The sequence below is a fragment of the Aeromonas sobria genome (genome assembly GCF_000820145.1).
Lineage (GTDB): Bacteria > Pseudomonadota > Gammaproteobacteria > Enterobacterales > Aeromonadaceae > Aeromonas > Aeromonas sobria.
This window is the reverse complement of the sequence record NZ_CDBW01000035.1, coordinates 1-113,120: the sequence shown is the minus strand read 5'-3', so window position 1 is coordinate 113,120 and position 113,120 is coordinate 1. Positions and strand designations below refer to the sequence as shown.

At 59.1% G+C, this 113,120-nt stretch carries 106 protein-coding genes, 1 rRNA gene and 1 riboswitch (1 of these 108 running past the window's edge); of the genes, 54 read left to right on the top strand and 53 right to left on the bottom strand.

Translation table 11 applies throughout. The features are described 5' to 3' along the window. Positions 1 to 1,223, top strand: partial view of an MATE family efflux transporter gene (locus BN1135_RS16150; protein WP_042022902.1) — the 3' portion only. The gene continues 115 nt to the left of window position 1, outside the view; the window shows 1,223 of its 1,338 coding nt (coding positions 116-1,338); the start codon falls outside the window, past its left edge; it ends in the stop codon at positions 1,221 to 1,223. Positions 1,224 to 1,399: 176 nt separating this feature from the next. Here BN1135_RS16150 and BN1135_RS16145 read toward each other — a convergent pair whose 3' ends face one another. After that, on the bottom strand, positions 1,400 to 2,200 hold the full coding sequence (locus BN1135_RS16145) for a putative RNA methyltransferase (RefSeq protein WP_042022900.1): 801 nt from the start codon (positions 2,198 to 2,200) through the stop codon (positions 1,400 to 1,402). A gap of 127 nt (positions 2,201 to 2,327) precedes the next feature. Continuing rightward, positions 2,328 to 2,966 (bottom strand): cAMP-activated global transcriptional regulator CRP, encoded by a 639-nt coding sequence (gene crp / locus BN1135_RS16140; RefSeq protein WP_042022897.1) that lies wholly within the window; start codon positions 2,964 to 2,966, stop codon positions 2,328 to 2,330. A gap of 327 nt (positions 2,967 to 3,293) precedes the next feature. Here crp and BN1135_RS16135 point away from each other — a divergent pair, with 327 nt between their 5' ends. Then, complete coding sequence (locus tag BN1135_RS16135) at positions 3,294 to 3,698, top strand: OsmC family protein (protein ID WP_042022895.1); 405 nt, start codon at positions 3,294 to 3,296, stop codon at positions 3,696 to 3,698. 60 nt (positions 3,699 to 3,758) lie between these two features. Next, the gene (locus BN1135_RS16130) at positions 3,759 to 4,055 is read left to right on the top strand and encodes an MliC family protein (protein ID WP_042022892.1); all 297 of its coding nucleotides are present in this window, start codon (positions 3,759 to 3,761) and stop codon (positions 4,053 to 4,055) included. A gap of 124 nt (positions 4,056 to 4,179) precedes the next feature. Here the strand turns inward: BN1135_RS16130 and BN1135_RS16125 are convergent, their stop codons facing one another. The 3 genes from BN1135_RS16125 to BN1135_RS16115 are packed head-to-tail and all read right to left on the bottom strand — an operon-like array spanning position 4,180 to position 5,876. Continuing rightward, the gene (locus tag BN1135_RS16125) at positions 4,180 to 4,713 is read right to left on the bottom strand and encodes a DUF4136 domain-containing protein (protein ID WP_042022889.1); all 534 of its coding nucleotides are present in this window, start codon (positions 4,711 to 4,713) and stop codon (positions 4,180 to 4,182) included. A gap of 16 nt (positions 4,714 to 4,729) precedes the next feature. After that, positions 4,730 to 5,599, bottom strand: coding sequence for a phosphoribulokinase (locus BN1135_RS16120; RefSeq protein ID WP_042022886.1), 870 nt, complete (start codon positions 5,597 to 5,599; stop codon positions 4,730 to 4,732). 52 nt (positions 5,600 to 5,651) lie between these two features. Next, the gene (locus BN1135_RS16115; protein ID WP_042022884.1) at positions 5,652 to 5,876 is read right to left on the bottom strand and encodes a YheU family protein; all 225 of its coding nucleotides are present in this window, start codon (positions 5,874 to 5,876) and stop codon (positions 5,652 to 5,654) included. A gap of 89 nt (positions 5,877 to 5,965) precedes the next feature. On the opposite strand from BN1135_RS16115, the gene BN1135_RS16110 reads away from it, so the two are divergent. Continuing rightward, positions 5,966 to 7,141: a GGDEF domain-containing protein gene (locus BN1135_RS16110; protein ID WP_042022882.1), complete on the top strand. Its 1,176-nt coding sequence runs from the start codon at positions 5,966 to 5,968 to the stop codon at positions 7,139 to 7,141. Here BN1135_RS16110 and BN1135_RS16105 read toward each other — a convergent pair. From BN1135_RS16105 to BN1135_RS16095, 3 genes are all read right to left on the bottom strand, one after another. After that, positions 7,077 to 8,081 carry a hydrolase gene (locus BN1135_RS16105; protein WP_042022881.1) on the bottom strand — a complete coding sequence of 335 codons (1,005 nt, stop codon included), beginning with the start codon at positions 8,079 to 8,081 and terminating at the stop codon, positions 7,077 to 7,079. The genes BN1135_RS16110 and BN1135_RS16105 overlap by 65 nt on opposite strands. 64 nt (positions 8,082 to 8,145) lie before the next feature. After that, the gene (locus tag BN1135_RS16100) at positions 8,146 to 9,045 is read right to left on the bottom strand and encodes a chemotaxis protein (RefSeq protein ID WP_042022878.1); all 900 of its coding nucleotides are present in this window, start codon (positions 9,043 to 9,045) and stop codon (positions 8,146 to 8,148) included. Between the two features lie 155 nt (positions 9,046 to 9,200). Then, the gene (locus BN1135_RS16095) at positions 9,201 to 9,857 is read right to left on the bottom strand and encodes a hypothetical protein (RefSeq protein ID WP_042022876.1); all 657 of its coding nucleotides are present in this window, start codon (positions 9,855 to 9,857) and stop codon (positions 9,201 to 9,203) included. A 39-nt stretch (positions 9,858 to 9,896) separates the two neighbouring features. On the opposite strand from BN1135_RS16095, the gene BN1135_RS16090 reads away from it, so the two are divergent. Then, on the top strand, positions 9,897 to 10,100 hold the full coding sequence (locus BN1135_RS16090; protein ID WP_042022874.1) for a YheV family putative zinc ribbon protein: 204 nt from the start codon (positions 9,897 to 9,899) through the stop codon (positions 10,098 to 10,100). Positions 10,101 to 10,242: 142 nt separating this feature from the next. Continuing rightward, on the top strand, positions 10,243 to 10,884 hold the full coding sequence (locus BN1135_RS16085; RefSeq protein WP_042022873.1) for an FKBP-type peptidyl-prolyl cis-trans isomerase: 642 nt from the start codon (positions 10,243 to 10,245) through the stop codon (positions 10,882 to 10,884). A gap of 100 nt (positions 10,885 to 10,984) precedes the next feature. On the opposite strand, the gene BN1135_RS16080 is transcribed toward BN1135_RS16085, so the two are convergent. Both BN1135_RS16080 and BN1135_RS16075 read right to left on the bottom strand, forming a co-directional pair. Further along, positions 10,985 to 11,200 (bottom strand): SlyX family protein, encoded by a 216-nt coding sequence (locus BN1135_RS16080; RefSeq protein ID WP_042022871.1) that lies wholly within the window; start codon positions 11,198 to 11,200, stop codon positions 10,985 to 10,987. 14 nt (positions 11,201 to 11,214) lie between these two features. Beyond that, positions 11,215 to 12,183 (bottom strand): WD40 repeat domain-containing protein, encoded by a 969-nt coding sequence (locus tag BN1135_RS16075; protein WP_042022869.1) that lies wholly within the window; start codon positions 12,181 to 12,183, stop codon positions 11,215 to 11,217. Between the two features lie 118 nt (positions 12,184 to 12,301). Between BN1135_RS16075 and fkpA the strand changes: the two genes are divergently transcribed. Beyond that, entirely contained in the window at positions 12,302 to 13,105 is an 804-nt protein-coding gene (gene fkpA, locus BN1135_RS16070) for an FKBP-type peptidyl-prolyl cis-trans isomerase (RefSeq protein ID WP_042022868.1), read from the top strand. A 149-nt stretch (positions 13,106 to 13,254) separates the two neighbouring features. Beyond that, positions 13,255 to 14,661 carry a sigma-54-dependent transcriptional regulator gene (locus BN1135_RS16065; protein ID WP_042022867.1) on the top strand — a complete coding sequence of 469 codons (1,407 nt, stop codon included), beginning with the start codon at positions 13,255 to 13,257 and terminating at the stop codon, positions 14,659 to 14,661. A gap of 104 nt (positions 14,662 to 14,765) precedes the next feature. Here BN1135_RS16065 and BN1135_RS16060 read toward each other — a convergent pair whose 3' ends face one another. From BN1135_RS16060 to BN1135_RS16040, 5 genes are all read right to left on the bottom strand, one after another. Then, a complete protein-coding gene (locus tag BN1135_RS16060; RefSeq protein ID WP_042022865.1) occupies positions 14,766 to 15,635 on the bottom strand; it encodes a tetratricopeptide repeat protein in 870 nt (289 codons plus the stop codon). 113 nt (positions 15,636 to 15,748) lie between these two features. Next, positions 15,749 to 16,084 carry a hypothetical protein gene (locus BN1135_RS16055; RefSeq protein ID WP_042022863.1) on the bottom strand — a complete coding sequence of 112 codons (336 nt, stop codon included), beginning with the start codon at positions 16,082 to 16,084 and terminating at the stop codon, positions 15,749 to 15,751. Between the two features lie 144 nt (positions 16,085 to 16,228). Then, positions 16,229 to 16,573 (bottom strand): DUF2956 domain-containing protein, encoded by a 345-nt coding sequence (locus BN1135_RS16050; RefSeq protein ID WP_042022862.1) that lies wholly within the window; start codon positions 16,571 to 16,573, stop codon positions 16,229 to 16,231. Between the two features lie 383 nt (positions 16,574 to 16,956). Further along, positions 16,957 to 17,439 (bottom strand): YMGG-like glycine zipper-containing protein, encoded by a 483-nt coding sequence (locus BN1135_RS16045; RefSeq protein ID WP_042022861.1) that lies wholly within the window; start codon positions 17,437 to 17,439, stop codon positions 16,957 to 16,959. A 288-nt stretch (positions 17,440 to 17,727) separates the two neighbouring features. Then, positions 17,728 to 18,666 (bottom strand): LysR family transcriptional regulator, encoded by a 939-nt coding sequence (locus BN1135_RS16040; RefSeq protein ID WP_042022941.1) that lies wholly within the window; start codon positions 18,664 to 18,666, stop codon positions 17,728 to 17,730. A gap of 134 nt (positions 18,667 to 18,800) precedes the next feature. Between BN1135_RS16040 and BN1135_RS16035 the strand changes: the two genes are divergently transcribed. Genes BN1135_RS16035 through dcuC form a run of 3 tightly spaced genes read left to right on the top strand, consistent with a single transcriptional unit; the run spans position 18,801 to position 22,953 of the window. Next, positions 18,801 to 20,603 carry an adenine deaminase gene (locus BN1135_RS16035; protein ID WP_042022860.1) on the top strand — a complete coding sequence of 601 codons (1,803 nt, stop codon included), beginning with the start codon at positions 18,801 to 18,803 and terminating at the stop codon, positions 20,601 to 20,603. A 16-nt stretch (positions 20,604 to 20,619) separates the two neighbouring features. Beyond that, a complete protein-coding gene (gene rihC / locus BN1135_RS16030; protein ID WP_223290149.1) occupies positions 20,620 to 21,537 on the top strand; it encodes a ribonucleoside hydrolase RihC in 918 nt (305 codons plus the stop codon). Positions 21,538 to 21,591: 54 nt separating this feature from the next. Continuing rightward, positions 21,592 to 22,953, top strand: coding sequence for a C4-dicarboxylate transporter DcuC (gene dcuC / locus BN1135_RS16025; RefSeq protein WP_042022856.1), 1,362 nt, complete (start codon positions 21,592 to 21,594; stop codon positions 22,951 to 22,953). Between the two features lie 80 nt (positions 22,954 to 23,033). Here dcuC and BN1135_RS16020 read toward each other — a convergent pair whose 3' ends face one another. Further along, positions 23,034 to 24,509 carry a sensor domain-containing diguanylate cyclase gene (locus BN1135_RS16020; RefSeq protein WP_223290148.1) on the bottom strand — a complete coding sequence of 492 codons (1,476 nt, stop codon included), beginning with the start codon at positions 24,507 to 24,509 and terminating at the stop codon, positions 23,034 to 23,036. Positions 24,510 to 24,864: 355 nt separating this feature from the next. Between BN1135_RS16020 and BN1135_RS16015 the strand changes: the two genes are divergently transcribed. Next, positions 24,865 to 25,467, top strand: a complete 603-nt coding sequence (locus tag BN1135_RS16015) for a nitroreductase family protein (protein ID WP_042022853.1) — start codon at positions 24,865 to 24,867, stop codon at positions 25,465 to 25,467. Positions 25,468 to 25,575: 108 nt separating this feature from the next. Here the strand turns inward: BN1135_RS16015 and BN1135_RS16010 are convergent, their stop codons facing one another. Both BN1135_RS16010 and BN1135_RS16005 read right to left on the bottom strand, forming a co-directional pair. Beyond that, the gene (locus tag BN1135_RS16010; RefSeq protein WP_042022852.1) at positions 25,576 to 26,226 is read right to left on the bottom strand and encodes an HAD-IA family hydrolase; all 651 of its coding nucleotides are present in this window, start codon (positions 26,224 to 26,226) and stop codon (positions 25,576 to 25,578) included. 32 nt (positions 26,227 to 26,258) lie between these two features. Then, positions 26,259 to 26,504 (bottom strand): hypothetical protein, encoded by a 246-nt coding sequence (locus BN1135_RS16005; protein WP_042022850.1) that lies wholly within the window; start codon positions 26,502 to 26,504, stop codon positions 26,259 to 26,261. Positions 26,505 to 26,620: 116 nt separating this feature from the next. Between BN1135_RS16005 and BN1135_RS16000 the strand changes: the two genes are divergently transcribed. Then, positions 26,621 to 27,529, top strand: coding sequence for a LysR family transcriptional regulator (locus BN1135_RS16000; protein ID WP_042022849.1), 909 nt, complete (start codon positions 26,621 to 26,623; stop codon positions 27,527 to 27,529). 92 nt (positions 27,530 to 27,621) lie between these two features. Here BN1135_RS16000 and BN1135_RS15995 read toward each other — a convergent pair whose 3' ends face one another. The 3 genes from BN1135_RS15995 to BN1135_RS15985 all read right to left on the bottom strand — a co-directional run bounded on the left by BN1135_RS15995 (position 27,622) and on the right by BN1135_RS15985 (position 30,758). Beyond that, positions 27,622 to 28,560 carry a sensor domain-containing diguanylate cyclase gene (locus tag BN1135_RS15995; protein WP_042022847.1) on the bottom strand — a complete coding sequence of 313 codons (939 nt, stop codon included), beginning with the start codon at positions 28,558 to 28,560 and terminating at the stop codon, positions 27,622 to 27,624. A 199-nt stretch (positions 28,561 to 28,759) separates the two neighbouring features. After that, complete coding sequence (locus tag BN1135_RS15990; protein ID WP_042022846.1) at positions 28,760 to 29,437, bottom strand: excalibur calcium-binding domain-containing protein; 678 nt, start codon at positions 29,435 to 29,437, stop codon at positions 28,760 to 28,762. A gap of 157 nt (positions 29,438 to 29,594) precedes the next feature. Next, on the bottom strand, positions 29,595 to 30,758 hold the full coding sequence (locus BN1135_RS15985; RefSeq protein ID WP_042022844.1) for an FAD-dependent monooxygenase: 1,164 nt from the start codon (positions 30,756 to 30,758) through the stop codon (positions 29,595 to 29,597). Positions 30,759 to 31,023: 265 nt separating this feature from the next. Here BN1135_RS15985 and miaB point away from each other — a divergent pair, with 265 nt between their 5' ends. From miaB to lnt, 5 genes are all read left to right on the top strand, one after another. Beyond that, the gene (gene miaB / locus BN1135_RS15980) at positions 31,024 to 32,457 is read left to right on the top strand and encodes a tRNA (N6-isopentenyl adenosine(37)-C2)-methylthiotransferase MiaB (RefSeq protein ID WP_042022841.1); all 1,434 of its coding nucleotides are present in this window, start codon (positions 31,024 to 31,026) and stop codon (positions 32,455 to 32,457) included. Between the two features lie 54 nt (positions 32,458 to 32,511). Continuing rightward, entirely contained in the window at positions 32,512 to 33,555 is a 1,044-nt protein-coding gene (locus BN1135_RS15975) for a PhoH family protein (RefSeq protein WP_042022840.1), read from the top strand. After that, positions 33,552 to 34,016: an rRNA maturation RNase YbeY gene (ybeY, locus tag BN1135_RS15970; RefSeq protein ID WP_042022838.1), complete on the top strand. Its 465-nt coding sequence runs from the start codon at positions 33,552 to 33,554 to the stop codon at positions 34,014 to 34,016. Before BN1135_RS15975 ends, ybeY begins: the two co-directional genes overlap by 4 nt. A gap of 106 nt (positions 34,017 to 34,122) precedes the next feature. Further along, positions 34,123 to 35,007 (top strand): CNNM family magnesium/cobalt transport protein CorC, encoded by an 885-nt coding sequence (gene corC, locus BN1135_RS15965; protein ID WP_042022837.1) that lies wholly within the window; start codon positions 34,123 to 34,125, stop codon positions 35,005 to 35,007. Between the two features lie 148 nt (positions 35,008 to 35,155). Next, positions 35,156 to 36,700, top strand: a complete 1,545-nt coding sequence (lnt, locus tag BN1135_RS15960; RefSeq protein ID WP_042022835.1) for an apolipoprotein N-acyltransferase — start codon at positions 35,156 to 35,158, stop codon at positions 36,698 to 36,700. A 67-nt stretch (positions 36,701 to 36,767) separates the two neighbouring features. On the opposite strand, the gene nqrE is transcribed toward lnt, so the two are convergent. The 4 genes from nqrE to BN1135_RS15940 all read right to left on the bottom strand — a co-directional run bounded on the left by nqrE (position 36,768) and on the right by BN1135_RS15940 (position 40,575). Then, complete coding sequence (gene nqrE / locus BN1135_RS15955) at positions 36,768 to 37,367, bottom strand: NADH:ubiquinone reductase (Na(+)-transporting) subunit E (RefSeq protein WP_042022940.1); 600 nt, start codon at positions 37,365 to 37,367, stop codon at positions 36,768 to 36,770. 200 nt (positions 37,368 to 37,567) lie between these two features. After that, positions 37,568 to 37,960, bottom strand: coding sequence for a hypothetical protein (locus BN1135_RS15950; RefSeq protein ID WP_042022834.1), 393 nt, complete (start codon positions 37,958 to 37,960; stop codon positions 37,568 to 37,570). A 268-nt stretch (positions 37,961 to 38,228) separates the two neighbouring features. Beyond that, on the bottom strand, positions 38,229 to 39,965 hold the full coding sequence (recJ, locus tag BN1135_RS15945) for a single-stranded-DNA-specific exonuclease RecJ (protein ID WP_042022832.1): 1,737 nt from the start codon (positions 39,963 to 39,965) through the stop codon (positions 38,229 to 38,231). After that, the gene (locus BN1135_RS15940; protein ID WP_042022939.1) at positions 39,925 to 40,575 is read right to left on the bottom strand and encodes a disulfide isomerase DsbC N-terminal domain-containing protein; all 651 of its coding nucleotides are present in this window, start codon (positions 40,573 to 40,575) and stop codon (positions 39,925 to 39,927) included. Before BN1135_RS15940 ends, recJ begins: the two co-directional genes overlap by 41 nt. Before the next feature lie 316 nt (positions 40,576 to 40,891). Here BN1135_RS15940 and mscL point away from each other — a divergent pair, with 316 nt between their 5' ends. Next, the gene (gene mscL, locus BN1135_RS15935; protein WP_042022829.1) at positions 40,892 to 41,299 is read left to right on the top strand and encodes a large-conductance mechanosensitive channel protein MscL; all 408 of its coding nucleotides are present in this window, start codon (positions 40,892 to 40,894) and stop codon (positions 41,297 to 41,299) included. Between the two features lie 75 nt (positions 41,300 to 41,374). On the opposite strand, the gene xerD is transcribed toward mscL, so the two are convergent. Next, a complete protein-coding gene (gene xerD, locus BN1135_RS15930; RefSeq protein ID WP_042022938.1) occupies positions 41,375 to 42,274 on the bottom strand; it encodes a site-specific tyrosine recombinase XerD in 900 nt (299 codons plus the stop codon). Positions 42,275 to 42,503: 229 nt separating this feature from the next. On the opposite strand from xerD, the gene fldB reads away from it, so the two are divergent. The 3 genes from fldB to BN1135_RS15915 all read left to right on the top strand — a co-directional run bounded on the left by fldB (position 42,504) and on the right by BN1135_RS15915 (position 45,966). Further along, positions 42,504 to 43,022: a flavodoxin FldB gene (fldB, locus tag BN1135_RS15925; RefSeq protein ID WP_042022826.1), complete on the top strand. Its 519-nt coding sequence runs from the start codon at positions 42,504 to 42,506 to the stop codon at positions 43,020 to 43,022. A 203-nt stretch (positions 43,023 to 43,225) separates the two neighbouring features. Beyond that, positions 43,226 to 44,626 (top strand): TldD/PmbA family protein, encoded by a 1,401-nt coding sequence (locus BN1135_RS15920; protein WP_042022825.1) that lies wholly within the window; start codon positions 43,226 to 43,228, stop codon positions 44,624 to 44,626. Beyond that, positions 44,626 to 45,966: a TldD/PmbA family protein gene (locus BN1135_RS15915; protein ID WP_042022823.1), complete on the top strand. Its 1,341-nt coding sequence runs from the start codon at positions 44,626 to 44,628 to the stop codon at positions 45,964 to 45,966. Before BN1135_RS15920 ends, BN1135_RS15915 begins: the two co-directional genes overlap by 1 nt. Positions 45,967 to 46,108: 142 nt before the next feature. Here BN1135_RS15915 and BN1135_RS15910 read toward each other — a convergent pair whose 3' ends face one another. Continuing rightward, positions 46,109 to 46,603, bottom strand: coding sequence for a zinc ribbon-containing protein (locus BN1135_RS15910; RefSeq protein ID WP_042022821.1), 495 nt, complete (start codon positions 46,601 to 46,603; stop codon positions 46,109 to 46,111). Between the two features lie 145 nt (positions 46,604 to 46,748). Between BN1135_RS15910 and leuS the strand changes: the two genes are divergently transcribed. The 14 genes from leuS (at position 46,749) to lipA (ending at position 61,472) form a co-directional block, all read left to right on the top strand. Further along, positions 46,749 to 49,325: a leucine--tRNA ligase gene (gene leuS / locus BN1135_RS15905; protein ID WP_042022819.1), complete on the top strand. Its 2,577-nt coding sequence runs from the start codon at positions 46,749 to 46,751 to the stop codon at positions 49,323 to 49,325. 99 nt (positions 49,326 to 49,424) lie between these two features. Continuing rightward, complete coding sequence (locus tag BN1135_RS15900) at positions 49,425 to 49,907, top strand: LPS-assembly lipoprotein LptE (RefSeq protein ID WP_042022816.1); 483 nt, start codon at positions 49,425 to 49,427, stop codon at positions 49,905 to 49,907. A 100-nt stretch (positions 49,908 to 50,007) separates the two neighbouring features. After that, positions 50,008 to 51,045, top strand: coding sequence for a DNA polymerase III subunit delta (holA, locus tag BN1135_RS15895; RefSeq protein ID WP_042022813.1), 1,038 nt, complete (start codon positions 50,008 to 50,010; stop codon positions 51,043 to 51,045). A 14-nt stretch (positions 51,046 to 51,059) separates the two neighbouring features. Next, positions 51,060 to 51,710 (top strand): nicotinate-nucleotide adenylyltransferase, encoded by a 651-nt coding sequence (nadD, locus tag BN1135_RS15890; RefSeq protein ID WP_042022937.1) that lies wholly within the window; start codon positions 51,060 to 51,062, stop codon positions 51,708 to 51,710. A gap of 104 nt (positions 51,711 to 51,814) precedes the next feature. Further along, positions 51,815 to 52,156, top strand: a complete 342-nt coding sequence (gene rsfS, locus BN1135_RS15885; RefSeq protein ID WP_042022811.1) for a ribosome silencing factor — start codon at positions 51,815 to 51,817, stop codon at positions 52,154 to 52,156. Between the two features lie 20 nt (positions 52,157 to 52,176). Then, positions 52,177 to 52,644: a 23S rRNA (pseudouridine(1915)-N(3))-methyltransferase RlmH gene (rlmH, locus tag BN1135_RS15880; RefSeq protein WP_042022810.1), complete on the top strand. Its 468-nt coding sequence runs from the start codon at positions 52,177 to 52,179 to the stop codon at positions 52,642 to 52,644. Positions 52,645 to 52,699: 55 nt separating this feature from the next. After that, a complete protein-coding gene (mrdA, locus tag BN1135_RS15875; RefSeq protein WP_042022808.1) occupies positions 52,700 to 54,622 on the top strand; it encodes a penicillin-binding protein 2 in 1,923 nt (640 codons plus the stop codon). 113 nt (positions 54,623 to 54,735) lie between these two features. Next, positions 54,736 to 55,839, top strand: coding sequence for a rod shape-determining protein RodA (gene rodA / locus BN1135_RS15870; protein ID WP_042022806.1), 1,104 nt, complete (start codon positions 54,736 to 54,738; stop codon positions 55,837 to 55,839). Then, positions 55,839 to 56,837 (top strand): lytic murein transglycosylase B, encoded by a 999-nt coding sequence (gene mltB / locus BN1135_RS15865; protein WP_042022805.1) that lies wholly within the window; start codon positions 55,839 to 55,841, stop codon positions 56,835 to 56,837. Before rodA ends, mltB begins: the two co-directional genes overlap by 1 nt. After that, positions 56,779 to 57,762: a septal ring lytic transglycosylase RlpA family protein gene (locus BN1135_RS15860; RefSeq protein WP_042022804.1), complete on the top strand. Its 984-nt coding sequence runs from the start codon at positions 56,779 to 56,781 to the stop codon at positions 57,760 to 57,762. The genes mltB and BN1135_RS15860 overlap by 59 nt, the downstream gene beginning before the upstream one ends. A gap of 183 nt (positions 57,763 to 57,945) precedes the next feature. Then, on the top strand, positions 57,946 to 59,142 hold the full coding sequence (locus tag BN1135_RS15855) for a D-alanyl-D-alanine carboxypeptidase family protein (RefSeq protein WP_042022803.1): 1,197 nt from the start codon (positions 57,946 to 57,948) through the stop codon (positions 59,140 to 59,142). Positions 59,143 to 59,415: 273 nt separating this feature from the next. Next, the gene (gene ybeD / locus BN1135_RS15850; RefSeq protein WP_042022802.1) at positions 59,416 to 59,679 is read left to right on the top strand and encodes a DUF493 family protein YbeD; all 264 of its coding nucleotides are present in this window, start codon (positions 59,416 to 59,418) and stop codon (positions 59,677 to 59,679) included. Positions 59,680 to 59,730: 51 nt separating this feature from the next. After that, complete coding sequence (lipB, locus tag BN1135_RS15845) at positions 59,731 to 60,408, top strand: lipoyl(octanoyl) transferase LipB (protein WP_042022801.1); 678 nt, start codon at positions 59,731 to 59,733, stop codon at positions 60,406 to 60,408. Positions 60,409 to 60,506: 98 nt separating this feature from the next. Beyond that, complete coding sequence (gene lipA, locus BN1135_RS15840) at positions 60,507 to 61,472, top strand: lipoyl synthase (protein WP_042022800.1); 966 nt, start codon at positions 60,507 to 60,509, stop codon at positions 61,470 to 61,472. 84 nt (positions 61,473 to 61,556) lie between these two features. On the opposite strand, the gene BN1135_RS15835 is transcribed toward lipA, so the two are convergent. Next, a complete protein-coding gene (locus BN1135_RS15835; RefSeq protein ID WP_042022798.1) occupies positions 61,557 to 62,123 on the bottom strand; it encodes an NUDIX domain-containing protein in 567 nt (188 codons plus the stop codon). A gap of 4 nt (positions 62,124 to 62,127) precedes the next feature. Next, on the bottom strand, positions 62,128 to 62,928 hold the full coding sequence (locus tag BN1135_RS15830) for a DUF2989 domain-containing protein (protein WP_042022796.1): 801 nt from the start codon (positions 62,926 to 62,928) through the stop codon (positions 62,128 to 62,130). 456 nt (positions 62,929 to 63,384) lie between these two features. Here BN1135_RS15830 and BN1135_RS15825 point away from each other — a divergent pair, with 456 nt between their 5' ends. Continuing rightward, positions 63,385 to 63,693 carry a YeaC family protein gene (locus BN1135_RS15825; RefSeq protein ID WP_042022795.1) on the top strand — a complete coding sequence of 103 codons (309 nt, stop codon included), beginning with the start codon at positions 63,385 to 63,387 and terminating at the stop codon, positions 63,691 to 63,693. Positions 63,694 to 64,007: 314 nt separating this feature from the next. Here the strand turns inward: BN1135_RS15825 and ansA are convergent, their stop codons facing one another. Beyond that, positions 64,008 to 65,015: an asparaginase gene (gene ansA / locus BN1135_RS15820; protein ID WP_042022794.1), complete on the bottom strand. Its 1,008-nt coding sequence runs from the start codon at positions 65,013 to 65,015 to the stop codon at positions 64,008 to 64,010. A 443-nt stretch (positions 65,016 to 65,458) separates the two neighbouring features. Between ansA and gltS the strand changes: the two genes are divergently transcribed. Further along, a complete protein-coding gene (gene gltS, locus BN1135_RS15815) occupies positions 65,459 to 66,658 on the top strand; it encodes a sodium/glutamate symporter (protein ID WP_042022793.1) in 1,200 nt (399 codons plus the stop codon). Positions 66,659 to 66,895: 237 nt separating this feature from the next. Here the strand turns inward: gltS and BN1135_RS15810 are convergent, their stop codons facing one another. Next, positions 66,896 to 68,767, bottom strand: coding sequence for a methyl-accepting chemotaxis protein (locus tag BN1135_RS15810; RefSeq protein WP_042022936.1), 1,872 nt, complete (start codon positions 68,765 to 68,767; stop codon positions 66,896 to 66,898). A gap of 255 nt (positions 68,768 to 69,022) precedes the next feature. Between BN1135_RS15810 and prfB the strand changes: the two genes are divergently transcribed. Together prfB and lysS are read left to right on the top strand one after the other, a co-directional pair. Next, positions 69,023 to 70,121 (top strand): peptide chain release factor 2 gene (prfB, locus tag BN1135_RS15805; protein ID WP_098970334.1). Its coding sequence is split into 2 segments (ribosomal slippage): positions 69,023 to 69,097 and positions 69,099 to 70,121, totalling 1,098 coding nucleotides; the frame shifts between segments, so codons are not numbered across the junction. A gap of 16 nt (positions 70,122 to 70,137) precedes the next feature. Continuing rightward, the gene (gene lysS / locus BN1135_RS15800) at positions 70,138 to 71,673 is read left to right on the top strand and encodes a lysine--tRNA ligase (protein WP_042022792.1); all 1,536 of its coding nucleotides are present in this window, start codon (positions 70,138 to 70,140) and stop codon (positions 71,671 to 71,673) included. Positions 71,674 to 71,795: 122 nt separating this feature from the next. Here the strand turns inward: lysS and BN1135_RS15795 are convergent, their stop codons facing one another. Further along, positions 71,796 to 72,602, bottom strand: a complete 807-nt coding sequence (locus BN1135_RS15795; protein ID WP_042022791.1) for a PhzF family phenazine biosynthesis protein — start codon at positions 72,600 to 72,602, stop codon at positions 71,796 to 71,798. Between the two features lie 189 nt (positions 72,603 to 72,791). Between BN1135_RS15795 and BN1135_RS15790 the strand changes: the two genes are divergently transcribed. From BN1135_RS15790 to BN1135_RS15780, 3 genes are read left to right on the top strand one after another with little or no spacing between them, the layout of a single operon-like run. Continuing rightward, positions 72,792 to 74,582, top strand: coding sequence for an assimilatory sulfite reductase (NADPH) flavoprotein subunit (locus tag BN1135_RS15790; protein WP_042022790.1), 1,791 nt, complete (start codon positions 72,792 to 72,794; stop codon positions 74,580 to 74,582). Further along, complete coding sequence (cysI, locus tag BN1135_RS15785; protein ID WP_042022789.1) at positions 74,582 to 76,306, top strand: assimilatory sulfite reductase (NADPH) hemoprotein subunit; 1,725 nt, start codon at positions 74,582 to 74,584, stop codon at positions 76,304 to 76,306. The genes BN1135_RS15790 and cysI overlap by 1 nt, the downstream gene beginning before the upstream one ends. Next, the gene (locus BN1135_RS15780) at positions 76,296 to 77,090 is read left to right on the top strand and encodes a phosphoadenylyl-sulfate reductase (RefSeq protein ID WP_042022788.1); all 795 of its coding nucleotides are present in this window, start codon (positions 76,296 to 76,298) and stop codon (positions 77,088 to 77,090) included. The genes cysI and BN1135_RS15780 overlap by 11 nt, the downstream gene beginning before the upstream one ends. 108 nt (positions 77,091 to 77,198) lie before the next feature. On the opposite strand, the gene proX is transcribed toward BN1135_RS15780, so the two are convergent. From proX to BN1135_RS15745, 7 genes are all read right to left on the bottom strand, one after another. Then, positions 77,199 to 78,233 (bottom strand): glycine betaine/L-proline ABC transporter substrate-binding protein ProX, encoded by a 1,035-nt coding sequence (gene proX / locus BN1135_RS15775; RefSeq protein ID WP_042022787.1) that lies wholly within the window; start codon positions 78,231 to 78,233, stop codon positions 77,199 to 77,201. After that, entirely contained in the window at positions 78,230 to 79,378 is a 1,149-nt protein-coding gene (gene proW, locus BN1135_RS15770) for a glycine betaine/L-proline ABC transporter permease ProW (RefSeq protein ID WP_042022783.1), read from the bottom strand. The genes proX and proW overlap by 4 nt, the downstream gene beginning before the upstream one ends. Then, the gene (gene proV, locus BN1135_RS15765; protein ID WP_042022780.1) at positions 79,375 to 80,571 is read right to left on the bottom strand and encodes a glycine betaine/L-proline ABC transporter ATP-binding protein ProV; all 1,197 of its coding nucleotides are present in this window, start codon (positions 80,569 to 80,571) and stop codon (positions 79,375 to 79,377) included. The genes proW and proV overlap by 4 nt, the downstream gene beginning before the upstream one ends. Positions 80,572 to 81,112: 541 nt before the next feature. Next, complete coding sequence (gene folA, locus BN1135_RS15760) at positions 81,113 to 81,604, bottom strand: type 3 dihydrofolate reductase (RefSeq protein WP_042022777.1); 492 nt, start codon at positions 81,602 to 81,604, stop codon at positions 81,113 to 81,115. Positions 81,605 to 81,622: 18 nt separating this feature from the next. After that, on the bottom strand, positions 81,623 to 82,090 hold the full coding sequence (locus BN1135_RS15755; protein WP_042022775.1) for a threonine/serine exporter family protein: 468 nt from the start codon (positions 82,088 to 82,090) through the stop codon (positions 81,623 to 81,625). Continuing rightward, on the bottom strand, positions 82,087 to 82,884 hold the full coding sequence (locus BN1135_RS15750) for a threonine/serine exporter family protein (RefSeq protein ID WP_042022773.1): 798 nt from the start codon (positions 82,882 to 82,884) through the stop codon (positions 82,087 to 82,089). The genes BN1135_RS15755 and BN1135_RS15750 overlap by 4 nt, the downstream gene beginning before the upstream one ends. A gap of 236 nt (positions 82,885 to 83,120) precedes the next feature. Further along, complete coding sequence (locus BN1135_RS15745) at positions 83,121 to 83,456, bottom strand: DUF3135 domain-containing protein (protein WP_042022771.1); 336 nt, start codon at positions 83,454 to 83,456, stop codon at positions 83,121 to 83,123. 393 nt (positions 83,457 to 83,849) lie between these two features. Between BN1135_RS15745 and mog the strand changes: the two genes are divergently transcribed. After that, positions 83,850 to 84,380, top strand: a complete 531-nt coding sequence (gene mog, locus BN1135_RS15740) for a molybdopterin adenylyltransferase (RefSeq protein ID WP_042022769.1) — start codon at positions 83,850 to 83,852, stop codon at positions 84,378 to 84,380. 73 nt (positions 84,381 to 84,453) lie between these two features. On the opposite strand, the gene BN1135_RS15735 is transcribed toward mog, so the two are convergent. The 7 genes from BN1135_RS15735 to trmB form a co-directional block, all read right to left on the bottom strand. Beyond that, positions 84,454 to 84,855 (bottom strand): DUF2541 family protein, encoded by a 402-nt coding sequence (locus BN1135_RS15735; protein WP_042012781.1) that lies wholly within the window; start codon positions 84,853 to 84,855, stop codon positions 84,454 to 84,456. Between the two features lie 175 nt (positions 84,856 to 85,030). After that, positions 85,031 to 85,240 carry a YgdI/YgdR family lipoprotein gene (locus tag BN1135_RS15730; protein WP_005335219.1) on the bottom strand — a complete coding sequence of 70 codons (210 nt, stop codon included), beginning with the start codon at positions 85,238 to 85,240 and terminating at the stop codon, positions 85,031 to 85,033. Between the two features lie 111 nt (positions 85,241 to 85,351). Beyond that, positions 85,352 to 86,527 (bottom strand): S8 family peptidase, encoded by a 1,176-nt coding sequence (locus BN1135_RS15725; RefSeq protein WP_042022768.1) that lies wholly within the window; start codon positions 86,525 to 86,527, stop codon positions 85,352 to 85,354. A gap of 124 nt (positions 86,528 to 86,651) precedes the next feature. Beyond that, a complete protein-coding gene (locus tag BN1135_RS15720; protein WP_042022766.1) occupies positions 86,652 to 87,947 on the bottom strand; it encodes a sulfurtransferase in 1,296 nt (431 codons plus the stop codon). Between the two features lie 29 nt (positions 87,948 to 87,976). Then, entirely contained in the window at positions 87,977 to 88,897 is a 921-nt protein-coding gene (gene glsB, locus BN1135_RS15715) for a glutaminase B (RefSeq protein WP_042022765.1), read from the bottom strand. Positions 88,898 to 89,019: 122 nt separating this feature from the next. Next, on the bottom strand, positions 89,020 to 89,352 hold the full coding sequence (locus BN1135_RS15710) for a YggL family protein (RefSeq protein ID WP_042022764.1): 333 nt from the start codon (positions 89,350 to 89,352) through the stop codon (positions 89,020 to 89,022). A gap of 48 nt (positions 89,353 to 89,400) precedes the next feature. After that, on the bottom strand, positions 89,401 to 90,114 hold the full coding sequence (gene trmB / locus BN1135_RS15705) for a tRNA (guanosine(46)-N7)-methyltransferase TrmB (RefSeq protein ID WP_042022762.1): 714 nt from the start codon (positions 90,112 to 90,114) through the stop codon (positions 89,401 to 89,403). Between the two features lie 288 nt (positions 90,115 to 90,402). Here trmB and BN1135_RS15700 point away from each other — a divergent pair, with 288 nt between their 5' ends. Next, a complete protein-coding gene (locus tag BN1135_RS15700; RefSeq protein ID WP_042022760.1) occupies positions 90,403 to 91,584 on the top strand; it encodes an aminotransferase-like domain-containing protein in 1,182 nt (393 codons plus the stop codon). 72 nt (positions 91,585 to 91,656) lie between these two features. Here BN1135_RS15700 and BN1135_RS15695 read toward each other — a convergent pair whose 3' ends face one another. Then, complete coding sequence (locus BN1135_RS15695; RefSeq protein ID WP_042022757.1) at positions 91,657 to 93,186, bottom strand: EAL domain-containing protein; 1,530 nt, start codon at positions 93,184 to 93,186, stop codon at positions 91,657 to 91,659. Positions 93,187 to 93,441: 255 nt separating this feature from the next. Here BN1135_RS15695 and BN1135_RS15690 point away from each other — a divergent pair, with 255 nt between their 5' ends. Next, the gene (locus BN1135_RS15690) at positions 93,442 to 94,347 is read left to right on the top strand and encodes a TIGR01777 family oxidoreductase (protein ID WP_042022756.1); all 906 of its coding nucleotides are present in this window, start codon (positions 93,442 to 93,444) and stop codon (positions 94,345 to 94,347) included. Positions 94,348 to 94,472: 125 nt separating this feature from the next. On the opposite strand, the gene BN1135_RS15685 is transcribed toward BN1135_RS15690, so the two are convergent. Beyond that, complete coding sequence (locus tag BN1135_RS15685; protein ID WP_042022753.1) at positions 94,473 to 96,920, bottom strand: ABC transporter permease; 2,448 nt, start codon at positions 96,918 to 96,920, stop codon at positions 94,473 to 94,475. A 36-nt stretch (positions 96,921 to 96,956) separates the two neighbouring features. Next, positions 96,957 to 97,652, bottom strand: a complete 696-nt coding sequence (locus tag BN1135_RS15680) for an ABC transporter ATP-binding protein (protein ID WP_042022750.1) — start codon at positions 97,650 to 97,652, stop codon at positions 96,957 to 96,959. 56 nt (positions 97,653 to 97,708) lie between these two features. Here BN1135_RS15680 and BN1135_RS15675 point away from each other — a divergent pair, with 56 nt between their 5' ends. Then, positions 97,709 to 98,320, top strand: a complete 612-nt coding sequence (locus tag BN1135_RS15675) for an arylesterase (RefSeq protein WP_042022748.1) — start codon at positions 97,709 to 97,711, stop codon at positions 98,318 to 98,320. Positions 98,321 to 98,525: 205 nt separating this feature from the next. Here BN1135_RS15675 and BN1135_RS15670 read toward each other — a convergent pair whose 3' ends face one another. Both BN1135_RS15670 and BN1135_RS15665 read right to left on the bottom strand, forming a co-directional pair. Continuing rightward, positions 98,526 to 99,470, bottom strand: coding sequence for a chemotaxis protein CheV (locus tag BN1135_RS15670; protein ID WP_042022746.1), 945 nt, complete (start codon positions 99,468 to 99,470; stop codon positions 98,526 to 98,528). Between the two features lie 138 nt (positions 99,471 to 99,608). Then, positions 99,609 to 102,605 carry a glycosyl hydrolase family 18 protein gene (locus tag BN1135_RS15665; RefSeq protein WP_139245213.1) on the bottom strand — a complete coding sequence of 999 codons (2,997 nt, stop codon included), beginning with the start codon at positions 102,603 to 102,605 and terminating at the stop codon, positions 99,609 to 99,611. A gap of 148 nt (positions 102,606 to 102,753) precedes the next feature. Further along, a riboswitch (cyclic di-GMP riboswitch) is annotated at positions 102,754 to 102,836 on the bottom strand. A gap of 296 nt (positions 102,837 to 103,132) precedes the next feature. Between BN1135_RS15665 and BN1135_RS15660 the strand changes: the two genes are divergently transcribed. The 3 genes from BN1135_RS15660 to BN1135_RS15650 all read left to right on the top strand — a co-directional run bounded on the left by BN1135_RS15660 (position 103,133) and on the right by BN1135_RS15650 (position 108,517). Further along, the gene (locus BN1135_RS15660) at positions 103,133 to 105,319 is read left to right on the top strand and encodes an ExeM/NucH family extracellular endonuclease (protein ID WP_042022743.1); all 2,187 of its coding nucleotides are present in this window, start codon (positions 103,133 to 103,135) and stop codon (positions 105,317 to 105,319) included. A gap of 794 nt (positions 105,320 to 106,113) precedes the next feature. Continuing rightward, positions 106,114 to 107,562, top strand: a complete 1,449-nt coding sequence (locus tag BN1135_RS15655; protein ID WP_042022740.1) for an OprD family outer membrane porin — start codon at positions 106,114 to 106,116, stop codon at positions 107,560 to 107,562. A gap of 127 nt (positions 107,563 to 107,689) precedes the next feature. Continuing rightward, a complete protein-coding gene (locus tag BN1135_RS15650) occupies positions 107,690 to 108,517 on the top strand; it encodes an SDR family oxidoreductase (protein WP_042022738.1) in 828 nt (275 codons plus the stop codon). 82 nt (positions 108,518 to 108,599) lie between these two features. Here BN1135_RS15650 and BN1135_RS15645 read toward each other — a convergent pair whose 3' ends face one another. After that, on the bottom strand, positions 108,600 to 108,932 hold the full coding sequence (locus BN1135_RS15645; protein WP_042022736.1) for a DUF1904 family protein: 333 nt from the start codon (positions 108,930 to 108,932) through the stop codon (positions 108,600 to 108,602). A gap of 88 nt (positions 108,933 to 109,020) precedes the next feature. Between BN1135_RS15645 and BN1135_RS15640 the strand changes: the two genes are divergently transcribed. From BN1135_RS15640 to BN1135_RS15625, 4 genes are all read left to right on the top strand, one after another. Further along, a complete protein-coding gene (locus BN1135_RS15640; protein ID WP_042022733.1) occupies positions 109,021 to 109,908 on the top strand; it encodes a TraB/GumN family protein in 888 nt (295 codons plus the stop codon). Positions 109,909 to 110,044: 136 nt separating this feature from the next. Further along, complete coding sequence (locus BN1135_RS15635) at positions 110,045 to 110,224, top strand: DUF3149 domain-containing protein (RefSeq protein ID WP_005338733.1); 180 nt, start codon at positions 110,045 to 110,047, stop codon at positions 110,222 to 110,224. Positions 110,225 to 110,411: 187 nt separating this feature from the next. Beyond that, positions 110,412 to 110,993 (top strand): DNA endonuclease SmrA, encoded by a 582-nt coding sequence (gene smrA, locus BN1135_RS15630; protein ID WP_042022730.1) that lies wholly within the window; start codon positions 110,412 to 110,414, stop codon positions 110,991 to 110,993. Positions 110,994 to 111,131: 138 nt separating this feature from the next. Then, complete coding sequence (locus BN1135_RS15625; RefSeq protein WP_042022728.1) at positions 111,132 to 112,610, top strand: carboxypeptidase M32; 1,479 nt, start codon at positions 111,132 to 111,134, stop codon at positions 112,608 to 112,610. 290 nt (positions 112,611 to 112,900) lie between these two features. Here BN1135_RS15625 and rrf read toward each other — a convergent pair. Next, a 5S ribosomal RNA gene (gene rrf, locus BN1135_RS15620) occupies positions 112,901 to 113,015 on the bottom strand. Between the last annotated feature and the right edge of the window lie 105 nt (positions 113,016 to 113,120).

Here is a 113,120-nt window from a genome sequence, read left to right as displayed (position 1 = left end):
TCGTTGGCCACTTGCTCGGTCAGGATGGCATGGCCGGTCTTATGCTGGCCTATCCCATCTGCGCCGTGCTCTATGCGGTGGGGGCCCTGATCGGCATGGGAGCCTCGTCGCTGGTCTCCTTTTATCTGGGGCAGGGCAACCCGGCCAAAGCCCGCCATATCGTCGGCAATGCGCTGGTGATGGTACTGCTGGCCTCGGCGTTGCTCAGCTTTATCGGGGTCCGCTATGGCGAGCCCATGCTGGCCTGGATGGGGGCGGAAGGGGAGATCTTCACGGCAGGTCTTGCTTATCTGCAGGCCTACGCCTGGCTCGGGGTGTTTGCGGTGCTGTCGATGGCATTCAGCTCACTGCTGCGCAACGATGGCCGACCCGGGTTTGTCACCATCATCATGGTGGTAGGAGGATTACTTAATGTGGGGCTCGATTATCTGCTGATGGTGGTGTTCCCGTTCGGGCTGGCCGGGGTGGCAACGGCCACCATGATCTCCCAGGCCGTCACCGGCCTCGCCTGTCTGTGGCACTTCTTCACGCCGCACAGCCAGCTGCGGATCAGCTGGGACACCCTGCGCCCTGATTTCACGCTGATGGCCGAAACGGTGCGACTCGGGGTATCGAGCTTTCTGATGTACCTCTACCTCTCGGTGGTACTGGCGCTGCATAACAAGGCGCTGCTAGCGGTGGGTACTTCGCTGCATGTGGCCGCCTACGGGGTGATCAGCTACACCGAGGCGTTCTTTTATCTGGTGTTCGAGGGGATCGCCATGGGCATCCAGCCCATCGCCAGCTTTAACGCCGGGGCGGGTCACTGGCAGCGGGTGTTGCGGGTGCGCAATCTGGCCCTCGGGGTGACGTTGGGGATCGCCCTGTGCGCCATGATACCGCTCTATCTATGGCCGGAAGGCGCGGTTTATCTGTTTGCCGGTGACAACGCAACCTTGCTGCCGGTGGCTAGCCTCGGGATCTGGCTCTATTTCTGGGGGTTGCCGATGGAAGGGTTACTGCTGGTGGGGGCCACCTATTTCCAGGCCATCAACCGTGCGCGCATCGCTTCACTGCTCACCGGCGGCAAGCTGGTGCTGATCGGTGGCTTCTTGTGGGGGTTCTCGACCCTGTGGGGGGTACCCGGCGTCTGGTTGGCGCTACCGACTTGCAGCTCGTTGCTGGTACTGGTGATGTGGCGGGCGATGCGCAAGGAGTCAAGGGCACACCCATTGGCCGGATAGATAGATGAATGTGCAGGGCGGGTAACACCCTGCACATTCATATAAGGGATGCCGGTTCGTCGGGGGAATGTGTCGCCAAACATGGCGCAAGCCATCGTCAGCATCCATCGATAACATATTCTCTTAGGCACAAAAACGGCCCTGTTTTCAACAAAACAGGGCCGTTTTTCATGCTATCAGAGCGGCTTTTGCCACAAGGTCAGCAGCAGATCCTGTTCCAGTTCATCCGGCCCTTGCTGGATAAAGGCATGGCGTTGTTCGCCAGTGGCTCGCCAGCCAAGACGGCTGGTTTCCAGAATAAAGCTGCGCAGGGCTTGATCCATCTGCAGAGCGAATTGGCAGCGCTGTTGCCCCATTGCAGTCAGCCCCGGCAAAGTGGGCCAACTCAGGGGATGCTCCATGCTCACCGGGTTGAGGCTGACCCGCAGTTGCCACTGATGACGCGGACCCGGCTGCAAATAGAGCAGGTAACCGCCTGGGGCCAACCAGTCCGCCAGCAGTTCGCTCTTGACCTTGAGGTCATTGACCAGCAACACCTGTGCTTTACCCGGTTGTAACGGGGCACGGGCAGGATCGGCAATGACAAACTGGTTCTCTGGCTGGGCCTTTTTGGCAGCAAAGATGGTGTTCTTGGCAATATCGATGCCACTAAACTGCCAACCGGGCAGGCGTGCAGCCAGCGCACGGCAATAGTAACCCTCGCCACAGCCCAGATGGATCAGCTCTTGCTCGGGCAGGTTGGAGAGCAGACCCACCATTGCCTCGACCAGTGGCAGCTGGTGCCCCTGCTCCAAAAAGTGGTGTTTGGCGCGCATCAGCGCACGGCTGTCGCTGTCTTTAGGATTTTTATTACCGGGGATCAGATCCAGATAACCTTCCGGAGCCGGATCAAAGTGGTGTTTGTTGTCGCAATAGCGGCCTTGAGAGGCCTCATGAAGATGGAGCGGACTGCGGCAACGGGGGCATTGAAGATGCATACAAACTCTCTTGGCTGACGCCATGGTACAGGGAAGGGCGTTCGGGATTATAGGGGAGAGGATCCAAAAAGGCTGCCGTAGCAGCCTTTTTGATCCCAAGACCATTATCCGGTCATTGGTTCAACAATCAGCGGGTGCCAAAAACCACTATGGTTTTGCCATGGGCAGAGATGAGCTCCTGCTCTTCCAGCATCTTGAGGATGCGGCCCACAGTCTCACGAGAACAGCCGACAATCTGGCCGATCTCCTGACGGGTGATCTTGATCTGCATGCCATCCGGATGGGTCATGGCATCTGGCTGGGTAGCCAGGTTGAGCAAGGTCTGGGCGATCCGGCCGGTCACATCCAGGAAAGCGAGGTTACCCACTTTCTGGCTGGTATGTTGCAAGCGTTTGGCCATTTGACCGGAGAGACGCAGCAGAATATCCGGGTTGACCTGGATCAACTGGCGGAACTTCTTGTAGGAGATCTCTGCGACTTCACAGGAGCCCTTAGCACGCACCCAAGCAGAACGCTCAGGATTGTCATTTTCTTCGAACATCCCCATTTCGCCCAAGAAGTCGCCCTGGTTCAAATAGGAGAGGATCATCTCTTTGCCCTCATCGTCCTTGATCAAGACGGCCACCGTACCCTTGACGATGTAATAGAGGGTCTCCGCTTTTTCACCCGCATGGATCAGGGTGCTCTTGGCGGGATACTTATGAATGTGGCAGTGCGACAAGAACCATTCCAGGGTGGGATCGCTTTGCGGTTTGCCAATGACCATGAGAATTCCTCTGTAGTGTCTTTTTATGGACTTGTGCGTCCGGGCAAGCTGCCAATCTTGCCATTCCTTGTATTAGTCGCAGTAGGATAAGAGCCTTTGTCTGTGCTGACAAGGCTTTGCGGGCTTTTGAAAGAGCCCTTTGAGTAATGCCTGCTGCGCTGCGTGGGTCATTCTAGGGAAGATGGCGGTAACAGATGTTGATTTTGATCTATTTCCCTCCCAACTCGTCGCTTTCTGAGCATCAGGCGCAGAGATGCCACCGGTTCGATAGCTGGGGTATGCTAGGGACATAATGAACACGCCATAACAAGCAACAGGATGAACAAGATGAAAGCCAAAGTCAGCTGGGTGGAAGGGATGAAATTTATCGGTGAGAGCGAATCCGGTCACACCGTGACTCTGGATGGCGCTAATCCGGGAGAAGGGGTGAGCCCGATGGAGATGATCCTGCTGGCGGTGGGTGGCTGCAGCTCTATTGATGTGGTCTCCATTCTCGAAAAAGCACGTCAATCAGTGACCGCATGCCACGTAGAACTGAACGGTGAACGGGTAGATAGCACCCCGCGCGTTTTTGAAAAAATTAACCTGCACTTTGTGGTAACCGGCACCGGGCTGGCAGAGAAGCAGGTTGCCAGAGCTGTGACGCTATCGATGGAAAAATACTGTTCTGTTTCCCTGATGCTGGAAAAAGCGGTACAAATTACCCATAGTTATCAAATTCTTGAAGCCTGATAACTGATAATTGTTACGTGGAAAAGCCATGGCGTTAGGCCATTACATAAGGAAAGTGCAATGAAAAAATTGATAGCCCTACTTCCTCTACTGGGTCTGGCGGCATGTACCAGCCCACAGCCGACCCAGTATCAATATAACCAGTATCAGTGTGGTGAAGAGCTGTTAGCCGTGACCTATGATGCCCAGGCTGACATGGTGCAGTTCCCCTACAACGGGGTTTACCACAAGCTTGCTCGAGTCGAGTCGGAGTCTGGCGAGAAATATTCTGACAGCGTGACCACCTTCTGGAATCAGGAGAAACAGACCACGCTGACCCAAAAAGAGGTCACCTTGTTGACCTGTACCCGTAAATAGATGAATGCACTCTCCCTTGAGGCGGCGCCCTTGTTTTGACCACAAGCGTCCCGTCAAAAAAAGCGGCTTGCCAGATGGCAAGCCGCTTTTTTATCTTGATCCGGATGAGTGCCATGTATATGGCTTATCGGGTAGGCAAGGCCCCCAGTAATTCAGCGGCAAGTTGCTGACTCAGCTGCTGGCGCTGCCCCTCGGCGATGGCTGCCTCGCTGGCAAGGGAAATCGCACTGCTCCAAACCGCTTTTTTGCTGCGAGGGTCAAGCAACACGATCGCCAGCGTGCCCTTGCGTCCACTGGCAGATGCTCCAATCCCCGGCGTCATGCCCAGACGTGAGAAAATCTCGCCATCGCTGATATCTTTGCCCCCCGCGACCCCGATAGCCACCCAGAGGTCGGCCTCCTCAAGGGGCACACTGCGCCATCCCTTGCCATCAAGTTGTTGACTGACTGCTTGCTGCATCGGCTCCAGCCAGCCTTCAGCGTGTTCGCCGGCGAACTGATACTGCTCAGCCAGGGCGTAGCGCGGTGTGGCGCCAAACGTCCAGTCACTGATCGGACGAACCACCATGGTGCCCGATTCCAGCGTGGGGGCCGATGGCCCACTGCTGCACCCGCCCAGCAGGGCAAGCAGCGCCACAGAAAGATAAGCAAACCGCATCATGAACTCCTTTGAATCAGGTTATTTTTCCGGTTTCGAGCAGTTGCTGGATGAGCGGGCGCAGGATCAACTCCATCGCAAATCCCATCTTGCCACCCGGCACCACAATGGTGTTCATTCGTGAGATGAAAGAGCCATCGATCATCGACAGCAGGTAGGGGAAATCGACCTGCTTGATGCCGCGAAACCGGATCACCAGCATACTCTCGTCCAGACTCGGGATCACCTTGGCGCTGAAGGGGTTGGAGGTATCTACCGTCGGCACTCGCTGGAAGTTGATATGGGTGCGGGAAAACTGCGGGGTAATGAAGTTGATGTAGTCATCCATGGAGCGAACGATGGAGTCGGTCACCGCCTCCCGGGAGTGGCCCCGCTCCGAGGTATCGCGAATAAGCTTCTGGATCCACTCCAGGTTGACGATGGGCACCACGCCGATGAGAAAATCCACGTGGCGCGCCACATTGTGATCCTCGGTGACTACGCCGCCGTGCAGCCCTTCATAAAACAGCAGATCCGTGTTGCTGGGCAGATTCTGCCAGGGGGTGAAGGTACCGGGCATCTGATTAAAAGGCACCGCCTCGTCAAAGCTGTGCAGATAGCGGCGATATTGGCCATTGCCATCCTGCCCATAGCCCTGGAAAAAATTCTCCAGCAAACCGAAGTCATTGGCCTCGGGGCCAAAATAGCTGATGTGACGCCCCTGCTCGCGCGCCTTGCGGATCGCCACATCCATTTCCGGGCGGGTATACCGGTGAAAACTGTCACCTTCTACCACCGCCGCTGTATAACCCAACTGATGAAACATCGAGCGAAAAGCGTTGGTGGAGGTGGAGGTGCCGGCACCGGAGGAGCCGGTGACTGCAATAATGGGATGCTTGGCCGACATAGAATTCTCTCTTCCTTGGGAGTGTCGTTATAAGATCAGGGGCGCAAGTTGGTCAAGATTGCTCGATAAAACGATCTTTCACTACGATATTGACCGATTCGTGCAACTCGCTATAGACGATAACCGCCTTGCCTTGCTGTAATTGCGATCGCACCGCGTCTACTTTGACCTCGAGTGATACGTCCTGTTCACCATATTCGGTGCCTTCTTGCAGCACAAATTGCTCGATCAGGTTGGTCAAGGTGTCGCCGTCGAGTTCTTGCCAGGGAATAATCATGATGGAAGTTCTATTAGCCAGAATGGCGCTATTTTCTATCTGTGACCATCGAGCGCAAGGTGTTTATATGTTTTTTGGTAGGATCTGAGATGTTCTCTGCTCATTTTCGCTCGCAAGCTGCCGATTTCGACGACCATCTATGGAGCATTCGCCGTCAGGCATTGAGCCAGGGGATCCGCTGGTTCTGGGTGGCCAATCTGCTAGGCAGCATCTTCTTGCTTGCCCGCTTTTATGTCTACCAGAACGCCGAATTGGTGATCGACAACAAACTGCCCTGGCGCTATGAGTGGCAGTTATGGATCATGGCGGCCGCCAATCTGACTTATCCGTTGCTACGCTGGTTGCTACAGCACAGACCAGGGCGAGAGTGGCTAAATAGCCTGCGGGTCTATGCGTTGTTGTGGGGGACAGGTTGGGCAATGGTGGGCTATGCCACCGCAGTGACCGAGGTGAGAGGAGGCTTTAGCCTGGCCTTTATGTCCCTCAGTCTGCTGTTGATGACCTCCCTGATCGCCTTTTATTGCGAAAAAAGCCTCTGTTACTGCTTTATGGCTCCCCCTTTGTTCTATCTGCTTATCGAACCCCTGACCGTAAAGGTTCCGTTTCTTGCCATGCATGTCTTGCTGGTAGTCGGATTGGTGCTGTTGCTGGAGACGGGGCGACGAATGTTGTACGACTGGTTCGTGCTGGCAGTTGCCCGGGAGTACGAGAATCTGGAGCTAGCCCGCCAGCTGGATGGTCAAGCCAAGCAAGACCCGCTCACCAGATTGGCCAATCGTCGCCACTTCAACCTGGTCGGAGAGCGTACGATCAAGCAGGCCATGCTGCAGGATCAATCCTTTGCGGTGATCCTGCTCGATGTGGATTTTTTCAAAAAGCTGAACGATGGCTATGGCCATCAACGTGGCGACGAAGTGTTGGTAAGTGTCGCTGAATGTCTGCGTGAGGTGGTACGAAGTCAGGACGATCTGGTCGCCCGTTACGGCGGTGAGGAGTTCGTGCTGTTATTGCCGAAGGCTACCCTGAACATTGCCGAGACAGTGGCCCAGCGTGTTGCTGCGGCGCTGGCGCGCCATTCCCTGCCCCATGCCTACTCTTGTGTGGCACCCTATGTCACCGTGAGCCAGGGGATCGCCTTGTGGACAAATGGAGAATCGCTCGAGCGGGTCATCGCCCGGGCCGATGGGGCTCTTTATCAGGCTAAGGCCGAAGGGCGCAACTGCTATCGCATGGCTCAGTCAGACACTCAGCCAGCCAACGGCTGATCCGTTCATCCAGCCAGAATCGGGGGCGCCAGGGGGTGCCGTGCAAAAAGCCGACATGGCCGCCACGCTGGCTCAGCTCATAGCGCACCATGGGAGACAACTGTTCCGACCGGGGGATGACAGCGTGTGACATGAAAGGATCATCCGCGGCGTGAATGATGAGGGTCAGGATGGGGATCTGACGCAGCAAGGGCAGGCCTGAACAGCTTTGATAGTAGTGGCTGGCATTGCGAAAGCCATGTAGCGGCGCTGTGACCTGTTCGTCGAACTCCCGCAGGGTGGCAATCTGCTCCACTTGCCTTGGCTGCCAACGTTCGCCTGCTTTTTGCTGGCGGCTGATTTTATTTAGCAGATTACGGCGCATGGTGCGCAGCAGATAGTTCTGATAGACCTTGGAGAAGCCCTGATTAACCCGTTCGGCACAGCTGGCCAGTTGCAGCGGGGCCGAGACCACCACTGCCGCCTTCAGTGCTTCAGGGCAGGCCCGCGCCAACAGATTGACCAACATATTGCCGCCAAGTGAAAAGCCGATGGCGATCAGTGGTTTGCCCGGGAAGCGCAGGCTCAGCTCGGCGATCAGCTCTTGCGCATCACCGATAGCGCCAGAGTGATAGGCCTGCAAATGACGATTGGGTTCGCCGCTGCAACCGCGAAAGTGCATCAGTACCGCCTCCCTCCCCTCTTGCTGCAGGTGGGCAAACAGTCCCTTGGCATAGTGGGAATGAATGCTCCCCTCAAGCCCGTGGAACACCACCACCAGCGGCTGCACATCCGCGCTTACCTCGCCGCTCCAGGCCAGATCGACAAAATCCCCCTCCCGCAGCTCAAACCGCTCGGCCACAAAGCGGGCTGGCATGCGGCGCAGCCATTTGGGCAATATGGTCTGCAGATGAGGATTGCGGGCCCACCAGGGGGCGTGGAAGTGGCTCTCGGTCAGCATGATTTCAGTCTGTTTTGGTTAAAATGGGCAAGAGGATCGCGTCTCCCGCCAGATAGCCGCCGCATTATTGCAGCAGACGATCGTGATGCTCGGCACCACGCAACATGGCCTGAACCAGCTCGTTGGCCTCAAATTTGGTCAGCGCCTCATGGGCCCCCACCTGGTGGGCCCGCTCGACGCTGATCTCGCTGGAGAGCGAGGTGTGCAAAATGATGTAGGCACCCGCCAGCTTGCTATCACTTTGCACCTCAAACGCCAATTCATAACCATCGAGCCCTGGCATTTCGATATCGCTGACCAGAATGTCTATCGGACTCTTCTGACTTGCCCGCTCCTGCATCAGGCTCAACGCATCCTTACCGTTCGAGCGGACCTCATAGGGGATATTGATGTAGTCGAGGGCGGCCATCAGTTGACGGCGGGCGACGGAAGAGTCATCGACCAGCAGGATCCGCATCGGCTTGATCCGCTCCCGCTGCACATCGGTCAACACCGGATAGAGGTGGCTGGGATCGTCCGGGTAGACCCGGGAGAGGATCAGCTCCACATCCAGCAGCTGGATCAGCTGGTCATTGACTCGGGTTACCCCGGTCACGAAGACATTGTGGCCGAGTGCGGCTGGGGGCGACTCGATATCACGCCAGTTACACTCAGTGATCTTGTCGATACCCCGCACCAGAAAACCCACCAGCGTCCGGCGGCAGTCGGTAATGATGATGAAGCAATGCGCCATCTCCTCCTGACTGACCGGGCGATAACCCACCGCCATCGCCATATCAATCACCGGAATCGTGGCACCACGCATGTTGGCGGCCCCCAGCACAGTGGGGTGCGAATGAGGAAGCGCAGTCAGCCGGGTATAAGGCACTATCTCCTTCACCTTGAGGGTGCCGATGGCAAAGGATTGTTTGGTCGAGAGATGAAACAGCAACATGCCCTGGGATTGATTGGCTTTGCTCGTCATGGCAGATGTCCTGTTGGTCAAAACGTTGGCACTCACTTCGGGCCGCTAGCATATAGGATCACAGGGGCGTGACCCTTCCTTGTTAACGACCACTTGGCAAAAAACTGAACTAGTTCAGCTAATTAAATTGGCGCGATAGCCGAGCAAGCCGGCGATTACTCGCCACTCCCGCTAACGCCCCATTGCTGGCAGGCGGCTTGCAGCGCCCCCTCATCAGCATAACCCAGCTTGCTGGCAACCACGGCTGGCTTGCTGCCGCCCTTGAGCAGTCTGAGTGCCTGCAGCAGTTGCCATTGCTGTTGCAGAGCAAGCCCTTCTACTGGCGGTTCGGCCTGTTGTGCCCACAGTTGCAGGCTCTCTGGCCTGCCATTGGCCAGCGCTTGCCAGCATGCCTGCAAACTCGGCTCCCCTTGCTGACTAATGGTGCACTGTTGCAGCTCGTCCAGGATCACCTGAAGCCGCTGACCATATATCCCCTGCCACTCTTGTGGCCGCTGCCACTGGGCCAGCGAATCGAGCAGCGCATCGAGCAGAGGGGTAGTCTGCAACCACCCGGCCTGTTGCGGTTGCTCAACCCGCAGCGAGACGCTCAGTTGATCGTAGTGGCAACCACTGAGCGGGCTGAACGCGGCGAGGGCATCGGCGCAGAGCCAGAAGCAACGACCTGTGGGCAACAACAGCTCATGCTGGCCCAGTCTCAGCAGCGCGGCGCCCCGGGTTATCCGCAACAGTTGCCCGACCGGGGTCCGTTTGCGGTTGCCCGCCTGCAAGCCGTGGCAAGAAAAATGGTGGTATTCGATGGCATGATGCATGTAAAAACCCTGATATGATGCTGCCTGGAGGTAACAAAAATGGAAACCAGACGTAAAAAACGCTTCATTGCCGGTGCAGTCTGCCCGGCGTGCGGCAAGTTGGACAACATGATGCTGTATCTGGAGCATGGAGTCGAGAAGGTGACCTGCGTCGCCTGTGGCGATACCCAGGTGCAAACCCCTGCCGAGGTCGACAGCCTGACCCGCGAGGCGGAAGAGGTGATCGGGGTATTCCGCCCGTAATAGCCACTACGACTACCGGAATGAGACTCACCTCTGCCGTTTATGCCGTTTTTTTCAACATTATTGCGCCAGCCATGGCATATGCGCGGCTCATTTTTTAAGGTATTCTGAGCCCGTTTTTTTCTATCCGCAGGATCCTGACATGAAAGTAGCTCCTCTGAGCGTGGTTACGCTGGAATACACAGTCACCGACGAGCACGGTGAAGTCATCGACAGCACAGTTGGCAAAGAGCCGCTGGTCTATCTGCACGGCACTCGTTACCTGGTCTCTGGCCTGGAAGCCGAGCTGGAAGGTCGCGCGGTAGGTGAAGCATTCGAAGTGACCCTGGCCCCCGCCCAGGCTTACGGCGAGTATGACGAGACTCTGGTACAAGAAGTGCCGGGTGAGCTGTTTGATGGCATGGAAGTCTCCGAAGGGGATACTTTCGTGGCTGAAACCGATGACGGTCACCGTCCGGTCACCGTGGTTGAAGTCTCGGAAGAGTTCGTCAAGGTAGATGGCAACCATCCGCTGGCGGGCGTGACGCTGCGTTTCAAGGTCGAGATCCAGGACGTGCGCGCTGCCACTGCTGAAGAGCTGGCACATGGCCATGTCCATGGCGATGAAGGTTGCGGTCACGACCATGGTCATGGTCATGATCACGATCACGATGATCACCAGCATGGCGGCTGCTGTGGCGGTGCAGGTCACGGTCATGACCACGGCCACGATCACGGCGCTGAAAAGGGCCATGGCGGTTGCTGCGGTGGTGGCGGTTGTGGTGGCAAGGGCCATCAACACTGATCACAGCTACGCTGATGATAAAAAACCCGCGATTATCGCGGGTTTTTTATTGGCTGGCGACCGGGATTGGCAAGGTTGCCTGACAACGGAAATGGCCTGATCAGTAGTGCGGTGGCGGCGTCTCTTCGGCCATGCTGGCGATCTGGCTGGGCTGTACACTTTGCAGTTTGTCGATCAGCAGCTGGATCTGGTATTTGAGCCGGTCGAGCTCACGGCCCTGGGTCGTCACCTCCCCATTAAGTTGCTCTACGGTGTACTCCGCATAAGCGAGACGGGTTTCCAGGGTTTCGATGCGATCGTTAAGTTGCTGACTCATGGGCCTTCGGGTCCTTACTTGATTGTCCAGATTTCGGCCAGCCCACTGGAACTGGCACTGATCAAGTGACTATTGTCGCGCAAAGCGACGCCATAGACCACTGCACTGGGCGGTTTCACCTTGGGTTGCGGCGAGACGCGCCAGCGCTGCAGCAGGGCGCCATCGCTCACTTGCCACAGGGAGAGCTGGCGGGAAGGGGCGCCGGTGATCAGCCACTTGCCGTCGTTGGCAAAGCGGGCGCTGGTGTAGACCTCGAAGCGGTGATCGTATTGCAGCTGGCTCACCTCCTTGCCGGTTTTCAGATCCCAGATGCTGGCCCGGCTGCTGTCGGCGGTGAAGGCATAGCGACCGCTCGGCTCCAACCTGGCCATGACCACCCGGCCACCATGGTTAAAGCGCCAGATAACCTGACCGCTGCGGGTATCCCATAAATAGGCGCTGTAGTCATTACCGCCTGTCAGGGCGTAGCGGCCATTGGCCGACAGATCCACCGTATTGATCTGCTCGGTATGCCCCAGAAATTGCAGGCGACGGCCACTTTGGGTATCGAGCCATTCCGCTTTACCATCTTCCCGCCCGATCAGCACGTAGCGCCCGTTGGCAGATAGCGCAATATCCCTCAGCTTGGATTCAGGAAGAGAGTAGTAACCTTGGGATCGTCCATCCTGTAACCGCCAGGTGGCAAAGGTGTCAGTTGTTGCGGTAATGGCATGGCTATTGTCTTCGGAGAAACGGGTAATGAAAACCAGATCATCCGGCGAGTCAGACTGCTTCCAGCGCCAGCGCTGGCGGTTCTGCTCGAGATCCCAGACAATAATGCCCTGACTGATGCTGGAAACGATGGCCAACTTGCCGTCACTGGCCAGATCGGCGGTCAGCAGACCGGTGCTGGCAAGGGTCAATTGCTGGCTGGGTTGGGAGCTCTGCTCGCAACCAGTGAGCATTAAACAGAGGCTCACCAGATAAATAGCACTTTTTATCATTTTTGCGGTCTCATGCTTTTGTTACCTGCGATCACGGCGTTAGTATAAGGCGCTTATCACGATAAACCTCTCATTTCACGATGAAACCGAGAGCGGTATTTGGAGTTTGGAGAAACTGATGAACAAATTTCTGAAGGTGTCCCTGTTGGCTGCGGCGGTTGCCGTCGGTCTGACTGCTTGCCAAAAAGACGAGAAGCCTGCTGCGGCCAATACCGCCGAAGTGAAGGCAGAGGCCAGCAAGCCTGCAGAGGGCACCAAGGCTGAAGCCAAGAGCTTTGAAGAGCAATCCGGCTACGCAATTGGCCTCTCCATGGGTCGTTATATCGCTAACACCCTGGAGCGTCAGCAGGAACTGGGCATCAAGCTGGAGAACGCCGTGATCCTGAAAGGGGTGACCGACGGTCTGGGTAAAGAAGCCAAGATGACTGACGAAGAGATCCAGAAAGTACTGCAAGATTACGATGCCAAAATCAACGAACTGACCAAGGCCAAGGCTGAGAAAGATTCTGTTGATAACCTGAAAAAAGGTGACGAGTATCTGGCTGCCAACGCCAAGAAAGAGGGCGTGAAGAGCACCGAATCCGGCCTGCAATATCTGGTCGAGAAGATGGGTGATGGTGCCAAGCCGAAATCCACCGATATCGTCAAGGTTCACTACACCGGCACCCTGACCGATGGCACCAAGTTCGACAGCTCCGTCGATCGCGGCGAGCCAGCTACCTTCCCGCTCAACCAGGTTATCCCGGGTTGGACTGAAGGCGTGCAGCTGATGCCTGTTGGCTCCAAATTCAAGTTCTTCCTGCCGTCCAAGCTGGCCTATGGCGAGCACGGTGCAGGCTCCATCCCGGCAAACGCCGTGCTGGTGTTTGACGTAGAGCTGCTGGCGATTGAAAAGCCGGCCGCTGACGACGCCAAGAAGTAATGAAATACCTGTAGTAAAAACGGCTCCTTAGGGAGCCGTTTTTACTTGTATATGCCTTATAATCGCGAGATAACAGGGTTTCCCTGCGTTGGGTATGAACGCTGGTGCAGACAAAATAGATCGCAAAATCAAATACAAGGATGACTCCAGTGGCTGAAAACAAACCGCGTGTTCTACTGGTGGAAGATACCCGAAGTCTGGCGGTAGTTTATGAACAGTACCTGCGGCTGGAGGGGTATGAGGTGTTACTGGCCGACTGCGGCCAGCAGGCGCTTGCACAGTTGCAGACCAGCCCACCGCCCGTGGTGCTGCTCGATCTGGAGCTACCGGATATGTCCGGTATGGATATTCTGCAGATGATCACCGAACAACAGCTGCCTTGCGCCGTAGTGGTGATCACCGCCCACGGCTCGGTCGATGTGGCGGTGGAGGCGATGCGCCTGGGTGCCTTTGATTTTCTGACCAAGCCATTCGATAGCAAGCGGCTCTGTGCCACCGTTCGCAATGCCCTGAAGCATCAACAGTTAAGTTCGCTGGTCGCCCACTATAAGGAGAACTTCGAGCGCAGCTCATTTTTCGGCTTTATCGGCGCATCTATGCCGATGCAGGCGGTCTATCGTATCGTCGAGAGCGCGGCGCCCAGCAAAGCGACCGTTTTTATTACCGGTGAGAGCGGTACCGGCAAAGAGGTGTGCGCCGATGCGATTCATCAGTGCAGCCCCCGCCGAGATCAACCTTTTATCGCCCTCAACTGCGCCGCCATTCCCCACGATTTGATGGAGAGCGAGATCTTCGGCCATGTGAAAGGCTCCTTTACCGGTGCTCAGGGGGATCGTAAAGGAGCAGCCAGTCTGGCCGATGGCGGCACCCTGTTTCTGGACGAGATCTGCGAGATGGATCTGGACCTACAGAGCAAGCTGTTGCGCTTTATCCAGACCGGCACCCTGCAGCGGGTCGGCAGCGGCAAACTTGAAACCGTCGACGTGCGTTTTATCTGCGCCACCAATCGTGACCCGCTGGTGGAGGTCAAGGCTGGCCGTTTCCGTGAAGATCTGTACTACCGGTTGCATGTTATTCCCCTCAGCCTGCCAGCCCTGCGGGAGCGGGGTGAAGATATTCTGCTGCTGGCACGCACCCTGTTGCAGAGTTACGCCAAAGAAGAGAACAAGCGCTTCAAGGATTTCGACCCCAGCACGGCAAGGGTTCTGATCGACTACCCCTGGCCCGGCAACGTCCGCGAGTTGCAGAACGTGGTGCGCAATATCGTGGTGCTAAACGACAAAGAGCTGGTCAGCCCAGATATTTTGCCACCACCGCTCAATGGGGTTCGTCCCCAACTGCCAGCGGCAATTGCCGCGGCGGTCGCATCGACTCCGGTTGTCAATGGGGCAGCAAGCGGGCCGATCCGTCCGCTCTGGATAGTGGAAAAAGAGGTGATCGAACAGGCCATCGCCAGCTGTGACGGCAATATTCCCAAGGCGGCGGCGCTGCTGGAGATCAGCCCCTCCACCATCTATCGCAAGAAGCAAGGTTGGGAAGAGGCCAGCCTGACCTGAGTGAGCGGCACTATCCCTGGTGCCTGAGCGGAATCGATCCAGAGCATAATGACATTGAAGCAAGTGAGGGGCGGCGCGAGCCGCTCTCTCTATTTTCGGGGTACTCAGAGCTTAGCGAGGTGCTTGAGGCGAGCCAGTCGCTCCGCCTCATTGGCCTTGAGCCAGCCATCCCGTGATAGCAGGAACCAGGCGCGGGCAAAATATTCTGCCGCTGCCGGATCGTCCAGTGCCAGCGCGTTTTCACCCATCTCCTCAAACAAATAGCCATCCTCAGGCTCGCCAGCCTCTGTCATGTCGATTTTGAGCTGCACCAATTCAGCCAGCGCAGCCTCATGTAGACCTTTGACTCGGGTCAGCCGGGCCAGACTCCAGCGGGCGATAAAGGCCTTGGCAGGATTGTTGTGTTGCAGATGCCAGGCCAGACACTTCTGTTGCAGAATTTTGGCTTCATCAAAGCGGCCCAGTTCGAACAGGGTCCAGCCCTGATTGTTATAAAGCGTGGCCAGCCAGCCGCGCACCTTCTCATCGCTGCTGCGCTCCGCCAGCTCCATCGCCAGTTGATGCCAGCGGCTCTGCTCTTCAAGCGGCCCAGCGATGGCGATCATGTGTGCGGCGTCGATGGCGAGATAGAGCTCCTTCTCCTTGAGGCCCAGCTGCCATGCCTGTTCAAACAGGGTTCTGGCACGGGCTTTGTCACCTGCCGAGTTAAAGGTGCGACCCCGCTCCAACAGGGCTCTGATTCTGGCCCTTGGTGTGGCGTCGCCGAGCCGGGGTGCGATCTCGTCGAGCAGCTGGTGAGCTTGTTCAAACTGGCGTTGCAGCGAATGGGTGCGGGCGATCTGGGTCAGCAACTCCAGCTCGAGTTGCAGGTCGGCGGCGGTGCGCGCCTCAGTAAGCAGTGCGTGAAAACGCAGGGCGGTGGCGGCGGGATCCTGATAATCCCACTGCGCCATGAAATCGGGCGGATTGTCCATCTGGCCTCCTGGCTAGCGATCCTTTCACCAAGATGCCTGCAGGCCATTGTTTGTACAAGGGGGGCGCGTCACAGAGCCCCCCTTGAGTCATGTCAACAGCAGTGGTCAGCCGGTCAGTAGACCATGGCCAGGCTCATCAACATCAGGCCGAGCGCGGCAAAGACCCCCTCCTTGATGGCGAGACGGGGCACCAGCGCCTTGGGCAGCGCCGGAAACAGGCTCAGGGCAAAGCCAAGCCCCGGCATCAGCCAATGGAACGCCGGATTGCGCAAGGCGGGATCGGCCGCACCATTGATGATGATCAACAAAATAAACAGGGTGAAGGCGGGCAGGATAAACCAGCGAACTCCACTGGCAGCGACCGCGCGCAGCGGCGAGATGCGATAGAGCAGCATGGTCACCAGAAACAACACAAAAGGGGCCAGCAAATAGAGCGGTGCGGGGTTCATAACATTTTTCCTGAAAACAAGTCGTCTGAAAATCGGGGGCAGGCACAACAGGCGCGGGATTTAAGCACTCTTCGCGGATGATGACCAGCAGCCCGGGCCCGGGCTGTGAAGAGGATCCCGGGCAAAGGTTTGCTACCGGGCGCTTTAGCTGCGCCAGAACCAGGCTGCGGCAAAACCCAACCAGCTCAGCCCTAGCAAGACCCATGGCAGTGGATGCTGACGAGTCACTTCTACCAATTCGATCTGGTCGTCCTGATCCTCTGGCAGTGGTGTGCCCTGTGACTGTTTGGCTTTGCTCTGCAGCTTCTTTTGGCGACTCGCCTCACGGGCCCGCACCTTCATCTGCTTCTTGTACTCATCGATGCCTTTCTGGATCCCTTGCGCGATAAGTTGAGTCTGCTCTTTGGTCTGCCCCGGCTTCTGGTTGGCACGGGCAATCTTCACCGCTTCCTGCTGGGTCTCGGGGGAAACTTTGTCATACTTGGCCATCAATTATCTCCTCGGCATGGCTGGCTGGGGAGTATGCCATAAAAGCTGCGCATTCAGGCCTGCCTCTTGCTCACCCCCCCCATAGCTAACGGCCTGCAGCCCCTCCCCTGACAATCCACAAGCCCAGCTGCCTAGATACCCAGATGCCACAAGCAGCAGACATGGGCCCAACAGGTTTGCATATGCCAATAGGTTGTCGGCCAGATGGGGTAAATAGGGGATGGCCCACCATTCAGGTCAAGGGCGCGAGTTGAAATACAGACAGGATGGGGAGGAAACAGCGCCCCGCAATGTGACAAACATCCCCACCAAGGTGGGGAGCTATCTATCTCAGACAGGCCGACGCCCCACTCTTTCACTTTGTTACACGCAACCAGGCGGCATTAGTCATCATGGTACCCCCCGTGCTTTTTATGCTTCTTGTGCTTTTTGTGGTGCTTATGATGGTGATGATCATCGTCATCATCGTAATAGCGATCCTGGCTCTTGTGACCATCACCGGTCTTGGCGCCAATGGCCGAACCGCTCGCCCCGCCGACCCCGGCCCCGATCAACTGACCGGTATCACCGCCGACACTCTTGCCAATGGCGGCGCCACCAAGCGCCCCCACCGCGCCGCCGAGGGCCGCTTCATTCTTGTTGCCCTTGTTGGCCGTCGCTGCGCCACCGGCAGCACCGCCCAAGGCGGCCCCCACCAGCGCACCGGTATCACCCCCCAGCTCCTTGCCGATCATGGTGCCCGCCACCCCCCCCGCCCCGCCACCGAGAATGGTGTTGAGGGTCTCGGAGGCGTGTGCCGCCGTGCTGCCCAGCAATAACGCCCCCAGCAAAGCCAGCGCGCGAATGCCACCGCTATTCATCTCCATAGATACTCCTGTCAAACCTGATTAATTTCCCTGCACTATTAACCTGCACTATACAAACCGGCAGGCGGCACGCCAGTGGGGGGATTGCGGTAGGTAGCTCTTCGCTTGAAACCCGGTTTCAGGAATGACCCGAGAGATTGAATTCAATCACTTGAATAACCACAAGAAAAATTTCATTTCACAGGAATGACGCGGCCCCCGGCAGGGCCGGGAGGCTGTCGCAGCCCCGCCCCGACAGCTAGCGATCGGACAGCTCCTGTCACCAGCGCGGGGTTGGGTAGCACAATCTCAGGAGTGCTGGCTGCCCAGCTGTTCGATGATGGTGTTGCGCAGCAGGGCGCGCCCCTCATCAATGCGGGTCGATCGGGAGAGTCCTTTCGCCCACATCAGCGCCAGCGAGCGACTCAGCAGCGGTTGATGCAAATCCACCACCTTGAGCTGGGGATCGCACAGATGTGTGGTGTAAAGCCTTGGCAGAATGGCGATGGCCAATCCCGAACGCACCAGACCGTGCAGGGTCTCGACATAGTCGGTGGTGTATCTGGGCTTGAGCCCGGGCAACTGGCTCTGGGCCAACCCGTTGACCTGTCGGCTGACATTACCTCTGGCAAACAGGGCGATATCGCGGTGGGTCAGTTGCTGCCAACTGATGACATCCTCCGTTGCCAGCATGTCCTGCCGGTTAACCACCGCCACCAGCGCATCGTCCAGCAGCGGCGTGACCTCCAGCGAGTCGGGCAACTCGCCATCCAGCACGCCAATCCCCGCATCCAGCGCTCCCTCGGCCAGCGCCAGCAGCAGGCCATCATTGGTGTGATCCTGAAACTCGACCCGCAAACCCGGAAACTGTTGCTGCAAGCGGGCGGCCGCCAGCGGGAACATCAGGGCGCAGGCCGACGGGATCAAGCCGATACGCAGGGTACCATCGCCCCCTTCGGCCATCACCTGCTGCATATCGGCAAAAGCGGCGTGGGCCACATTGAGCAGCCCCTTGGCGTGGGGCAGGATCGCCTCTCCCTGCTCGGTGAGGGTGACCGCCTGCGCAGTACGATGGAACAGTTTGCCGCCTAGCACTGATTCAATCTGGCGCAAGGCACTGCTCAGGGCGGGTTGACTGATGGCCATCTGGTTGGCCGTCTCGGTGAAGTGGCGCAGCTGGGCCAGGGTGACAAAATACTGGATCTGCTTGAGAGAGAGCGCAGGCAAACGGCGCCAGGGTTCAGACATGGAAGGGACAACCAGAGAAAACGTTTGCAGCAGCATAACCCTTTCTTATCCAGTTATAAATTCTTTGCGCTATGCACGAGCCAATCCCCTCCCTAAAGTGTGCCCATTATTCCCCTTGCTAGGCCATCTCCTTCATGTGTGAACAAGATGCATCCCTCAACTTGCGCCGCCGCGCCGTGCAGGCGGCCCTCGGTGAAGTCCCCTTCGATCTGCTGCTCATCAACGCCAAGGTGATCGACATGGTGACCGGCGAGATCCGCCCCGCCGATGTGGGGCTGGTCGGCCCGCTGATCGCCAGCGTTCATCCGGTCGGCACCTGCCAGCAGGCGAGCGAGATCCACGATCTGGCCGGTGCCTATCTCTCGCCCGGGCTTATCGACAGCCATGTCCATGTGGAGAGCTCCCACCTGACGCCGGAGCGCTACGCCGATGTGGTGGTCGCGCAGGGCACCACCACCATCTTTTGGGATCCCCACGAGCTGGCCAATGTGCTCGGGCTGGCGGGGGTGCGCTACGCCATCGACGCCAGCCGCAACCTGCCGCTGCGGGTGATCTGCGCCGCCCCTTCCAGCGTTCCCTCGACGCCGGGCCTCGAGATGTCGGGGGCCGAGTTTCATGGCCCCGAGATGGCGACCATGCTGGAGTGGCCGGAAGTCGCGGGGATCGCCGAGGTGATGGACATGCAAGGGGTGCTGGGCGGCAGCGAGCGAATGACCGGCATCCTGCACGCCGGTTTGCAACGCAACGCCCTGATTGAAGGGCACGCCCGGGGCCTAAGCGGCAACCGGCTGCAAGCCTATCTGGCCGCCGGGGTTAGCTCGGATCACGAGCTCACCTCGGCAGCCGATGCGCTGGAGAAGCTGCGGGCCGGGCTCACCCTGCAACTGCGCGGCTCCCACCCCTACCTGCTGCCGGAGATCGTCGCGGCGCTGAAACAGCTGCCCCACCTCTCCTCCCAAATCACCCTCTGTACCGACGATGTGCCGCCCGACATGCTGCTGGGAAAGGGGGGCATGATCGCGCTGGTCAAACTGCTGGCAGAGCTGGGGCTGGCGGTGCCCGATGTGCTGCGGATGGCCACTCTCAATGCCGCCATCCGTCTGAAACGCAACGATCTGGGGCTGGTTGCCGCAGGTCGCTGCGCCGATCTGGTGGTGTTTGACAATCTCATCGATCTTAACCCGCTCTGGGTCTACAGCGGCGGCCAGCGGGTCGCCCACCATGGAGCCATTCTCACCCCCTCCAAGCCTGTCGCTGGCTGCCAGGCGCCGCGCGCTACCATGCAGATCCCCCTGCGCACGCTGGAAGACTTCGTCATTCGGGTGCCCGGACTGGCGGCGGGACGTGCCCGCTTCAAAACCATCAAGGGGGCCCGCTTCACCCAGTGGAGCGAAACCGAGGTTGAGGTTCGGGATGGTCAGGTGATTGTGCCGGAGGGGTTTAGCCTGATCTCGGTGCAACACCGTCACGGCCGCCATCAGGCGGGCACCCGGCTGGCGCTGCTGGAAGGGTGGGGCGAGCTGCAGGGGGCCATCGCCACCAGCTACTCCCACGACTCCCACAATCTGGTGGTGCTGGGGCGCGACCCACAAGAGATGATGCTGGCCGCCAACACCCTGATCGCCAGCGGAGGCGGCATGGCGGTCGTTCAGCAGGGTGAGGTGCTGGCCCACGTCGCCATGCCCATCGCGGGCATGCTCTCCGACCTGCCAGCCAGCGAGCTGGCGGCCAGTTTCCACGCCCTGCGGGAAGTAAGCGGCCGGGTGGTGGAGTGGGAGCCCCCCTACCGGGTCTTCAAGGCCATCGAGGGAACCTGTCTCGCCTGCAATGCGGGGCCCCATCTGACCGATCTCGGTCTCACCGACGGCCTGACCCGCGAGATTGTCAACCCCTTCATCTGCAGCTGGCCCCACGCCGATGCCAGCCAAGCCGATTAACATCGAGGAGAACAGAGTGAACCCTGTCGCCATTATTCTGGATACCGACCCCGGCATCGACGATGCCGTTGCCATCGCCGCCGCCCTCTTTCACCCCGGGGTCGCGCTGGCGCTCATCACCACGGTCGCTGGCAACGTCGATGTCAGCAAGACCACCCGCAACGCCCTGCGCCTGCTGCACTTTTTCGACAAAAAGGTGCCGGTGGCACAGGGGGCCAGCCAGCCCCTCGTGCGCCCCCTCGACAATGCCAGCCATATCCATGGCCACTCCGGCCTCGACGGTTACGAGTTTGCCGAGCCGCAGCAACAGCCGCTGCCGGAACATGCCGTCGAAGCCATGAAAGCCACCCTGCTGGCCAGCGAACACCCCATGACGCTGGTGCCCATCGGGCCGCTGACCAATATCGCCCTGCTGCTCACCCTGCACCCCGAGTGCCGGGAGAAGATCGAGCGGATCGTGCTGATGGGCGGCTCGGCTGGCCGGGGCAACCACACCCCCAATGCCGAGTTCAACATCTACGTGGATCCGGAGGCGGCTCACATCGTCTTCAGCAGCGGCCTGCCCATTGTGATGTGCGGGCTCGATGTCACCAGCCGGGCGACCCTGACCGGCGAGATGATTGCGATGCTGCCAGCCCTCAACCGCACCGGCGCCGTGCTCCACGCCCTGTTTGGCCACTATCGCGGCGGCAGCATGCAGACCGGGCTCAAGATGCACGATCTCTGCGCCATCGCCTATCTGGTGCGCCCCGAGTTGTTCACCACCCAGGCCTGCCATGTGGCCATCGAAACCCGGGGCGAGCACACCCTGGGCACCACCTCGGTGGATATCAACAACCGGCTCAAGCGGCCGCCCAACGCCGAGGTGTGCCTCGATATCGACGTGCCCGGATTCAGAGCCTGGTGCATGGAGACCCTTGCCCGCGCCATCTGATCCCGAACCGCCAGCTCGCTGGCCAATTCACATCAAGAAGAGAGTGTTGGAACCATGCTGGAAATAATTGTCAGCACCCTGATCCTGGTCATCTGCGGCTATCTCATCGCCAAAAACTACGATGCCAAGATAGTGCTGTTTGGCGCAGGTTTGCTGTTGATGTTTGCCGCCGTCGGACTGGGTCACCCCTTGCTGCCAGAGGCGCAGAGCAGCGGCCTCAGCTGGCTCGATCCCTTCGTCCAGATCAAGCAGATCTTCATCAGCCAGATGGGCAATGTCGGCCTCACCATCATGGTGCTGTTCGGCTTCTCCAGTTACATGAGCCACATCGGCGCCAACGACGTCACCGTTATGCTGCTGACCCGCCCCTTGAGCCGCATCCGCTCCCCCTATCTGCTGGTGCCGGTGATCTTCCTCTTGGGCAACCTGCTCTCGCTGGTGGTACCGAGTGCCGCCAGTCTGGCGGTGCTGCTGATGGCGACCCTCTATCCGGTGCTCAAGGCGTCGAACATGTCCTCCCTCACTGCCGGGGCCGTCATTGCCACCACCGCCACCATAATGCCAAGTCCGCTGGGGGCCGATAACGTGCTGGCTGCCCAGAAGCTGGGGATCCCGCTGGTGGAGTACATCGTCTCCTACCACGCCCCTATCTCGCTGCCGACGCTGGCGCTGATGGCGGTGGTGCACTACTTCTGGCAGAAGGCGATGGACAAGCGGCAGCAAGCGCGCGGCGGACTGGAAGAGAAGGATGAATCCCTCGCCCTACCCACCGGCTTGCCACCCGCCTACTACGGCCTCTTCCCGGTGCTGCCGCTGGTGCTGGTGCTCCTGTTTGGCATCTTCTTCACCCACATCTCGCTGGGGCTGGTGGAGATCACCTTCGTCTGTCTGCTGCTCACCATCGGGGGGGAGCTGCTGCGCAAAGGCAATATCAAGGAGACCAGCAAGGAGTTCGCCATCTTCTTTACCGGCATGGGGACGGGTCTGGCTCAGGTAGTGTCGCTTATCGTGGCGGCCAGCATGCTGGTGGAGGGGCTCAAAGCCATCGGTATCATAGATACCCTGGTGGACAGCGTGAAGCACATCGACGGGGTCGGCTCTATCCTGATGTTCTTCTTCTCCGGTACGGCGGCGCTGATCGGCTTTATCAGCGGTAGCGGGCTAGCGGTCTTCTACTCCTTTATCAACATCATTCCCGAGATCACCGAGAAGGTCGGGGTCAACAGTGTGTCAGTGGCCCTGCCGATGCAGCTCACCGCCAACCTGATCCGCTCCATGTCGCCGGTAGCCGCGGTGATCATCGTCATCGCCTCGATCACCGGCAGCAACCCCATCGAGATCATCAAGCGCACCTCGGTGCCCATCATCTCGGGCATCATCTGCTGCCTGACCCTCTCCTACCTGCTGTTCAGCTAGCACCTGCCCCGCACACAGGCGATCAACGAGATTGCCTGTGTGCGGGATATTTAGAGGCTGTCGTCATCAGACAAATACTGTCAGGATTGCTCCTTGCGGATCACATCGCCCCCTGACGAGAGATGCCAGCAATCCCGCCCGCAGCGCTTGCTTTGATAGAGAAGCGCATCGGCCCGTTCAAACAGCTCGGTGCCATCCTGCTGATTACTGGCGCCCCCCGCACTCAGGGTGACCTGCCCCTTGAACTCGCGCCACTGCTGGCTACGCACCCGATAGAGCAGATGAACCAGAGCGGCTTCCAGCTCACTGCGTTCAAGTTGCACCAATGCGGCAAATTCATCGCCCCCAATCCGATAGACCGCATGTTCGCCAAACTCTTCGGCCAGAATGTGGGCAACCCGAACCAACACCTGATCACCAAAGGCGTGGCCAAGGGTGTCATTGATCCCTTTGAAGCAGTCCACATCGAACAGCAGCAGCCAAAAATGCAGTTCGGTCTGCTCAAGCGCCCGTTTGTGTTGTTCGAAAGCGCGCCGGTTCATGCTGCCGGTCAGAGGATCGCGCAGCAGCGCATCCTGATCTTTGAGAAAGGTGGCACGCACCTGCTCTATTTCACTGAGACTGCTGTGCACAAACCAGGTATTTGCTTCTACAACCGGCTCGGTCGCTGCCGGATCCTGGACAATCCCGCTCAGTGAACCGGATACCAATGCCTGTTCCTGACGAAATATCCGCACCAGAAAACCTATGCTGAGAAACCAGATCAAAAAAAGTGATAACAGGGGCAGCACCACCATCAAAAGGGACTCTTTGAGGCCGTCACGAAAGACTGATGGAGGTAAATAGATGTTGAGATCCCAACCAATCTCTTCCAGCTCACGCTTGATATGAGTGCCATGCCAAAGCACATCAAGGCCAAACCCGTTGTGCCCGTCCACCACTTTCTCCGCCTCTCTATCCAGCAGTTCAAGATGGCTACCCACGATCAGCTCATTACTGCCGCGCAGGGTGAGATAGAGCGCAGCAGGGTTGTTCCCTACTGTTCTTTGCAGCGCCTGCTGCAATGTCTTGAATGACATGTCCACCATCAGCAACCCCAGCAGGTGACCCTTGTCATCTCGCACTCGTTTGACCAAGGTAAGGATCAGCTCTCCGGTGCTGTATTCGGGATAAGGGCCAAGCCAGACCGTCTTATCCCCTGGCAGAGACAGCACCTGGTACCAGGGGCGCACCGAGGCTCGATAACCGGAAGGCCGCACCCACTCGGGATAACAGCTGATCAGGTCAAACCGTGGATTGTAAAAATAGATGTAATGACTGTTGCGCTTGATCTGATGAGCAATGGCCCAACTTGGGTTGTTGGCCGGCTCACCACGGGCAATCGCCTGTTTATCCAAAGAAGCTTCCAACACCGCGATCTGCCGCTCATTGACTTGCACCATTTCATGGATCAATGCGGCTTCAACCGAGGAGGCCATATGACCAAAACCCGCCACCGTCTTGTCGATATCACGCACATAGCTGGCTGCCGCCAGGATCAGCGTTGAAAGCAGCACCAGGATCCCCAGCACAAAGGAGAGAGGAGCGAGGAGCGAGTACGTAATAGCGTCTATTAAGGGGGAGCCGACTCACATCACATCCATAGAACAGATTACTAAGGGCAGATTTTAGGGCGATATCCACTATGAATTATTGATTGCCGTCAGATCTGAACGGTTCAAATGGCAACATTCATATTAGCTATGAATCAAAAATCTTGGGTCCAGTATCAACTATCAGGAAAAAGCATCATCACTCCCGGTTAACACTCTGATCTTGAGAGGGTGGTATAGTCTATACCTTGAGCGATTGGAGCCGGATGGCTTTGCTCCACCCACCAGATGTGACTATCAGGCAAACAAAGGAGATGTTATGAGCAGTCCGTTTATCGAGCAGATCAAAGCACGTCGTACCATCTATGCCCTGGGCGACCAGGTGTCCCATACGCCGGAACAGCTGACGGCCCTGATCCAGGATGCCATCAGGCACAGCCCCTCCTCCTTCAACTCCCAAAGTTCCCGCGCCGTCATTCTGTTTGGCGCCCAGCACCACAAGCTGTGGGACATCGTCAAAGCCGAGCTGAAAAAGATTGTGCCGCCGGAAGCCTATGCCCAGAGCGAGGCCAAGGTGGATGGCAGCTTCCGCGCAGGCTTTGGCACAGTGCTGTTCTTCGAGGACACCGACGTCATCAAGGATCTGCAGCAAAAATTTGCGCTGTATGCCGACAACTTCCCCGTCTGGTCAGAACATGCCACCGGCATCGCCCAGTTTGCAGTCTGGACTACCCTGGCTCAGGAGAAGATCGGCGCCTCCCTGCAGCACTACAACCCCCTTATCGACGAGGCGGTGCGCAAGGAGTGGAACCTGCCCGCCAGCTGGCTGCTGCGCGCCCAGATGCCCTTTGGCAGCATCAAGCAAGCCGCCGGTGACAAGAGCTTTATCGACGACGCCACCCGTTTCCGCGTGTTCAAATAACGGTTGAGATAGCAAAACGCCCCCGTAAATCGGGGGCGTTTTTATTGCCGCAGGCGGTGGCGATGGCTCATGCCGCAATATGCCGCCGCAGCGCGCGATCTGCGACGCTCAGGCGGGCAGCGTCACCAGCAGGGACTCGCCTTCCCCCAACTCCACCTTCACCTCGCGCCAGTCGCGGATCACCGCCACCACCGCCGGATTGAGTGGCTCCTCACCCCCTACCTGCACCACGGTGCAACCTGCGCGCAGGGCACTCTCGATACCGGCCAGCGCATCCTCGAACACCAGACAGCGAGCGGGCGACCCGCCAAGCCGTTTGGCACCCAGCAGATAGGGTTCGGGATCGGGTTTGCCATTGCTCACCGCTTCAGCCCCCACCAGCAGGTTGGGCAGCGGCAAACCGGCACAACTCAGGCGGTGGCGGGCAACCCGCTCACTGGCGGAGGTCACGATGGCCCAACGCTCTGGCGGCAAGCGGCGCAGCAGCTCGCCAGCTCCGGCGATGGCATCGCCGCCGGTATGTTCCATCTCCAGCTCGTCGAGCCTCGCAGCCTCCCGCTCTACATCCAGTTGCGGGGCCAGCGCCCGGATCACCTCCCGCGAGCGCATGCCGTGGCACATCGCCAGCACCGGCTCGGGGTCGAGCTGATGTTCACGACACCAGATCCGCCACACCTGCTCCACATCGCCGGTCGAGCAGACCAGGGTGCCATCCATATCGAGCAGCAGGGCGGATACCGACAAGGTGATATTATTCATGTCGGCGCTTATTTCTGTTCTCAGATTGGCACTCATGCAATCACCCCGGTCCGCTCGGATGCAGCACCAGAGAGGGCATCGGCAAAGGCCTGCTGCTGGGCGGCACGCTCGTAACAAGCGAGCGCCTGCTCGGCACTGCCAGCCCACACCGGCAAGGGGCCGACCACAAACCCCTGTTGCAACAGGCTGGCGAGCAGCTCCCCCGTCTCAGGTGCTGCCAATGGCTGGGCCAGCACCAGCGTGCCCTTGATCAAAAAAAGATAACGTTGAGTCGACATGATATGGCTCCTTGTTTCAGGTCTGAGGGAGCCGCGACTCCCTTTACCGGACCATTAGAACAAGTCGATTAGATAATTTATAATCAATAAATCGCCACTTTGGATAACCAATTGGAATGAAATTCGACCTGAGGCAACTGCAGGCGTTTGTGACGCTGGCCGACACCGCCAACTACCGGGAAGCCGCCACCCGCCTGTTCATCACCCAACCGGCCCTGACCAAGCAGATCCAGGGGCTGGAGCAGGCGCTGGGCAGCACCCTGTTCAATCGCGGTCGCCACGGCGCTGAGCTGACTGCCATCGGCGCCCAGCTACTCACCCAGGCGAGTGCGCTGGTCGAACATGGCAAGGGATTTGAGCGCCATGCGCTGGCACTCGCCAGCGGCGTGGCAGGGCGGCTCAAGATTGGTTTCGGCCTGTCGAGCTTTGCACTGGCTCCCTCGCTGGTGACCCGCTTCAAACAACAGGTTGCCAACGTCATGGTCCATCTGCAGGACATGCCCTCCGCCATCCAGCAGGAGCAGCTACTCTCCGGCCAGTTGCAACTGGGCTTTATGCGCCGACCTGACACCCCTCAGCTGCAGGAACACCGGCTACTAACCGATCGGCTGGTTCTGGCGGTACCGACCCGAATGACCACGCCCGACCCGGCCGCATTCGATCTCCAGCAAGCCTTGGCCAGCCAACCGCTGCTGCAGATGGTGGGCCACCGCTGCCCCGGTCTCAGCCAGCAGATTGCCGGCTTTCTCGGCGCCAACCGGCTGACTGGCATGATCCAGGAAGCCGAAGATATCCAGACTCTGGTAGCGCTGGTCGCGGCAGGCATCGGCAATGCCATCCTGCCGCGCAGCGTCAGCTTTATCGCTGGCCCCGATGTCACCCTTTATCCTCTCTCCGGCCCCAGCTCCGAGTGGGAGGTGAGCATGGTATGGAACCCGGACTTTGCCGATCCCATCCGGGATCACTTCGTCAGGCAGGTGATCGCCAGCCATCCCGTGCCGGTCTCAGCCACGCCCGAGCGCTGAGGCCAACGCTTGCTGGTGGCTAACACCGTGACCCGTCAAAACAGTGCGCCCCCATCAAGGGGGCGCATGCAGAACAAGAGCAATAATCAGGATCAGCAGTTGGCGCAGTGACTGCGGTTTTTACCCTCCCCCTTGGCGTGATAGAGCGCCGCATCGGCCGCGGCCAGCAACTCTCCTTCTCCTTCCAGCGGTTGATCTGCCGTGTAGGTGGCAATGCCAACACTGGCGCTGAGTCGCAGATCTCCTGCCACCACTATGTCGAGATCGTTGATGGCCTGGCGGATCTCCTCCCCAATCCGCAAGGCCGCCACTCTGTCGGTATTGCCGAGGATCAGCGCAAACTCGTCGCCGCCAAAGCGGCAGGGCAGATCCGCCGGGCGCTGGCAGAAGGATTGCAACAGATGGCCCACCAGCTGGAGGGAACCATCCCCCATCTGGTGCCCCAAGTGATCGTTACACGCCTTGAAGTTATCGAGATCCAGCATGATGAGAGAGAGCGGGGTATGTTCACGCATACTGCGCCGCCACTCGTTATGCAGAAAGCTGTTAAACAGCCGCCGATTGGCCAGTCCGGTCAGGGGATCGTGCAGAGAAAGGTTGGCCACCTCCAGCTCCAGCAGCTTGCGCTCGGTGATATTGATATGGGCGACGGAATAAAACTCAGCCTCGATGCCGATCACCGGAGCCACTCGCATCATGAACCAGCGCTGGGTGTCCACGCTGTGGCAGGGGTACTCCAGATAGAACTTATCCTGCTGATGACGGATAACCCGGAGGATCCCCTCCACCGCCGCCACAGCCAAGGGATCCGCTTCACCGTCACACGCCCCCATGTAGTTGACCCCGAGCCAGTTATATCCCTTGGGCATGCCATTTTGCTCAGCAAAGAGATCCCAGGCGAGATTGGTGTAGTGGATCACGCCATTCCGAGCTATCACCGAGATCTGGTCTTCCAGCGAATCCAGCAGCGCAGCCAGATAATGGGCTCGCTCGGAGAATAAACTCCGAGACCTCTGTATATCGTCCACCATGATGGCCATCCTGTGGCAAAAGTGGCGCCTCGCCACCTATTAACAATTAAGTTAGCAGATAGAGTAAAGCACCCAATTCCCACTTAGCCAACTGAGACCACAGTTTGTGATGCAAGGCGATCCGGCAAGATTCCAGCCCACAATTCCATGCCGAAAATCAAATGAAATACCTGTTATTTATCAATCCAATAAGTGGGCGCTAATGACCACACCACTGGTTTTCACAGGGAATACCATCCCCCTCCCCATCCATCTTGGTATTCGGGCAATGTTGCAAAAACCAGGTTGCCTCCTCGCAGGAGGTCATCTGGGAGCAATGTTGTCGGCCATCGCACTGGTAGCGTTGGGCCGGTTGCAGCGAGACCTCACTGAGGACGCTGTCACTGCCGCTAACGGAGGAGGTCGGCCAGGGGTCCTGCGACTCGGCCGAGAAACGAGAATAGATGGAAAAGAGACCGGCGAGCACCAGCAGGGGAATGAGCTTGCCGCGCCAGCTGCTCTTGCGGCGCCGGTAGGGGTTAATTCGCGGTCTGGTCGCGGTGGGCTGTGGCGGCTGACTTGCCGCCCGAAATGATGGCGCAGATGATGATGTGGCAGCTCGCGCGGCCGATGGCCCGACATCAGCCAAAGTGAGCGGGCGATCGGGGAAAAACACCTGTAGCGCCCGCGGTTTGCCATCCTGATCACTGCCGATCAGATAAGTGACTCGCTCCCCTTTCTCGGGCAAGCGACCATCTGATTGCAACGCCGTGACATGCACAAACAACCCTGTACCACACTCTCCTGCGGTTGCCGGTTCGGCGCCATCTTGCTCCGGCGTAATAAACCCGAAGCCGCGCGCCTCGTTCCAGCTCGCGATTCGTCCTTGATAACGCATCAGTCCATCCTTGTGACTATCCATCCGGGCACCAAATCGCCCTCACAAAGCACCCACGCAACCGCTGGCAGAGGGCAAAACGAGGGGGCAAGATAAAAAATACGAGGGGCATCAAGTTGGCCATCGTTGCGTCATGGCCTTATGCCCCGCCTCTCTACTAGACCAACCCCAGCGCATAGCGCAGCGCTATCTCCTTGAGCGGGCCCGCCTTGTCCGCCAGATTGAGGGCCAGGTTGCGGGCCAGCTTGAGGGGGCCTATCTCGTTGCTGAACACCCCGTAGAAGAGGTCCATCCCCGACTGCATCAGCAGATTGTCGGGGCGACGGCGCCGCTCGTAGCGCTCAGCCAGCGCCAGCTGATGCCAGTCATCGCCAGCCCCTTGCAGCAGATCAGCCCAGCAGGCCACATCCTTGAAGCCTAGGTTAACCCCCTGCCCCGCCAGCGGGTTGATGGTGTGGGCGGCATCGCCGAGCAGCACCACCCGACCGGCGTGGTAGTCGTTGGCGTGGCGGCGCACCAGCGGGAAGCTCCCTTTGCCGGTAACAGTGAAGCCGCCGAGGCGGCTCGGAAAGTGGCAGCGCACTTCGGCGGCCAGCCCCTCGTTGCTCATGGCGGCCAGCGCCCGGATGCGGGCAGGGCTGTCATACCACACCAGCGAACCATGCTGGCCGGGCAGCGGCAGGAAGGCGCGCGGGCCGCTCGGGGTGAACTGCTGCCAGGTGATATCTTCCTGCGCGAAGTCAGTGTAGATATTGATCAGCATGCAGTGCTGGCGGTACTCGAAGCGCGATACGCCGATCCCCGCCAGTTTGCGGGTATGGGATTCGGCGCCGTCGCAGGCCAGCACCCAGCGAGCAGCCAGCTCGGTGCCGTCATCCAGGGTCAGTACCGCCTCGTCTGCGCTCTGGCGCAGGCTGGTCACCGCCGCCGGGGTGTGGGTCTGGATATTGGGGAAATCTTCCATCCGTTTGAGCAGGGCGAGCTGCACCAGCCGGTTCTCGATGATGTAGCCGAGCTGGGGCAGGCCGAGATCGGCGGCGCTGAAGCGGGTGGCAAAACCATCCAGCTCCCAGGTCTCCAGTCGGCGGTAGGGGCAGAGCCGCATCTGTTGCAGATGATGCCAGGCACCGGCCTGCTCCAGCAGCGCCACCGAGGCTTGACTGATGGCGGAGACCCGCAGATCCAGCGGTTGCGCTGGCGCGTAATGCTCCGGCAGGCTAGTTTCGATGACCCGCACCGAGAGGCCCTGGGCCGCCAGCAGACAGGCGGTGGCAGCGCCCACCATGCCGGCGCCGACGATGGCGATATCACACTGTTCCATACATTTATTCCTGAAAGGGTGCGTCCGGCGACAACGCCCGGACGTGAACCGGATGGCAACATGATAGCGCAAGGGCGCCTGATAAACAGTGAGGCAAACGGGGAATTGCTGCGTCAAATCAAGGAGAAAGCTTATTGAGCTCACGGGCAACAGGTATCGGGTGAGCACCATTGCCAGCTGGATATTAGCTAGGCAGTATCCAGATTGCGGAGTAAAATGCGCGGTCCTTTGACCATGCCGATTTCAACACAAGTCAAGAGAAGCAATGAGCAAGAAACTTCATATTAAAACCTGGGGTTGCCAGATGAACGAGTACGACTCGTCCAAGATGGCCGACCTGCTGGATGCCAGCAATGGCTACACCCTTACCGAAGAGCCCGAAGAGGCAGATGTCCTGCTGCTGAATACCTGCTCCATCCGCGAAAAAGCGCAGGAGAAGGTGTTCCACCAGCTGGGTCGCTGGAAAAAGCTCAAGGCCAAAAAGCCCGGTCTGGTGATCGGCGTGGGTGGCTGCGTTGCCTCTCAAGAGGGCGATGCGATTCGTCAACGCGCTCCATATGTGGATATCGTGTTCGGCCCGCAGACCCTGCATCGCCTGCCCGCCATGATCAAGCAAGTGCAAGAGGGCCGTGGCGCCCAGGTTGATATCGCCTTCCCCGAGATCGAAAAATTCGACAATCTGCCGGAGCCGCGCGCCGAAGGGGCCACCGCCTTTGTCTCCATCATGGAAGGCTGCTCCAAATACTGTACTTACTGCGTGGTGCCCTATACCCGTGGTGAGGAGGTGAGCCGTCCACTCGATGACGTGCTCTACGAAATCGCCCAGCTCGCCCAGCAAGGGGTGCGCGAAGTGAACCTGCTCGGTCAGAACGTCAACGCCTGGCGTGGCCCGACCTTTGATGACGGCATCTGCACCTTCGCCGAGCTGCTGCGTCTGGTGGCCGCCATCGACGGTATCGATCGTATTCGCTACACCACCAGCCACCCGATCGAGTTCACCGACGACATCATCGAGGTCTACAAGGACACCCCGGAAGTGGTCAGCTTCCTGCACTTGCCGGTGCAGAGCGGCTCTGACCGCATCCTGACCATGATGAAGCGTCCGCACACCATCCTCGAATACAAGTCCAAGATCCGTCGCCTGCGCGCCGTCCGTCCCGATATCACCATCAGCTCCGACTTCATTGTCGGCTTCCCGAACGAGACGGATGAAGACTTTGAAGCCACCATGAAGCTGATCGAAGAGATCAACTTTGACATGAGCTACAGCTTTGTCTTCAGCCCGCGCCCGGGCACCCCGGCCGCCGACATGCCCGACGATGTCGACATGGAAGTGAAGAAAGCCCGTCTGGCCCGTCTGCAGCACGTCATCAACAATCAGTCGATGCAGATTGGCCGCGCCATGCTGGGCTCGACCCAACGTATCCTGGTGGAAGGGCCCTCCAAGCTCGACCCGATGCAGCTGTGTGGCCGCACCGAGAACAACCGGGTGGTCAACTTCGAAGGTCAGCACACCCTGATCGGCGGCTTTGCCGACGTGGAGATCACCGAGGTACGTCCCAACTCCCTGCGCGGCAAGTTCATCCGCGGCGAGAGCGAGATGAACCTGCGCATCGCCACCGCTCCGAGCGAAATCCTGGCCCGCCGCCCGGACAACGTGCCGGACGAGCTGGGCGTGGCCGCCTTCACCCCCCATTAATCCCCTCCTCCCCATTCGCCCAGCGAATGGGGAGTGCCTTGAGACGAGGATATTGTGAGCCGACATACCGCGACCCTGAATCTGCATCTGGAGCCCGCCGACAATCAGCGCCTTGCCAGCCTGTGCGGCCCCTTCGATGACAATATCAAGCAGCTGGAGCGCCGCCTCGGCGTCGAGATCAGCTACCGTGACAGCCACTTCCAGCTGGCAGGTAAACAGGCCCAGCTGGATGCCGCCGCCGTCATCCTCAAGCACCTCTATGTGGAAACCCAGCCCCTCAAGGGTGGCAAGGTGACCGACATCACCCCCGACATGGTCCATCTGGCCATTTCGGAGTCACGGGTACTGGAGCAGGATGACGAACCGGCACCAAGCACCCCCTATGGCAAAGAGGTAACGGTCAAGACCAAGCGCGGTCTCATCAAGCCGCGCAGCCCCAATCAGGCGCAGTACATCGCCAATATCGTCCGTCACGATGTCAGCTTTGGCATAGGCCCGGCAGGAACAGGCAAAACCTATCTGGCGGTCGCGGCAGCGGTAGATGCGCTGGAACGTCAGGAGGTCCGTCGTATCTTGCTGACTCGCCCGGCGGTGGAAGCGGGCGAGAAGCTCGGTTTCCTGCCCGGCGATCTCTCCCAGAAGGTGGATCCCTATCTGCGCCCCCTCTACGACGCCCTGTTCGAGATGCTGGGTTTTGAGCGAGTCGAGAAGTTGATGGAACGCAACATCATCGAAGTGGCGCCGCTTGCCTACATGCGGGGCCGCACCTTGAACGATGCATTCATCATTCTCGATGAGGCCCAGAACACCACCACCGAGCAGATGAAGATGTTTCTGACCCGCATCGGCTTCAACGCCAAGGCGGTGGTCACCGGCGACATCACCCAGACTGACCTGCCCCGCCACCAGACATCCGGCCTGCGCCATGCGCTGGACGTGCTGCAGGGTGTCGAAGGGTTGTCGTTCAACTTCTTTGAATCAAAGGACGTGGTACGCCATCCGGTAGTGGCTCGCATAGTACAAGCGTACGAGGCGTTCGATGCCCAGCAGGCAGACGCGCTGGCGGCCAAAAAATCCCATAAAGAGAGTGCCCAATGAGTGTGATCCTGGATCTGCAGCTGGCCAGCGCCAGCACCGACGGCCTGCCCACCGAAACCCAGCTGCAAGGCTGGCTCGACGGCACCATCCTCGGCTTCCAGCAAGAGGCCGAAGTGACGGTACGCATCGTCGATGAGGCGGAGAGCAACGAGCTCAACCTCACCTATCGCGGCAAGGACAAGCCCACCAACGTGCTCTCCTTCCCGTTCGAAGCACCGCCCGGTCTGGAGCTGCCGCTGCTCGGCGATCTGGTGATCTGCCGTCAGGTAGTGGAACAGGAAGCAAACGAGCAGAACAAGCCCCTCATGGCCCACTGGGCCCACATGGTTGTGCACGGCAGTCTGCATCTGCTAGGTTATGACCATATCGAAGATGAGGAAGCCGAAGAGATGGAGCAGCTGGAACGCGACATCATGCAAGAGCTCGGTTTTGCCGATCCTTATCTGAACGACGAAGAGTAAAACGCAGCGTTAAGGGGGGACAGTCATCGCCTTGAAACAGCAGATGACTATCCTCATATCATTCAAACAATCCCACATGTGTTGAAGCGAGTAACCAAGAGAAAAAATGACCGACGATCACCCTAGTACCGGCTCGCCGAAGAAAACCTGGCTCGACAAACTCAGCCAACTCTTCCAGGGCGAGCCAAAAGACCGCAATGATTTGGTAGACGTGATAGCCGATGCCGAAGAGCGAGACCTCATCGATCAAGACACCAAAGACATGATCGAGGGGGTGCTGGAGATCGCCGAGCTGCGCGTGCGCGACATCATGATCCCCCGCTCCCAGATGGTGACCATCGAGAAATCCCAACCGGTGGACGAGATCCTGCCGGTGATCATCGAGTCCGGTCACTCCCGCTTCCCGGTGATCAACGAAGACAAGGATCATGTGGAGGGCATTCTGCTCGCCAAGGATCTGCTCCCCTTCGGGTTTGGCGGCCATCACGCCAGCGAGCCGCTACAGCTCGAAAAAATCTTGCGCCCCACGGTGATCGTCCCCGAAAGCAAACGGGTTGACCGTCTGCTCAAGGAGTTTCGTGAAGAGCGCTACCACATGGCCATCGTGGTCGATGAATTTGGTGGTGTCTCCGGTTTGGTGACCATCGAAGACATACTGGAACTTATCGTTGGCGAGATTGACGACGAGTTTGACGATATCGAGGATGAGCCGGACGAAATTCGCCGCCTCAGCAAGCGGGTCTTCTCCATCAGCGCCCTGACCGAGATCGAGGATTTCAACGACTTCTTCGGCACCAAATTCAGCGATGAAGAGGTGGATACCGTCGGCGGTCTGGTGATGCACGCCTTCAGCCACCTGCCCAAGAAGGGCGAGGAGATCGAGCTGGACGGCTACCTGTTCAAGGTGATGCATGCCGACCGACGCCGTCTGCAGCAGCTGCAGGTGAAGATCCCCGAGCACCACGCGGCGGCGCAATCCGAGCCGCAGTAAGCAAATCCGCTCGATGTGTAAAACAACGCCCCGACCTCGGGGCGTTGTGCTATCTGCAACCGGCATCGAGGCTCGCCGTTAATCCTCTTACAGGTTAAGATAGCGGCCATTCGACCCCAGTTGCACACCAAGACGAGCACAATCGCCCGTGAAATCATCGCCCGTTACATCAAGAATCCTGTTGAGCCTCAGCGCGCTGGCCTGTGGCGCCATCGCCGTGCTGGCCTTCTCCCCCTTCGGCTACTGGCCGCTGGTGATCCCCTCCCTGCTCGGCCTCTACACCATGCTGGACAAAGCCACGCCGAAACAGGCCGCCTGGCGCGGTTTTGGCTACGCCATGGGACTCTTTTTGCCGGGGTTGTGGTGGATCCACGTCAGCATGACCGAATTTGGCGGTATCCCGCTGCCGGTCGCCTTCGTGCTGCTGGCCGGGCTCTCCGCCTATCTGGCACTCTACCCGACACTCGCCTGCTGGGCCTTCGCCCGCTTCTTTGGCGGCCGTCACTGGAGCCGCTGGCTACTCGCCTTCCCGGCCCTGTGGTTGGTGGCTGACTGGCTGCGCGGCTGGGTGATGACCGGCTTCCCCTGGCTCTGGTTTGGCTACAGCCAGATCGATGGCCCCCTCAAGGGCTTCGCCCCCATCCTCGGGGTGCAGGGCATCACGCTGGCATTGTTGCTGTCCACCTCCGCCATCTGGCTGGTGTGGAAATCCCGCTCGCCACTGTGGCTGGCGGTACCTGCCCTGCTGGTTGCCGGTGCCCACGGCCTGATGCAGCTCAACTGGGTCACCCGTGGCGAGCCGGTCAAGGTAGCGCTGGTGCAAGGCAATATCGCCCAGTCCCTCAAGTGGGATCCGGAGGCGCTGGCCCCCACGGTGCGCACCTATCAGGATTTGAGCCGCGAGAATCAGGATGCTGACATCATCGTCTGGCCGGAGTCGGCGATCCCGGCCATCGAGAAGGCGATGGGCCCCTATCTGGAGAATCTGGACAAGGCGATGAAGGTGAACGATACCGGCCTGCTGGCGGGGATCATCCACTACGACGAGCAGCAACAGCGCTTCTACAATACCGTGCTCGGCATGGGGGTACAGGATGCGGATGGCAAGGAGTCCTACTTCTACAACCACCCCAACCGCTACAACAAGTACCACCTGCTGCCCATCGGCGAGTTCGTGCCGTTTGAAGATCTGCTGCGCCCCATCGCCCCCTTCTTCAACCTGCCGATGTCCTCGTTCAGCCGGGGCGATGAGATTCAGCCCAACCTGATCGCCAAGGGGCTCAAGTTCGCCGCCGCCATCTGCTACGAGATCATCTTCCCGGAAGAGCTGCGCCGCAACGTCAATGCCGATACCGACTTCCTGCTGACCGTCTCCAACGACGCCTGGTTCGGCACCAGCATCGGCCCCTGGCAGCATATGGAGATCGCCCGGATGCGCGCGCTGGAGCTGGCACGTCCGCTGCTGCGCGACACCAACACCGGCATCACCATAGTCACCGAGATCGATGGCAGCATCATCGGCCAGATCCCGCAGTTCGAAGCAGGTGTACTGCGCAGCGAGGTGCGTCCCGCCCACGGCGAGACCCCCTACATGCGCTTTGGCAGCTGGCCCCTCTACGGCCTGACCGTGCTGCTGCTGGGTCTGGCGCTGGCGCTGCGTCCCAAGGCCCACCCCTGGGCCCGCGAGCTGTAAGGGCCATCCGCAATCCCCGATAAACAACGAGGCGCCCGCAGGCGCCTCGTTTTTTTCTGTCATCCCCTCACAGAGATATGCCGGAGAAGGACATAAAACCAAGGGACATCAGCCCCGCCACGATAAAGGTGATACCGATGCCCCGCAGCCCCTCGGGTACATCAGCGTACTTCAGCTTCTGGCGCAAACCGGCCATGGCGACAATGGCCAGCAGCCAGCCGAGCCCGGAGCCCGCGCTGTAGACCAGCGACTCGACGAAATCGTAATCCCGCTGCGCCATAAACATCACCCCGCCAAAGATGGCGCAGTGCACCGTCAACAGCGGCAGATAGATGCCGAGCGCCTGATAGAGGGCCGGGACGTACTTGTCGAGCACCATCTCCATCACCTGCACCAGCGCCGCCAGCACCCCGATATAGATGATGTAGTCGAGAAACCCCAGATCGTATTCGCCGAAAAAGGTACTGCCTGCCCGCAAGATATGACGGAAGATCAAATTGTTAAGAGGAATGGCGATCACCATCACCACCAGTATCGTCATGCCGAGGCCGAAGGCGGTGTTGATGTTTTTCGAGACGGCCAGAAAGGTACACATCCCCAGAAAGAAGGCCAGGGCGAGGTTCTCGACAAAAATCGAGTGAATAAACAGGTTGAGGTAATAGTCCATAGGTGTGCTCACCAGGTGTTTGCGCAAAGAGAAAGTCTGCCTCTGGCCGAAGGCCAGCAGCATGGACAAAGCAACAGGAAGGGTGGACGCAGCACCGGATGATAGACCGCAGGCAGCAGGTGTCAGCCTGCCCCGTCAGTCAATCAGGAGAGTTCAACAGCAGTGTGAAAACGTGGATGTGCGCCCGCCAGCAGGGTGAGCTAGTCGCCGTGACAGAAGCGAAATTGCAGATGATGGCCGAGCAGTTGCTGTTTGTGCAGATAACCAAAGTGGCCGCAGGCCTGTCTGACATAGATCAGCGGCACAAAGAACAGTAGACCGCAGAGCAGGTCAAGGATGTCGTGCTGGAACCAGGCCAGCACCATCTGATAGCGCTCGGAGTGAGTGGCCCCTTCCAGCCGCCGCCCCTGCTCGAAGCCGAGTCGCCACTGGGAGGCTGGAGGGAGGCTGACGCTGTTGGCCAATCCCTGATCGGATTGCTCATGTAGCTGCATCGAGACGCTCTGCCCAACCGATTCCTGATGAGGCGTTGCAGTAACCCCTACCGCAGCGAAAGCGGCAAACCACAGCAGGCTGGCGATAGCGAGGGCCATCGCCCAGGTCGATAGTCGGCCAGAGGGCAGCAAAGAGTCAGTCCCGTTCAAATAGCAAAATTACGCAGGGATAAATGTACCACAACGCCTCTTTTTCTTGAATTTTAAACCATACAGACCGACACAAAACGAGACTTAAAACCCGCTGTCTCAGAAAACCAGCAATTAAAAACCACCATGACAACGCGGTAGAGTCACACCCCGGGCCACAGCAAAACGGCCACCCGAGGGTGACCGTCATGATCAGCAGAACAGCGTGGCAGTCAGACTAGAGACCGGCCGCCTCCAGATGCTCCACCAACAGCTGCACGCTGCGGTTGCCGCGCCACTCGTTGACATCGAGCCGGTAGACCAGCCGCACCCGCTTGACCGAAGCATCGGGCCAGCGCTTGAGATCGACGCCGAAAGCAATTGCATCCACCGCATAGCCGGAATCGGTAGTCAGCATCAGCTTGAGGTGCTTCTCCCCCACCAGCCGCTGCTGCACCAGCACAAATTCGCCGTCAAACAGCGGTTCGGGGAACGCCTGCCCCCACGGGCCGGAGGCGCGAATAAGCTCCGCCAGCTCGAGGGTGAGCTCGTCCGGCAGCAGCTCGCCATCGGTGAGCAGCACCCCGGTCAAGAGCTCGGGGGTCACCAGCTCGCTAATGACGGCCTCAAAGGCGCGACCGAACGCCTCGATATTGGCCTTGGGCAGGGTCAACCCCGCCGCCATGGCGTGGCCGCCAAACTTGCCCATCAGGCCCGGGTGACGGGTATCGAGCAGTTCCAGCGCATCGCGCAGGTGCACGCCGGGGATGGAGCGGCCGGAGCCCTTGAGCTCGGTCTCGCTGCTCTCGGCAAAAGCAATGACCGGGCGGTAGTACTTCTCCTTCACCTTGGAGGCCACCAGCCCCACCACCCCCTGATGCCATTCGTTGCGGTGCAGCACTATGCCCGACGGCACCTCGCCATCGCGAAAACGGATCTGCTCCAGGGTGGCGAGCGCCTCCTGCTGCATCCCCTGCTCGATCTCCTTGCGCTCCTGATTGAGGCTGTCCATCTCGGCCGCAAGCTGGCGCGCCAGATTGAGATCATCGCTCAGCAGGCAGGCGACCCCGAGGGACATGTCATCGAGGCGGCCCACCGCGTTGAGGCGCGGCCCCAGCGCGAAACCGAGGTCGGCGGCGGTGAGGCGGCGACCATCGCGGCCAGACACATCCACCAGCGCCTGAATGCCGGGACGGCAGCGACCGGCCCGGATCCGCTGCAACCCCTGATGGACCAGAATACGGTTGTTGCCATCGAGCGCCACCACGTCGGCCACTGTGCCGAGGGCCACCAGATCGAGATAATCCGCCACATTGGGGGCCCGCAGCCCTTGCCGCTCGTACCAGCCGAGCTGGCGCAGATGGGTGTTGAGGGCCGCCATCAGGTAGAAGGCCACCCCCACTCCGGCCAGCGATTTGGAGGGGAAATCGCAGCCGTGCTGGTTCGGATTGACGATCGCATCGGCGTCAGGCAGCTCCTGACCCGGCAAATGGTGATCGGTAACCACTACCTGCATGCCAGCCGCCTTGGCTGCCGCCACCCCGGCGATGCTGGAGATGCCGTTGTCCACCGTTATCAGAAACTCGGCGCCGCGGGCCACCGCCAACTCGACGATCTCGGGGGTCAGGCCATAACCGAACTCGAAGCGGTTGGGCACCAGAAAATCGATGTGGCGCCCCCCCATGGCGCGTAGCGCCAGCACGCACAGGGCCGAGCTGGTGGCGCCATCGCAGTCGAAGTCACCGACGATCAGGATCCGTTTCTGGGCGGTCAGGGCATCCGCCAGCAGCGGCACCGCCTGCTCCATGCCATAGAGGCGCTGGGGCGGCAACAGCTGGCTGGCGCTGCGCTCCAGCAGGACGGGATCCTCTACGCCACGGCTGGCGAAGATTTGGCGAAGCAGGGGATGCAGGGTGGTAGGCAGATGGGAATCATCAACTTTCGGACGACGGCGAACTTGCAGGGGCTTCGGCATAGTGATCCAGTATTTTTAGCAATTGCTCAGGGCTTTGGTAACCGCGAACCAGATTCCCGTCAGAGGAGACCCAGGCAGGCAATACCTTGACCCCCAACCATTTGCTCAGGCCAATATTTTGAATAAGGGTCTCACTACATTCCTGTTGAGGCAAATAAGCTTTGAAGGGGGAATTTTGCAGCAGGGGGTCGCTGCACCAGTCGGCAGCCTGTGCCGCATGCTCAATCACAGGATACAGCTCGACACTGATCCCTAATGCCTGCAGATGTTGTAACGTCGGAGCCAACTGCCGTCTTCTCGCCTCATGTTCACCGAGAAACAGCGCGACTCGATGACGCTCGTCAGGAGCCTCAAGCACAATGGGCGCATAGCTCACCTGAGACAAACCCAGTCGACGCTGCTCTCGCAGGCCTGAAACGGTCAGATTTTTCATGTCATGGGCCATATCCAGCATGATGCCCTGAACAACGTAGTCCCCTTTGGCATCGCTGTAGAGCACCCCCTGGGAAGTGCCCAGCATGTATAACCCGCTAATCGGTGTCTGCTCGACCAGATAGACAGCTATCCCCAACCGGGTTGAGATGACCTCTTTCAAGGCGTGGGGGTCCATCCCGGCTCTGGCACAAAATGTGAACAGTAGCATCATTCCCAGTAGTAAATACTTCACTGGATTACTCACATGGTATGAATGAATTGACCCCGCAAAGTACAGCAGCATAGTTTATTATTCAATCCGCTAATCACTAAAAAATTAATACCGGACTGTACCAAAAAATAATGGCCCGCAGATTGCCAATCAAAGCCAACCCCAGCAAGCTAGTCACGACGACAGGAATAACGCGGCCTCGCCTCCGTTTTCCTGATAAAGCAGCGTCCCCTGTTCAGGGGCGATCCATGCGCTATTTTGTTTAATTTCGGAGGATATTATGAGTTTGATTCAAGAGTTCAAAGCCTTTGCCGCTCGCGGCAACGTGATCGACATGGCGGTTGGTATCATCATTGGTGCCGCCTTCGGCAAAATTGTCTCCTCTTTTGTCGGTGACGTGATCATGCCGCCTATCGGTCTGATCCTGGGTGGCGTGGACTTCAGCGACCTGGCGGTCACCCTCAAGGCCGCAGAAGGCAGCACACCCGCAGTGGTCATTGCCTACGGCAAATTCATTCAGACCATCATCGACTTTCTGATCATCTCCTTCGCCATCTTCATGGGGCTGAAGGGCATCAATACCCTCAAGAAGAAGCAAGAAGAGGCCGCCGCCCCCGCCGGTCCTACCAAGGATCAAGAGTTGCTGAGCGAGATCCGCGATTTGCTCAAATCCCAACAGGGGAAATAAGCGCAATCTCCTGTCGTGTAATGCCAAAAAACCGCCTGCTGGCGGTTTTTTATTTTGACAGACTCGCGCACCGGCTCAGGCTCTGGGATGGTGTTCACCGTGCAGCGCCTTGAGTCGCTCGTTGGCCACATGGGTGTAGATCTGGGTGGTGGAGAGATCCGCGTGACCCAGCAGCATCTGCACCACCCGCAAGTCGGCGCCGTGGTTGAGCAGATGAGTGGCAAAGGCGTGACGCAGGGTATGAGGTGACAACTCACCATGGATACCCGCCCGCAGGGCATAGATCTTGATGCGGTGCCAGAAGGTCTGGCGGGTCATCATCTGCGCCCGCTTTGAAGGAAACACCACATCCGAGCTGGTGCCCCCCAGCAGCAGGGTGCGGGCCTCCCGGTAGTAACGCTCCAGCCAGTGCATCGCTTCCTCCCCCATCGGCACCAGCCGCTCCTTGTTGCCCTTGCCCACCACTCGCACCAGCCCCTGACGCAGGCTGACATGCTCGGCGGTGAGCCCCACCAGCTCGGAGACCCGCAGCCCGGTGGCGTAGAGCAGTTCCAGCATCGCCTTGTCCCGCAGCTCCAGCGGGTCGTCCACCAGCGGCGCAGTCAGCAGCGCGTTCACCTCGGCTTCGCTGAGATCGGAGGGCAATTTTTTCGGCAACTTGGGCCCCTCCAGCAGTACGGTAGGGTCATCGCTGCGCAGCTTTTCGCGGTTGAGATATTGGTAAAAACGGCGCAAAGCCGAGAGGAAACGAGCGGTGCTGCTCGCTGCAAACAAGTGATCCACCCGCCATGCGAGGTAGTGCTGGATCTCGTCCATCCCTGCCAACAGCAGAGAGCTGCCCTGCTCGTCGAGCCAGAACGAAAATTTTTCCAGATCGCTGCGATAGGAGCTGACCGTGTTGTCAGCCAATCCCCGCTCCAGCCAGAGGGCGTCGAGGAAGGGTTCAATCAGAGGATGGGGGTCGGGCTTGCTCATGGTGCGCTGCAATCAGGGGATCGATGGCCCATTGTAACGCGCCAACTCCTTGCAAAGACAAGGCACTTTCATTGGAAAGATAAGCCACGTTTGCCAAGCCCCTTGCCGGGCGGTGAAGGTCGAATGGCAATCTGCTAGACTGGCGCCCTCCCCTTACGTTACCCATCGTGTTGCCAACATGGCGCAGCCCACACGAGCAAGCAAGAAAGCGCCAACAGAGAGAAGAGCGATGAAGATTGGTCTGTTTTACGGTTCCACCACCTGTTACACCGAGATGGCTGCCGAGAAGATCCGCGCCCTCATCGGCCCCGAGCTGGTGGATATTCACAATATCAAGGATGTCTCCCTGCGCCGGATGGAGGATTACGAGATCCTGATCCTCGGCATCTCCACCTGGGATTTCGGCGAGCTGCAGGAGGACTGGGAGTCCCGTTGGGAAGATATCGTTGATCTCCATCTGGAGGGACGCATCGTCGCCCTGTTTGGCCTCGGAGATCAGCTCGGTTATGGCGAATGGTTCCAGGATGCCCTCGGCCTGCTGCACGATCAGCTGGTGCCCAAAGGGGTCAAGCTGGTGGGCTACTGGCCCAACGAAGGGTACGAATTCGATGCCTCCAAGGCGCTGATCGACGATGGCCACCACTTTGTCGGGCTGGCGCTGGACGATGCCAATCAATATGACCAGACAGATCCGCGCATCGAGCAGTGGGTCGAGCAGATCCTGAGCGAAATCCACGCCCTGCTCTGACGCCTTCTTCCTCCTGCCCGGGTGGCCACTTGCCCTGTGCTATGGCCGCCCGGGCGCAGTAATCGCACCGATTTTCTCAATCGGTATCATCGCGTGACCCTATAGCGACTTTTTTGTGCTGGTCTGCAACAATGGACTCGACATCCCATAACAATCAGAGCCGGGTGTCGGAAGCAAACAGACAGACCAGAAAAGGATATTCTATGACTCCATTCTCCCTGTTGGCCCCCGCCATCGCCCGTGACGTGCTCGATCACGCACTGGCACTGGGTGCCGATTTCGCCGAGTTGTTTGTGGAGCGCAAGCGCCGCAGCCAGCTCAGCCTGCTCTCCAGCCAGATAGAGAACATCAACGGCGGCCTCGATTTCGGCATCGGCGTACGCCTCTGCTACGGCTACAAGGTGCTCTACGGCTACACCAATCTGGCCAGCCGCGATGAGCTGCTGCGCATTGTCACCCTGCTGGCGGCCAAAGACCGCCGTGACCCCGTGGTGACCGCCACCGCCTTCGATTTCACCCGCTTGACCGATCGCAACCCGGTGGCACTGCCGCTGTCGGCCGACAAGCTGCTGGAGCAGAAGATCGCCTATCTGCACGCCATGGATGCGGCGGCCCGCGCCGAGAGCGGAAAGGTGAGCCAGTTCTCCGGCAACGTGCTGGGCTGGGAGCAAGAGGTGGAGATCTTCAACAGCGAAGGAGTGCAAGTAGCCGATCGCCGCCACTACAACCGCATCATGGCCCAGACCATCGCCATGGAAGGGAGCGAGCAGAGCGTCGGCTACGAGGCGCCAGGCGCCCTGATGGGCTGGGAGCATGCCGAGCGCATCGATCCCCGCGAGCTGGCCCTCACCGCCACCCGCCAGGCGCTGGTGAAACTGGGTGCAGCCCCCTGCCCGAGCGGCACTCTGCCAGTCATCATGGAGAACGGCTTTGGCGGCGTCATCTTCCACGAAGCGTGCGGTCACCTGCTGGAGACCACCTCGGTGGCCAAGAAGGCGTCTGTGTTCCACGACAAGATGGGCCAGCTCATTGCCAATCCGGTGGTCAGCGCTGTGGACGAAGGGCTGCAAAGCAACGTCTGGGGCTCCATCAACGTCGATGATGAAGGGATGGCGACCCAGCATACTCAGCTCATCAAGGACGGCGTGCTGACCGGCTTTTTGGTGGACAGAATGGGGGCGCTGAAGACCGGCTATGCCCGCACCGGCTCGGGTCGGCGCGAATCGTACAAGTACGCCCCCACCTCGCGCATGCGCAACACCTATATCGAACCGGGCAACCACAGCCTCGACGATATGCTGGCCACCGTCGAACACGGCATCTACGCCAAGAAGATGGGGGGCGGCTCGGTACAGCCCGGCACCGGCGAGTTCAATTTCAACGTGCAGGAGGCTTACCTCATCGAGCACGGCAAGATCACCAAACCGCTCAAGTCGGCCACCCTGATCGGCACCGGCCCGCAGGTGCTGAAAGAGATCTCCATGGTGGGCAGCAATCTGGCGCTGGCCGCTGGCATGTGCGGCTCGGTCTCGGGCTCGGTCCCCACCTCGGTGGGCCAACCCGCACTCAAAGTGGACAACATTCTGGTGGGAGGGAACGCCTGATGAGCCAACTCGACATGAACCTACTGCTCACCCGTCTGCTGGATAAAGTGGCTGATCTCGGTGCCGAGGCAGACATCATCGCCAATCAGGAGAAGGCCTTCTCCCTCAAGGCAGACAAGGGTGAGCTGGGTGAATACAAGGTGACCAGCAGCCAGCAACTCGGCATTCGCCTGATAAAAGAGGGCCGGGTCGGTATCGCCTACTCGGAATCCCTCGATGAGCTGGCGCTGGATGCCATGCTGCAAGACGCATTGGATGCCAGCCGCTTTGCCAAGGTGGACCCGGATCAGCGCATCTCGGTGGCCAATAGCCGGATCACCACAGATTGCGCCGAGATCAACCAACCCGACACCACGCCGGTAGAGGAGAAGATCACCCTGGCCCTGCGCCTAGAGTCGGAGATGCTGGCCATGCCAGACGTCACCGGCGCCCCCTACAACAGCTTTTTTGAGGGGGAGAGCCAGATCTGGCTCGCCAACAGTCAGGGCTCCCTCTGCCAGCACGACGAGTTCAGCGTCGGCTGCTACACCTCGGCGCTGGTCGAACGGGATGGTCGCCAGTCGATGCACTCGCAGGGGCAGTATGGCCGTCGCTTCGACGAGCTGGATAGCCAGCGACTCATCGACCAGATCTATGCCGTCGCCAGCGACTTGCTGCCGGGTGAGGCGCTGCCGGGTGGCCGCTACAGCGTCATCTTCAGCACCAACTGCTTCGCCAGTCTGTTTGGCTGCTTTCAGGGGGTGCTGTCGGGCAAGTGGGCCCAGCAGGGGATCAACCCCTGGCGGGAGAAGGTGGGGCAGAGTGTCGCCTCCCGCTGGCTCACCCTGGAGAGCCGGGTCTACATGCCGGGCGGCATGAACATCAAGGCGTTTGATGGCGAGGGAGCTGCTACCTCGGATCTGCTGCTGATTGGCGACGGCGAGCTGAAAACCCTGTTCCACAACAGCGCCACCGCCCGCCACTTTGGCGTCGCCAGTAACGGCTCGGCCGCCCGCGGTGCTCGCAGCGCCCTCGATGTCACCGCTCGCCATCTGGTGTTTGGCGCGGGTCCCCATAGCGAAGCGGAGGTGCAGAGCGGCAACTATCTGGAGCTGGTCAAGCTGGACGGTCTGCATTCCGGTGCCGATGCGGTGAGCGGCGACTTCTCCTTTGGCGCGTCGGGCTTCCTCTGTCGCGATGGCGTGCGGCTCCAGCCGGTACGCGGCATCACGGTGGCGGGCAACTTCTACCGCCTGCTGGGCGAGCTGGAAGCGGTCGGTGACACCTTGCACCACAACGATGGCAAGGGCTTCTACGCCCCGCTTATCCGTTTTGGCGGCCTATCCGTCGCCGGCAAGTAATCCCGCCCATCAATAGAGAGAGGCGCCTGATGGCGCCTCTCTCTTATTGGTAAGCTGAGTGTCGATACCTCTGACTAAATGGACGATTACGCTGCGCTAATCGTCCCTACCGGTCGGTAGATGAACCTGATGATACGTCGACTCAAGGCGAGAGCGGCTCGCGGTGATACTCGGCGCAACCACACTCGGGGCAGGTATCGAGCTGTTGGGGATGGAGCACGGTATGGCGCCAGCCACACTGGTCGCACACCATGACCCCGAGCCCCACCCAGTCACCCGCCTCATAGACGCCCTTGTGCTCCAGCTCGTCGGCCAGCTCCCGCCACTCCACTTGGGCGCGGTCGGTCACATCCGCCAACCAGGACCAGGCGGTGTCTTTCAGAGCCAGCATGAAAGCAGACTCTTCAATCTGCTCGCTATCGTCATGGCGCCCCTCGTCATAGTTGCCCAGATCCCGCTTCACATACTCGGCGATCAGGGCCAGCTCGTCCTGAGTCAGGTCGCTGGCGGCCTCCAGATAGGCCTGCACCTTGGCGATCATCCGGTTGAGGCGCTCCCCCTGGAACTGTTCAGTCTCTTGCCACTGTTTTTGCAGCTCGGCAATGAAGGCTTCGTACCCTTTTTGACGTTTGTCCATGGCTGTTACTCCTCTACTAAACCCTGATCTGGCCCGGCTTAAGGCCCGAGGGACGCTGGCGGTTGTTGCCGCCGCAGGATATGGGTATTCTATTGCGATTTCCCAGCTGATTTATCTATTCATTTCACAGATCCGGATGTCACCAATGCAAGAGCAATACGTTCCCCAATCAATCGAACCAGCAGTGCAAAAGCACTGGGATGCCAAGAAAACCTTCAAGGCCGTGGAGAAAGTAGACAAAGAGAAGTTCTACTGCCTGTCCATGTTCCCCTATCCGTCTGGTCGACTACACATGGGGCACGTTCGTAACTACACCATAGGTGATGTGATCTCCCGTTATCAACGGCTTAATGGCAAGAACGTGCTGCAGCCCATAGGTTGGGATGCATTCGGCCTGCCAGCGGAGAACGCCGCGGTCAAAAACAGCACTGCGCCGGCGCCCTGGACCTACGAAAACATCGAATACATGAAGAACCAGCTGAAGATGCTGGGGCTGGGTTATGACTGGGATCGCGAGCTGGCCACCTGCAAGCCGGATTACTACCGCTGGGAGCAGTGGTTCTTCACCAAGCTCTACGAGAAGGGTCTGGTCTACAAGAAGACCTCCTCCGTCAACTGGTGCCCGAACGACATGACAGTGCTGGCCAACGAGCAGGTTATCGACAACTGCTGCTGGCGCTGTGACACCCCGGTGGAGCAAAAAGAGATCCCCCAGTGGTTCATCAAGATCACCGATTACGCCGAAGAGCTGCTGAGCGACATCGACAATCTGGAAGGCTGGCCGGAGATGGTCAAGACCATGCAGCGCAACTGGATTGGCCGCTCCGAAGGGGTCAACATCAGCTTCGCCATCGAGGGTCAGGCTGAGCAGCTGGAGGTCTACACCACCCGTCCGGACACCTTCATGGGCGTCACCTATGTCGGTATCGCTGCCGGTCACCCACTGGCCCTGCAGGCTGCTGCCAGCAATCCGGAACTGGCTGCCTTTATCGAAGAGTGCAAGAACACCAAGGTAGCCGAAGCGGAACTGGCCACCATGGAGAAGAAGGGCATGGCCACCGGTCTCTATGCCATTCACCCGCTGGATGGCCGCAAGGTACCGGTCTGGGTCGCCAACTTCGTGCTGATGAACTACGGCACCGGCGCCGTGATGGCGGTTCCGGGTCACGACCAGCGTGACTTCGAGTTCGCCACCAAATATGGCCTCGACATCAAGGCCGTCATCAAGCCTGCCGATGGCGAGGTGGACGTGAGCGAAGCCGCTTACACCGAGAAGGGCGTACTGTTCAACTCCGGCGAGTTCGACGGTCTCGACTTCCAGGGCGCTTTTGATGCCATCGCCAACAAGCTGGAAGCCCTCGGCCACGGCAAACGTACCGTCAACTTCCGTCTGCGTGACTGGGGCGTCTCCCGTCAGCGTTACTGGGGTGCCCCCATCCCGATGCTGACCCTGGCTGACGGCACCGTGGTGCCGACTCCGGAAGATCAACTGCCGGTACTGTTGCCTGAAGATGTGGTGATGGACGGTATCCAGAGCCCGATCAAGGCTGACGCCGAGTGGGCCAAGACCACTTACAACGGTCAGGAAGCGTTCCGCGAGACCGATACCTTCGACACCTTCATGGAGTCCTCCTGGTACTACGCGCGCTACTGCTCTCCGGACTACGACAAGGGCATGCTGGATCCGGCTGCAGCCAACCACTGGCTGCCGGTAGATCAGTACATCGGCGGTATCGAGCACGCCTGTATGCACCTGCTCTACGCCCGCTTCTTCCACAAGCTGCTGCGTGACGCAGGGCTGGTGAACAGTGACGAGCCGTTCAAGCGCCTGCTCTGCCAGGGCATGGTGCTGGCCGACGCCTTCTACTACAAAGACGAAAAAGGCGGCAACGTCTGGGTCAGCCCGACCGACGTCAAGGTAGAGCGTGACGAGAAGGGTCGCATCACCAAGTCCATCGACAACGAAGGCCGTGAAGTGATCCACTCCGGCATGACCAAGATGTCCAAGTCCAAGAACAACGGCATCGACCCACAGCTGATGGTGGAGCGTTACGGCGCCGACACCGTCCGTCTGTTCATGATGTTCGCCTCGCCAGCCGAGATGACCCTGGAGTGGTCAGACTCTGGCGTAGAAGGTGCCCAGCGCTTCCTGCGTCGCCTGTGGCGCCTGACCTTCGAGCACGTCTCTGCGGGTGCCGTTGCGGCACTGGATGTGGCAGCCCTCTCCGGCGAGCAGAAAACCCTGCGCCGCGAGCTGCACAAAACCATCGCCAAGGTGAGCGATGACGTGGGTCGTCGTCAGACCTTCAACACCGCCATCGCCGCCATCATGGAGCTGATGAACAGCCTGACCAAGCTGGATACCGAGCCTCAGGATCGCGCCCTGATGCAGGAAGCGCTGGAGGCCATCGTCGTGATGCTCACCCCCATCACCCCGCACATCGGATTCGAGCTGTGGAAAATGCTGGGCAAGGGTGATGACGTGGATCACGCCGTCTGGCCAGTGGCTGATGAAGCGGCCATGGTCGAGACCGAGAAGCTGGTGGTGGTACAGATCAACGGCAAGATGCGCGGCAAGCTGACCGTGCCGGCCGAGATCAGCCAGGCAGACGTCGAGAAGCTGGCGATGGCCGATGCCTCGGTACAGAAGTTCACCGACGGTCTGACCGTGCGCAAGGTGATCTATGTACCTGGCAAGCTGCTCAACATCGTTGCTAACTGAGAAGTCACCAACTGATCATTGCCAATCTGTGACAGCAAACGGATGATAACGGCGGGCCCTGCGCCCGCCGCTCTTCCCTTCATGCAAAGAGGATTTTCTATGGGCACCATCTTCACCCGCTTGATGGCCGTCATGCTGGCAGCGCTGCTGCTGCAAGGCTGCGGCTTTCAGATGCGCGGCAACGGCATTCCGAGCGAGCTGATGACCATGAAGGTCGTGGGCGACAACAAGAGCGACTTCTACCGATTGGTCACCACCCGCCTCAAGGCCTCTGGCGTGACCCTGGCCGACAAGGAGGGCATTCCGGTGCTCACTCTGGGCGGCATTGGCGGTACCAGTCAGGTCGCTTCGGTCAACGCTCAGGGCGTCGACACTGAATATGTGCTGGGCTTCAGTACCCAGTTCACCGTCTCGGTGCCGGGCAAGCCGACCCAGGTCTTCCCCATCAACTTCAACCGCAGCTTCCTCAACAAGCCGGATGCAGCGCTCGCCTCTTCTCGTGAGCAGGAGCAGCTCAACCGCGAGATGCAGGAGCAGGCGGCCAATCAGGTGATCCGACAGTTGAGTCAGGTCAGCTTCTGATGCGGATCTACCCAGAGCAATTTGGTGACGAGTCGCAGTTCAAGCAGCCAACGCAGGCAGCTACTCTTGTGCGCCTTCATTTTAGTCAGGCAAGCTTCTGATGCGAATTTATCCCGAGCAATTTGGTGACCACCTCAAAGCAGGGCTCAGGCCCTGCTATCTCGTTTTTGGCGACGAGCCCCTGTTGCGACTGGAGGCCATCGACGCCATCCGTCAGATCGCCCGCAAACAGGGTTTCGATGAACGCCACACCTTCGTGGTGGAACAGGGGCTGGACTGGAATCAGGTCTACGATGCCTGTCAGGCCATGAGCCTCTTCTCTGCCCGCCAGATCATCGAGCTGGAACTGCCCGCCAAGGTGGACAAGGATCTGGCCGCTCGCATCAGCGAAATCGGCAAGCAGCTCCACCCTGATCTGCTGCTGGTGCTGAGTGGCGGTCGCCTTAATCAAACCCAGATGAAAGCCGCCTGGTTCGACAAGCTCTACCAGATCGGCACCTATGTGCCGGTCAACCATCCGGAGCCCAAGTTCTTCCCACGCTGGATGAGCGCACGCTTCCAGCGTTTCGGCCTCAAGGCGCTGCCGGATGCCATCAACTTCATGTGCCACGCCTATGAGGGCAACCTGCTGGCCGCCAGTCAGGAGATCGAGAAGCTGACCCTGCTCTCGCCGCCCCAGCCCATCAGTGTCACCTATCTGCAAGAGACCATTATCCGTCACGCCCACTTCACCCCGTTCCAGCTGGTCGATACCCTGCTGGAGGGGAAGGTGAACCGGGCCCAGCGCATTCTGGCCGCCCTGCGAGCCGAAGGCACCGAGCCGGGGATGCTGGCCTGGACTCTCTGCCGCGAGCTGGAGCAGCTGACCGAGCTGTCACTGGCGATGCGCAGTGGCCAGCCGCTGGGGGAGCATTTCAGCCGTCTGCGTATCTGGCAGAGCCGCCAGCAACTGATCCAGCAGGCGCTGACCCGACTTCCGTTTGCCAAGTTGCAACAACTGTGGCAACTGATGGCCCAGCTGGACGATGCCCAGCGCAGCTTCAATACCGAACAGGCCTGGCTGATGCTGCAGACCATTGCCCTCGGTTTTCGTGATAGCACCCCGCTGCCACTGGGGATGGAGAGCAGCCAGTGCTGAAGGCTCCTGTCAGCCTGCTGAAGGCTCCTATCGGTATTCTGGGCGGCACCTTCGACCCCATCCATATCGGCCATCTGCGCCCGGCCATCGAAGCCCGCGACACCCTTGAACTGGCCGAAATCCGGCTGATCCCGAACCATATCCCGCCTCACCGCGCCAACCCGTTTTGCTCCAGCGAGCAGCGGCTCGCCATGGTCAGGCTGGCGGCAGCGGAGAACCGGCATTTTGTGGTAGATGAGCGGGAGCTGCAGCGGGATAAACCCTCTTACACCATAGATACCCTGATCGAGCTGCGTCATGAACTGCCCGGTACCCCGCTCTGTTTTCTGATGGGGATGGATTCCCTGCTGAGCCTGCCAAGCTGGCACCGCTGGCAGGAGCTGCTCGACTATGGCCATCTGGTGGTGAGCGTGCGACCGGGCTGGCAACCGGATTATCCGGCCGGGGTGGCGCAGCTGCTGGCGCGCCATCACACCAGTGATGCCCGAGCGCTACACCAGCGTCTGGCTGGCCATATCTGGCTAGCGGACAACCAGCCCGTCGAACTGTCTGCCACCCGGCTGCGGGCCCTGCTGGAGGCGGGGCAAGACACCCGCTACCTCTTGCCCGAGTCGGTGGCGCACTATATTGATCAACAGGGGCTCTACCGCGCCAATCGCCGCTAGCCCCTGCCGTAATCCCGCCCCAGCCGATGGGAAACGGGAGTGACCATGATATAATCCGCCGCCCTGACGTAAGTAACAGCGCGCCGGAATAGAGGAGAGACTCATTGCAAGGCCAAGAACTGCATGCCTTTATCATCGACAAGATCGATGACATGAAAGGCCGCGACATCATCACCCTCGATGTACGCGGCACATCCACCATTACTGATGCCATGATCGTCTGTTCCGGCAACTCCAGTCGTCACGTCAGCGCCATTGCCCATCATCTGGCCAGCGAGGCCCGCCACGCGGGTCTGGATCTGCTGAGCGTAGAGGGCCAAGTGAGCGGTGAATGGGCATTGGTAGATATGGGGTCGGTGATCGTGCATGTGATGCAGGATGAACCTCGTGACTTCTACCAGCTGGAAAAATTGTGGAGCGGTGCCGCTCACGTGAACATGCAATAAAGAGCACAAGTGTAACGACGATGAAGATCCAGTTGATTGCGGTGGGCACCAAGATGCCTGCCTGGGTAGAGCATGGCTTCCAAGAGTATCGCCGCCGCTTCCCGAAAGACATGCCATTTGAACTCGTCGAGATCGGCGCCGGAAAGCGCGGCAAAAATGCCGACATTCCCCGCATCCTGCAGAAGGAAGGGGAAGCCATGCTGGCGGCCGCGGGGCGCTCGCGCATCGTCACGCTGGATATTCCGGGTAAACCCTGGACCACCGAGCAGCTGGCTGCCCAGCTGGAAGCCTGGAAGCTGGATGGCCGCGATGTGGCCCTGCTGGTCGGCGGGCCGGAGGGCTTGTCCCCCGACTGCAAGGCTGCCGCCGAGCAGAGCTGGTCGCTGTCGCCACTCACCCTGCCCCATCCGCTGGTGCGGGTGCTGGTGGCCGAGAGCCTCTATCGGGCATGGAGTATCACCACCAATCATCCGTATCACAGAGAGTGAGCATGAATCGCCAGAGTCTCACTGCTCATGACCTCGTCAACCAGAAGGTAACGGCATGTTGAAGAATCGCATCGAGATGCGCGATCACAGTGCCGAGGGCAATCTGTTCTTCCGGCGCACCCTGGTAGCCTACATCGGCATCGTCGTGCTGATGCTGGTGCTGCTGGGTAATCTCTATTATCTGCAGGTTGAATCTTTTGACACCTACCAGACCCGCTCCAACTCCAACCGTATCCGGGTGGTACCGGTGGCGCCCCCGCGCGGGCTCATCTATGACGCCAACGGCGTGCTGTTGGCAGAAAACCGTCCGGTCTACAGTCTGGAAATCGTGCCGGAAGAGACCAAAGATCTCGAGCTCACTGCCGACCAGCTGATCACCCTGCTGGGGCTGCCGGAGGGGACCAAAGAGAAATTTCTGGCCGAAGTGAAGCGTCAGCGCCGCTTCAAGCCAGTCCCCTTGTTCGAGAAACTGACCGAGTATCAGGTGGCCCTCTTCTCGGTCAACCAACACAACTATCCGGGCGCCAGCATCGAGGCCAACCTCAAGCGCTACTATCCCTTTGGTGATACCCTCACCCACGCGCTGGGCTATGTGGCCAAGATCAACACCCGCGATGTGGAGCGCCTCGACAAGGAAGAAAAACTCGCCAACTACGCGGCCACCAAGGATATCGGCAAACAGGGTGTCGAGAAATTTTACGAGGAGCAACTACACGGGGTCGCAGGCTATCAGGAGGTCGAGGTGAACAACCGCGGCCGGGTCGTCCGCACCCTCAAGTTCCAGCCGCCCACTCCCGGCAAGGATATCTACCTCAATATCGACATCCGGATGCAGCTGAAAGCCCAGCAAATACTGGCGGGCCAGCGTGGTGCCATCGTGATGATGAACCCGCAAACCGGCGCCATCATCGCCATGGAGTCGAGCCCGAGCTACGACCCCAACCTGTTTGTCACCGGTATCTCCAGTGCCAACTACTCGGGACTGCTCAACGATCCGGCACGTCCCTTGGTGAACCGCACCACGCAGGGCATCTATGCACCCGCTTCCACCGTCAAACCCATGATGTCCATCATGGGGCTCAACGAGGGGGCCATCACCCCCAACTATCGTTACTTCGGTGGCCCGAGCTTCTCCATTCCGGGCACCACCAAGAAGTTCCGTGACTGGCGCCGCTGGGGTCATGGCTGGCTCGATGTCTATCGCGCCATCGAGGTCTCGGCGGATACCTATTTCTACGATCTCGCCTATCGGGTCGGCATCGACAAGATCCACAGCTACATGACCAAGTTCGGTTTTGGTCAGTACAGTGGGGTCGACCTCTATGAAGAGACCAAAGGGGTGATGCCGTCCCGTGACTGGAAAATGGCCCGCTGGCGCCAGCCCTGGTATCAGGGGGACACCATCTCCATCGGTATCGGTCAGGGTTACTGGAGCGCAACGCCGATCCAGCTGGCCAAGGCGATCAGCATCCTGACCCAGAACGGCCATGATGTGACCCCCCACCTGCTCAAGAGCACTGCCTCGCTGGCGGAGGTAGTGAATGCCCCTATCAACCCGAATATCGCCCTCAAAACCAAAAGCGACAGCTATTGGCAGGTTGCCAAAGAGGGGATGTGGCGGGTGAACCAGGGCAAGGAAGGGAGTGGCCGCCACGCCTTTGCCAACACCCCCTATGCCTCCGGGGGCAAGTCGGGCACTGCGCAGGTGGTCAACATGAAAGAGAATCAGGTCTACAACGCCAAGAACATGAAGGTAGAGCACCGAGACAACGCCCTGTTCGTCGCCTTTGCTCCCTTTGATGCACCTAAAGCGGTAATAGCACTGGTACTCGAGAACGCAGGCGGCGGCAGTAAAAATGCAGCGCCGGTGGCGCGCGCCATGCTGGATGCCTACTTGCTCCCTCCGGATCCGCAACTGCCACCGGCACCGACGCCGACCACGCCGTCCCAGCCGAGCGAGGTCAGCCCCAGTGAGTAACGCCACCCGCCAGCAAGGCTGCGGACATCAATCAGATGTCCATCGGCCGCAGCAGGCTGACCCGATTTTGCGCCACCAAGGGGTGCCGTCAATTCAGCACAAGGTTATTTCCCATGAGTAATTCCGCTCGGCAGCAAAGCATCTGGTACAAGATGCATATCGATCTGCCGCTGTTTCTCGGTCTGCTGGCCGTGATGACGCTCTCCATGGTGGTGCTCTACTCCGCCTCCGGTCAGGATCTCGACTCCATCGTGCGCCAGCTGGTACGGGGCGGCCTCGCCTTTGCCCTGATGATCGGCATGGCCCAGCTGCCACCGTCTCTGTATGCCCGCTGGTCGGTGCCGCTGTTCGCGGTGGTAGTGCTGATGCTGATTGCGGTGGACGTGTTCGGTCATATCGGCAAGGGGGCCCAGCGCTGGCTCGATCTGGGCTTTATGAAGTTCCAGCCCTCCGAGGTAATGAAGCTCTCCATGCCGATCATGGTGGCCGCCTGGCTCAGCCGCCACTCGCTGCCCCCCAAGTTCAGCCATGTGGTGATCGCCCTGGTGATGGTGCTGCTGCCCACCCTGCTGATCGCCGCCCAGCCCGATCTCGGTACGTCCATTCTGGTGGCGGCCTCCGGCTTCTTCGTCATCTTCCTGGCGGGGCTCAGCTGGTGGCTGATTGGGCTGGCGGTCATGCTGATCGTGGCCTTTATGCCGGTACTCTGGTTCTTCCTGATGCACGATTACCAGCGCCAGCGGGTGATGATGCTGATCGACCCGGAGAAAGACCCGCTCGGCCGTGGCTATCACATCATTCAATCCAAAATCGCCATCGGCTCCGGCGGCGTGTTCGGCAAGGGGTGGCTGCAAGGGACCCAGTCCCAGCTGGAGTTCCTGCCCGAACGCCATACCGACTTTATCTTCGCGGTATTTAGCGAGGAGTTTGGTCTGGTGGGGGTCGCCCTGTTGCTGGTGCTCTACCTCTACGTCATCAGCCGCTGCCTCTATATCTCGATGCAGGCCCAGAGCAGCTTCGAGCGGCTGCTGGGGGGCGCCATCACCCTCACCTTCTTCGTCTATGTGTTCGTCAACATGGGGATGGTGAGTGGCATCTTGCCGGTGGTGGGGGTCCCCCTGCCGCTGGTGAGCTATGGTGGCACCTCCATGGTGACCCTGATGGCCGGTTTCGGCATCCTGATGTCCATTCAGACTCATAGAAGACTGCTCGCCTGATGAGATGGGTTGGATTGCTGCTCTCTCTCGCCACAACGGTGGCAACTGCCGCCGTGGCGCCGGATCGGTTGGCGCTGCTCGCCGAGCAGCAACAGGTGCCGCTGGCGGAGTTGCAAGCCGCAGTCGCCCGCGCCCAGCTGCGCCAGGAGGTGCTCGACACCATCAGCAAGCCGTGGGAAGCCAAACCCTGGCATCGCTACCGGCCGCTGTTCGTCACCCCGGATCGCATCCGGGATGGGCTGCAGTTCTGGCGGCAGCATGCTGCCACCCTGACGCGGGCCGAGCAAACCTATCAGGTACCGGCATCAATCATAGTGGCCATCATCGGGGTAGAGACCCTCTATGGTCGCCAGATGGGCCGTCATCCGGTGCTTGATAGCCTCTACACCCTGGGGTTTCACTACCCCGAGCGCAGCGACTTCTTTGCCAAGGAGTTTGCCCAGCTGGTGTTGCTGGCAAAAGAGGAAGGGTGGGCGCTGGATCGCCTCAAGGGCTCCTATGCCGGAGCCATGGGGATGGGCCAGTTCATGCCCTCCAGCTACCGCCACTACGCCGTTGATTTCGATGGCAATGGCAAGCGGGATCTGTTTGCCAACCCGGTCGATGCCATCGGCAGCGTGGCCAACTATTTTGCCAGCCACCAGTGGCGCTGGGGCGAATCCGTGGTGGAACCGGCCCAGATCGGGCTGATGGCAGTCGAACCTTTGCTCAGGCCTGAGCCCGAGCTAACACAACAGTGGTCAGAACTGGCGGCGGCAGGGATTGAGCTCGCCACGCCGCTGGCCCCACAGACGCCGGTCAAGTTACTGGCGTTTGCCCAAGCCGATGGACCGGAATACTGGGTCGCACGGCATAACTTTTATGTGATCACCCGCTACAATCGCAGCCCACTCTATGCGATGGCGGTGTATCAACTTAGCCAAGCCATTCAGGAAGCGTATGCATCTTCGTCACAAACTCCTCCCGCTCAGCCTGAGCTTGTTGCTGGCCGCCTGTAGCAGCCAGCCGGAACAGACCGCCCCCGTCGAACCGCAAGCACCGGTCAGCAAGCCGCCCGTCATCGAGATCCCGCAAGCCACCGGTGCCATTCCGCGCCCCGAGCCCCTGAGTGCCAGCGGCAACCGGGACTACTGGATCGGCAAGCAGAAAAACGAGGTGTGGCGCGACATCAAGCACTACAGCGAAGAGGGCACCGCCAGCTGGCTGTCGCCGGATCTGGATGGCCAGAAGACCGCCAACGGCGATGTGCTGGACAGCACGCTGTTCAGCGCCGCCCACCGCAACCTGCCCATCCCGAGCTATGTGCGGGTCACCAATCTGGACAACGGACTGGAGACGATCGTGCGGGTCAACGATCGCGGCCCGTTCAACAGCCCTCGCCTGATCGATCTCTCCTACGCGGCAGCCAAACAGCTGGAGATGGTCGATAGCGGGGAAGCGCGGGTACGGCTGGAGCTGATCAACGACACCCCGGATCAGATGGTGATCATGGAGCCAATGAAGCCCATCGAGATGACCCCGACCACCCCGGCCGCTGCGGCCTCCAACACCCTGTCGCAAGATGGCTTCCTGGGTGAACCAACTGCGCTGGCGATGGCAACCCCCGCCGCCGACCCTGCCCCCGTCAAGGCGCCAGCCACCAAGCCCGCCAAAGCGGCACCTCTCAAACCAGCGTCAGCCAAGGCCGCAGCACCTGCCAACAGCGGCGATGGCAAGATGATTCAGGTGCTGGCCAGCGGCTCACAGGAACGGGCCGAGGCGATGGGCAAGGTGATGACCCAGCGTTACGGTGTGCCCTACCGGATCGATGCCCATGGCGCCATTTTCCGGGTGCTGATTGGCCCGGTCGCCGCCGACCAGCAGGCAAACGTGCTGGAAAAAGTACGTCAAGGCGGACTGGAACAAGCCTTTATCGTTCCCTAACCCCTCTCTGCTGGCGGGCGTAGCCCATGTCCCAGCCCCGGCCATCACGTCGCTTTATGGCGTGATGGCCGGGCTGATGGATAAAAAACCAGTGATGATCGCCATGTCAGGCTATGACCAGCGGACGCATCTGGTATAGTTAGGCCCGCATTTTATCCCCATCTGGCTCGCAGGAATTTCAAGATGTCCAAATTTGCCCGTTCAGTTCTTCTGGCCTCGCTGGTCAGCGTTACCGCCCAGGCCAATACGCCGGTGCCGACACCGACTCCGAATGCCATGCCCATGGTGGTTCCCGCCGCGCCGGAGATCTCCGCCAAGGCCCATATTCTGATCGACTACTACTCGGGTCAGGTGCTGGCCGAGCAGAACGCCGAAGAGCGTCTGCCGCCCGCCAGTCTGACTAAAATGATGACCTCCTACATCATCGGCCAGGAGCTGCTGAAGGGGAACATCAAGCGCACCGACATGGTGACCATCAGCCAGAACGCCTGGTCCAAGAACTACTCCGACTCCTCCAAGATGTTTATCGAGGTGGGTAAGCAGGTCTCCGTCGATGACCTGAACAAAGGCATCATCATCCAGTCCGGCAACGACGCCTGCGTCGCCATGGCCGAATTCCTGGCGGGCAGCACCGACTCCTTTGCCAGCCTGATGAACAGCTGGGCCGCCAAGCTCGGCATGAACGACAGCCACTTCATGAACCCGCACGGTCTGGATGCGGAAGGTCACTACAGTACCGCTCACGATATGGCCCGTCTGGGTCAGGCGCTGATCCGCGACCTGCCGGAGGAGTACAAGGTCTACTCCCAGAAATCCTTCGTGTTCAACGGCATCACCCAGCACAACCGCAACCGCCTGCTGTGGGATCAATCCCTGCAAGTGGATGGCATCAAGACTGGCCACGTCAGCCAGGTCGGCTATAACCTGGTCTCTTCTGCCACCAATAACGAAGGCATGCGCCTGATCGCCGTGGTATTCGGAGCCAGCAGTGAAGGGTCCCGTGCGGCCGAGAGCAAGAAACTGCTCACCTACGGTTTCCGCTTCTTCCAGAGCCTGACCCCGTACAAAGCCGGTACCGAGCTGGTCACCCAGAAGATCTGGATGGGCGACAAGTCTGAGGTGAAACTGGGGGTTGATCAGGATGTTTCGGTACTGGTTACCCGCGGTCAGGGCAACAACCTGAAAGCGGACTTCCAGCTCGATAGCGAGCTGAAAGCGCCGCTGGCCAAGGGGCAGCGCGTCGGTACTGTATTCCTGAAGCAGGGCGACAAAGAGATCAAACAGGTTCCGCTGGTTGCCCTGGAAGAGGTGCAGGAAGGTGGTCTGGTGAGCCGTCTGTGGGATTACCTGGTACTGCTGGTCACCAGCTGGTTCAAGTAATCACGGCGCAATATTGTCACCTAGCAGCGGCGCCAACAGGCGCCGCTGCTGCCTTTGTCATACCTGCACTGTGAATAACCCTGCAAACTGCCGGTTCCGCCCTCCCCTGATTTGTGGTAAAAAGCAGCACTTCCATTTCTGGTCTGACTGATCCTGGCCTTGATCCCGGTCCGGGCAGTGCCCATATAGACTTGAAATGGCGGCTTTTGCAAGTCATAGGCCACTAGCTATCCAAGATGAAGTCATCCCGTTGATGACGAAAAAGGTGAGTAAATGAATACCAAATTTGATGAACTGCTGGAGTTTCCCTGCAAATTCCCGTTCAAGGTGCTCGGCATTGCCGACCCTGCGCTGCCCCATAGAGTGGTAGAAGTGCTGCAACAGCACGCTCCCGGCACCTACAGCCCGACCGTTCAGCCCAGTGCCAAAGGTACTTACCACTCGGTACGCGTGACGGTGACGGCCCAGAACAAAGAACATATCGAAGCCATGTACAAAGCGCTCGGCGATATCGAGCTGGTTAAATACGTACTGTAACTTCTCTCTCGCCCCGTTCTGCGGGGCGACTGTTTTTGTGCTGAGGAAGCCATGCCATCCCGGATCCCCGTCCAGTCCCAACTGATCGTCAGACATCTGGGCCGCCGCCCCTACCAGCAGGTATGGGACGCCATGAAAGTCTTCACCGACCACCGTACCAGCGATACCCCGGACGAGTTCTGGGTGGTCGAGCACGATCCCGTTTACACCCAGGGTCAGGCTGGCAAGGCCGAACACCTGCTCAATCCGGGCAACATTCCGGTGGTGCAAAGCGATCGCGGCGGTCAAATTACCTATCATGGCCCAGGCCAGCTGGTGCTCTACGTACTGGTGGATGTGCGTCGCTGTAAATTCTCGGTCCGCGAGCTGGTGACCGCACTGGAAACCGCCATTATCAGCACCCTTGCCAAGAGCAATATCAATGCATATGCCAAGGCAGACGCCCCCGGGGTCTATGTGAAAAATGATCTCGGCATGGAGGCCAAACTGGCCTCGCTGGGACTGCGGATCCGCAAGGGCTGCTCGTTCCACGGGCTGGCTCTCAACATCAACATGGACATGAGCCCCTTCCTGCATATCAACCCGTGCGGCTATGCGGGCATGGCCATGACCCAGACCAGCGCCCTGGGCGGCCCGCAAAGCGTGGCCGAGGCGCAAGCCATTCTGGTAGCCGAACTGGCCAAGCTGATTGGCTATGACGCAATAACCAATACCGAAGAGGCATCATAAGCAAACCCGCTGCTGCCCGGCTATGCCGCACAGCGATGGGGATATGCAAGTGACCCGACAGCTATCAATCAAACAATAACAAACACCGAGAGTGAATCATGAGCAAACCCGTTCGTATGGAGCCGGGCGTCAAGCTGCGCGATGGCGACAAGATGGCCCTGATCCCGGTGAAATTCATGCCGGATCCAAGCGAAGAAATTCTGCGCAAGCCGGACTGGATGCGGATCAAGCTGCCCCCCTCCAGCCAGAAGATCGAGCACATCAAGAGCACCCTGCGCAAAAACAAGCTGCACTCGGTATGTGAAGAGGCCTCCTGCCCCAATCTGGCTGAGTGCTTCAACCACGGCACGGCCACTTTCATGATCATGGGCGCCATATGCACCCGTCGCTGCCCCTTCTGCGACGTGGCCCACGGTCGCCCGCTGGCCCTTGATCCGGACGAGCCGCAGAAGCTGGCGCTCACCATCAAGGAGATGGGGCTGAAATATGTGGTGATCACCTCGGTAGACCGCGACGACCTGCGCGATGGTGGTGCCCAGCACTTTGCCGACTGCATCAAGCAGATCCGCGAGCACAGCCCGCAGACCCGCATCGAAATCCTCACCCCGGACTTCCGTGGCCGGATGGAGCAGGCGCTGGAGGTGTTCCGTGAAACACCGCCGGACGTCTTCAACCACAATCTGGAAACCGCCCCGCGCATGTATCGGGTTGCCCGCCCGGGTGCCGACTACAAGTGGTCGCTGGAACTGCTGCGTCGCATCAAAGAGATGCACCCCCATGTCCCCACCAAATCCGGTGTCATGATGGGTTTGGGCGAGACCAACGAAGAGATCGTTCAGGTGCTTACCGATCTGCGCGAGCACGGCGTCAACATGCTGACCCTGGGCCAGTATCTGCAGCCGAGCCGCCACCACCTGCCGGTCAAGCGCTACGTGCCGCCTGCAGAGTTTGACGAGCTGAAAGATGTCGCCATGGCACTGGGCTTTAGCCACGCTGCCTGCGGCCCCTTCGTGCGCTCCTCCTATCACGCCGACCTGCAGGCGAAAGGGGAAGAGGTCAAATAACCTCAACGACGAATGCCACCAACAAAAAGAGCGCCTATTGGCGCTCTTTTTGTTGGTGTCTCTGACTGTTGCAGCTTGATGCACTCAGCTGCCGCTGTCGAAGATCCCCTGCTGATGCCAGCGTTGCAGCTGGGCCAGCACCCGGGTCTCACGAGCCGTCCATTGGGGACAGGGGCCCGCCAGCTGGGTCTTGTTGGTCTGCAACGCTTCGTCGAGCACAAACCAGCCGGGCACAAAGCCGAGGCGGATCTCGTAGGGCTGTGGCTGCGGGGCCACCAGCTGCTCGCCAATCCGGCACAAGTAGTAGAGCGAGCGGATACAATAAGCATCAAAGCCCGGCTCGCGAGCAGCACGATACTCACGGGTCTCGCCGAGCAGCGCGCCAACCTCCAGTAGTTCAGCGCCACACTCTTCCAGCAGCTCACGGGCCAGCGCGGCGGCATGGCTTTCGCCCTCCTCGATACCGCCGCCCGGGAACATCAGATCGCCATTAACCCGGGAGTGGACCAGCAGCAACTCGTCATCACGCCGCACCACGGCACGCACAGTCAGGCGCTCCAGGGTGCGACCCTCAGTGAGCACCTCACCATGCATAAAAGAGAGAGAGAAAGGGTCAGGCCAGCAACTGGCCGAAGAGAGAGTGGTCATCATTGCCTCAGGGTCGATAGCTGCCACGCTTGAGCTGCTCGACGATCTCGGCAGCCCGTACGTCGTAGCCATCCTGCTCCGTTTTGCTCAGTGAATGATAAATAGCAAAGCGCTTGGCTGACACCTCGGGCGCATCCTGAAACGACTCGCTCACCTTGCCCCACAGATAGGCCAGCCCATACTGCTTTTGCCCCATATAGAGGGTACTGAGGGAGGTGAGCAAGCGGCTGTTGACCTTGTCCCCCTCCTGATAGAGGGAGAGGCCGCGCTGCAGGGTGGCAATGGCCTGTTCGGGGTCGCTCTTGGCGTAGATACCACCGAGCGCCAGTTGCAGCTCGGGTTCATCCAGCGCCTTGCTGCCTTCCAGCGCCATAAACTGCTGGCGAGCCAGCTCGTTGGTGTTATTGGTCCAGTGCCAGAGCAGCAGATAGGGATCTTGCGAATTGCGAGTCGCCACATCGAGCTGGGCCAGCTGATCACCTGCGGCCAGCATCCCCTCCACCCGGGGGCTCTTTTGCTCCTTCGCCGCTTTGTACTCGATATTGGTGGAGCGTTCGGCACACTTGAGATAGCGCTCAAGGCCGCGCATCAGCTCATACTTGCGCCGATCCGTGCCCTCCTCTTTCAGGTAGAAGCGGCTACGAATGACATCGGTACGCTCATAGCGGCACCAACCATCGTCCACCAGATCCTGGCAAAGCTCGGGATTGTTACCACAAATATTGTGGATGCGGTCGTCATTACAGCCCGTCACGGCAAGACCGACTGAGATCATGATGAGCGTCTGTCGCAGAGAGAAATGGGCCATGGGTCACATCTTGTAGGTAGAGTCAGCGTCTTGTGAGACCGTCGAAAGCTAGCAAGCTGATTACAGATTCATTACAATTAGCGCGCTATATCACGTCGCTATTACAGAATAATATAACGAAATATACACCCCGACACTGATCTGCATTCGACGAATTTGTGTTTACGGCGACAAGTTTACATCAACGGTCTCCGGGTAGCCCGCCATCACCACTTGCCGACATGGCAAGAACCCCGGGGGCAGGCCGCCACCATGCTGTCTACAACCCAGAGCCGGGTTGTTTCGACTGACGAGATACCCGTTTCGGGCACCCTCGGTTCGCCTGCATCACCACAAGATTCAGCACCAAGACAGATAGGGTATCACCACGAGTTTGAGGACCGCTGATGGCACAGATGGCTGATGCTCAGCCAGCCAGACCCCAGGTTCAAGGAACAATGATAAAGGAGAGGCCGGATGTCATTGCAACAGAGTGAGTTTCAACAAGCGATCAGGCAGATGCCACAAGAGGTGTACGAGCGGCTCAAGACCGCGGTCGAGCTGGGCAAGTGGCCCGATGGCAAGCCTCTCACCGACGAGCAGAAGGCAACTTCTCTGCAAGCGGTGATGGCCTGGCAGGCGATACACCTCGACCAGCCAGAACACATGAATATCGGTCGCGACGGCGAGATCGTGATGAAGAGCAAGAGCGAGCTAAAACGGCTGTTTCGTGATGAACCTCAGCCGGTTGAAGAGGAGATAGTGCGGGTCAATCTCAATCACTGAGACCACTCGCCGCTACTGTCTCGCGGCGGCCAATCGAACAGCGACTAATGGAACAGCGAGAGTTCGATAAATAGTGCGATAAATAGCAAAGAGGGGAGCCATGATGGCTCCCCTCTTTTTTCCTCTCTCTGCTGGGTGACTCATCCCCCTCATCCCCAGCCCTTCTCCCGCCAGGGGAGAAGTGAGCTGGCTCGCAGCCTGCGGACAGTAAGCGGGCCACCTGCCGGCGATCTTCATGGCAAGCCTCGCTGCCAACAGTACCTCGATCTATCCCCTCTCCCACTGGGAGAGGGTTAGGGTGAGGGGGAAACAGGTTAGGGGGTCAGTTCACCGCGCAGGGACTGCTGCATCAGCTCGCGAATGCGCGGTGCCGGCAAGTCCTGGCTCAGCAGGAAGTGCAGCTTGGTCAGCGCCGCCTCGGCGGTCATGTCGAAGCCCGAGATGACCCCGGCGCGAGACAGCGCGTTGCCGGTGGCATAGCCCCCCATGTTGACCTTGCCGTGCAGGCACTGGCTTAGGTTGACTATGATGACGCCGCGGGCCGAGGCCTCGGAGAGCAGCGCCAGCATGGCTGGGTTCTGCGGTGCATTGCCCACCCCGAAGGAGAGCAGGATCAGCGCCTTCACCGGCTGCTGCAATATGTTGGCGATCACCTCGCTGGAGATGCCCGGATAGAGGGTCACCACGCCGATGGGCTGGGGGGTGATGTCGTGCAGCACCAGCGGTCGCTCGGACGGTGCGCCCAGCTCGCCCGCTTCCAGCGAGATGGCGATGCCGGCATTGAGCAGCGGCGGATAATTCGGTGAATCGAAGGCGTGGAAGCCGTCGGCGTGCACCTTCTTGCTGCGGTTGCCGCGATAGAGCTGGTTGTTGAAAAACAGCGTCACTTCGTGGATCGGGTAGTTGGCCGCGATATAGAGGGCGTTGAGCAGGTTCTGCTGCCCGTCGGAGCGCAGCTCGGCCAGCGGGATCTGGGAGCCGGTGATGATGACCGGCTTGTGCAGATCTTCCAGCATGAAGGAGAGCGCCGAGGCGGTGAACGACATGGTGTCGGTGCCATGCAGGATCACGAAGCCATCGTATTTCTCGTAGTTGTCGCGAATATCCTCAGCGATGCGCTGCCAGTCCGCCGGGGTCATGTCGGAGGAGTCGATGAGGGGCGCATATTCGTGGATATGGTAATCCGGCATCTCGGGGCGGTGGAACTCGGGCATCCGCGCCAGACAGTCTTCCATAAAGCCCGCCATCGGCACGTAGCCGTGATCGGAGCGCTGCATCCCAATGGTGCCGCCTGTGTAGGCAATGTAGATAGACTTCTTCACACCCTCTCCTCTTGATGAAGTGAACACCGCGGGCACATGAGTCATGTCGGGGTGAACAACCATGTCACCTCCCGTCATACCTTCTGCGTGCCGCGGAAACTGGCGGATTATAGAGACTGACGCCCCAAATGACAGCCGTTCCATGCACCCTTTTCGGCTTTTCTGCCCTCTACCCCCATAGTGTTAAATGTCACAATAAACCACTAAAACGCGCATTAATACGACAAAGATGGAATTAAACGATGCTTTTTGCTACAATCCGCCGGATTTTACTAAAATCTCATCTGGATGCCTGAGTATTTCAGGCCCGCACAGGCCCTATCTTCATGGGGCAGGGAGAACTCTCCCCCTCTTTGTTGGCGCTTGAGCCACACTATTTATCCCGGCTGAATCTGTGAGTCTTCATCAACGAAAGGCACAGCCAATCAACATGGGAGTACTTAATGTTACAACTTGATTCCTACGCAACGCTGGTCGCTGCCACTCTGGTATTGCTGCTTGGCCGGGTACTGGTCACCCGGGTCGGGCTGCTGCGTACCTTCAACATCCCCAAACCGGTTGCCGGCGGCCTGGTGGTCGCGCTGGTGCTGCTGTTGCTGCGCTCCACCCTGCAGATGGAGCTGCAATTTGATACCAGCCTGCAAACCCCGCTGATGCTGGCATTTTTCGCCTCTATCGGTCTCTCCGCCGATCTCGCCAGCCTGAAACGCGGCGGCAAAGCGGTCGCGACCTTCCTGCTGGTGGTCACCGGTCTGCTGATCGTACAGAACAGTCTGGGTGTGGGTCTGGCGACCCTGCTCGGTCTGGATCCCCACATGGGACTGCTGGCGGGGTCTATCACCCTCTCTGGCGGTCACGGTACCGGCGCGGCCTGGAGCGCCACCTTCTCCGAAAAGTACGGGGTGCAATCTGCCGCCGAACTGGCCATCGCCTGTGCCACCTTCGGTCTGGTGTTGGGCGGTTTGATCGGTGGCCCGGTAGCCCGCCACCTGGTGAAAAAGGTGCAGGTGCCCGGTGAAGAGCACAACAAGGATGAAGCCCCCAAGGGCTTCGAGATGCCCGATATGGAGCGTCCCCTCACCACCTTCAGCCTGATCGAGACCCTGGCGCTGATCGCCATCAGCCTCAAGGGCGGCGAACTGCTCTCCGCCTCCCTCAAGGGCGGAATGCTGGAGCTGCCGATCTTCGTCTGTGTGCTGTTTGTCGGCGTGCTGCTGCGCAACCTGCTGACCCTGTTCAACTGGCATGAAGTGAGTGACCGCGAGGTCTCTCTGCTTGGCAACGTCAGCCTGTCGCTGTTCCTCGCCATGGCGCTGATGAGCCTGAAACTGTGGGATCTGGCCAGTCTGGCCCTACCCATCTTTATCTTGCTAGCCGCCCAGACGGTGGCGATGGCGCTCTACGCTATCTTCGTCACCTTCCGGGTGATGGGTAGCAACTACGATGCGGCCGTGCTGGCAGCGGGCCACTGCGGCTTTGGTCTTGGCGCAACGCCAACCGCCATTGCCAATATGCAGGCCATCACCCAGCGCTTTGGCCCATCCCATCTGGCGTTCCTGGTAGTGCCCATGGTGGGCGCCTTCTTCATCGACATCATCAACGCCATGGTGATCAAGCTGTTTATGGCGATGCCGTTCCTGTAATCCCCTTCCGGTCAGACATATATGATCAGAGCCCACCTTTCGGTGGGCTCTTTGCTTCGACGCTCTTCTCGCCAGCCGAGGTTGTCAGGGCCGAGTCACCTATTCGACACCAAGATGACCGGCGCGCAAACCAGACTGCACCCGATGCCCAGCATTCCCTCGACCAACAAAAAGCCCCGCACTCGACAGAGGGCGGGGCTTGTTTATGTCAGCCAGGAAAGGACTGCGACTTGTACCTTACAGGATAAAGGTCGACACCTGCTGGTTCAGGTCGGTGGCACGGCCTTTAAGGCTGTGGGCCTGATCCAGATCGCGCATGGCAGCCGCGGTGATCTCGTCACTCACATCCTTGATGGCGGTGGTGTTCTGAGTGATCTCGCCGGTCACCTGAGTCTGCTCCTCAGCTGCTGTGGCGATCTGGCCCGCCATGTCGGAGATGAGGGAGATGGCGCTGGTGATCTCTTCCAGCGCGCGCACCGCCTGATCCGCATCCTGCACGCTGTTGTCCGCCAAGCCCTGACTGGTCTGCATCAGGCTCACCGCACGGGCGGTGGTCTGTTGCAGGGTCTCGATGGTGGACTGGATCTGCTGGGTGGAGTCCTGGGTACGGCGCGACAGCACCCGCACCTCGTCCGCCACCACCGCAAAACCACGACCCTGCTCACCGGCACGGGCCGCTTCGATGGCGGCGTTCAACGCCAGCAGGTTGGTCTGCTCGGCAATCCCCTGAATGGTAGAGAGGATGCTGGTGATGGCCTGCGCGTGGCGGCTCAGCTCACCGATCACTTCGGTCGCCTGTCCCACCTCTTCAGCCAGACCATTGATGGACTGACGGGTCTTGTTGACCAGCATCTTGCCCTGTTCACTGCTCTGGGCTGATTGCTGGGCGGCAGCGGCGGTGTTCTCGGCGTTGCCGGCGATCTCCATGGTGGCGCTCGCCATCTCGGTGACCGCGGTCGCGACCATGGTCACCTCTTGCTGCTGACGTTGCAGCTCGTCCACCGCGGCCTGGTTGGTCACCAGACTGCGCTCGGCATCGGCGTTCAGCTCGTTGGCCAGCTTGCGGATATTGCCGATCAGCTGGTGCTGACTGCCGACGAAACGGTTGAAACTGTTGGCCAGCTGGCCCACTTCATCGTTGGCTTCGGTCTTGATCCGCTGGGTCAGATCGCCGTTACCGTCGGCGATGCGAGCGAGAGCCAGAGAAACCTTGCTCAGCGGGCCAAGCAACATGCTGACCAACCAGGAGATGGCAAGAATGCTGCCCACCAGTGCCAGCAACGCCATCCCCAGCTGGGTCATCAGCAGGGAAGAGAGCGGCGCTTCGAGCACGGCCTTGTCCAGTACCAGCAACAGCTCCCAGTCAGTGTCCGGAATATCGACCGCCCACAGCAGCTTGTCGCGGCCTTCGCTATCGAAGTAAGCCGGGACCAGATCCTTGCTCGACTTACTCTGCTCGATCAGCGCATTGGTCAGATCGTTGTCGATCTCGGTCGCCGGTTTCATCGCCTTGGCCGCATCTTTATAGGCAATGACGGTGCCATCCTTGTGCATCATGATGGCAAAACCATCGGCAGGCAGCTTCATCTTGGTCACGTCATCTACCAGAGACGCAATGGAGAGGTCACCACCGACCACGCCGCCCTGAGCGGGCTGGGCAAGAGTCACCACCATGATGTTGTAGGCCACGTCGAGATAGGGTTTGGTGACGATCAGGCCACCCTTGCCCATCGCCTCCTGATACCAGCCACGGGAGCGGGGATCATAACCGTCACGGTTGATTGAGGGGTCGGAGTCATTCATCTTGCCACTGCCCTCACCGAAGTAGGTGAGCTGGAAGCGGCCAGAAACCTGGGCCTGTTGCAGAGCATTGAGGGGCTCGCCACTGGTCTTGTTGCCGAGCGCCTGAATGACGTCACGACGGGCAGAGAGCCAATCACTGACACTGGCGGCCTGCTGGCTGCCCAAGCGCTGGACTTGCTCCTGGCTACCTTGCAGCAGCAGTGCCTTCTGGCTGCTATAGCTCTGCCAGGAGAGTAACGAGATCACCAACGACAGGGCGATCACCACTGACAACAGTATCTTCTGCTTGAGTGAGAGATTGTTCATCATAATTTCTTCTTATATAGATGAGGAGCGGGTTTATCCCTAAAGGTGCACAACACTACGTAGTCATTAGCGACCCGGCAGGTAAAAACTGAACCTGAAAATGGGTCGGCGGGCGATATTTTCTGCCGAGCTGCAGAAAAATGCACCAGAAATTAACGGCACAAACCGCACAAGCTCAGGCAACCCTGTTTATTCCTTCCACAATTGGCTAGAATATCCTGTTTTTAAGTCACATCGACCCTGAGAGTTTTCACGATGTTCGAAGTTAATCCCGTATTAAATAAACTTAAGGAGCTGTCTGAACGGACCGAGCTTCTTAGGGGGTACCTTTGACTATGATGCCAAGAAAGAGCGTCTAGAAGAGGTCAACGCCGAGCTAGAACAGCCGGACGTCTGGAATGAGCCCGAACGTGCACAGGCACTGGGCAAAGAGCGCGTCACCCTGGAAAACGTGGTCAGCACCATCGACACCCTGACCCAGGGCGTGGATGACGTCGAGATGCTGGTGAGCCTGGCCGTCGAAGGGGAAGATGAAGATACCTTCAACGAAGCCATCGCCGAAGCCGAACAGCTGGAAACCAAGCTGGTAGATCTCGAGTTCCGCCGCATGTTCTCCGGTCAGCACGACGGCTCTGATTGCTATATCGATATCCAGTCCGGATCCGGTGGTACCGAAGCTCAGGATTGGGCCAACATGGTACTGCGCATGTTCCTGCGTTGGGGCGATGCCCACGGTTACAAGCCGGAGCTGATTGAACTGTCAGACGGCGACGTGGCTGGCATCAAGTCCGCCACCATCAAATTCACCGGCGAATATGCCTTCGGCTGGCTGCGCACTGAAACCGGCGTTCACCGTCTGGTTCGCAAGTCTCCGTTCGATTCTGGCGGCCGTCGTCACACCTCGTTCTGCTCCGTGTTCGTCTATCCCGAGATCGATGATGATATCGATATCGAGATCAACCCGGCAGACCTGCGCATTGACGTTTATCGCGCCTCCGGTGCCGGTGGTCAGCACGTTAACCGTACCGAGTCCGCCGTGCGTATTACCCACGTGCCGACCAATACCGTCGTGCAGTGCCAGAACGACCGTTCCCAGCACAAAAACAAAGACCAGTGTATGAAGCAGCTGAAAGCCAAGCTCTACGAGCTGGAAATTCAGAAGCAGAATGCCGAGAAACAAGCCCTGGAAGAGACCAAGTCTGATATCGGTTGGGGCAGCCAGATCCGTTCCTATGTGCTGGATGACTCCCGTATCAAGGATTTGCGCACCGGCGTCGAAACCCGTAATACCCAAGCGGTACTCGACGGTGACTTGGACAAGTTTATCGAAGCCAGCCTGAAATCAGGTCTGTAAACAAGCAGGAATCACCATGTCTGAACAAACCACTACTCCGGTAGTCGACCAAGCACTCGAATTCAACAACGAGATGACCGAGCGTCGTTCCAAACTGGCCGCCCTGCGCGCCCAGGGTAATCCTTTCCCCAACGATTTTCGTCGTGACAGCCTCTCTGGCGAACTCCATGCCGAGTTTGACGATAAAAACGCCGAGGAGCTGACGAGCCTGGGTAAACGGGTGAAGATTGCCGGTCGCATCATGACCCGCCGGATCATGGGCAAGGCTTCTTTCGCCACCCTGCAGGACATGGCCGGCAAGATCCAGGTCTACGTCACCCGTGACGACCTGCCGGAAGGTTTCTACAACGAGCAGTTCAAGAAGTGGGATCTGGGCGACATCGTCGGTGTCGAAGGTACCCTGTTCAAGACCCAGACCGGTGAGCTCTCCGTTCACGTTTCCGATATCCGCCTGCTGACCAAAGCGCTGCGCCCACTGCCCGAGAAGCACAAAGGCCTGACCGACCAGGAAGCGCGCTGCCGTCAGCGTTATCTGGATCTGATTGCCAACGAAGAGTCCCGCAAGACCTTCGTGATCCGCACCAAAGTGGTTGCCGGGATCCGCAAGTTCTTCAACGACAAGCAGTTCATGGAAGTGGAAACCCCGATGATGCAAGTCATCCCGGGTGGTGCCTCAGCCCGTCCGTTCGTCACTCACCACAATGCGCTGGACATCGACATGTACCTGCGTATCGCCCCGGAGCTTTACCTGAAGCGTCTGGTGGTCGGTGGTTTCGAGCGCGTGTACGAGATCAACCGTAACTTCCGTAACGAAGGTATCTCGGTGCGTCACAACCCCGAGTTCACCATGATCGAGTTCTACATGGCGTACGCCGACTACATCGATCTGATGGACCTGACCGAAGATCTGCTGCGCACCCTGGCGCAGGACATTCTGGGCGACACCCAGATCCGTTACGCCAAAGAGGGCGAAGAGGGTCTGACCATCGATTTCGGTCAGCCGTTCCAGCGCCTCACCATGGTCGAGTCCATCCTGAAGTTCAACGCGGATGTGACCCTGAACGATCTGGCTACCCTCGAGAGCGCCAAGGCCGTTGCCAAGCGTCTGCATATCGAGCTGATGAAAGGTTGGGAGCTGGGCCACGTGATCACCGCGATCTTTGAAGAGACCGTTGAGCACATGCTGCTGCAACCGACCTTCATCACCGAGTACCCGGCAGCCGTTTCTCCGCTGGCTCGCCGCAACGACGTGAACCCGGACGTGACCGACCGCTTCGAATTCTTCATCGGTGGCCGCGAGCTGGCTAACGGCTTCTCCGAGCTGAACGATGCAGAAGACCAGGCCAAACGCTTCCAGGATCAGGTTGATCAGAAAGAAGCAGGCGACGACGAAGCCATGTTCTACGACGCCGACTTCGTCACCGCGCTGGAACACGGCCTGCCGCCGACTGCCGGTCAGGGTATCGGTATCGACCGTCTGGTAATGCTGTTCACCAACAGCCACACCATCCGTGACGTCATTCTGTTCCCGGCCTTACGTCCACAAAAGTAAGATCCGCAGAAATAAGGCCACAGAAGCCAGCTACATCCCTTGGGTCAATCCCGAGCGTGATAGCCAATAAAAACGCCCCGCAACTGCGGGGCGTTTTTTTATGGCATGTGTCACGTGTCGTGTTATTTGGCGAGAGGCAGCAACCACTCCCCTTGCCACAGGGTCAACCCCTGACCCGCCATCAATACTCGCTCACCCCGCAGCTCCAGCTTGAGCTCACCCCCTCTGGACGAAACCTGACGGGCCCGCAACTGCTGCCTGCCGAGCCGTTCAGCCCAGAAGGGCATGAGAGCACTGTGGTTGGAGCCGGTGACCGGATCCTCATCCACGCCCACCCAGGGGGCAAAATAGCGGGAGACGAAATCATCATCTGCCCGGCTCGACGGAGCAGTGACTATCAGCCCCCGTCCCGGCAGAGCGCGCAGTGCATGGAAATCAGGCGAAAGCGCGAGGATCTCCTCTTCACTTGCCAGCTCCAGCAAGAACTTGGCCCCGGCCGCCAGAGTCTGTCGTGGCTGGCAACCAAGCGCGGCTGCATAGGCGGGATCCAGCATCAGTGGCGTCACTTCGATACGCGGAAAATCGAGCCAAATCCACTCCCCTTCGCGCCGGGCCAGCAGCTCACCACTGCGGGTCTCGAAGCGGATAGTCTCGTGTGCAGCTACCGCCCCTGTCTGCCACAACACATGAGCAGCCGCCAAGGTGCCATGACCGCAGAGATCAACCTCGACTTTCGGCGTGAACCAGCGCAACTGGTAATGGGCCCTACCAAGTTGTACCAGAAAGGCTGTCTCAGAGAGGTTGAACTCGGCAGCCATCGCCAGCTGGCTGGCATCCGGCAGGGCGGGTCCCAATACGACCACCGCGGGATTGCCACCAAGGGGCTGCTGACTGAACGCATTGACATGAAACAATCGGATATTCGACATGGCACTTCCTGTGTTATCAAGTGGCTCTCATTTAACGCCCTTTATACCACGCTCCTCTTTTGCTGCGGGAGCAGGCGTACCTCAGCTCTTTTAATGCATTAATAGAATAAAGAAGACATTTTTATTCTTTGTTGTTATTCAGCACGCCCTTTAATCTGGCCAAAAATCAGACCATGGAAGACGCGTGTGATGCAATTGAAGGACTCCCCATTCAACCTCTCCCCCCTTTCTGACGAGCAGCAACGTCAGCTGGGTCAGGTACTCTCGACCCTCAATACCCAGCAACTGGCCTGGGTGAGCGGCTATCTCTATGGCCTCTCCCAGACCGGTCAGCAGAGCGTTACCGCCAGCGCGGCCGTGGCTGCGCCCAGTGGCAGCCTGACCATTCTCTACGGCTCCCAGACCGGCAACGCCAAGGGTGTCGCCACTGCCATCAAGGCGCAGGCCGAGGCCCGTGGCCTGCCCGTCACCCTCGCGTCGATGGCCGACTACAAACCCAAGCAGCTCAAGAAAGAGAGCCATCTGCTGGTGGTAGTGAGCACTTACGGGGAGGGTGAACCGCCGGAGAGCGCCGTCGATCTGTTCGAGCAGCTTAAAAAAGGCAAGATTGGCAAGCTGGACGGGCTCAAGTTCGCGGTGCTGGGGCTGGGTGACAGCTCCTACGAATTTTTCTGCCAGACCGGCAAAGATTTTGACAACTTCCTCGCCACCGCTGGGGCCGAACGCATTTATGAGCTCGCCAGCCTCGATGTGGATTATCAGGATGCAGCCAAGAGCTGGGGCGAGCAGGCACTCAACGCCATTGCCACAACGCTCACCACCGGCGCAGCCAGCAACAATGTGGCAAGCGCGGTGCAGCAGGTGGTAGGTCATAGCCAATACAGCAAGGAGAACCCCTTCCCTGCCCGCCTGTCGGTCAATCAGAAGATCACCGGCCGGGATTCCACCAAGGATATCCGCCATATCGAGATCAATCTGGCCGACTCCGGCCTCACCTATCAGCCGGGTGATGCCCTCGGCGTCTGGTTCGACAACGACGCCGATCTGGTGGGCGAAGTGCTGGCCCTGGCCGCCCTCTCTGGCGATGAAGCCACTGCCCACGGCAGCTTGCGCGCCGCACTGACCGGTCACTTCGAGCTGACCCGGCTGCACGGCGGCTTTATCACCGGTCTTGCCGAGATCGCGGGCAACGCAGCGCTGAAAGATCAGGCGGGCGACAAGGCCCAGGTCAATGCACTGGTCGCCTCCGCCCAGATTGTGGATGTACTGAAGCGCTTTCCGACCGCCCTCACGGCCGAGCAGTTGATCGGGCTGCTGCGCCCCCTCACCCCGCGCCTCTACTCCATCGCATCAAGCCAGAGCGAGGTTGAAGAAGAGGTGCACCTGACCGTCGGGGTGGTGCGCTACCCGCAGGAAGATGGCACTGTGCGCTCTGGCGCCGCCTCCTCCTATCTTGCGGATCGGCTGGCTGAAGATGGCGAGGTACGGGTGTTCGTCGAGCACAACGACAACTTCCGCCTGCCCACCAATCCCGATACCCCCGTCATCATGGTGGGCCCCGGCACCGGCATCGCCCCGTTCCGCGCCTTTATGCAGGAGCGGGAAGCCCTCGGGGCCTCGGGCAAGAACTGGCTCTTCTTCGGCAACCCCCACTTTACCCAGGATTTCCTCTATCAGGTGGAGTGGCAGCGTTATGTGAAATCGGGGCTGCTGTCGAAGATTTCGCTAGCCTTCAGCCGGGATCAGGCCAACAAGATTTATGTGCAGGATCGCCTGCGTGAAGCAGGGCTTGAGCTCTACCAGTGGCTGGAAGCAGGCGCTCACTTCTATGTCTGTGGTGACGCCAACAAGATGGCCAAGGATGTACAAGAGGCCCTGCTGGATCTGATTGCCGAACACGGCCACAAGAGCCGTGAGGAAGCAGAAGAGTATTTGAGCGAATTGCGTCGTGCCAAACGTTATCAAAGGGATGTCTATTGATGAGCAAACAACCTCTTTCTCACCCAAAAGCGGGACCGGTCGAAGGGCCGCTGGCCGACAACGAGCGCCTCAAGCGCGAGAGCAACTTCCTGCGCGGCACCATAGAGCAAGATCTGCAGGACCCGCTCACCGGCGGCTTCAACGGCGACAACTTCCAGCTGATCCGCTTCCACGGCATGTACCAGCAAGATGACCGCGACATTCGCCCCGAGCGTGCCGCCCAGAAGCTGGAGCCGCTGCACAACGTCATGCTGCGTGCCCGCCTGCCGGGTGGGATCATCACCCCGGCCCAGTGGCAGATCATCGACAAGTTCGCCGAAGAGCACAGCCTCTACGGCAGTATCCGTCTCACCACCCGGCAGACCTTCCAGTTTCACGGCGTATTGAAGCGCGACATCAAGCTGATGCACCAGACCCTCAACAGCACCGGTATCGACAGTATCGCCACCGCTGGCGACGTGAACCGCAACGTGCTCTGCACCAGTAACCCGGTGGAGTCCGAGTTGCATCAGGAAGCCTACGAGTGGGCCAAGAAGATCTCCGAGCACCTGCTGCCCAAGACCCGCGCCTACGTGGAGATCTGGCTGGACGGCGAGAAGCTGGGGGATGACGAAGAGCCAATCCTGGGTTCCAACTACCTGCCGCGCAAATTCAAGACGACCGTGGTGATCCCGCCTCACAACGATGTGGATATCCACGCCAACGATCTCAACTTCGTGGCCATTAGCGATCACGGCAAGCTGGTGGGCTTTAACGTGCTGGTGGGCGGTGGCCTCGCCATGACCCACGGCGACACCAGCACCTATCCACGCAAGGCGAGCGATTTTGGCTTTATTCCGCTCTCCCACGTGCTGGAGGTGGCGGCTGCCGTGGTCAGCACCCAGCGCGACTGGGGCAACCGGGTCAACCGCAAGAACGCCAAGACCAAGTACACCCTTGAACGGGTTGGCGTCGAAGCCTTCAAGGCTGAGGTGGAGAACCGCGCCGGTATCCCCTTCGCCGAGAGTCGCCCCTATGAGTTCACCAGCCGTGGCGATCGCTTCGGTTGGGTCGAGGGGATCGACGGCAAGCACCACCTCACCCTGTTTATCGAGAATGGCCGCCTGCTGGACTTCCCGGGCAAGCCGCTCAAAACCGGCATGCTGGAGATCGCCAAGGTGCATCAGGGGGATTTTCGCCTGACCGCCAACCAGAACCTGATCATCGCAGGCGTCCCGGCTGGCGAGAAAGCCCGCATCGAAGGGCTGGCGCGCCAGTACGGCCTGCTGGATGACGGCGTCAGCGAGCAGCGCAAGCAGTCGATGGCCTGCGTGGCCCTGCCCACCTGCCCGCTGGCGATGGCCGAGGCCGAGCGCATGCTGCCAGCCTTCGTCACCGACATCGAGGGGCTGCTGGCCAAACATGGGTTGGCGGATGACGCCATCATCTTCCGGGTCACCGGTTGCCCCAACGGCTGCGGCCGCGCCATGCTGGCGGAGGTGGGTCTGGTGGGCAAGGCCCCCGGTCGCTACAACCTCCATCTGGGGGGCAACCTGGAGGGCACCCGCATTCCGCGCCTCTATCAGGAGAACATCACCGAGCCGCAGATCCTGGCCGAACTCGACGCGCTGATCGGCCGCTGGGCCAATGAGCGCAATCAGGGCGAGTGCTTTGGCGACTTCGTGATCCGGGTTGGGGTGATTGCTCCCGTTATCGATTCCGCGAGGGACTTCTATGCTGCTTGATGTCACTGAAGATGGCCACCTTGATCTGCAGGCACTGCTGGCCCTCGGCCGTGAAGAGCAGAGCGAGGCGCTGGCCCCCCTCAATCGGGAGCTGGATACCATGAGCGCTCCCGAACGGGTGCGCTGGGCACTGGCCAATCTGCCGGGGGAGCATCTGCTGTCGTCGAGCTTCGGCATTCAGGCGGCGCTAATGCTCCATCTGGTGAGCCGCGAGCGGGCCGACGTGCCTGTGGTGCTGACCGATACCGGTTATCTGTTCCCTGAGACCTACCGCTTTATCGATGAGCTGACCGAGCGCCTCGCGCTCAACCTGAAGATCTACCGTGCCGAGTTGTCACCGGCCTGGCAGGAAGCGCGATTTGGCCTCTTGTGGGAGCAGGGCGTGGAGGGGATCACCCGCTACAACCAGCTCAACAAGGTCGAGCCGATGGACAGAGCCCTGCGTGAGCTAGGGGCTCAGACCTGGTTCTCCGGCCTGCGCCGGGAGCAGTCCGGCAGCCGTGGCAAGTTGCCAGTACTGGCCATCCAGCGCGGTCGCTTCAAGTTCCTGCCGGTGATCGACTGGAGCAACAAGGACGTCTTCTACTACTTCAAGGAGTTCGACCTCCCCTACCACCCCTTGTGGGAGCAGGGTTACCTCTCGGTGGGCGATGTCCACACCACCACCAAGTGGGAGCCGGGCATGAGCGAGGAGCAGACCCGTTTCTTCGGCCTCAAGCGCGAGTGCGGCTTGCACGAGGAGGGTGGCAAAGAGCATGGCGAGCAGAGCGGCTCCGGCATCTGAGCCCGCTGGCAAGGTCGGATCCTGACCATAAAAAACGCCCGGCAACTGCCGGGCGTTTTGCTTGGGCTGATTTGCAGCCCTTCCAACATGACCAATGGGCAAAGAGGCTTAACCTGCCGCGTTGACCTGCTCGGCGGCAACCCGCGCCTGACTCAACCAGTCGTTGACCTGAGCTTCGTGCCCCTTGAGCCAGGCCATCACATGGCGCTCGATATCCGCCTGGGTGTTCTGGCCCTTGTTCATCAGCCCATTCTGGATGTTGATGTCATTCAGCGGCAGCTTGACGATGGAAAACAACTTGGCAGCCGCCGGGTTGGCCTCGGTGAATGCCTTGTTGGCCACGATATGTATGGTGTTGACGGCGAAGCCGTAGTTCTTACCGTTGGGCAGGCGGGTGCTGTCGGCATCTTTGGCGCCAGCAGGCACCTCAAGCCACACCACATCCCGCCCCGGCACCAGCTCGCTGCTGAGCCAGTAGGGGGTCCAAGTGTAGTAGAGCACCGGCTTGCCACTCTGGAGGCGGGCACGGGTATCGGCGATCAGCGCCGCATAGTTGCCCTGCTTGTGGGTAATGGTGGAGGTCAGCCCGAACTCATCCAGATGATGGTTGATCGCCTCTTCGCAGCCCCAGCCCGGGTTGCAGCCCACCAGATCGGCCTTGCCATCCCCATCGCCGTCAAACAACGCCGCCAGCTTGGGATCCTTGAGCTGACCCAGATTGGTGATGCCATATCGGGTCGCGGTCTGCTTGTCGATGAGATAGCCCTGAGCGGCACCCGATGCATAGGTGCCCTGACGGAAGAACACCTTGTCTCCCCCCGCATGCTGGTACTTGTTGTCCTGCAGCGGGATCCAGTTAAAGGTGAGGAAGGTGCCATCCCCCTGCGCCACCGAGGCATAGGCCACGTTGTAATCCACCTCCTGCACCGGCTGGACATCGTAGCCGAGGCGTCCCATCAGCTTGCTGACCAGCAGGGTCTGGAAGGTCTCTTCCGGCAGGGAGCTCTGCAAGGGTTGAACGAGGATCCCCTCCCCCGGCCGCTCGGTGCTGGCGATGGCAAGCGGACTCAGCAGCGAGGAGATCAACAACAAGGTGCTCAACAGCAAGCAATGACGAGTGCACGTTGTGGTGATGAGGTTCATCCATTTACTCCTTTGTAATCGATGGATTTGCTGCGGCCAGTGAGGCGCAGCAGCAAGGAAGCGGGACCACGCTGATACCAGCGGCCAACCCGGTTGCGATCCGGTTGGCCCATCGCCTGGGTCAGACGGTCGAGCACTATGGCCAGCAGCACGATGCCGAGGCCGCCAATGGAGGCGAGCCCCATATCGAGACGCCCGATGCCACGCAGCACCATCTGACCCAACCCGCCGACCGCGATCATCGAGGCGATCACCACCATGGAGAGCGCCAGCATCAGGGTCTGGTTGACCCCGGCCATGATGGTGGGCATGGCGAGTGGCAACTGCACCTTGAACAACAGCTGGGAGGGGCTGGCGCCAAAGGAGTGAGCGGCCTCCACCAGATCCATAGGCACCTGTCTTATCCCCAGCATGGTGAGGCGGATCATTGGCGGCAGGGCGAAGATCACGGTCACCACCACACCGGGGACGTTGCCGATGCCAAACAGCATGACGATGGGAATGAGGTAGACGAAGGCCGGAGTGGTTTGCATCGCATCCAGCAGCGGCCGGGTCCAGTGGGAGAGCCGTTCACTGCGGGCCAGCAAAATGCCCACTGGCAAACCGATCAGGATGCAGAAGACGAGCGAGGTCAGCACCAGCGACAGGGTCACCATGGCATCGGACCAGGCACCAATCAGCCCGATCCCGACCAGTGCCGCGAGGGTGCCAAGCGCCATCCGGCCGCTGACCAGTTGCCAGGCGATCAGGGTTAACAGCCCGATCATCAGGGTAGATGGCACCGTCTGCAGCAGATGGGTCATGGCATTCAGGGTCACCTCCACCGGCGCACGGATCAGCTGAAACAGCGGGCGCAGGTTCTCCACCAACCAGCCAATGCCCCCCTCGACCCAGCGGTCCAGCGGCAGCAGCGCCTGCTGGAAAGGATCCAGCCAGTTGACTGCGGCTGGAGTATCCACGGCTGCAATCTGGTTTTGCCAGTCGGCAGCCTCGGTGGCGGTACTGCCCCAGGGATCGGCGGCAACCGTGGTGGTCGCTGCACCCCAAGGGTCAGCATCCGCTTCATCAGCCCGCAGGGAGGGGCTCGCCAGCAGCAGAAGCGCCAGCAAGCCGATTAGCAATGCGTGGGGATTGTTCAGCTTCATACCGGGGTACTCCTGTCCAGGGTGTTGAGCAGATTGGCCTTGGAGATAAGCCCCAGATAAGTGCCATCCTCCTCGACCACGGGCACCTGACAGGGTGCAGCTGCCACCTGACTGATCAGTTCATTGAGAGAGGTGTCGGCCAGGATCGGCTGGATATCCGCCAGCAACGCCAGCTCCAGACTCCCCTTGCCACGAACGGCCTCGCTGAGCGACTCGACCGAGACGACGCCGATGAAACGGCGGCTACGATCCACCACGTAGCCAAATTCCCGCTCCAGCTCCTTGAGCTGACGCAGGGCGTTGCCCGGCCCGTCGGTGGTGTGTTTCTTGATAAGCGGCATCTGCTTGCGACTGACAATATCGCGGGCACTGAAGACGTTGGCGAGATCCACCCCGCGAAAGAAGGCGCGCACATAGTCGTTGGCGGGCTGACTCAGGATCTCGTCCGGGGTGCCGACCTGCACCACCTGACCATCCTGCATGATGGCGATGCGATCGCCGATCCGCATCGCCTCATCCAGATCGTGGGAGATAAACACTATGGTGCGCTGATGGCTGGCCTGCAGCTTGAGCAGCTCGTCCTGCATCTCGGTGCGGATCAGCGGATCCAGCGCGGAGAAGGCCTCGTCCATCAGCAGGATATCGGGGTCATTGGCAAGCGCACGGGCCAGTCCGACCCGTTGCTTCATGCCACCGGAGAGGGCATCGGGGAAGGCCTCGATCCACTGGCCGAGACCCACTTGATTGAGTGCCTGACGGGCACTTTCCTGGCGCTCGAGCAGCGGCACACCGGCCAGCTCCAGCCCGAAGGCGGTGTTTTCCAGCACGCTCAGGTGCGGCATCAGGGCAAAGGATTGAAACACCATGCTGATTTTCTTGCGCCGCACCTGACGCAGTTCGCTCTCCGACATGGCGGCGATATCCTCACCGTCGATCAGCACCTGACCACGGGTCGGTTCGATAAGGCGGTTGAAGAGTCGCACCAGCGTCGATTTGCCCGAACCGGACAAGCCCATCACCACGAAGATCTCCCCTTCGTGAATGGCCAGATCGACCCCCTGCACACCCAGAGTCTGTCCGGTTTTCTGCAGAATGCTGGAGCGGTCGTGCCCTTTCGCCAGCAATTTGAACACCTTTTCCGGATGTTCTCCGAAGATTTTATAGAGTGATTTGACTTCGAGTTTGACTGTCATACTGTCCTTTTTTCATGGTCGACATCTTGGTGATTAACCTGCCGAACGCGAACCAATTACTTTCTACACTAAGCAATTAGCGGTCAAAACAAAAGAACCACAAGAGTCCCACAAAACAAAGCAATCGATAAGCACTTGATTTTAAATAATTATTTAAAGCAATTAAAAACAGACATGGCCGGGTTTTATCCATAACAACCGCAACAGTTAGCGAGAAGATGTTGTGAAAACCATTTAAAAACAATCAAAAAAACAGCCAAATCAGCCAGATAAGCGCCTGTTGGATAGGGGCATTCCACTCTGAGAGTTCTCATCAACAAATAATTACAACTCTAAATATCTAATTGTCAGAATGGGGAGCAATTGGGAGACAAGAAGAGAGGCTGAAGCCGTGATCAAACGCCTCGCTTAGATCGCAACGGCCACCTTGGATAATCGACCTGCTGGACAGGTTGCTTCTGGCAAACCGCCAGTGCGAAAAAAGCCCCTTGTGCAACACAAGGGGCTTTTTACTGGCTATCAGTTAGCGCATCACAATGGGTCAGCGCCGCTGCCAGGTCTCGAAACTGTAGGGGTGCGGGTTCTTCTCATCGGCAGGGTGGCTCTCGCTGTCGATGCGCTGCCACTGACCATCGTCAAAGGCGGGGAAGCGGGTATCCCCCTCTACCGCCAGATCGATGCGGGTCAGGTAAAGGCAATCCGCACTCGGCAACATCTCGGCATAGAGATGACCGCCACCGATCACCATCAACTCCGCCACCGCGCTGCTCGCCAGCAGGGCCAACGCCGCCTCAACGGAGCCTACCACTTCGATGCCCTCGGCCTGATAGCCGGGGTTGCGGCTGATCACCAGATTGCGTCGTCCGGGCAGCGGTCGACCAATGGATTCGAAGGTCTTGCGCCCCATCAACACCGGTTTGCCGAGGGTCACCCGTTTGAAGTGAGCCAGGTCAGCAGGCAGATGCCAGGGCATCTGGTTGTCCTTGCCGATCACCCGGTCGTGGGCCATGGCGGCAATCATGGAGATCTTCATTGGGGCTCTCACCGTCTGTCAGATTATGGGGCGGTTACGGTACACGACCAGAGACGGGATCGCCAAACCGAAACTAAGGGCGCCGACGATAAAGAGCGCCTTGAGGCCGTTCTCCACCGCGCTCTGCATCAACTCCATGGTCACCCCGGAGATATTGAGTTCCACCACCGCAATCATGGTTTTGAAGGCATAGCTGCCGGGGATCATCGGTATGATCGAAGCCACACTGAACACCGGACGCGGCGCCAGCAGACGTTGGGACCAGTAGACGCAGACAAAACCGACAGTGGTCGCCGCCGCCAGGGTCGCCCACTCGATGGGCATACCGTAGTGGATCAGCAGGGTGCGCAGGCTGTGGGCCAACGCCCCGCCCATGGCGCAATATTTCAGCATCCGCGGCGGCACGTTAAACAGCATGGCAAAGCCCACTGCGGGGATAGATGACCAGAAGGCATCCTTGGCCAGTAACCAGAGCAGATCCGTCATACTTTCCACCCCCAGATCCCGGTCAACGACATGGCGAGAATGATTCCGATGGCCGCGCTGATAGTGAGCAAGGTGGCGGATCCCCAACGAGCCAGCCCCATGTTGAAGTAGCCCTTCACCATATCGGAGACCGCATTGATCAGCGGGAAGCCCGGCACCAGCAGCAGCACGCTGGCCGCCATGGCGAGATAGGGTTGGGCACCCCAGTTGAAGAAGGTGGCGCTGGATGCCAGCAAGGTGGCGATAAAACCGGTCACGGCAAAGTTGATGAGCGGGCTGTGGTGATGACGGGCGATCAACTGACGTACCCGCATCGCCACGGCGGCGGAGCAACAGGTCACCAGGAAGATGGGCCAGTCACCGCCAAACAGCAGGCTGAAGGCGCCACAGGAGAGCCCGACCATGGGCACCACCAGCCAGGGGTGATAGTGGAAGGGGACGATGGCTTCGAGCCGCTGGCGCACTTCACGGGCCCCGATCAGCTCTTTCTCCGCCATGATGCAGATCCGCTGGATCTCGCACACCACCTGCATGTTGATGCCATGCTCACGCACCCGGCGGGTGGTGGTGACACACCCCCCCTGATAGAGGCTGGTGAGCACGATGGCACTGGAAGAGATAGCCATTTCGACACTCTCCAGCCCAAGCGCCATCCCCAGCCGCACCGTGGTCTGCTCGATGATCCGGCTCTCCGCCCCGAACTGGGCCAACATCTGACCCACCTTGACGATAATGCGGGTGATCTCTGTCTGTTGCTCCCGCGACAACACCCGTCTTGGTGTGATACTTCTCATAATCCCTTCGAGTCGTAGCAATAAAAATTTCGGCCATATTAGCCTAACTTTTACCGTTATTCATCCACCCCTATCACAACCTGGCCGATGAGTTATTACATGAAGGAAAAAAGAGGTTACATTACAAATACATTACCACTAACATTAAAAACCATAACAATCTGCCCGCCGTTACCTCACCTTATTACTGCCCCTTGATATATGGATTAAATATCAGAAGAGGGGCTGACTGCAGATTATTTACGACGTCGATAATCAGCCATTCGAATTATTTGGCCACCGCCATCGTTTTCAGGCAGAAGCTCCCCCTCCTCCCGAAACTGGATCATTTCGCTGCGCATCAAATAAAATGATTCCCGCATCATGCTGGCAATCCGGATACAGCTATCGAGATTGTTTTTAGCCAGGCGACGCTGACCATCAATCTTGAACTGCAACCCGCGCAGGCGGCGCTGCTGATCGGGGCTCGCCCGGGCCATCAACTGGTCAATCTGCTGCTCAAGAATCGCATCCAGCCGGGAAGGCTCACTCGCAGCCAACTCTTTCAGGGTGTCAAAATCAGGCAACTCCATATGCCCTCCTTGGCGACTATTGCTGGCAACCCACTGCGGTACCACACCATCACGCCCCAGCCATATAAACCTGTATATACGACGCGGCCAACAAGGGTTCAATCCATCCACTGGCGGCTGAACCGGACAATGATCATAACGAGGGTGTCTCTCTATTTTAATTGTGTTTGGAAACAAGCGATTATTTTTAATTCAGGCGAGATAAAACACTTATACATTTTAGGCTGTTATTTTATGTTTTTTATTGCAAATAAAATTCAGGAAGAGGTTATTTCGCTTCATTCGACACTTTATTATTCCCTCACCGGCCCGCGTCATCTTATGACGGTTTAACATATCTCGCTGATTATGTTATTTTAATTGCCACTTTTATCGGACATTCAAGAGCAGACCATGAGCAAGGCAAAAATCGGTATCGTCACCGTCAGCGATCGCGCCAGCGCGGGTATCTATGAAGACCTCTCCGGCAAGGCCATCATCGACACCCTGAACGCCTATCTGACCTCGGAGTGGGAACCTGTCTATCAGGTGATCCCCGATGAGCAGGATCAGATTGAAGCGACCCTGATCCGGTTGGCGGATGAAGAGCAGTGTTGTCTCATCGTCACCACAGGCGGCACCGGCCCGGCCAAGCGGGATGTGACACCGGAAGCGACCGAGGCGGTGTGTGATCGCATGATGCCGGGCTTTGGCGAGCTGATGCGGGCAGAATCCCTCAAGTTTGTGCCGACCGCTATTCTGTCGCGCCAGACGGCCGGCCTGCGCGACGATACCCTGCTCGTCAATCTGCCGGGCAAGCCCAAGTCGATCCGCGAGTGTCTGGATGCGGTCTTCCCCGCCATCCCCTACTGCATCGATTTGATGGAAGGGCCTTATCTCGAGTGCGATGAGACCGTCATCAAGCCATTTCGACCGAAAAAATAGCTGACCCGTCCATAACAAATAATGGCGAGCCGTGGCTCGCCATTATTTTTAATAAAAGTCCTTCAGCGCTCGCTTATTTTCGACCAAATACTTTGACGCCCGCTTTGCTGCCTTCCGAATTGCCGTACACTTCCAGCCGTTTTACACAGACTCTGGAACCGAGAGATTTCCATTCGGTCTCTTTGTCAGCGCGCATATCGCGATCAAATTTGATGGTCTTGGTACGATTGCTGCCATATGTCACCACGATCCGATCCAGCGTCAAATCACGCTCCGCCTTCACCTTGATATATTTGGTCTGACGGCAGGCAACCATCGGAATGGTGGCGCCATGATCACCAATTCCCAGCAAGATGGTGCGGCCAAGGGTGAACTGATCATCACCGGCCTGACAAGCCGACGCCGCCACCAACAAGAGAGCGCCAAACAGAGCACGACCGGAACACGCTTTACGCCAGATAGAGTTCAGGGACATAACACCTCCAATAAAAAACGGAGCGTTATGATACGGACCGAACCATAACAGGAGCTGTATCCGGTCCGGGATGGCGCCAGTGCCAGCCTCATCGGAGGATCACAACCTCGGTAAACGCTATCCCCCTGAATACAAAAAGGGCCGCCAACTGGCAGCCCCAAGCCTCAAAAGAAGATCAACGCTCCATGATTTGGGTGACGTCATCTTTCTTGATCATCACCTCGCGCCCTTCGTGATCGTAATAGCGGTACATGCCGGTGCTCTCATCCAGCTTGGGCTTGCTCTCTGTGGTGATCATCTTGCCATCCTTGGTGCTCATGATGTATTGGGAACTGCATGCCACCAGCCCCAAGGCGCACACCAGGATCATCATCAGTTTTTTCATTGCTGCCTCTTCTCCCTTCACCCTCACCACGAGGATGTTTCTTGAAGCCTAGTTCAACCCGAACACGCCGATAAAACAGATTACCGGAACGGGATCCATGTCAAAAATCAGCTACTTACGACCACCTGGCTTGCCACTGCCCCCCGTTCCGCTCCCACAGCCGAGCGCCAGTCGATCTGCCGCCCCCCGGGCCTGTATCAGACCATAGCCATAGCTGTTATCCCGTCCCAACGCCCCCAGATCCTGAGCGCTGCTGCGCAATGTCTGACGCAGTTGATCGTTGCTGCACTCCAGCCGCTGCGACCAAGCCAGCGCAGCGACCCCGACCACATGAGGCGTCGCCATCGAGGTACCGCTGTAATAGGCGTAACCGGTCGGCACGGTCGAGAGCACCGCTACGCCGGGCGCGGCCAGCTCTACCTGGTCGTTGCGCTGGGAGAAGGAAGCCAACTGCTTGTTGGCATCGATAGCGGCCACACTCACCACGCTGCTGTAAGAGGCGGGATAGGACTTGCTGGTATTACCCGCATTGCCCGCCGCCGCCACACTCAGCACGTTCTGGCCATAGGCCTGATTGAACGCCTGCTCTTCGGTCTTGCTGGGCACACTGCCCCCCAGGCTCATATTGATGACCATGCGGGTGAAACCGCGGTTGCTCATCCCCTGCTTGCAGGCATTGAGGGCCCCCACCAGATTGGAGCTATAAGCCCAACCATTGGCACCAAACACCTTGATGATATGCAGCGGAACGTTCTGAGCCGGCAATACGCCGACCACGCCCGTATCGTTTCCTCCTACTGCGGCGATGGTACCCGCCACGTGGGTGCCATGGCCGTTTTCGTCGCTGCTCCAGCTGCCCGTACCGACATTGTCACTGCCTTGCACCTGAGCACCATGGGGCAGATCCGGGTGAGTTCCGCTGTAGCCCGAGTCGATGATACACACCAGCACCTCTCCCGCCGCCGCGTCACTGAGCAGTGGCGCCTGCACCATGGAGATGCCATAGGGCAGGGTCTCGGCGCTGGCATAGCGTTTGGCATCCGGCTCTACCCACAGCACGTTGGGGTTGCGTGCCAGCGCTGCCGCTGCCGTCACAGGCAACCAGAGTGCGAGCGCATGTTGCTCGGGCAGTTGCAACGCCAGTTCGCCCCCCATCCCCTTGCTCTGGGCCAGCACCGCCGCCTCAGCCCCCGGCTTAAGCTGTACCAGATAGCGAGCCCTTTCGGCAGCCACCGCCCCCTGTGCCAGTACGCCTGCCACCAGCAGGCCAGTCCATATCCGTCTCATCAGTCACTCCTTGCATCGACCTGATAGCCACCAGCAAAGTGTAGTGCCCCATTGGCGCAGGCCCGAGCGGATACAAAAAGGCCGGACATCTGTCCGGCCTCTTCTCTAAAGCGCAAGAGCGCAATCATGACTTGGCGGGCTGACGCTCACCGGTCACGGTCGGATTCTTGGGATCCATGCTCCACTCGTACCAGCCGCCGTCGTAGACGCTGATCTGTTTCCAGTCCATCAGCCAGGCGTAGAAGAAGGCCTCGGAGGCACGCCAGCCGGTACCGCAATAGAACGCAGCCTGCTGGGTCGGCTCGATGTTCCACTGGTCCCACATGGCGAGGATCTCGCGGGCCGGCTTCATGGTGCCGTCCGGGTTATGGAAATCGCTCATGCTGTTGGCATCCACCCCGCCGTGACCCCACTTGGCCCCCGGGATATCGCCCTTCGGCTTGATGTAGCTGTAACCTGAGGTGTTGCCGACAAACTCGTCCCAGGTACGCACGCTGACCAGTGCGCTATCGGGCTGCTTGAGCAGCTCTTTCGCCTGACTTAGCGTGGTGTAGTACTCGGGGTGAGCGGGAATGGCCACGCCAAACTCCTTCACCGGCTCATATTTGTTGGGCAGACCGGTTTCGGTGCGCAGATGCTGCACGAACCAGGCATCCAGACCACCATCCAGCAGGCGCACATCTTCCACCCCCGCATACATCATCAGATGCGCGGCACGGGCAGCCGCCATGGTGTTGCGACCATAGAGGATAACGGTGGTGTCGTGACGGATGCCGTTGTCCAGCAGCAGCTTCTTGAGCGCTTCGTCAGAGACCTTGTTCCACAGCGGCTCCTCTTCGAGGCTGTTGGTATCGATATAACCGGCCCCCGGGATATGGCTGATGAGGTAGGCCTTGGGTGAACCCCAATCCACTTCAAACAGCTTCCAGTCACCCTTGGGCGCCGCTACAACCGGCTTGCCCTCTTGCAGATCTGCCAGCCAGCGCGGATAGACCAGCTGCTGCCAGCGTGCCAGCGACTCGCGCGGTGCGGCTTGCCACCCCTGCAGCTCGAACAGCTGCTTGATCCCCTGCTTGCGCAGCAGACGAGCCACCTCGGCCACTTCGCGGGATGCACCGTAGAGCGCAACCGGACGATCGGCTTTCAGCCCCTTGATCTCGAGCGCTTTTGGCCACTCTTCATCGCTGTATTTCCACTCGGCAGAGAGATTCTCGGCGCCCGCCACATGACCGCCCTGCTTCTCCCCTTCCATCGGCCACCCCTGATAGAAGTAGCTGGCGCGGGTATCCAGGATGACCGCTTGTTTGGCCTTGGCATCGGCCAGCGAGAGCGGTGGCAATTCCCCTGCCACGGCGGGCAGGGCACACCAGAGCAGTAAGGTCGCCAGCGCGGCCTGCAGGAAGCGAAGATGTCGTTTCATGATGATGTCTCGATTCATAGTGAACAAGGTTAAAAAATGGAGCGACCCAGCCGCTCGGCCAGCAGCTCCAGCGCCGCCGTACCCGCCAGCGAGTTGCCGGCTTTGTTGAGCTCGGGCGACCAGACACAGACGCAGAGCTCGCCCGGGATCAGGGCGATGATACCGCCGCCGACGCCCGATTTGCCCGGCATGCCGACCCGATAGGCAAAATCCCCCGCCTCATCATAGAGACCGCAGGTGGCGAGCAGGGCGTTGACCTGTTTGGTCGTGCGAGCAGGCAGCAGCGGTACGCTGTCGCCCAGTGGCACACCACGGTTGGCCAGATAGATAAATGCCCGCGCCAGATCGACGCAGCTCATGCGGATGGCACAGGCATTGAAGTAGCTTTGCAGCACCTTGTCCACTTCGTTTTCGAAGTTGCCATAGGCCTTCATCAGATAGGCGATGGCAGCGTTGCGGGCAGAGTGCTGATATTCGGAGCGGGCCACCACCTGATCAGCCATGATGGCGGGATTACCACTGAGGCGTCGCACCAGCTCGAGGGTACGTTGCCGCGGCGCGGTGAGGCGGGTCTCCAGCAGATCACTCACCACCAGCGCCCCGGCATTGATAAAGGGGTTGCGGGGAATGCCCTGCTCGAATTCAAGCTGAACGAGCGAGTTAAACGGCTGGCCTGAGGGCTCCTTGCCGACCCTGGCCCAGATCTCCTCCTCCTGATAGAGGGTGAGCGCCAGCGTCAGGCTCAAGGCCTTGGAGATACTCTGGATGGAGAAAGGTTCGCAGGCATCACCAGCGGTAAACAGCTCTCCCTCGACGGTACAGACTGCGATACCAAGGCGATCGGCCGGTACCTGAGCCAATGCAGGAATGTAGTCGGCCACCTTGCCCTGCCCGAGCAGCGGGCGCACCTCTTCAAGAATGCTGGCCAGTAATTCGGATGACAACACCATAAGCGATAAGCGATTCCATGACTAAAACAGCGGTGGAGATCCCATCCCCACTGACAAAAATCCCGCCAGCGGCGGGATTTGTCTAATTACCCACAACAAGGCGCCAGAAAGGCTGCCCTGTATCAGGCCGGTTCACCGTACCAGAGGTCGAACAGCTCGGTGACCACCACGGCTTCCATCCCCTTGCCTTCCAGCCAGGATTTCAGCACAGCGCGGTCTTCTTCGGTACATTTACCCAGTTGCTGAGTGCAGATCATCCCTTCCCAAGCCAGGTGGCCTGAACCGGCGAACGCCAGGCGGCGGGGTTCTACAACCTCATCGATCATCGCATCGACTACTGCATCGATGGACTCTTCGGCAGTGCCGACCGGGAAGTTGAAGCTGATGTCGAAACCCATTTCCTGGAATTCATCGACGCGCAGTTTCTTACGCAGACGGCGGCTACGATTGGCCATGATAGCTCCTCAAGTTAGTTGATACGCTAGGTGAATTGACGTGCCAGCTTAGCTGACGCGTTTGAAAATCAGATCCCAAACCCCGTGACCCAAACGATGGCCACGTTGTTCAAATTTGGTCAGCGGACGCCAGTCCGGACGGGGCACCCAGTTGCCGGTCGCAGAGGTATTCTGGTAACCCTCGGCGGCGCTCATTACTTCCAGCATGTGCTCGGCATAGTTTTCCCAGTCGGTCGCCATGTGGAACACGCCACCGATGGCCAGCTTCTGACGAATATCCTGCGCAAACGCCGATTGTACGATGCGGCGCTTGTGGTGGCGACTCTTGTGCCAGGGATCCGGGAAGAACAGCTGCAGGCAGGCGAGTGAACCATTGGGGATCATGTGCTCCAGCACCTCGACCGCGTCATGACAAATGACCTTGAGATTGGTGACGCCCGCTTCCTGTGCAGTACCCAAACAGGCACCTACGCCCGGGGAGTGCACTTCGATACCGATGAAGTTCTTCTCGGGGGCATTCTTGGCCATCTCAACCAGAGAAGCACCCATGCCAAAACCGATCTCCAGTACCACCGGGGCCTCACGGCCAAACAGGGCAACCAGATCAAGGGGCGCTGGCGCAAAATCGATACCCATGACCGGCCAGAGATCTTCCAGTGCCTTCTCCTGCCCTTTGGTCAGGCGGCCTTCGCGACGGACAAAGCTGCGTATTTTGCGCATAAAAGTGCCGTCTTCGTTAAATACATCTTGGGTCACAGGCATAATGAATTGCTCGTTATCTCGTCAATCAGCGAAAACAGGGGAGCGAATTATCCCAAGATAGGCACAAGGCGCAAGTGTTTCACACAACAAATATTCCATTGCACCACCAACCGGCCCCTTAACAGGCTCGATACCCCAGTTAACCGCTCAATATAATCCGAACCAGTGTCAATCCAGCCCTTTTCTGGCGATTTTTGTGACAATCATTGCCTCATTTCTGAAATCTGATACAAACGGATAACCTGGCGGTCGAATGGAGCGACCGCCCACATGCCGAGAGAATTGTCTATGCAGCCATTTTTTGCCCAGCGCTTCGAGAAGGTCGAACCTTCCTTTATCCGTGAAATCCTCAAAGTTGCCGCCAATCCGGAGATCATCTCCTTCGCCGGTGGCCTACCCAATCCCCACCTGTTTCCGGTCAAGGCGATCGATCAGGCCTGTCAGGATGTGCTGCGCGAGCAAGGGGCTGCCGCCCTGCAATATGCCGCCACCGAGGGCTTCGCTCCGCTGCGCCAATATATTGCCGAGCGCTACCTGACCCGCCACGGCATGCAGGTCAATCCGGACAACATCCTGATCACTAGCGGCTCCCAGCAGGCGCTGGATCTGCTGGGCAAGGTGCTGATCGATGAAGGACAAGATCTGATCATCGAAGAGCCGGGTTACCTTGGCGCCATTCAGGCCTTCTCTGTCTACCAGCCAAGCTTCAAACCGATTACCCTCGGGGAAGCCGGTCTGGATCTGGCGGCGCTGGATGCGCTGCTTGCAAGTGGCTCCAATGCCAAGCTGCTCTACGGCGTGCCCAATTTCCAGAACCCAAGCGGCGTCTCCTACAGCCGTGCCAACCGCGAAGCGCTGGCCGAGCGACTGGTCAGCCACGAGCTGTTGATGGTGGAAGATGATCCCTACGGCGAACTGCGCTTCGAAGGGGAGCATCTGCCCCCGATTGCCAAGCTGGCGCCAAACAATACCGTGCTGCTCGGCTCCTTCTCGAAAACCGTGGTGCCCGCCTTCCGTCTTGGCTGGATGCTGGTGCCGGACTGGCTGCGCAAGAAGGTCACCATCGCTAAACAGGCCACCGATCTGCACAGCAACGCCTTCAGTCAGCAGGTGCTTCACCGCTTCCTGATGGACCACTCGCTGGATGCTCATCTGGAAAAAATCAAAGAGGTCTATGGTCGCCAGCGTGCCGCCATGGAGGCCGCGCTGGCTCGTCACTGCCCACCTGGCGTCAGCTACACCCGGCCGGAAGGGGGCATGTTTCTCTGGCTGACCTTGCCGGATCACATCAGTGCCATGGCGCTGTTTGACGAGGCAATCAAAGAGAAGGTGGCTTTCGTACCCGGCGCCCCTTTCTACGTGCGCCCCGAGATCAAAAATACCCTGCGCCTGAGTTTTTCTTGTGTGGATGAAGCCACCATCGAAGAGGGGGTCAAACGGCTGGTTCGCGCGCTCCAGCGCATGCTCTGATATCAGTACCCCGCTGCACTAATAAAAAACCAGCGATCTCTCGCTGGTTTTTTATTGCAACTGCCAAGCCACTCAGCCAAACAAGCGCTTGCTGAACTCCTTCATCGAGACTGGCCGCCCATAGAAATACCCTTGCAGATAGTCAACATTGCGCGCCCGCAGATAATCCGCCTGAGCCTGAGTTTCAACCCCCTCCGCCACCAGCAGTAATTCCAGCCGGATCGCCAGATCAATCACATTCTCGACAATATGGCTGGAGAGCGCATCAGTCCCTATCATGCCGACAAAACTCTGATCGATCTTGAGCGCATCGACCTGAAACTGTTGCAGATAGGTGAGACTGGAGTGGCCGGTACCAAAGTCATCGATGGCAACCAACACTCCCAACTGGTGCAATTCGGCAAACAATTGATCGGTTACCTCATCCGCCACAATCAGCTCCCGTTCGGTCAGCTCTAGCCCCAAATCGACGGGGTTATCCTTAAACGCATCGAGAAATGCCCGGCAATCGGCCACCAGGCTGAGATCCTTACAGTGGCTAGCAGAAATATTGAAACAAAAATGAAATTTCGTCGGCAGTTTGCTGGCATGGGGGGAGAAATAATCCCGTACCTGCGCCATCAACTGACTAGTCATGGGCACAATCAGTCCGCTATCTTCCGCCAGAGGAATGAAGCGATCCGGCGAGATCATTCCCTGTTTGGGGTGTTGCCAGCGCATCAACACCTCGCAGCCGCGCAACTGCTCATCATCACCGCCAACCACGGGTTGCAGGTAGGGAATAAACTCCTGCTGTACCAACGCCCGCTTCAACTCTTCCGCAGGGCTGTTACTGCGGCCCATCAGCCAGAAGGAGCCAAATCCAACCAGTAACGCTAACAAGGGGCAAAGGATTAGTGTGTCTCTGGAATAGCGCCAGGCGTGGCTCAGATAGTCATCACTCGTCACCTGAGTGACTACCTTGTAGGGGAAATCGGCCGAAGCGAGGGCCATATAGCCCTCTTCTGTTGAGGAAGGCGCGGCACCGACCTGACCTGAGCCAAACAGTGCCCTCTGCCCCACTACCAGGGCCATAGGGGAGTTCTTGCTGGAGATCTCCAAGGTATTGCGCAGGTAGTAGCCATCCACACCGATCAGCACACTCCCCTTGTCCGTTTCATGACGTAGTACGATCAGCGGTCTATCCGGAGTCGTCGCATTACCACTGAGCAGTTGTAGCTTGCCGTCTACATAGTCGTCCGGACCGAAGGGCCCATCATAGGCGCCATACAGAGACGTACAGTAGATCCGGCGACCAATAGCCAGATTGGCGGAACGAACATCGGGCACCATGATCACCTGCTCGCGCAGCAGCAATGCAGCCTCCGAACAGGGAGCTCCAATCACGCCCTCCACATTAGTGGCGGCTTGCTGGGCATAACCCAGGGTGCGATCAAACATCAGCTGGGCACGCTGCAAACGTGACTCGGCATCCTGCCTTATCTCCGAAACGGTCTGCCAGATCACAGCTACGCCCCCCAGCAGCAGGAGCGTGACGCCAACCAGCAGTGCCACCACAATCCTTTTGTAGAGCTGGCGAAGTTTCAAACGACGAAATGGCATGGATGCCTCTTTGATACACGGATTAAGTGGTGACAGCCCCGATGGACAGCGCGAAGGGCCGTCATGATAGCGAGCGAACAACAAATGTCCACCCAACAAAAATCAATCAACTCATCACTTTGTTCAACAATACATCGCAAGGAAGCGATATGGTTAACACACATTTAAGTAACTATATGTTCGCCAAGCATCTTGCTTGTTGATCTAGATAGGTGCCATTAGAGTAGAGCAAGACCGCAGCAGGAGTGAACCACGATGAAAATTCTGATTACCGGAGGAACCGGCTTTATCGGCCGCAAACTAGTGGCTCATCTCAAGGTCAATCACGAGGTGGTGGTACTGAGTCGGCAAAGCAGCCGCGCTTATATCCTGCTCGGCCATGACATTAAGGTGATCGATAGCCTGGACCGGCTCGATGACCTCAATGACGTGGATGCAGTGATCAATCTGGCGGGTGAGCCCATCGCCGCCGGACGCTGGAGCGAGTCGCGCAAACAGCTGCTCTGCGATAGCCGCTGGCTGCTGACCGAGCAGCTGGTGGATCTCATCAAACTCTCCAGTACACCGCCCAAGGTGCTGATTAATGCCTCCGCCATCGGCTGGTATGGCAGGCAGGGCACCGAAACCCTCGACGAGCAGTGCCGATCTCCCAACGACGAGTTCACCCACCAGCTCTGCCAGCAGTGGGAGACTCTGGCGCAGGAGGCCCAAAACAGCCAAACCCGGGTCTGTATCGTGCGGATCGGGCTGGTGCTTGGCATGGATGGGGGTGCCCTGCCCAAAATGCTCCCCCCCTATCGACTCGGGCTCGGCGGCCCCATGGGGTCGGGCAGCCAGATGATGAGCTGGATCCATGTGCAGGATCTGGTGCGCGCCATGCTGTTCTTGCTGGAGCACGAAGAGTGCAGCGGCATCTTCAACGGAACCGCCCCTCATCCAGTCAGCAACCGGGAGTTCAGCCAGACCCTGGCCACCACGTTGCACCGCCCGCACCTCTTTTTCGTGCCCGCCCCCCTGCTGCAACTGGTGATGGGGGAAGCGGCGGATCTGCTGCTGACCGGCCAGAAGGTGATGCCCGCACGACTGCAACAGGCCGGTTTTCACTTCAGCTATCCCGAACTGCCAAGTGCCCTCACCAATCTGCTGCACGAACCCCGTTAACTGACGCCAGCTCGCTTAGCCCGCTCGTCAGCGCCTCGAATAACAAGCAGCCCGGCCAATGGCCGGGCTGCTTGTTTATTGTTGATGGCGATTGCGCCTTGTAGCATAGGCTCTCGCTATCGGGATTACAGCAACCCCTGACCCAGACCCCGCAGCCGATCGCTGAGGGTGCCAGCCAGCAGCTGACGCTGCATCCCCTGCCCGGCGAGCGTCACCAGCAAGGCCCCCAAGGTTGGCAGGCCAAGCCAGATGGCCCAGTGGAACTGCCACTGTCCCTCGAACCACCACCACTGCAGGCCAAAGGAGCAGAGCTCCACCACCATGGCGGCGCAGAACCCCGCCAGCAGGCCACTGGCCACCAGCTCCCAGCGCAGCATCTTTTTCAGCAGGTCGCTGCTGGCACCCAAAGTGCGCATCAGCAACAGCTCACGCCGACGCTGAGCCATGCTGGCCTGGGTCTGGGTCAGTAGCACCAGCAATGCCGCCACCGTCACCAGCCCCAACATCAGGGCCAGCGCCCGGCTCACCTGCTCCGATACATGGGTCAGGCGTGCGATCAGGTCATCCACATCGATCAGGCTCACCGTGGGATGACGGCGAATAAGCTCCACCTCGGCGCTGCGCCCTTCAATCGGCAAACGATAGCTGCCCAACCAGGTGCTGGAGAAAGAGGCCAGCAGATCGGGTGAGAAGATCATGTAGAAGTTGGGACGCATATTGTCCCACTTGATGCTGCGCAGACTGGTGACCCTGGCACCGAAGCTGCGCCCCTCGATGGTAAAGGCGAGCATATCCCCGAGCTTGATATCGAGCCGCTTGGCCAACTCGCTATCCACCGACACCTCGCCGGTGCCGGCGAGCCATTTCCCGGCCACCAGCTCGTTATCCGCTGGCAGGGTGGCTGTGGTGGTGAAGTTGAGTTCCCTATCGACCCCTTCACGGCCACTACGGGCACCCTCGCCCACCGCCTCACCGGCGATATGGGTCAGCCGCCCGCGCACCATGGGATAGAAGTCCGAGGTAACGGCGCCAGCTCCTGCCAGTTCGCTCAGGATCCCCTCCCGCTCGCTCTCGGCCACATTGACCAGAAAGCGGTTTGGCGCATCGGCGGGCAGGCGGGCAGAAAACTCATCCAGCAGATCGACACGGGCAGCCCAGAGCAGACCAAACAGCATCAGCGCCAGCGCAAAACCCGCCAACTGAAACAGGCCACTGCTGCGCTCGCGCGACAGGTGGGCCAGCGCCAACCTAAGAGCGTGCGGCCCCTTCACTCTGGCCCCCAGCCGCAACATCAGCGCTGCCAGCAGGGCCAACAGCCCCATCAGCAATCCCATGCCACCGACCAGGCCCAGCGCCAGTTTCACATCAGCAGTGAACCCCCACACCAGCGCAAACAGCCCGAGCAAACCGACCGGCAAGGCAAGCCATGGAGGAATGCCCGCCTCCAGCTCCCGGCGCAATACCCGCAGCGGCGGCACCTTCAGCAGCCGCAAGAAGGGCACAAAAGCGAGCAGCAGGGTGATAAAGAGCGCCACTGCCACCCCAAGGGCAAAGGGTCGCCAAGAGGGGGGTGGCAGATCCGGCGGCAGCAAGTCCCCCAGTAGTTGCAAGGTGATCCACTGCATGGCGGTGCCCGCCACCAGCCCCAGCAACGCCCCAATCAGCGTCAACGACAGCAGCAACACACTCATCAGTTGCCAGAGCGAGCGACGGGATGCCCCCAGCGTCTTGAGCAGCGCCACCATATTGGTCTGGCGCTCGGCAAAGTGGCGCACTGCAATGCCCATCGCCAGCGCCCCCAGCAACACCCCGCTTAGCGAAGCAAGCCGGAAAAAACGTTCGGCATTGGCCAGCGATCGGCCCACCCGGGATTCATTGTCATCGGGTTTAATCCACTTCTGTCCGGCCTGCAACTGTGGCAGCAGCCACTGCTCGTAACGGGCCAGCGACTCTCGCGGCCCCTTGAACAGATAGCGCCACTGCTGGCGGCTGCCCGGCAACAGGGCGCCGGTCGCCTCGATATCGGCACTGTGGATCAGCGCCCGCGGCGCCAGCAGGAAGGGGCTGAAGCCCTGATCCGGCTCCTCGCCAAGCAGACCTGCCACCTTGAGCACCGTATTGCCCACCTCCAGCTCATCCCCCGTTTTGGCCTGCAGCAGCTGCATCACCCGGGCGGAGAGCCAGATCTCGCCGGGGGCCGGGGTGCGGGCCGGTTCCAGCACCAGCTTGCCGTAGAAGGGAAAACCGTCGGGCACAGCCCGAATGGAGGCGAGCTGCAGCGCATCGCCGTGAAACAGCATGCTGTTGAAGCTGACGGTGGTCTGCAGCGCCAAGCCATCCTGTTTCGCCCGGGCCAGCCAGCCATCCGGCATGGCGGCAGCGGTGCGCAGCACCCGATCCGCCCCGATAAAATCACGGCCCGACGCCTTGAGTCCGGCATCGAGCCGATCCGCCACCAGCGCCACACTCAAGACGCACGCCACGCTCAGGGCCAGCGCCAGCACAAACCAGCGCAGTTCACCGCTGAACCCTTCCCGGCGAAGCAGTCGCCATCCCAATCGCCACTGCATCATCCCTTCCATCTCCCGCCTGACCTGCTGCTAACCCCGTTACACCACACCATGGACCACCTCGCGATCCAGCCTGCCCGCCGTCATCACCACCTGCCGCTGGCAACGCTCGGCCAGCTGATGGTCATGGGTCACCACCACCAGGGTGGTGCCGTGCTTGCGATTGAGTTCAAACAGCAGCTCGATCACCTTCTCGCCGGTCTTGCTATCGAGGTTGCCGGTCGGCTCGTCCGCCAACAGCAGGCTGGGGCGGGTCATAAAGGCGCGGGCGATGGCCACCCGCTGCTGCTCACCGCCGGAGAGCCGTGGCGGCAGATGGTGCAACCGCTCGCCAAGCCCGACAGCCGCCAGCAGCTCGCGGGCTCTTGGCTCGCAATGGCGCTCACCGCGCAGCTCGGCGGGTAGCATCACATTCTCGAGCGCCGTCATGGTCGGAAGCAGCAGGAACGACTGGAACACAAAGCCGATCTGCTCGGCGCGCAATCGGGCCCGCCCCTCTTCATCCAGCTCGCCAAGGGATTTGCCGAGGATTTCGATATCCCCCTGACTCGGCAGATCGAGCCCGGCCAGCAGCCCCAGCAGGGTGGACTTGCCGGAGCCGGAGGCGCCGACCAGTGCCACCGTCTCGCCGCTATTGACTTGCAGATCGATCCCTTCAAGGATGGTGAGACTTTCCTGGCCGAGGCGAACCGATTTGCCGAGGCCCTTGACGACAATAATGGGGGTTGAACTCATGCGTTGTGTCCTTTGTTTCAATCCCTTGATGGCAATCCATAGCGGGAGTTGAATTGATGGTGCGTATTCTGTTTGCCTTGTTGGTTGGCCTTGGCAGCCTGCTCTCGTCAGTTCAGGCCCAGACCCTGCTGGTGCTGGGTGATAGCCTGAGCGCCGGGTATCAGATGCAGGTTGCGCAGAGCTGGCCCGCCCTGCTCAACCAGAAATGGCAAGATGAGGGGGGCAAACATACCCTGCTCAATGCCAGCATCAGCGGTGAAACGACCCAAGGGGCCCTGGCCCGCCTGCCCGCCCTGCTGAAGGAGCACAATCCCGACTGGCTGCTGATCGAACTGGGAGGCAACGACGGCCTACGCGGCTTCGCGCCGACCATTACTCGCCAGAATCTGGCCAGCATGATCGCGCTCGCCAAGGAGCAGCAGACCCGTGTGGTGTTGACCCAGATCCAGCTACCCCGCAACTACGGTGCCCGCTACCTGCGCCAGTTCGAGCAGATCTTCCCGGAACTGGCAGAGACTAACGATCTGCCGCTGCTGCCCTTCTTCATGGATGATATTGCGCTGCGCCCTGAACTTATGATGAACGATGGCATTCACCCCACCCCGGCGGCCCAGCCCCAGATCCGCGATAAAGTTGCCCGCTTTATGGAACCGCTACTCAGCCAATAAACCCGCCTCTCTGAGCCAATATCCCATAAACAAACATCCCGCCAAAACAGGATGTTTTGCCATGGACTGACCAGCAAATAACACCTCAGTTGCGCCCTAGCGCAGCCAATCAGTGATGCCAATCCGTCGCCAATATCCCATAAACAAACATCCCGCCGAAGCGGGATGTTTTGTTATTGATTGAGCATACCTGGCAGGCTGCTTCTCAGTTTTCCAGCACCTGACGCAGCCGCTCCTGCGCAACCCCCACCAGCAGGTCGGGCTGGAACTTGGAGATAAAGCGGTCGCAGCCCACCTTCTTGACCATGGCTTCGTTGAAGTTGCCACTCAGGGAGGTATTGAGGGTGATAAAGAGATCGGACATGCGCGGATCGCTGCGCACCTCGTGGGTCAGGCGGTAGCCATCCATCTCCGGCATCTCGGCATCGGTGATCATCAGCAAAATCTCGTCGGTCACCTTCTTGCCTGCATCACACCAGCCTTTAAGCAGGTTAAGCGCCTGCAAGCCATCCTGACATTCAATGATTTCAAGGCCCAGTTGCATCAAGGTTTCGCGCACCAGATTACGGGCTGTACTGGAGTCATCGACGATCAGCACCTTGCGACCATGCATCTCGGGCAGGATATCCCGATCCAGCACCTCTTCCGAGATACGGATGTCATAGGTGATGATCTCCGCCAGCACCTTCTCCACATCGATGATTTCGACGATCTGATCGACGCCGTCATCCGGAATACGCGTGATGGCGGTGAGGTAGTTGGCGCGCCCGGCAGAGCGCGGTGGCGGCAAAATATCCTTCCAGGTCATGTTGACGATGTTGGCAACCTGCCCCACCAGAAAACCCTGAATGGTACGGTTGTACTCGGTGATGATGAGGTTGGATTCAGTGTCGATGGGCATGGGGCGCATACCGATGGCACTGCGCAGATTGATCACCGGGATCGAGGTGCCACGGATGTTGGCCACACCGCTGATATTGTGGTGAGAACCGGGCATTCGGCTAAGGTGCGGCAGTTTGACCACTTCCCGCACTTTGAAGACGTTGATGGCAAAGATCTGGCGGGTGCCGAGACGGAACATCAACAACTCCAGGCGGTTTTCACCGACTAGCTGAGTTCGTTGATCAACTGAATCCAATATACTCGCCATATGCAACGTCCATCTGTTTATTAATCGACTCTATTATAGAGGCTGCCCGCCAGGAAAGGCAGGCGCATTTTCAACCAGAGCGACCAACCAGACAAAAAAAGTGAGGCCGAAGCCCCACTTATCTCATTGATTTCAAGATTAATAACTACATACAGATTTCCAGCTGCCGTCGGTTGCCTTGGGCTCACTGCTGGTCCACCAGTTGGCCTGCCACACCACCTTGTTATGGATAATGCGATCGCCGCCATTGGCATGATCACCCTGCGGCCAGGTCGGATAGGCCTTGTAAGATGCAGGATTAATGCTCTGGCTGCTGCAAGTGGTCCCCGGATTATCGCCACCACCGGAACCCAGCACCGCCTCGGGCAGAGTCGGGAACTCGGCCTTGAGACCAGCGGTCTGGTTGCCGCTGATGATGCGGATACCGCTCGGCACACCGGCAGCTGGCAGATAGTAGGTCAGCGCCACTTCCACATCAGATCCCGGTGTCCAGGCCTTCCAGGTCGGCAGGGTCAGCCCTACCTTGTGGAAATCCTTCTCGCCCGCAATGCCGTCGGAGTTCTGGTTGCCACCGCTCTCAACCACTTTCAGCCCCATGCCGCTCTGGTCGGTAATGGTATCGGAGGTAGAGGTAGGAACCAGGAACTCGATACGGGTACCGCCCGGAATGGTCTGGGTCGAGTTGTTGGTGAGCTTGAGGGTCGGGTTGATCGGGTAGTTGGAGTCCCCTTCCTTGAAGCCGGAGAGGCTCACTGCGATGTCGAGCTGGGCCGCCGGAGCTGCCAGATCGTTCTGCTTGGTGTTGTACTTGGTCGCCTTGGCGAACTTGTCGTAGGCGAGCGTGGTCAGGGTATCCCCCATCCCGTACTCGTTCTTGGCAGGATCGAAAGCGTAGTCGCCAGCCATCTCCCAGAACATCACACCACCCAGACCACGGTTGATGATGTAGTCGAGCTTGTGGCCCATTGACTCTTCATCTTCGGTAGATAGGAACACTTTCTTCTCTTCGTTCCACAACCAGGGCGCGTGGGCCTTGTCATCGTAGTAGCGGGCATACTTGCCCTGCATCACGTGGGCGGGGTTGTTGGGATCAAGACCCCAGGCGGTGCCGTAGCTCGGCAGTGTAGTGATGCCGAGGCTGGCCGCGTTCTCCAGGTTCTTGGCATGCCACATGGGCACGGCGCCACCGCCGATCTCTTTGCCGTTCTTGTCCAGATCATGCCAGATGTTGTCGATGCCGACCGCCCCGTTGCCGCACGGAATGGTGCTGCCACCGGTGCCGGGCTGGCAATCGCTCTGGCTCGGCAGGGCCGCCTTGCCACCCAGACCGTGGGTACCACCGCTGACCCCCTGCCAACCGCGGGTGTAATAGGGCACACCGACGTTGATCTTGCCGGCTGCCAGCGCACCACGGAAGTAGTGTGCCGACCAGGCCGCGTTGAGGTAACCGATGCCACCAAACTCTTTCTGGGTATAGACACCCCAGTTGGCCAACTCTCCATCAGCCTTGTTGTCAAACAAGGCTGCGTTGTGGCCGACAAAGTTGTTCCAGGCACCGTGGAAGTCATAGGTCATCAGGTTGACGTAATCGAGGTACTGGGTGACCTGGAAGTTCTCCATCCCGCGCAGCAAGTAGGCCGACGCCGGGGAGGCGATGGTCAACATGTACTTGCGACCATCCTCGCTGCCCGCTGCATCCAGCTTGTTACGCAAGGTCTGCATCATCACCTTGTAGTTGGCAAACAGCTTGGCGCGGCACTGGTTGGAGAGTGGGAAGTCGTTGGGGTTACCCGCATCCTTCATGGAAGTGGGGTATTCGTAGTCGATATCGACCCCGTCAAAACCGTACTGACGGATGAAACTAACTGCCGACGTGGCGAGGGCATTGATGCCGTCGGTATTGACCGAGCAATCGCCCTTGGTAGTAGCTGTGTAGAAACCGCGCGTATCGGCCCAGCCCCCTACCGAAATGAGGGTCTTCACGTCCGGATACTGCTTCTTGTACTTAGACAGCAGGTTGAAGTGGCCCTTGTAGGTGAATTCAGGATCCATCTCGGCACCCGGTACACCATCCCAGGTCATCTTGGTGGCAGCATCGTCCACCTTGACCTGGTGGCTCTGCTCATCCACCGCCGCGAAGGCATAGTTGATATGGGTGATCTTGTTCCACGGAATGTCGCTCACCAGATAGGCGGGCAGGCCATTCTTGCCGGTGCGCCAGGAGGTGAAATAGCCGATGACCCGGCGGGCGTGGTCATCCCCCATGCACTCGTAACCATCCGGACGGTAGATCTGACGGATATCGCAGGATAGGTTGCCACCGGAGGGCGGCAGCGCAGCCTCCTCGACATTGACGGTCACCGCGGCCGACTCGCCGCTCAGATTGGTCTTGTCGGTGGCAACCAGCTTGAGAGCGGCACTGCCTTTGGCATCCGGCGTCCAGTTCACCTGCCAGGGAGCGGCATTGTCTTCTCCTACCTTTTTGCCATCGACAAACAGCTCGACTTTGGCCACGTCGTTGTTGGCATCGGTGACATTGCCATTCACCGCCACACTGCGACCCAGCGTCACCTTGGCGCCATTTGCCGGACTGCTGATGCTCGCCTTGGGCGCCTCTGGCGCGACTACGGCGGTGACCTTGAAGCTGGAATCCGCTTCGCTCAACACTTTGCCATCTTTATCCAGTGCCCTAGCTTTCAGAGCATGGGCCCCCACTCCGGCAGCGCTCCAGCTGGCATTCCAGGGCGAGGCGCTCGCCGTAGCGACCTGCTTGCCGTCAACAAGATATTCCACCTTGACCAGCGCAGTCACCGGGCCGCTCAAGCTCACCGCCAGCGCCACACTGGCACCTTCATTGAAACTGGCACCGGCAGCCGGTGAGCTGACAGCTACGTCGAGTGCCGGGGGTGGCACCTCGCCGCCATAGAGCCTCCAGGCATCGGCCCAGACCGCACCAACGCCCGGTTCATAGTGATAGGGAGATGCCCCGCACCAGCCTGAATAGGGAAATTCTTTGCACTCGTAGAGAGCGCCGACGTTGCTGACGATATCGCCAGCCTTGTAGGCAGTACCGGATTTATAGGCGGGATAAGCGGCCTGAGCCCAGGCTGGCACAGCCGCAAGGGCAACCAGCATGGCAAGCCTGCTGGGTCTGAAGAGCTGTTGCATATTGTTATCTTCCTTGTTTTGTCTTGGCATTGGTCACCAAGGCAAAGAACAATCGCAACCTGCATGATGGGCGCAGACAACTGGCAATGGACTTGCCACAAAAACCACCCTCACCCAGGGAAACCCCGCTATCTGGATCCATGATCAAGACCGGAGGCATTGCGCCCCGACATCACTACCGGTTTGCCCTTTACCTGGGTTCCTTGAGGAACATGCCGAGTATAGGAATCAACCAGCAGAGTCTCAATCTTAATTCTCGAAAGAAAATATGTGAATTTCCAGCTAACCCTCCATGTTCAGCCAGCTAGGAATTAATATTTTTATCATTAATTTCATACTGTTAGCCAAGTCAAAAAAACCAAAATCACCCTCATTTGCATCCCCGTAATGTGCGTTGGCTCACTGGTACGACATGCCAGAAATGTGACAATGCGCGCCCTTGGTCAACGAGCCAAGGCTATGGAATCACTGGCAAAAATAAAAAAGGAACACCTATGAAAGGTACTCGTACCCTGCTGTCGCTGGCCGTGGGGCTGGCACTTGCATCCTCAGGCGCCCATGCGGCATTTGTCTGCCCGTCCGATCCGGCTCAACTCACCCCCATCCCGACCATTCAGGGCACAGGTGCTGGCAGCGCGCTGGCCACCCAGACCGTGACCGACAAGAACGGCAATGTGACCGGCAAAGTCAGCCTGGGCTCCTTCAACGTTCACGGCATAGTGACTGCGCTGGGCCAAACCTTGACCAAGGGTTTCTATCTGACCGACCCGGCAGGCGATGGCAATCCGGCGACCTCTGACGGCATCTTCGTCTACCTGAACGATAAGGACTTCGCGACCAAATATGCAGACATCAAGCCGGGGGCTGAACTCTGCCTCGAAGCCAAGGTCGAGGAGTATTACGGTGGCACCCAGCTCAAGCCCAACGTCGAATCCGGCAAAGCCCGTGTGCAAGTCACCACCCAGGGGCTGAATGTGCCGACCAGCGTACTGCAGGTCAATGAAGGGGAGACCCTGACACAGGCAATGAGCCGTTACGAAGGGATGCGGGTACGTCTCGACAGCAGCAGTGACCTGCACCTGACCCGCAACTACGGCTTCGACTACAAGGTCTATCGCAACAACGTAGAGCTGGCCCACAAAACCCCGCTGATCAAACCGACCCAGCTCCATGTCGCCAACAGTGCGGACGCCGTCGCACTGGCTACCAAAAATGGCAGCAACCGTCTGGTAGTGGAATCCGATAACAAAGCGCCGGATGGGGTGCTGCCGTGGTTCCCGAGCTGGGATGCCGATCAGGGCTACCTGCGCATTGGCGATCAGCTAAATGGACTGGAGGGGGTAATTGTATATAACAAAGATGCCTACCGTCTGGTGGTGCCGGGCGATGTCACCCTGACTGCCGGGGCCCTGCTGCGCAGCCCTGAAGAGGAGCGTCAAAATGCACCTGCGCGTCTCTCTGGCAGTGATCTGCGGATCGGCAGCTTCAACGTGCTCAACTACTTCACCAGTCACTCCAGCATCGGTGGCGCCCTCAATATCCTGTGCAAGGATCAGGCAGATGCCAACAACACCAAAGGTTGCAACCGGGGTGCCAAGAGCCAGCCTGAGTTCGAGAAGCAGCGCACCAAGATCGTCAATGCCATCACCGCAATGGATGCCGATCTGCTCGGCCTGATGGAGATGGAAAATAACGGCTTCGAGGATAACTCAGCCCTCCACAATCTGGTGACCCGCTTCAACGAACAGCAGAAGGATGCAAGCAAACACTACGCCTATGTTCGTCTGCCGGTGAGTGCCCTCACCGATGGCAAGTTCTTCGGCGGCGACGCCATCATGGTAGCGATGATCTACCGCCCAGCCCTGCTCACCCCCAGCGGGGATGCCAGCGTCATCAAGCTGCCGGAGCAGCGCTACACCACTGGCGGTGTGGCCAAGACAGCCGGTCAGCGCGACTCGCTGGTTCAGACTTTCACCGTCGCCAAGAGCAAGGAGCCGCTGACGCTGGTGGTCAACCACCTCAAATCCAAGGGGTCGGGCTGTTACGAAAATGGCGATGGCAAGACAGAACCGGCCGACCTGCAGGGCAAGTGCACCGAGTTCCGGGTCTCCGCCGCCAAGGTGCTGGGTGAAGCGGTCAGCAAACTGCCGGGCCAAGTGCTGCTGGTTGGCGACTTCAACTCCTACGCCAAGGAAGATCCGATCCGGGTGCTGACCGACTACAACCCGGCCACCAGCGAACGCAAGGTCGTATCGGCCTCCCACACCTTTATCGGTGACCAGGCCTATGAACAGCTCGGTCGCGAGGTGACCAAGAGCTACGGCCTGATCGACCTGAACGTCAAATTCAACAAGGAGAAGGCCATCTCCTACAGCTACGACGGGGAACTGGGCACCCTGGACTATGCTCTCGCCAACCCGGCGCTGGCCAGCAAGGTGGCAGGTGTGGCCGACTGGCACATCAACTCGTTCGAAAGCTCCCTGTTCGAGTACGGCAGCCAGTACACCGGCACACTGCTCAAGTCTGACAACCCCTTCAGCGCCTCCGACCATGATCCCATCATCGTCGACTTGAAATTGGAGAGCGATGCCAGCAAACCGGACTCCTCCTCAGGCGGTGGTGCGCTGGGACTCGGCCTGCTGGCCCTGCTGCCGCTGGCTTGGCGACGTCAGCGCCGTTAATTATTCTGCCCGCCGAGCGCGTGACCAAAGCCCACGAGTATCGTGGGCTTTTTCGTGCAGCTGATTTGGTTGATGCATACCGGCGGTCTTTATATGGGGATCTTGATAGGGCTACTCTGCAAAATGAAGCCTTGCCAAGGTGGTGCTGGTTTTTTTCACCATGGGTCGGTTAACCCGCTCAGTAAAGCCCCCCAATGACATCACCAGCAGAAGCACATAGGCTCCGTTTGGCGCGACTCTCACCTAGCCCCTCGACAATCTGTGTCATAACTCATTTTCACCGCCTCGATCAGCAGGCTCCACATCTCGCGTCCCTCCCGTGACAGCTGGTAAACATCTGGCAAATAGTTTTTTTGTAACGAAAATTTATCTGTTACAACAAGGTTAAGTGCGCTGCTCGGACCTTGATTGATAAAACCCAGCGTGAATGCCGGTTACAGCCACAAGAAAACGCTTTCATTGCCGCGATACGGGGGATGCAACGGATTGCAGGTGCAGCTATGAATATTTGCACTCGGTCATACTTTTGAAACATGACGGGAACTTTTCATTGATATTTCGCACCGCGAACGTACTCTTGGCTTGTCCGATAGCCAAGAATCGGAACCTCAAAAATAATTAGCGTGATGAACAGAACTGCCCTCAGCAGATGTGCCAAGACATCGCTAGCGCAGACGACATACCAAGAATTTTTTACCCTTCGGGGTTTTGATTGCAATGCCAATACCGAGCGGTAGGCCTGATGCCAACTGCCGGGACAAAAAGCTAAGTCCATAAAATCAGGAGCAATAAAAATGGAAAAAGTGATCTTCAAGCGCGCCGCTTTAAGTGCCGCTGTGGTAGCCGCGCTGGTCGCCCCCGGCATGGCATTGGCAGCTCAGGATATGATGAGCCCGAACTATGGCAAATCCTATGAGGCCTTTGCCGATGATGCCAAGCTGAGTGGTGGCCTGTTCTACTTCCAGCGTGACCGTCAGCGTATTGACGGTGACCCTACTGCCGCCAAGAAAGAAGGCAAGTACCAGTCCAACCTGAGCCATGCCACCGTTCAAGCTGCTCTTAACTTCAACTCCGGTTATGCCTGGGACACCGTAGGTCTGGATCTGGGCGGCTTCGGTGCCTATGACCTGGCTGTTACCGAAAATCACGCGGTAAACCAAGAGAACGAATTCTCCTTCGCTGGCCGCAACTGGGGCAACAACGCCAAAGATGGCTCCCCTGAAGGTGGCTTCAGCCTCTCCAACGCAGCGATGAAGCTGAAATTCCTAGACGGCGGCATTACTGCCAAGGGTGGTTATACCCAGCTGTATGTCCCTGGCCAAATCGGTGTTAACTGGTCCTATCAGCCGGGTACCTATCGTGGTGGTCAAGTCGAAGGCAACTTCGGCGGTCTCTACCTGACCTACGCCATCGCGGACGAGTACAAGGCGCCTTGGTACAAAGAGACTCAGGTATTCTCCCGTGCCAAAGCCTGGATGGATCCGTTTGCTGATGAAAACATCATCGACTACATCCACGGTATCGCAGCTCGTTACACTTTCGAGAATGGCACTGCTGTGACCGGCTCCTTCGGTCAGTCCGAAGGCTACATGGACAGCTACCACTTCAAACTGGCTCACAAGTTTGACGTAATGGGCGGCCTCTCTACCAGCTACCAGTTCTACGGCTCTGAAACCGAGACCTACACCAAGGGCACTTCCCAGATCGAAACTTATGACGGTCTGGCATGGCAGCAAGCGCTGACTGCAGCTTGGGGCATGGGCCCTTATGGCTTCCGTATGGAAGGCCTGTGGACCAAAGCTGAAGGTGCAGAAGGCAACTACCTGCCCCGTCTGACCCGTGGCTACGCCAACTCTCAGGGCGCCAACGAAATTTGGTGGGATTCCCGCTCCGACTGGAACGCCAACAACGAAAAAGCGCTGTTCTTCGGTGTGACCCGTGCGCTGGATGACCTGGTTGGTGCTCCTGGCTGGTCTGTCGGTGTTTCCGGTGCTTACGGCTGGGATATCGAAACAGGTCAGGGCAAGAAAGCGGCCAACGGTGAAGATACCGAATGGGCAGCTAACTTCGATGTCACTTATACCGTGCAAGATGGCAAGCTGAAAGGCACCCTGTTCAAACTGCACTACACCGACTACAACAACGACATTAGCCAGGGCGGCGGTTGGACCGATTACCCCAACATCTTCGCCTCCGAGCACGACGTCAAGTTCCACATCATCATGCCGCTTACCTTCATGTAATCAGGCAATACGATGTCAGCAAACCGGGCCACTTGGCCCGGTTTTCTTTTTTCCGGTTGGCAGGCTAACATGCGAGCCGGATAAGGGCTTTATCCACTCACCTGCCAGCAGTTACAAGGACGCCATCATGCCCCGTTTTGTTCTGATCACCGGTTGTTCCAGCGGTATTGGCCTCGCCGCCGCACAGGCGCTGGGCCAGCACGGTTTTACCGTGATCGCTTCGGCGCGCAAGGCGGAAGATGTGGCTCGCTTGCAGCAACAGGGATTGCTGGCAGTACAGCTGGATCTGGCGGATCCCGCTTCCATCGAGCTGGGCGCCAGTGCGGCGCTCCATCTGGCGGGTGGGTGCCTCTATGGCCTGTTCAACAACGGCGCTTATGGCCAGCCCGGGGCGCTGGAAGATCTGCCCACCGAGGCGCTCAAGGAGCAGTTCAATACCAATCTGTTTGGCTGGCACCATCTGATCCGCCAGGTGTTGCCGCCGATGCTGGAGGCCAAAGAGGGCCGGATAGTGCAGAACAGCTCGGTACTGGGGCTGGTTGCCATGAAGTATCGTGGCGCCTACAACGCCAGCAAGTTTGCACTGGAAGGATACAGCGACACCCTGCGCCTCGAACTAGCGGGCAGCGGGGTACATATCAGCCTGATTGAACCGGGCCCCATCGATACCCGTTTTCGTGCCAATGCCCGCAGCGCCTTCTTGCGCCACATCGATCCGGCCCAGAGCCGTCATCAGTCGGCCTACCGCCAGACCCTGACGCGGCTGGAAAAAGAGGGGGCCACCAGCGGCTTTACCCTCCCCAGCGAAGCCTGCATCCCGCCGCTGCTCCATGCACTGAGCCACGCCAATCCAAAGGCTCGCTATCCGGTGACCACCCCGACCAGGATTTTTGCACTGCTAAAACGGATCCTGCCCACTCGCTGGCTCGACAAACTACTGGCCAAATCGGCCTGATCCCGTGATTGGCGATAAGCATCCTGCCGCCCGGATTGGGTTAGCTGTATAGCGGCATTACCAACCTGGTTTTACCCTCTATTCAATAGTGCTCGCCATTGCTGTAGTAGGCGCTCTTGACCATGGGGATCACCTGCACCACCACATAGGTCTGATCCCCCAGCAGCTGTTTCAGATGGCGCGTGATAAGGCGCGCGGCAGCATCCTGCATCTCCTGCGGCCGCGCAAACCAGTGCAGCTCGACAAACGGAAAACCCGCCTCTGGCTCGCCGTTGCGGATCCAGCAGCTCTCCACCCGCTCCATAGTGACAAATTCCGGCTTGCCGCCGGTCAGCTCACAAAGATCGACCAGCAGCGGGCCGCTCAGCTGTTGCAGGGTATCGAGGGGAACGGCGCGAAAACGAAGATGGGGCATGGCAAACCTCTTGGTTATCTGAAATGAGGACTTATCATAGGAGTTATTGTCAGCAAGAGAAGTCACCCGGCGCATATTAAGGATCCCCATGAGATTTCATCGCACCCTCTTTGCCTTCCTGCTCTGCCTGCTGCTACCGCTGCACGCCTTTGCCGATCCCGCCTTCTATCGGGTGAGCAAGGGCAACCAGCAACACTGGCTGCTGGGCTCCATCCATGCGGGCAAGCCAGCCCTCTATCCTCTGCCCGAGCCGGTCGAGCGTGCCTGGCTGCAGAGTCGCGCACTGGTGATGGAGGTGGACATGAACAGCATCACGCCGGATCAGTGGCAACAGACTGGCTCCCTCACCCGACTGGTGGATGGCAAACCGCTCAAGGATCATCTGCCTGCCGAGCTCTATCAACGCACCCTGATGGCGGGCGCCCGCTATGGCATAGACGAGGCGACCCTCGCCACCCTGCGCCCCTGGTTTGCCGCCATTACCCTGACCCAGGCCGCCATGGCCCGCTCCGACTTCAACAGTGAGCTCGGGATAGACCAGCACTTTGCCACCCTGGCCGCCAAAGAGGGCAAACCGGTAGTGGGTTTTGAAACCCTGCTGGAGCAGCTCGGTTATCTGGCCAGCGTGGGTGACAACCAGACCCTGATGCTCGCCAGCACCCTGGATGAGCTACCGATGCTGGAGAGTGGTTTCGCCGCCGTAATGAAAGCGTGGCAGCAGGGGGATGAGGCGACGCTGATCAATCTGCTCAAGGAGGAGATGGCTCCCCCCGCGCTACAAAGCTGGATGGAGCAGACCCTGCTGGCCGAGCGCAACCATAACTGGCTGAAAAAATGGTCCACCCTGCCCAACGAGAGCTTTATCGTGGTAGGCGCCCTGCACCTTTACGGCGAACAGGGGTTGCTGGCGTTGCTGGCGCAGCAAGGGTGGCGCATTACCCCGCTCACCACACCGGGCCCTGTGCAGGCTCGGTAGCAAGGAGTCCAGTGAGAACGATCACAGATCGCACTGGTTATTAAACAACCTGCAAGGGAGTTGATCGGGATCATCCCGGACGGGGCAAAGAGGTATTTATCATGCCTGTCATCAACCGGGTGACAGGAGCAATAAAATGGACTTTTGGCTGGACCTGATGTTTGGCAACAGCGTGGGATTGATGTCGATGCTGGTGATTATCGGCACCTTCTTGCTCATCAGCTCTTACGCGGCCTACTTCATCTACAAGGTGATGCACTCGCAACCGCCTCATTCACAGCAACCCCATTCTCAACAGCCAAAAGAGGGAAAATAATCCTCTGACCACAGGCGGCAGCTCACACTGACCGCCTCTGTTGTTTTATGGTTCGCGACTGTGATTCCCGGGCCAAGCTGCACCAGTGTCCATGCTGGGTGCCCCTTATCCCCTCCCCCTTTCCCCGTTTTCTGTGCCGGTTGCGGCCGTTATAATGGCCCCCACTTTTTCTTATGGGGAGCCTGCCGTGTCTCATAACGACGAACTCTCGCTATTCATGAATGAAGTGGCCGACGTGCGGCCCATTCGCAGCGACAACATCCATCCCCATGCGGCCAAATCCGCCCCGACCGAGGCGCAACTCGCTCGCCGTCAGGCTGCCACCGCCGAGCAACTCGCCCTAGACCACCTCACCATGGAGGCCATCGAGATGCGCGATCCGCACGAAATCGTCGGCTTCAAACGCGATGGGGTGCAGGAGGGGGTCTACAAGAAGCTGCGGCTCGGCAAATACGAGCTGCAGGCCAGCCTGGACTTGCACCAGAAAACCCTCAATGAAGCACGCCAGACGCTGGTGCAGTTCATTGCGGATTGTGAGGTCCGAGATATCCGCTGCCTGCTGATCCTGCACGGCAAGGGGGAGCGCAGCACCCCGCGAGCCCTGCTGAAAAGCTATGTCAGCGCCTGGTTGCCGCAACTGCCCGCCGTCATGGCGATCCACAGCGCCGAGCGTCGCCACGGCGGCAACGGCGCCCTCTACGTGCTGCTGCGCAAAAGCGAACGTAAAAAAGCGGAAAACCGCGAACGGCACCAGAAGCGGCTCGGCTAATCCGCCGCTCGCTACCACGCCTTTGGCCCGCCTGCGTGAAGGTGGTCAACTAGGCGACGGCGGTGTTAGCATCGAACGGCCCCGATCATGCCAGGTACGGGGCGGCATACCATCAGGGACGATAACAAGGACAATCCCATGTCATATCAAAAGCTTGAACAACATCAGCAACAGATCCACCGCTTTAGCCACCTCGCCGCCATCTGCGGCTGGGATCAGGCGGCCATGATGCCGGAAGGGGGCAACAATGCTCGCGCCGAAGCGATGGCCGAACTCGGTCTGCTGATCCACCAGAAGCGCACCGCTCCCGAGCTCGGCGACTGGATTGCCAAGGCCGAGAGCGAGCCGCTCGATGAAGTGCAACGCGCCAACCTCGGCGAGATCAAGCGCCAGTGGCAAGATGCCAGCCTGCTGCCCGGTGAACTGGTCGAAGCGCTGTCGCTGGCTGGCAGCAAGTGCGAACACGCCTGGCGCAGACAGCGCAAGCAAAACGACTGGGCCGGTTTTGCCCCAAATCTCGAGGAGGTGGTGAAACTCTCCCGTGACGTGGCGCAGCTGCGGGCCGATGCGCTTGGCGTGCGCCCCTACGATGCCATGCTGGCGCTCTATGAGCCGGGCATGACCAGCGCACGGCTCGATCAGATCTTCGGCGATCTCGCCAGCTGGCTGCCGAACCTTATTCAGACGGTGAGCGAACAGCAAAAGGGCGATGCCCTGCTGCTGCCGCAAGGCCCCTTCCCCATCCCGACCCAACAGGCGCTCGGTCAGGAGGTAATGGGACTACTCGGCTTTGATTTCGCCCACGGTCGCCTCGATGTGAGCAGCCACCCCTTCTGTGGCGGCGTGCCGACCGATGTGCGGATCACCACCCGCTACAACGAGCAGGAGTTTGTCTCCAGCCTGATGGGCATAGTGCACGAGACCGGCCACGCCCGTTACGAGCAGGGGCTGCCGCGCCATCTGCTGGGTCAGCCGGTGGCCGAGGCGCGCTCCATGGCGATCCACGAGAGCCAGAGCCTGTTTTGCGAGATGCAGCTGGGCCATCATCCGGCCTTCCTCGAGCTGCTGGCGCCACGTATTCGTCACCACTTCGGCGGGCAGGCGGCGTTTGCGCCGGACAATCTGGCCAAGCTCTATAGCCGGGTCGAGCCGGGCTTTATCCGGGTCGATGCGGACGAGGTGACCTATCCGGCCCACGTCATCCTGCGCTACGAGCTGGAGCGCGATCTGGTGGAAGGGAAGATCGAGGTGGCCGACATCCCCGAGCTGTGGGATGCCAAGATGCAGCAGTGGCTGGGGCTCTCCACCAAGGGCAATTACCGCAATGGCTGCATGCAGGATATTCACTGGACCGACGGCTCGTTCGGCTACTTTCCGAGTTACACCCTGGGCGCCATGTATGCCGCCCAGCTGCGCTTTGCGCTCGAAAAAGAGCTGGGCAGCATGGGTGAGGTGATCGCGGCGGGCCGTCTGCCGGAGATCTTCGGCTGGCTCGGACGCAACATCTGGTCACAGGGGCGCCTGCACAGCACCGACGAGCTGGTGCGCCGCGCCACCGGTGAAGCGCTCAACCCGCACTGGCTGCGCCAGCATCTGGAACAGCGCTACCTGAAGTGATGAGAGCTGCAAGCTAACAGCAGAACGGGGCCATTTTTAGTTGACCACTACAGGGCCCCGTTTTTATTGCGGTTTGTTGCGCTGCCAACCCTTAGTACAAGGTCAACACCAACAGAACGCTGATATGTCAGCATTATCCATAAACGAAGCCCACCGTTGCCACAGCGGTTCCATTCCTGCACGTTGCCAAAGCTGCAATTACCGCTCGATAACGGTCAATTATCAAGCGACTTGCTGAATTGCAGGCAATAAAAAACCCCGCTCATCGAGCGGGGTTTCTTGTATTGGGTGCCTGGCAGTGTCCTACTCTCGCATGGCGAATGCCACACTACCATCGGCGCTACCGCGTTTCACTTCTGAGTTCGGCATGGGATCAGGTGGTTCCACGGCGCTATGGCCGCCAGGCAAATTCTTAATCTAGAAAGCTGACGTGAATAACGATGTTGCTCATGGCTTCATCACTATCACTGAATTAGTTAGTAGTTCACTTGGTATCTGTTACAAGTCTCA

Bases quoted from the DNA above. Each gene is read 5' to 3' on its own strand.
- BN1135_RS15690 (WP_042022756.1), top strand. From the start codon at position 93,442: ATGAAAATTCTGATTACCGGAGGAACCGGCTTTATCGGCCGCAAACTA.
- BN1135_RS15910 (WP_042022821.1), bottom strand. From the start codon at position 46,603: ATGGACAAACGTCAAAAAGGGTACGAAGCCTTCATTGCCGAGCTGCAA.
- BN1135_RS15755 (WP_042022775.1), bottom strand. From the start codon at position 82,090: ATGACGGATCTGCTCTGGTTACTGGCCAAGGATGCCTTCTGGTCATCT.
- BN1135_RS16035 (WP_042022860.1), top strand. From the start codon at position 18,801: ATGTGTGAACAAGATGCATCCCTCAACTTGCGCCGCCGCGCCGTGCAG.
- trmB (WP_042022762.1), bottom strand. From the start codon at position 90,114: ATGCCTGTGACCCAAGATGTATTTAACGAAGACGGCACTTTTATGCGC.
- BN1135_RS16080 (WP_042022871.1), bottom strand. From the start codon at position 11,200: ATGAGTCAGCAACTTAACGATCGCATCGAAACCCTGGAAACCCGTCTC.
- xerD (WP_042022938.1), bottom strand. From the start codon at position 42,274: ATGAGCAAGCCCGACCCCCATCCTCTGATTGAACCCTTCCTCGACGCC.
- BN1135_RS15985 (WP_042022844.1), bottom strand. From the start codon at position 30,758: ATGGAACAGTGTGATATCGCCATCGTCGGCGCCGGCATGGTGGGCGCT.
- BN1135_RS15720 (WP_042022766.1), bottom strand. From the start codon at position 87,947: ATGAAACGACATCTTCGCTTCCTGCAGGCCGCGCTGGCGACCTTACTG.
- fldB (WP_042022826.1), top strand. From the start codon at position 42,504: ATGAAGATTGGTCTGTTTTACGGTTCCACCACCTGTTACACCGAGATG.
- BN1135_RS15725 (WP_042022768.1), bottom strand. From the start codon at position 86,527: ATGAGACGGATATGGACTGGCCTGCTGGTGGCAGGCGTACTGGCACAG.
- BN1135_RS15680 (WP_042022750.1), bottom strand. From the start codon at position 97,652: ATGAGTTCAACCCCCATTATTGTCGTCAAGGGCCTCGGCAAATCGGTT.
- BN1135_RS16000 (WP_042022849.1), top strand. From the start codon at position 26,621: ATGAAATTCGACCTGAGGCAACTGCAGGCGTTTGTGACGCTGGCCGAC.
- mscL (WP_042022829.1), top strand. From the start codon at position 40,892: ATGAGTTTGATTCAAGAGTTCAAAGCCTTTGCCGCTCGCGGCAACGTG.
- BN1135_RS16100 (WP_042022878.1), bottom strand. From the start codon at position 9,045: ATGACGAGCAAAGCCAATCAATCCCAGGGCATGTTGCTGTTTCATCTC.
- gltS (WP_042022793.1), top strand. From the start codon at position 65,459: ATGTTACAACTTGATTCCTACGCAACGCTGGTCGCTGCCACTCTGGTA.
- lipA (WP_042022800.1), top strand. From the start codon at position 60,507: ATGAGCAAACCCGTTCGTATGGAGCCGGGCGTCAAGCTGCGCGATGGC.
- BN1135_RS15835 (WP_042022798.1), bottom strand. From the start codon at position 62,123: ATGATGACCACTCTCTCTTCGGCCAGTTGCTGGCCTGACCCTTTCTCT.
- cysI (WP_042022789.1), top strand. From the start codon at position 74,582: ATGAGCAAACAACCTCTTTCTCACCCAAAAGCGGGACCGGTCGAAGGG.
- mog (WP_042022769.1), top strand. From the start codon at position 83,850: ATGAGCAAGGCAAAAATCGGTATCGTCACCGTCAGCGATCGCGCCAGC.
- BN1135_RS15990 (WP_042022846.1), bottom strand. From the start codon at position 29,437: ATGCGTTATCAAGGACGAATCGCGAGCTGGAACGAGGCGCGCGGCTTC.
- BN1135_RS16050 (WP_042022862.1), bottom strand. From the start codon at position 16,573: ATGGCCAAGTATGACAAAGTTTCCCCCGAGACCCAGCAGGAAGCGGTG.
- BN1135_RS16110 (WP_042022882.1), top strand. From the start codon at position 5,966: ATGTTCTCTGCTCATTTTCGCTCGCAAGCTGCCGATTTCGACGACCAT.
- BN1135_RS15790 (WP_042022790.1), top strand. From the start codon at position 72,792: ATGCAATTGAAGGACTCCCCATTCAACCTCTCCCCCCTTTCTGACGAG.
- BN1135_RS16125 (WP_042022889.1), bottom strand. From the start codon at position 4,713: ATGCGGTTTGCTTATCTTTCTGTGGCGCTGCTTGCCCTGCTGGGCGGG.
- BN1135_RS15745 (WP_042022771.1), bottom strand. From the start codon at position 83,456: ATGGAGTTGCCTGATTTTGACACCCTGAAAGAGTTGGCTGCGAGTGAG.
- BN1135_RS15665 (WP_139245213.1), bottom strand. From the start codon at position 102,605: ATGCTGGTTGCCCTTGCGGCTGTGCCAGCCTGGGCTCAGGCCGCTTAT.
- miaB (WP_042022841.1), top strand. From the start codon at position 31,024: ATGAGCAAGAAACTTCATATTAAAACCTGGGGTTGCCAGATGAACGAG.
- BN1135_RS16075 (WP_042022869.1), bottom strand. From the start codon at position 12,183: ATGATAAAAAGTGCTATTTATCTGGTGAGCCTCTGTTTAATGCTCACT.
- leuS (WP_042022819.1), top strand. From the start codon at position 46,749: ATGCAAGAGCAATACGTTCCCCAATCAATCGAACCAGCAGTGCAAAAG.
- BN1135_RS15825 (WP_042022795.1), top strand. From the start codon at position 63,385: ATGTCATTGCAACAGAGTGAGTTTCAACAAGCGATCAGGCAGATGCCA.
- BN1135_RS15655 (WP_042022740.1), top strand. From the start codon at position 106,114: ATGGAAAAAGTGATCTTCAAGCGCGCCGCTTTAAGTGCCGCTGTGGTA.
- BN1135_RS15860 (WP_042022804.1), top strand. From the start codon at position 56,779: ATGCATCTTCGTCACAAACTCCTCCCGCTCAGCCTGAGCTTGTTGCTG.
- BN1135_RS16145 (WP_042022900.1), bottom strand. From the start codon at position 2,200: ATGCATCTTCAATGCCCCCGTTGCCGCAGTCCGCTCCATCTTCATGAG.
- BN1135_RS16130 (WP_042022892.1), top strand. From the start codon at position 3,759: ATGAAAAAATTGATAGCCCTACTTCCTCTACTGGGTCTGGCGGCATGT.
- mrdA (WP_042022808.1), top strand. From the start codon at position 52,700: ATGTTGAAGAATCGCATCGAGATGCGCGATCACAGTGCCGAGGGCAAT.
- ybeY (WP_042022838.1), top strand. From the start codon at position 33,552: ATGAGTGTGATCCTGGATCTGCAGCTGGCCAGCGCCAGCACCGACGGC.
- proV (WP_042022780.1), bottom strand. From the start codon at position 80,571: ATGACAGTCAAACTCGAAGTCAAATCACTCTATAAAATCTTCGGAGAA.
- BN1135_RS15640 (WP_042022733.1), top strand. From the start codon at position 109,021: ATGAGATTTCATCGCACCCTCTTTGCCTTCCTGCTCTGCCTGCTGCTA.
- recJ (WP_042022832.1), bottom strand. From the start codon at position 39,965: ATGCCGAAGCCCCTGCAAGTTCGCCGTCGTCCGAAAGTTGATGATTCC.
- holA (WP_042022813.1), top strand. From the start codon at position 50,008: ATGCGAATTTATCCCGAGCAATTTGGTGACCACCTCAAAGCAGGGCTC.
- BN1135_RS15995 (WP_042022847.1), bottom strand. From the start codon at position 28,560: ATGGTGGACGATATACAGAGGTCTCGGAGTTTATTCTCCGAGCGAGCC.
- proX (WP_042022787.1), bottom strand. From the start codon at position 78,233: ATGAACCTCATCACCACAACGTGCACTCGTCATTGCTTGCTGTTGAGC.
- BN1135_RS15830 (WP_042022796.1), bottom strand. From the start codon at position 62,928: ATGGCCCATTTCTCTCTGCGACAGACGCTCATCATGATCTCAGTCGGT.
- ybeD (WP_042022802.1), top strand. From the start codon at position 59,416: ATGAATACCAAATTTGATGAACTGCTGGAGTTTCCCTGCAAATTCCCG.
- proW (WP_042022783.1), bottom strand. From the start codon at position 79,378: ATGAAGCTGAACAATCCCCACGCATTGCTAATCGGCTTGCTGGCGCTT.
- crp (WP_042022897.1), bottom strand. From the start codon at position 2,966: ATGGTCATTGGCAAACCGCAAAGCGATCCCACCCTGGAATGGTTCTTG.
- BN1135_RS15645 (WP_042022736.1), bottom strand. From the start codon at position 108,932: ATGCCCCATCTTCGTTTTCGCGCCGTTCCCCTCGATACCCTGCAACAG.
- BN1135_RS15695 (WP_042022757.1), bottom strand. From the start codon at position 93,186: ATGCCATTTCGTCGTTTGAAACTTCGCCAGCTCTACAAAAGGATTGTG.
- folA (WP_042022777.1), bottom strand. From the start codon at position 81,604: ATGAAGATCTCCATGATTGCCGCCATGGCCCACGACCGGGTGATCGGC.
- BN1135_RS15735 (WP_042012781.1), bottom strand. From the start codon at position 84,855: ATGTCCCTGAACTCTATCTGGCGTAAAGCGTGTTCCGGTCGTGCTCTG.
- BN1135_RS15750 (WP_042022773.1), bottom strand. From the start codon at position 82,884: ATGAGAAGTATCACACCAAGACGGGTGTTGTCGCGGGAGCAACAGACA.
- BN1135_RS16095 (WP_042022876.1), bottom strand. From the start codon at position 9,857: ATGCATCATGCCATCGAATACCACCATTTTTCTTGCCACGGCTTGCAG.
- BN1135_RS15625 (WP_042022728.1), top strand. From the start codon at position 111,132: ATGTCATATCAAAAGCTTGAACAACATCAGCAACAGATCCACCGCTTT.
- BN1135_RS16040 (WP_042022941.1), bottom strand. From the start codon at position 18,666: ATGTCTGAACCCTGGCGCCGTTTGCCTGCGCTCTCTCTCAAGCAGATC.
- BN1135_RS15915 (WP_042022823.1), top strand. From the start codon at position 44,626: ATGAGCCAACTCGACATGAACCTACTGCTCACCCGTCTGCTGGATAAA.
- BN1135_RS16120 (WP_042022886.1), bottom strand. From the start codon at position 5,599: ATGTCGGCCAAGCATCCCATTATTGCAGTCACCGGCTCCTCCGGTGCC.
- BN1135_RS16015 (WP_042022853.1), top strand. From the start codon at position 24,865: ATGAGCAGTCCGTTTATCGAGCAGATCAAAGCACGTCGTACCATCTAT.
- BN1135_RS16085 (WP_042022873.1), top strand. From the start codon at position 10,243: ATGAAAGTAGCTCCTCTGAGCGTGGTTACGCTGGAATACACAGTCACC.
- BN1135_RS15670 (WP_042022746.1), bottom strand. From the start codon at position 99,470: ATGGCGAGTATATTGGATTCAGTTGATCAACGAACTCAGCTAGTCGGT.
- BN1135_RS15635 (WP_005338733.1), top strand. From the start codon at position 110,045: ATGGACTTTTGGCTGGACCTGATGTTTGGCAACAGCGTGGGATTGATG.
- BN1135_RS15730 (WP_005335219.1), bottom strand. From the start codon at position 85,240: ATGAAAAAACTGATGATGATCCTGGTGTGCGCCTTGGGGCTGGTGGCA.
- mltB (WP_042022805.1), top strand. From the start codon at position 55,839: ATGAGATGGGTTGGATTGCTGCTCTCTCTCGCCACAACGGTGGCAACT.
- BN1135_RS16115 (WP_042022884.1), bottom strand. From the start codon at position 5,876: ATGATTATTCCCTGGCAAGAACTCGACGGCGACACCTTGACCAACCTG.
- BN1135_RS16005 (WP_042022850.1), bottom strand. From the start codon at position 26,504: ATGTCGACTCAACGTTATCTTTTTTTGATCAAGGGCACGCTGGTGCTG.
- lipB (WP_042022801.1), top strand. From the start codon at position 59,731: ATGCCATCCCGGATCCCCGTCCAGTCCCAACTGATCGTCAGACATCTG.
- glsB (WP_042022765.1), bottom strand. From the start codon at position 88,897: ATGGTGTTGTCATCCGAATTACTGGCCAGCATTCTTGAAGAGGTGCGC.
- rlmH (WP_042022810.1), top strand. From the start codon at position 52,177: ATGAAGATCCAGTTGATTGCGGTGGGCACCAAGATGCCTGCCTGGGTA.
- BN1135_RS16105 (WP_042022881.1), bottom strand. From the start codon at position 8,081: ATGCTGACCGAGAGCCACTTCCACGCCCCCTGGTGGGCCCGCAATCCT.
- BN1135_RS15675 (WP_042022748.1), top strand. From the start codon at position 97,709: ATGGTGCGTATTCTGTTTGCCTTGTTGGTTGGCCTTGGCAGCCTGCTC.
- BN1135_RS16060 (WP_042022865.1), bottom strand. From the start codon at position 15,635: ATGGACAATCCGCCCGATTTCATGGCGCAGTGGGATTATCAGGATCCC.
- BN1135_RS15710 (WP_042022764.1), bottom strand. From the start codon at position 89,352: ATGGCCAATCGTAGCCGCCGTCTGCGTAAGAAACTGCGCGTCGATGAA.
- BN1135_RS16055 (WP_042022863.1), bottom strand. From the start codon at position 16,084: ATGAACCCCGCACCGCTCTATTTGCTGGCCCCTTTTGTGTTGTTTCTG.
- BN1135_RS16135 (WP_042022895.1), top strand. From the start codon at position 3,294: ATGAAAGCCAAAGTCAGCTGGGTGGAAGGGATGAAATTTATCGGTGAG.
- BN1135_RS15795 (WP_042022791.1), bottom strand. From the start codon at position 72,602: ATGTCGAATATCCGATTGTTTCATGTCAATGCGTTCAGTCAGCAGCCC.
- BN1135_RS15810 (WP_042022936.1), bottom strand. From the start codon at position 68,767: ATGAACAATCTCTCACTCAAGCAGAAGATACTGTTGTCAGTGGTGATC.
- BN1135_RS15660 (WP_042022743.1), top strand. From the start codon at position 103,133: ATGAAAGGTACTCGTACCCTGCTGTCGCTGGCCGTGGGGCTGGCACTT.
- dcuC (WP_042022856.1), top strand. From the start codon at position 21,592: ATGCTGGAAATAATTGTCAGCACCCTGATCCTGGTCATCTGCGGCTAT.
- BN1135_RS15685 (WP_042022753.1), bottom strand. From the start codon at position 96,920: ATGATGCAGTGGCGATTGGGATGGCGACTGCTTCGCCGGGAAGGGTTC.
- BN1135_RS15650 (WP_042022738.1), top strand. From the start codon at position 107,690: ATGCCCCGTTTTGTTCTGATCACCGGTTGTTCCAGCGGTATTGGCCTC.
- corC (WP_042022837.1), top strand. From the start codon at position 34,123: ATGACCGACGATCACCCTAGTACCGGCTCGCCGAAGAAAACCTGGCTC.
- BN1135_RS15780 (WP_042022788.1), top strand. From the start codon at position 76,296: ATGCTGCTTGATGTCACTGAAGATGGCCACCTTGATCTGCAGGCACTG.
- rodA (WP_042022806.1), top strand. From the start codon at position 54,736: ATGAGTAATTCCGCTCGGCAGCAAAGCATCTGGTACAAGATGCATATC.
- BN1135_RS15900 (WP_042022816.1), top strand. From the start codon at position 49,425: ATGGGCACCATCTTCACCCGCTTGATGGCCGTCATGCTGGCAGCGCTG.
- BN1135_RS15950 (WP_042022834.1), bottom strand. From the start codon at position 37,960: ATGGCCCTCGCTATCGCCAGCCTGCTGTGGTTTGCCGCTTTCGCTGCG.
- BN1135_RS16090 (WP_042022874.1), top strand. From the start codon at position 9,897: ATGGAAACCAGACGTAAAAAACGCTTCATTGCCGGTGCAGTCTGCCCG.
- lysS (WP_042022792.1), top strand. From the start codon at position 70,138: ATGTCTGAACAAACCACTACTCCGGTAGTCGACCAAGCACTCGAATTC.
- BN1135_RS15940 (WP_042022939.1), bottom strand. From the start codon at position 40,575: ATGGACCCCCACGCCTTGAAAGAGGTCATCTCAACCCGGTTGGGGATA.
- BN1135_RS15700 (WP_042022760.1), top strand. From the start codon at position 90,403: ATGCAGCCATTTTTTGCCCAGCGCTTCGAGAAGGTCGAACCTTCCTTT.
- BN1135_RS16045 (WP_042022861.1), bottom strand. From the start codon at position 17,439: ATGGAGATGAATAGCGGTGGCATTCGCGCGCTGGCTTTGCTGGGGGCG.
- BN1135_RS15920 (WP_042022825.1), top strand. From the start codon at position 43,226: ATGACTCCATTCTCCCTGTTGGCCCCCGCCATCGCCCGTGACGTGCTC.
- nqrE (WP_042022940.1), bottom strand. From the start codon at position 37,367: ATGGACTATTACCTCAACCTGTTTATTCACTCGATTTTTGTCGAGAAC.
- BN1135_RS15855 (WP_042022803.1), top strand. From the start codon at position 57,946: ATGTCCAAATTTGCCCGTTCAGTTCTTCTGGCCTCGCTGGTCAGCGTT.
- fkpA (WP_042022868.1), top strand. From the start codon at position 12,302: ATGAACAAATTTCTGAAGGTGTCCCTGTTGGCTGCGGCGGTTGCCGTC.
- BN1135_RS16010 (WP_042022852.1), bottom strand. From the start codon at position 26,226: ATGAATAATATCACCTTGTCGGTATCCGCCCTGCTGCTCGATATGGAT.